The organism is Stutzerimonas sp. FeSN7, assembly GCF_030263795.1.
Lineage (GTDB): Bacteria > Pseudomonadota > Gammaproteobacteria > Pseudomonadales > Pseudomonadaceae > Stutzerimonas > Stutzerimonas stutzeri.
The window spans coordinates 1204952-1317058 of sequence record NZ_JARPMN010000001.1 but is presented as its reverse complement, the minus strand read 5'-3'; the positions used below and the strand labels follow the sequence as shown (position 1 = coordinate 1317058).

Genomic DNA, 112107 nt, shown 5'->3' with positions numbered 1-112107 from the left:
GCGGCCATTCACGCCAGCGGCCTGGACTTCCTCGCCAAGCCGGTGAAGCCTGCGGCGTTGCGAGCGTTGATGAGCCGCCATCTAACGTTGAGGTAATGGCCTCGGGCCTTATTGGCAGGCAGGCTCTGCTTGCCTGGTGACCTTCTCTTTCGCGCCGGCCAGCGAGCCGGGGCGAAGGGAAAAGCGGCTCGCCCGGGACGCCGAAACGCAGGGCATCAGCACGCCTGGCAAGCCCTGCTCACCAAGCGGCCGGCCCGGACCGATGCCAGCGATACAAAGCAGCCAGTCCGGTATGAAGACCTGGGGACGAATCAGCTGCTCCAAGCCAACCGTCGCACGGCGACACCGTTAAACTGATGGCCAACTGCACCCTTCACCATGGTGGCCAATGACCCTGGACTTCTTCCTCAACCTCGCCACGGCGCTGGGCGTCGGGCTGCTGATCGGCACCGAGCGTAGCTGGAGCGGGCGTGAAAGCCCCGGCCAGGAGCTGGTGGCGGGCATCCGCACCTTCGGCCTGGCGGGCCTGTTCGGCGGTCTTGCTGCGGTGAGCGTCACCCATCTCGGCGCGTTTGCCTGGGTCGCGATGTTCATCGTGCTGGGTCTGCTGGTGATCGCCGGCTACCTGATTGATGCGCGGCGCAGCGGCGATCATGGCATGACCACCGAGGTCGCCCTGCTGCTGACCTTCCTGCTCGGCAGCCTGGCGATTGCGGAGAGCCGTCAGCTGGCAGCCGCCTGCGCCATCGTGGTGGCGCTGCTGCTGAGCCTCAAGACCCGCCTGCACCAGGCGCTGAAGCGCCTCAGCGAAGCCGAACTGGGCGGCGCGTTGAAGATGCTGTTCATCTCGGTGGTGCTATTGCCGGCGCTTCCCAATCAGGGCTACGGCCCCTGGCAGGCGCTCAACCCCTACACCACCTGGATGATGGTGGTGCTGATCGCTGGCATTGGCTTCGCCGCCTATGTGGCCATCCGCGCTTTCGGTGCGCGCCATGGGCTGCTGGTGACGGCGCTGCTCGGCGGCATCGTTTCGTCCACCGCGATGACCATCACCCTGGCCCGACTGAATGCGCCACAGCTGCGCGCTGCACTGGCGGCCGGCCTGCTGGCGACCTCGGCGCTGATGTTCCCGCGCGTGCTGCTGGAGGTGGGCATCGTCAATCCTGCCCTGCTGCCTGGGCTGAGCCTGCCCCTGGCCGCAGCCGGTGCGATCTACGCGGCCGGCGCGTTGTTTTACTACCTGCGCGCTGCCAGCGCTGCCGACAGCGATGCCGAGCCCCTGCTGAAGAACCCGTTCGAGCTGGGCCCGGCGCTTCGCTTCGCCGCGCTGCTGGTGCTGATTCTCCTGCTGGTGGAAGGCGCGCGACGCTGGTTCGGCGACGCCGGTATCTATCTGGTTTCGCTGCTGGCGGGCCTGACCGACGTCGATGCCATCACCCTGTCGCTGGCCAGCAAGGCCCGCGACGGCCTGGCCCATGAGGTGGCGGCACGCGGCATCGTCTTCGCCGCGTTGAGCAACAGCCTGGTCAAGGCGATGCTGATCGTCCTGATCGGCGGCCGAGAGCTGGCCGTGCGCACGCTGCCGATCATGTTTGCCGGCCTGCTGACCGGGCTTGCGCTGCTGCTGTTGCGTTAAACGTTCAGCCGCGCGTCACTCGCCGGCTTCGCTGAAGGCTTCGGCCCCTGCCCGCTCCAGCCAGTCACCCGGCAGTCGCTTGCTGGCCCGCGCGCCGAGGGACTTCAACTGCTCGGCGCGGCCGACCAGGTTGCCACGCCCGTCGCTGAGCTTGTTGCGCGCAGAAAGGTAGGCCCGATCCACCTGCTGCAAGCGATTGCCGATCTCGTCGAGATCCTGGATGAATGCGACGAACTTGTCGTAAAGCGCACCGGCCTTTTCCGCGATCTCCCGAGCGTTCTGGCTTTGCCGTTCCTGCCGCCAGAGGCTGTCGATGACCCGCAGCGTGGCCAACAGCGTGGTCGGGCTGACGATCACGATGTGCCGACCGTAGGCCTCCTGGAAAAGCTCGGGATCGGCCTGCAGGGCCGCCGCGAATGCCGCTTCGATGGGTACGAACAGCAGTACGAAATCGAGGCTCTGCAGCCCCTCCAGATGCTGGTAGTCCTTGAGCGAAAGCCCCTTGAGGTGGTTGCGCAGCGATTGCACATGCTGCTTGAGCGCTAGCGCACGGCTGCCTTCGTCCTCGGCGCAGGTCAGCGCCTGGTAAGCGGTCAGGCTGACCTTCGCATCGACCACGACCTGCTTGTCGCCCGGCAGGTGAATGAGCACGTCCGGCTGGAAGCGCACGCCGTCGGCACTCTTGAGACTCACCTGGGTGTGGTATTCGCGGCCTTTCTCCAGACCGGCATGCTCCAGAACCTTCTCCAGTACCAGTTCGCCCCAGTTGCCCTGGGTCTTCTGGCCCTGCAGGGCACGGGTCAGATTGGTCGCTTCGTCGCCCAGACGCTGGTTCAGCTGCTGCAGCCGCTCCAGCTCTCGGGCCAGGGAAAAGCGCTCGCGGGCCTCGTGCTGATAGCTTTCTTCGACGCGCTTCTCGAAGGCCTGGATGCGCTCTTTCAACGGCTCAAGCAGCTGTCCCAGCCGCTCATGGCTGGACTCGCTGAAGCGTTGCTCACGCTCGTCGAAGATCCGGCCGGCGAGCTCGGCGAATTGCGCACGCAGTTCGTCGCGCGCGGCCTGAAGGTCGGAGAGGCGCTGCTGATGCGCGTTGTGCTGCTCGCGCAGCTCGGCGTCCAGCGCGGCATGGGCGGCGCTCAGCCGACGTAGCTCCGCCTGTTGCGCGTCGCGCTCGGCCTGCAGATCGGCAATGGTTTCGGTGTCGTGGCCGCGCTGCGTGCGCAGCAGCTCGGTCTCGCGTCGCAGCGCGGCCAGTTCGGCCTGCTGCTCGGACTTGATACCGCTCAGCTCGGCGAGCTCGATCCGATAGCCGTCCAGCTGTGCGGTCAGGCCTTGCTGCGCCGAAATCGCCTGCCTGAGCCGTTCTTCGAGCAGAGCCTGCTCGGCCTCGCCAGTGACCAGGCGGCGCTGGAGATAAAGGCACAGCCCTGCCAGGGCGATCAGGCCGAATGCCAGACCGATCAATAGATGGAGGGGATCAAGGGACATGAAAGGCTCCGGCGAAGTTGCCCGGCAGTATAGCGACCCGCTGTACGCCGGTCAGGCAGGGATGCCGGTCAGCCCCGGACCTGCCGCAGAACCCGTGCCGCCTCATGCGAACCCTGCGCCGCGGCCTGCTCCAGCCAAAGCCGTGCCTTCGCCGGCTCGGGGTGATCCGGTTCACCGCACAGGCGGCCGAGCTCCAGCTGCGCCTGGCTATCGCCTGCCCGGGCCGCCTGGCGCAGCAGCTCGAATCCGATGCGACGGTCGCGCTGGCTGTCGCACTCGCAGCACAGCAGGCGGCCAAGGCGGCTCTGCGCTTCGACCACACCCTCGCGCGCAGGCTGCTTGAGGAGGCGTCCGGCAATCCGCTTGACGCCCTGGTTCCGGCCCAGGTGCTGGCTGTCCAGCAACCACAGCGCCATGCGCAAGGGCAGGCGCGCCGTTGGAGTCGAGGTGGCAAATGAGGCGGGAGCCGAAGTACGCGTTCTCATGCACATCAAGGGGGCTGGTGAATAAGGTCGCGCACTCTACTCCTTTTTTCCGAGAGTTAAAGTCTTGTCAAAAGCGAAAAAATTAGATCTGAATCACACCAGACAGTAATCCACAGAAGCTGTGGATAAGTCAGTGGACAAGCAGCAGACAAATCGTCGAATGCCACGTCTCATGGGGGCTGCGCTTAAACTGGCGGTTTTTTCGCCAATGCCAAAAATGCTTATTTTTCAATTGGTTAGTAACGATCTATGGGCTTCGTTGGTTTGCGACTGTTTGTCATAAGGCCTTGACAGAGCCATTGCGAAAATGTGCACAAGTTCGGCGCACGGGTCGCAAAGTGCCTGGCCACAAGGGCTGGCGCGGAGTTCCGGTGAACTTCGAAGCAACTCTGCTGTCGTGCATCGCACCTCGCTGGCGCACATCGCCCGGGCCCGTTCTACGGCTATGCTGTAGCCCTCGCTTTATGGACGCAGCCATGACCAAACCGTGGAGAACCGTTTCCGTGCTGGCCGCCGGGCTGCTCGCCCTGCTGATGGTGCTGAGTGCCGTTGCCTGGAGCCAGTGGCAAGGGTTCAAGCATGAGCAGGGCATCGAACTACTGGAATGGCAGGGGCTACGGCTTTCCTCAGGCGGTATCTCGGCAGAGCGCGTGCGCTATGCGCAGAACCCCGAGAACGGCCTCCATCTGGCTGCTAGTGCCTCCGGCATCACCCTGCGGTTACCCAGCTTTTTTCGCCCGTTGCCGCCTCGTTCGCTGCAAATCGACCAGCTTGAGCTGGAGATTCGCTCGTATCCGCCCGCCGGCGACAGCGAGCCGCCAGCAACGGATCTGGAACAGTACGAACGGTGGGCCGCCTGGCTCCCGCAGCGACTGACCATAGCCGATCTGCGGATCAGCCTGCCCTGCGCCAAGGGACGCTGCGACGAACGGGGGGCGCTGAGGTTCGAGCGGAAGGGCGAATCGTTGCTGCCGCTGGACGGCCGCCTGGACCTGCGACGCAACGAGCACAGGCTGTCACTGACCATCGACGCGCAGGGTTCCGCGCTCGGCGAAAGCCTCGTACTGGCCACGCTGGCTATCGACGAACAACCACGACTGGAAACCCGCCACCAGCTGGAACATTCCGACAGGACGTTGCGCTGGAATGGCACGCTTTCCATGGGCAGCCTGCCGGAGGCGCCCTGGCTGCTGGCTTGGCTCAGCGAGTGGACGGCCACGCCAACCGCCGCCCTCCCCGACATGCCTACGGACATGCGCATCGGCGCAGGCTGGGCACTGACCCTGATACAGAACGATGACGGCGTTTATGCCTGGCGCAACGCTGCGGGCGAACTGCGCCTCTCCACCCACATTCCTGCCGCCTGGCCGGTCATAGGTCTCGGGGAGCTGCAGGGCGACCTCGACCTGGCCGCTCGAGGGCAGGATGGACTGTGGTTGCCCACGGAGCTGAAAGCAAACCTACAACTGCGTCCATCGTCCACCCTGCTGACGGACGTGCCGGCCGCGCTACGCCCGAGTCAGCTGAATATAAGCGTCGAGCCGGTAGCCACTCAGATGACGCCTGGGCAGCTACCTGTGCAACTTCGCGTGGAGGCCCAGGGCGGCACGCCGTCCAGCCTGCAGGCGCGCATGCGACTGGCGACCTCCCCCCCTTATGCACTGGACATCGAGCAGGCCCGTGTGCAGACACGCAGCACGCGCTTGCAGCTGGACGGCCTGACGCTGCAGAACCTCGACGCCAGACTGGATTTCTCCGGACGCGCCGACCTCCGGAAACTCGAATTGCAGCTGCAGCCGTCATCCCGTGTCAGTCTGGCACGCCTTGCCACCGGCGATATCGTCGCCAGTCAGGTGAGCGCGGCGTTGCCGCGCACACTGGCACTGCAGATCGAGCGCAACGTCGAGCAGCCAACTGCCTGGCGTACCGAAGGGCCGCTGGAACTGCGCCTGGGTCGCCTCGAGCATCCGCAGCTGCTCAGCCAAGGCTGGCGCTGGAACGGCCAGCTCAAAGCCGACGCTACAGCTCTGAACGCCACCGGCCCCGCAAGCAATGACGTCGGACTGACGCTTGCGCTGAACGTCGAGCAGCACTGGAACGGGCCATTGCACGTCGGCGCAAAGCTGCAGGAAATCTTCCTGCGCGCCGGCAATCCGCTCGCCCGCAGCCTCTCCGCGTGGCCCGCGGCGCTTGAGCTCAGCAGCGGACGCCTGTCGGGCGAAGGCAAGTTGACGCAGCCCGCCGGCGGCGGCACCCCAACTGCGAGCCTGACACTCGATGCGCGGGGACTGGCCGGCATCTTCGACCGCAGCGAGATATCCGGCCTCGACGCACGCCTGGCAGCCGGCCTGCAGCGCGACCGCCTTCGTCTGGACATCGGCGAGCTGCGGCTGGCCGAGATCAATCCCGGCTTCACCTTTGGCCCGCTGCTGCTGCGCGGTCACTACGAGGCAGCCGTCGACCAGCCGACACAGGGACGCCTGACCTGGCAGACCGCCGAAACCCGGATTCTTGGCGGGCGATTCTGGTTGCCGGCCGGCACCCTTGACCTCGCGGCGCCACAGCAACGGCTCAGCGCCCGGCTGGAAGGCGTGCAGCTGGGCGACGTGCTCGCCGCCTATCCGACCGAAGGCCTCAACGGCAGTGGCCTGATCGATGGCAGCTTCGACGTGCAGCGCAGCGCCGCAGGGCTGAGCGTGCAGGATGGCAAGCTCGCCGCGCGAGTACCGGGCGGCGTGCTGCGCTTTCGTTCGCCGAAGATCGAGGCCCTCGGCCAGGCGAATCCGGCCATGAAGATCGTCACCGAAGCCCTGCACAATTTTCACTATGATCTGCTCACCAGCGACGTCCGCTATGATGAGCGCGGCAAGCTGAACCTCGGGCTGCGTCTGAACGGCCGCAACCCGGCCCTGGAAGGTGGTCGGCCGATCAACTTCTCGATCAATCTGGAAGAGGACATTCTGGCGCTGTTGACCAGCTTGCAGCTGAGCGACCGGGTAAGCGAAACCATTCAACGGCGGGTGCAGGAACGCCTCAGATAAGGCGATGCAGCCGCGAAATCGACACAGGAGAAACCGCCATGCGGTTGCGCCATACGCTGACCATCGTGTTGCTGGGTCTCTTCGCCAGCGCCTGTACACCGCGGGTGGAACTGGCCGTGCCGAACGAGCCGATCAACATCAACCTGAACGTGAAGATCGAACACGAGATTTATATCCGCGTGGACAAGCAGCTCGACTCGATCATCAACCAAGACAGCGGACTGTTCTGAGGACGACCATGAAAGCCTATCTGAAACTGACCAGCCTGCTCCTGGCGCTTCTGCTGGCCCTGCCCGCCGCAGCGATGACCCTCAACGAAGCCATGTCCGCCCTGGGTGAAGCCAAGGCCAGCGGCATGCTCGGCGAGAAGCCCGACGGCTATCTGGGCGTGGTTCGCTCCAGCAAGAACGCCGAGGAGATTGCCAGCCAGATCAACCAGGCTCGCCGCGCCGAGTACCACCGTGTTGCCAAGCAGAACGGCATCAGCGTCAGCGTCGTCGAAGCCATCGCCGGCAAGAAGGCCATCGAAAAGACGCCGCCCGGCCAGATCATCCAGCTCAACGGCAACTGGGTCCGCAAGTGACCTGAGGCGATGGTCGGGCCTGCCTGACCATCGCGCCCACCGACCCATTAGCGCCTACAACAGCGTCAGGCCGTGCGCCCTGACCACCAGCGACTTCTGCCGAAACCTGCACTCCAGATCGACGCGATACTGCGCCCACCAGTCCCGCTCCAGCTCTTCTACCATCACTTCGTAGACCACCGTCTCGTCCCGCACCGCGTTCTCGCCGTCCTCCAGCCAGTAGCCATTGGCCGGCGCACGGCTGTAAGTGGTCAAACCGCCGAAGCGCTCGATCAGCTCCTCGCTCACGGTGCGAAAGAGCGACCTCGGCAACGCCTGCTGATCGTTGTCGTAAAGCGGCAACAGCAACTGGACAAGGAACATACGCGACATCGGCGAGGAAAGTGGGAGCAAGCATTCGACCCCGCACTGCCGGAGATGACGCCCGCCTGGCGGTCAGAACAGCCCCAGCTGCCCGTCGATCAGCGAGGCGAAGTCGTCGCCGACAAAGGGCAGGATCGCGTCCGCCACTGGCTGCAGCTGGCGCGTCACGTAGTGGTCGTAGTCGACGGCAGAGGTGCGCGCCTCCAGTGGCTCAGGGCCGGCGACGGTGATCAGATAGCTGATCCAGCCGCAGTTCTGATACTGCCGCGGACGACCAAGACGGTCATTGCACTCGTCGGCCAGGCGCGCCGCCCGCACATGCGGCGGCACGTTGCGCTGGTAGTCGTCCAGCCGGCGACGCAGGCGCTTGCGGTAAACCAGCAGCTCGTCGAACTCGCCAGCCAGGGTTCGGCGCACATACTCACGCACGTAATCCTGGTGCGGCTGGCGGTGGAAGATGCGCAGGTACAGCTCCTGCTGAAAGCGCTGCGCCAGCGGCGACCAGTCCGTGCGCACGGTTTCCAGCCCCTTGAACACCATGCCGTCGCTACCATCCGCGCGCGTGACCAGGCCGGCATAACGCTTCTTGCTGCCCTCCTCGGCGCCGCGGATCGTCGGCATCAGGAAGCGCCGGAAGTGCGTTTCGTACTGCAGCTCTAAGGCACTGCTCAGGCCATACTCGTCACGCAGATGCCCACGCCACCAGTCGTTGATCCGCTGTACCAGGTCGCGACCGATGCGTTCGGCCGCCTCGTCCGAATGCGCCCGGCCCAGCCAGACGAACGTCGAGTCGGTGTCGCCGTAGATCACCACATGGCCCTGGGCCTCTATCAGTTCCCGCGTGCGGCGCATGATCTCGTGGCCACGCAGAGTGATCGACGATGCCAGCCGGGGGTCGAAGAAGCGGCAACCACTGGAGCCGAGCACCCCGTAGAAGGCATTCATGATGATCTTCAGCGCCTGTGACAACGGCTTGTTGTGCTCGCGCTTCGCCGCCTCGCGGCCTTCCCAGACGCGTTCAACGATGGCCGGCAGGCAATGCCGGGTGCGCGAGAAGCGCGCCCCGCGAAAGCCTGCAACCGATGCGTCATCGGTCGGCTGGCGCAGCCCCTCGATCAGCCCCACGGGGTCGATGAGGAAGGTGCGGATGATCGACGGGTACAGGCTCTTGTAGTCCAGCACCAGCACCGATTCGTACAACCCCGGCTGCGAGTCCATGACGAAACCGCCCGGGCTCGCCTCGGCCTGGCGCTCGCCCAGATTAGGCGCAACGAAGCCCTGTCGGTGCATCAAAGGCAGATAGAGATGCTCGAACGCTGCCACCGAACCACCGCTTCGGTCAGCCGCTAGACCGGTGACAGTGGCCCGCTCGAGGAGAAAGGTCAGCAGCTCGGTATGGGCGAAGATGCGCGTCACCAGCTCGCAATCCTTGAGGTTGTATCGGGCCAGCGCCGGCTTGTCCTCGGCGAACATGCGGTCGATCTCCGCCATGCGCTGGTAGGGGTTGTCGATCGCCTTGCCCTCCCCCAGCAAGGTCTGGGCGACATTCTCCAGACTGAACGAGGAAAAGCTCCAGGTCGCCGAGCGTAGCGCCTCGATACCGTCGATGATCAGCCGGCCCTCGGCCGCGGCGAAAAAGTGATTGCTGCGAGCGCCATGCTCGCGCCATTCCATCGTCGCCCCGGTGCGCCCCAGGCGCAGCGGCACCTGCAAGCGCTGCGCATGTTCATGCAGTACACGCAGGTCGAACTGCACCAGATTCCAGCCGATGATCGCGTCCGGGTCGTGCTCGGCGAACCAGGCGTTCAGCCGTTCCAGCAGTTGCCCTCGGCTTTCGCAGTACTCCAGGGAAAAATCGACGGCCGAAGCATCGCCGTTTTCCGGACCGAGCATATAGACCTGACGCTGGCCGCAGCCCTCCAGAGCAATGGAATACAGATCGCCGCGGGCCGTGGTCTCGATGTCCAGCGAGACCAGCCTGAGCCTCGGACGATAGTCCGCCGCGGGTTTGAGCTGCACGAACGAGGCGCCACTGTGCTCGGCGCCATCGACGAAGCACACCGGTGCGGTGATGAAGCGCTCCATGAGGTAACGCTCGGGCGGCCTGATATCCGCCTCGTAGACGTCCACACCGACATCGCGCAGCCGCCGCGAGCAGTCCATCAGTCGGCGATGCGACCGGCAGTACAGCCCCATGACTGGGCGATGATGGAAGTCGTGCAGGTCGAGCGGCCGCAGCTCGACGTCAGGCTCCTGTCGCAGCACGGACTCGACGAAAGCGCGCCGCTCCTGCGCAAAGAAGGCGACCGAATGCCGGTAAGGCACGCACACCCGCCGCGGCCCGTTGTCGGTGGCGAGCCAGAAACTCACCTCGGTACCCACAGGCGTCTCTCGCCAGTGGCGGGTCAGGATAAAACCCTGCTGCAGCTGCGACATCAGCCTCCCCGGCACCTGAATGAACAGCAAGCCCGTCCTCTCCCGGGCAGCTCGTATCGCATACCGATGCACCGCACGGTAAACGCCAACCCAGAAAAGCAAAAACCCCCGCACTCTCGCGAGTACAGGGGTTCAGGCTATATGTAATGGCGGAGAGATAGGGATTTGAACCCTAGGTACCCGCGAAGGTACAACGGATTTCGAATCCGTCCCGTTCGGCCACTCCGGCATCTCTCCAGCGGCGCGCATCATAGCAGCTGGATCGGCTTTGTCGAACCCCAACTGCACAGATTTTTTACCGTTTTTCAGCCGCTTGCACCGCCGGGCGACCGATTCCGGCCGCCCGGTACCCTTCACGCGGTCAGCCGCGTCAATGCTTCGCGATACTTGTTGGCGGTTTTCTGCGCGACCTCTGCGGGCACGGCAGGCGCAGGGGGCTGCTTGTTCCAGCCGGTGGACTCCAGCCAGTCGCGGACGAACTGCTTGTCGAAGCTCGGTGGGTTCTTGCCCTCTTCATAGCTGTCGGCGGGCCAGAAACGGCTCGAGTCGGGCGTCAGCACCTCATCCATCAGGGTCAGCGTGCCGTTCTCATCCAGGCCGAACTCAAACTTGGTATCAGCAATGATGATCCCACGAGTGGCGGCGTACTCGACGGCTGCGCTGTAGAGCGCGATGGATACGTCACGCACCTGCGCAGCCAGCTCCTTGCCGATGATCGCCTCGCATTGCTCGAAGGAGATGTTCTCGTCGTGGTCGCCTACCGCGGCCTTGGTCGAGGGGGTGAAGATCGGCTGCGGCAGCTTGGCAGCTTCCTTCAGGCCGGCGGGCAGCTGGATGCCACAGACGGTGCCGCTCTTCTGGTATTCCTTCCACCCGGAGCCGACGATATAGCCGCGCACGATGGCCTCTACCGCAACCGGCTTGAGGCGCTTGGCGACGACCGCGCGCCCCTCCACCAGCGGCAATTCGTCAGCCGGCACCACGTCCTCGACCTTGTCGCCGGTGAAGTGATTGGGAATCAGGCCCTTGAGCTTGTCAAACCAGAAGTTGGAGATGGCGGTAAGGATCTTGCCCTTCTCCGGAATCGGCTCGGCAAGGATCACGTCGAAGGCCGACAGGCGGTCGGTGGCGACCATGAGCATGCGTTTGTCGTCGATCTCGTAGAGGTCGCGAACCTTGCCCGAGTAGATCTTCTTCAGGCTGAGGGCGGTGGGAGTGGTCATACGCAATTTTCCGCGGTTGGCAGGTCAGCAGAAACGAAACAGGCGAAACCATGGGTTTCGCCTATCCGTGTTCGTGTAACGGGGCAGCTCGCAGTCAGCCCAGGTTGTCCTTGATCAGACTGAGCACCCGACGGGCGACGTCCGCTGGCGCGACGGTATCGATGCTCTTGTCCAGTGTCACCTGCACACCGTTACCCGCACGGGTCAGACGCACCTGATAGCGCTCGGCACGCGCTTCGATTTCGTCCTTGTCCGGTGCGCCACCGAACAGCCGGCTGAAGAAGCCCGGCTTGTCGTCCGGGTCGTCGGCACGCTCGCTAAGGTTCACGTAGTAGACGCCAAGGCTGCGGTCGAGATCGTCGACCCGCACGTCGGCGGCCTGCAGGGCACGGCCGACGCTGGACCAGGCACGATCGAAGTCGCTGTCCAGCTGCAGCAACGGATTGCCGCTGCCATCCTGAGTAAGACTGACGCGACTTGGCGCATCGAAATCGCGCTCGGCGAGCAGCGAAACGGAACCACCCTGGCGGGCGCTGCGGTTCAGACTGGCCTGCAGCTCGTCGAGCAGCACGCGGTCGAGTTCCTTGTTGCTCGAAGTTTCCGGCCAGGCCACGTCGGTGCTGCTACCGGCCGGACGCTTGACGCTGACCACGAAGATCTCGCTGGTGTTGCGCTGAACGCCCGGCTCGACCCGGACGCGGACGCGCGTCTCACCTTCCTGGATACCCAGGTTGCGCACCAGCGCCTCGTCCAGTTGCGAGGCGGTTTGCCAGGCAGTGGCAAACTCACCTGTCTGACGCCGCTCTTCAGCGATGCTGAAGCCCTTGTCGGTGAAGAACTGACGGGCCGCGATCCAGACCTGAGCCGGCGCATACTGCGCCACCAGCCAGCGCGAGTCCCCGGAGGATTGCACACTGAAATCACTGACGTCCGCGGCCACTTGCAGGCGCTGCGGCCGCGGCACTTCGTATTTGCCGGAGTGGGTATTGTCAGCCACCTGGCGCGGGATCGGCAGCAGAGGATCGAGCGGACGCGTTCCGCCATCGACGGCGACCTGCATCGGAGCGGTCTGACGTGCCGAAAGGTAGTCACTGCCGCGGTCACGGAAATATCCATCATCGCCCCACAGCCAGCCGCAGCCACTGGTTGCAGAGATCATCAGGGCAAGGGTCGAGAGTCCGGCCAGTCGCTTCATGCGTATTCCTTTGTTATTAAGCCAGCACGCCGGTTTGGCGCATCGCCTGACGGAGCGGTTCCTGGTAGCTCTGGCTGAGCCAGGTCAACGGCAGACGGATGCCATTGCCCATCAGGCCCATCTCGTGCAACGCCCATTTGACCGGAATCGGATTGGCTTCCAGAAACAGCGCACGATGCAGCGGCATCAGGCGCTCGTTGATAGCGCGAGCGGTCTCGGCATCCCCGGCCATCGCCGCGGCACAAAGTTCGCTCATGGCACGCGGGGCGACGTTCGCCGTGACGGAGATGTTGCCCTTGCCGCCCATCAGCATCAGCTCGACGGCAGTGGGGTCATCGCCCGAGTAAACGAGGAAGTCCTTGCTGACGCGGTCCAGCACTTCCCGACCGCGCTTGAGGTCGCCAGTGGCTTCCTTGATACCGATGATGTTCGGCACCTTCGACAGACGCTCGACCGTATCGGGCAGCATGTCGCACACGGTGCGGCCCGGTACGTTGTAGAGGATCTGCGGAATGGCCACGGCCTCGGCGATGTGCTTGAAGTGCAGGTACAGGCCTTCCTGAGTCGGCTTGTTGTAGTACGGAGTGACCAGCAGGCAGGCGTCGGCGCCGGCGGTCTTGGCGTTCTCGGTCAGTTCGACCGCTTCGCTGGTGGAGTTGGCGCCCGTTCCGGCGATCACCGGAATGCGGCCGTTGACCTGGTCGACCACGCGGCGGATCACTTCGATGTGCTCGGCCACGCTCAAGGTGGCCGACTCACCGGTGGTACCGACAGCAACGATTGCATTGGTGCCTTCCTGCAAATGGAAATCCACCAGCTTGCTCAGGCTGTCCCAGTCCAGACCGCCCTGCGCATCCATGGGCGTGACCAGCGCCACCATACTGCCCGCAATCATGCAACCACTCCTGCCGGAATAAATAAAAAGAGGCGTAATGGTACAAGGCTCCCCAGCGCTTTGCGAGTAGCCTGACACACGCCGCGCCGAGCCGGCAAAGCGCTGCCTGCAGTTGCCAAGGGAGCCCGCCATGTGAGGCGTGCATTCCCTCTGCCCTCGCTTTTCGCTACCCTTAGCCGTTTTCGGCTTGGCTGGCCGACCGATTCACCACCGCCAGGAATGCTGCATGTCCACCCCCCCTCTCCCCCGCGAACAATTTCTCGTCATCAGCGCCCTGGGCGCCAACCCGATGGAGCTGACCAATGTGCTCTGCCGCGCCGCCAACGAGAATCGCTGCGCGGTCGTCAGCACTCGCCTGACGCGTCATGGCCAGTGCAGCGCACTGGTTCTGGAAGTCGGTGGTAGCTGGGATGCTCTCGCCCGGATGGAAACCACGCTGCCGGGGCTCGCGAAGAAGCATGCGTTCACGGCCAATGTCGTTCGTAGCGAAGCGCTGGAAAGCCGCCCGCAGGCCTTGCCTTATGTGGCCTATGTGAGCGCAGTCTTCCGCCCCGATATCCTCAACGAGCTGTGCCAGTTCTTCATCGACCACCGCGTCGAACTGGAAAGCCTGACCTGCGACACCTACCAGGCCCCACAGACCGGCGGCACCATGCTCAACGCCACCCTGACCGTCACCCTGCCTGCAGGCACGCAGATCAGCTGGCTGCGCGATCAGTTTCTCGACTTTGCCGACGCGCTCAACCTCGATGCGCTGATCGAACCCTGGCGTCCGCAGAACCCTTGAGATCAGGAGGCAACATGGCAGTCGCAATCGACCAACCGATTCCACCCTTCCAGGCCCAGGCTACCAGCGGCCAGTCGATCGACCTCGCGTCGCTGGCCGGCAAGCAGGTCGTGCTGTACTTCTATCCGAAGGACAACACACCGGGCTGTACGACCGAAGGTCAGGGTTTTCGTGATCTCCATCAGGCGTTTCTCGCGGCCAACACCCTGGTCTTTGGCGTCTCGCGCGACAGCCTGAAAACCCACGAGAACTTTCGCGCCAAGCAGGGCTTTCCCTTCGAGCTGATCAGCGACAAGGGCGAGCAGCTCTGCCAGCTGTTCGATGTGATCAAGCTGAAAAAACTCTATGGCAAGGAGTATCTCGGCGTGGACCGCAGCACCTTTCTCATCGACCGCGACGGCGTACTGCGTCAGGAATGGCGCGGCGTGAAGGTGCCCGGCCATGTCGAGGCCGTGCTCCAGGCCGCCCAGGCACTGAACCACGCGTAGAAACAATAAAGGCTGGCGCCGCGCCAGCCTTTCCCATCATTCGCCAGGCTCGACCACCACGGTCGCCGGCTCCCTCGGCCAGGCATACAACACGGCCTTGAACAGGGTCGCCAAGGGGATGGCGAAGAACACCCCCCAGAACCCCCACAGCCCACCGAACAGTAGCACCGCGCAGATGATCGCCACCGGGTGCAGATTCACCGCCTCGGAGAACAGCAACGGCACCAGGACGTTGCCATCCAGGGTCTGGATAATGGCGTAGGCCACCATCAGGTAGAAGAACTGGTCGCCCAGACCCCACTGGAATATCCCGATCAGCGCGATGGGAATGGTGACCACGGTGGCCCCGATGTAGGGCACCACGACGGAGACGCCCACGAGCATCGCCATCAGTGCCGCGTAATTGAGCCCCAGCGCGGCAAAGACGGCGTACGAAACCACGGCGCAGATCAGGATCTCGATCGCCTTGCCCCGAATGTAGTTGGCGATCTGCAGGTTCATCTCCTGAGAGACCTGGGTGATCAGGCCGCGCTCGCGTGGCAGGTAGCCCTTGATCCAGTTGCTGATCTGCTCGCGATCCTTCAGAAAGAAGAACACCAGAATCGGCACCAGCACCAGATAGATCATCAGCCCGATCAGCAGCGGCAGACTCGACAGTGAAGACGTCAGCACCAGCTGGCCGTAGCGGCCGATCTCGCCACGCATGAAATCGATGCCGCGCAGCACCTGCTCCTCGGTCACCAGTTGCGGATAACGCTCCGGCAGCAACAGCAGCAGCGACTGCCACTCCACCAGCATGCGCGGCAGCTCGTTGAACAGCGTCAGCACCTGTTGCCAGAGCAGCGGCACGATGAACAGCGTGCACACCACCAGCACCCCGACGAACATCAGAAATACCAGCCAGACCGCAAGCAGGTGCGGCACCCGCCGACGCTCCATGGCACCCACCAGCCCTTGCATCAGGAACGCCAGCACCAGTCCGGCCAGCACCGGCGCCAGCATCTTGCCAAGCGTCAGGACGATCGCGAATGCAAGGAACAGCAGAACCGCGAGAACAACCGCCTCCTCGTCGGAGAAGTAACGCTGCATCCAACCGCGTAATACCTTGATCATGTATTTCCTCGAAGCGAACCGTCAGGCCTTGCGCAGCCAGTAACGATAAAGACCATCCTCGACCTCTTCATGCAGAAGCGCATGGCCGGCCAGCTTGGCGAAACTGCGAAAATCCCGTTGCGAGCCAGGATCGCTGGCGACAACCTTGAGTACCGCCCCGCTGGGCAGGCGATTCAATTCCAGCTTGGCCTTGAGCAGCGGCATCGGGCAGTCGAGGCCGACGGCGTCCAGCTCGGCATCGCACGCGGGCGATAGTGGTCGACCTTCACTCATGGTTCGCCTCCTCAGCAAAGCCACGCAGCATACCTAGCGCACCGGGGCTCTGGCCAGCCAGCCAAGGTCAAGGCTACAGTAGCCGTTCTCACTTCAACGAGCCTGCCTGGATGAAACTGCTGCGCCCCGCCCTGCTCACGCTCACCTGCCTGCTTGTGCAACCGACATTGGCTAACGACCTGCCTTCGCTCGGCGACGCCAGCTCGGGCATCGTGTCGCCGGAACAGGAACATGTGCTCGGGCGCGCCTGGCTGAGCCTGCTGCGGGGGCAGGTGAAGCAGCTTTCCGACCCCCAGCTCAAGGACTACGTCGAGAACAGCGTGTACCGCCTGGCTGAAACCAGTCAGCTGCAGGATCGGCGCCTCGAATTTGTCCTGCTCGATAGCCCTCAGCTCAACGCCTTTGCGGCACCGGGCGGCATTATCGGCGTCAACGGCGGGCTGTTTATCCATGCGCAAACCGAAGCTGAGTATGCGTCGGTGATGGCGCACGAACTGGCCCACCTTTCACAGCGGCATTTCGCTCGCGGCCTGGAAGCCCAGCAGCGCATGCAGCTGCCGATGATGGCCGCCATGCTCGCTGGCGTCGTGGCGGCTGCAGCCGGTGCCGGCGATGCGGGCATTGCCGCGATCGTCTCCACCCAGGCCGCGGCCATCCAGGCACAGCGCCGCTTCTCCCGACAGAACGAGCAGGAGGCCGATCGCATTGGCATCGTCAACCTCGAACGCGCCGGCTACGATCCACGCGCCATGCCCTCGATGTTCGGCCGGCTGATGCGCCAGTATCGCTATGACCAGAAGCCGCCGGAGTTCCTTCTGACCCACCCGGTCAGCGAATCGCGCATCGCCGACACCACCAACCGAGCCGAGCAATACGCACAAGGCGGCACCCAGGACAGCCTGCGCTACCAGTTGATGCGGGCGCGCACGCAACTCAAGTTCGAAAGCACGCCCGGCGTCGGAGCCAAACGTTTCCGTGCGATGCTCGATGAGAATCCGGAGATGGACGCCGCCCGCTACGGGCTGGCGCTGGCGCAGATGAAGGCCGGACAGCTCGCCGATGCGGCGAACAGCCTGGCGCCGCTACTGGCCAAGGCACCGGACGACCTCACCTACAATCTCGCACAGGTCGAACTCGACATCACCGCCAATCGCCTGCAGCACGCTCAGACCCGTCTGCAGCGCCTGCTCCAGCTGTATCCGGGTAACTACCCGGTGCGCCAGATGCATATCGACCTGTTGATGGAGCGGGGCGAGACCCAACAAGCCGAACGCGAGCTGGACAAACTGGCCGAGCAGCGCCGGCGGGACCCGGACATCTGGTACCAGGTCGCAGAGGTCCGGGGCCTTAGCGGAAACATCGTCGGCCTGCATCAGGCGCGCGCCGAATACTTCGCGCTGGTCGGCGACTACGATCAGGGCATCGAGCAGCTCAACCTGGCCAAGCGCCGCGCCAGCAACTTCCAGATTTCCGCGCGAATCGACGCCAGACAGAAGCAGCTGATCGAAGAGAAGCGCATGGTCGAGGACATGCTGCGTTGATAAGCAGCACGCGACATCCCTACAGACCATACCAATGAAAAAGCCACGCTCGAAAAAGCGTGGCCTCGGTTGACGCGGTCGAGTGCGTATCCGCCGCTCTCGAAGGGCTCAGGCGTTACCGGCCTGCTTCAAGCGTGCCGCCTGGGTGAAATCGAGCATTCGCTTCAGCGGCTTCACAGCCCGCGGAATCAGCGCCGGGTCGACGAAAATCTCATTGCTTCCGGTGCGCAGGCATTCCAGGGTGCGCTCGAGCGTGTTCATCGCCATCCACGGGCAATGCGCACAGCTACGACAGGTCGCGCCCTGCCCCGCGGTCGGCGCCTCGATGAAGGTCTTCTCCGGACACAGCTGCTGCATCTTGTAGAAGATCCCGCGGTCGGTCGCCACGATAAGGGTCTGCTGCGGCAGCGTCTGCGCGGCCTTGATCAGCTGACTGGTCGAACCCACTGCATCGGCCAGCTCGACAACCGCCTGCGGTGATTCGGGATGAACCAGAATTGCCGCATCCGGATACAACGCCTTCATGTCCGCCAGCTGCTTGGCCTTGAATTCCTCGTGCACGATGCAGGCGCCATCCCACAGCAGGATGTCCGCACCGGTTTCGCGCTGCACGTAATTGCCCAGATGCTTGTCCGGTGCCCAGATGATCTTCTCGCCGTTATCCATCAGGCTCTCGACGATCTCCAGCGCGCAACTGGATGTCACTACCCAGTCGGCACGTGCCTTCACCGCTGCCGAGGTATTGGCATAGACCACCACGGTGCGCTCGGGATGCTGGTCGCAAAACGCCGAGAACTCATCCACTGGACAGCCGAGATCAAGCGAACAGGTTGCCTCCAGCGTCGGCATCAGCACGCGCTTTTCCGGATTGAGGATCTTCGCCGTTTCCCCCATGAACTTGACGCCAGCCACCACGACCGTTTGCGCGGGGTGTTCGTTGCCGAAACGTGCCATTTCCAGCGAATCGGACACGCAGCCGCCAGTCTCTTCGGCCAGCGCCTGGATCACCGGATCGGTGTAGTAGTGCGCCACCAGCACCGCATTCTGGCGCTTCAACTCGGCAGCGATTTCGCTGCGCAACTTTGCCTCCTGCTCAGGCGTCAGCGGCTGGGGCTGCTTCGCCGCCAGGTGTGCCTGCACAAGGATGCGTTCGGGTATCTGCGTCATGGTCGCGGGTCCTGCCAACACGGGATTGCACGAAGCGCCAGGTAGCTCGGCGGCAACGGTAAAGTCGGGCTTGTCGATAAGACGGAAGGAGCAGGATTCGGACGAGGCTCCTGCCATTCGACGGGGCAGGAATACTAGCCGATGCGTCGGCAAAAGGGAAAGCATCGGACACAGGGGCTGGCCTTCGCAGCCCCAAACGAAAACCGCCGGCGGGCGCCGGCGGTTTCTTTGGATCACTCGCCCTTGAGCATGTGACCGCGTTCTTCCAGGTTGATGTGCCACTGCATGGCCTCACCCAGCAGATGCGGGGTCTGGCCGCCTTTCTTGCAGGCATCCTCGAAGTACTTGTTCAGCGCATCGCGGTAGGACGGATGCACGCAGTTGTCGATGATCACGCGCGCACGTTCGCGCGGAGCCAGGCCACGCAGGTCTGCCAGCCCCTGCTCGGTCACCAGGATCTCCACGTCGTGCTCGGTGTGGTCGACGTGAGCAACCATCGGTACGACGCTGGAAATGTTGCCACCCTTGGCGATCGACTTAGTCACGAAGATGGCCAGGTGGGCGTTACGCGCGAAGTCGCCCGAACCACCGATACCATTCATCATCTTGGTGCCGCCCACGTGGGTGGAGTTGACGTTACCGTAGATGTCGAACTCCAGCGCGGTGTTGATGCCGATGATGCCGAGACGGCGCACCAGCTCCGGATGGTTGGAGATTTCCTGCGGACGCAGCACCAGCTTGTCCTTGTACTTCTCCAGGTTACCGAACACGCGATCGTTGCAACGCTCGGAGAGGGTGATGGAGCAACCGGAAGCAAAGGTCATCTTACCGGCGTCGATCAGTTCGAAGGTGCAGTCCTGCAGTACTTCGGAATACATCACCAGGTCTTCGAACGGCGAGTCGATCAGACCGCACATTACGGCGTTGGCGATGTTGCCGATACCGACCTGCATCGGGCCGAGGTTCTTGGCCATGCGACCGGCAGCCACTTCGCTCTTGAAGAACTCGACCAGGTGGTTGGCAATGGCCTGGGTTTCTTCGTCCGGCGGCGTGACGGTGGAGTAGGAGTCAGGCTGATTGGTGATCACGATCGCAGCGATCTTGGCCGGATCGACCGGAATAGCTGCGCTGCCGAGACGGTCATCGACCTTGGTCAGCGGGATCGGGCCACGATTCGGACGCTCGCCCGGGAAGTAGATATCGTGCAGGCCTTCAAGGTTCAGGTTGTGCGCCAGGTTCAGCTCGATGATCACCTGGTCGGCAAACATGGCCAGGTTGGCCGAGTTGCCCACGGAGGTGGTCGGCACGATGTGGCCCTGTTCGGTGATGCACAGCGCCTCGACGATGGTGACATCGGGACGCTTGATCTGATGGTTGCGCATCTGCTCCACGGTGTGCGACAGGTGCTGGTCGATGAACATGACCTCACCTGCGTTGATCGCCTTGCGCAGTACCGGGTCGGCCTGGAACGGCATGCGGCGGGCCAGCAGGCCAGCAGAAGCCATCTTGCCGTCGAGATCGTTACCCAGGCTGGCACCGGTCACCAGGCTGATCTGCAGCTTCTCGTCCTTGGCACGGTCGATCAGCGCAAGGGGTACGGCCTTGGCTTCGCCCGCGCGGGTGAAGCCGCTCATGCCAACGGTCATGCCGTCGCGAATAAGGGAAGCAGCCTCTTGGGCGCTCATGACCTTGTTCTGCAGAGAGGACAAGCGGATGCGATCAGAATACATTTGAGCCTCGAACCAACGGACAATCAGGAAGGTCGCAGTCTATTACGTTTAAAAACGCTTGAGCCATCTACTAAGGTCGTAGAGAAAAACGCCGCTTATGGCCGAATGTACGACTCAAGCGAAGCGCCACAAAAACTGCGGATATAAAAAAGCCGGACGACCTAGTGGCCTCCGGCTTTTCCTGCTCCAAGGAGCGATATGGTGGGTCGTGTAGGATTCGAACCTACGACCAATTGGTTAAAAGCCAACTGCTCTACCAACTGAGCTAACGACCCGATGCGGGGCGCATGATACTGATTTGATTGATGAAAACAAACTTTTTTTTTGAAAAAAATTTAGCCTGAGGCAGTAGCGTAGGCAGACGCCCCGCCGAGAATGCCGGCCTCAGAAATAGCGTGTCGGGTCGGTCAAGCCAGCCTCGGCAAAACCAGCCGAACGCAATCTGCAGCTGTCGCACTTGCCACAGGCGCGACCGTCGTCATCCGCCTGATAGCACGAAACCGTCATCGCATAATCGACGCCCAGTCGACTTCCCTCCCGGACGATTTGCGCCTTGCTGAGGTTCTGCAATGGCGCCTGAATGCGGAACCCCTGCCCTTCGACCCCGGCCTTGGTCGCCAGATTGGCCATCCGCTCGAAGGCGGCAACGAATTCCGGGCGGCAATCGGGATAGCCGGAATAGTCCACCGCGTTGACACCAATGAAGATATCGCGGGCACCCAGCACTTCGGCCCAGCCCAGAGCCAACGACAGGAATACGGTATTGCGCGCCGGCACGTACGTTACTGGGATGCCTTCGCTGGGCGCCTCTGGTACATCGATACTCGTATCGGTCAGTGCCGAGCCGCCGATGCCGTTGAGGTTCAGACCAATGACCTTGTGCTCCACGACCGCCAGCTGCTTCGCGACGCGCTCGGCAGCCTGCAGCTCCGCTCGATGGCGCTGACCGTAATCGAAACTCATGGTGTAACAGGCATAGCCCTCGTCACGCGCCATGGCCACGACGGTCGCCGAATCAAGCCCACCGGACAGCAGGATGACTGCTTTCTTCTCGTTCATTTCGCGATACCTCAAAGGATGACGAGCTTCAAGCTCAATGGCCAGGCGCATCGTTCCAGATGATCTTGTGCAGCTGGAGCTGCAACCGTACCGGCAGGTTGTCCGCGACGATCCAGTCCGCCAGCGCGCGGACATCGACCTGACCATGGCTGGGGGAGAACAGGACCTCGCCGGCCCGCCGGGCCAGCCCGAACTCGATCAACTTGGACACGGCCCAGTCGTAGTCCTCCCGGGAGCAGATGACGAACTTCACCTGATCGTTGCGGGTGAGATGGACGATGTTCTCATAGCGGTTGCGTCCGACTTCCGCCGAGCCTGGGGTTTTCAGGTCCACCACCCGACTGACGCGCTCATCCACCGGGGAAATGTCGAGCGCGCCGCTGGTTTCCAGTGAAACCTCGTACCCCGCATCGCAAAGTCGCTGCAGCAGCGGCACGCAATTGGGCTGAGCCAGCGGCTCGCCACCTGTCACGCAGACGTAACGCGGATTGTAGGCAGCGACACGCTCCAGGATGGCATCGAGGGTCATGAGCTCTCCGCCGCTGAACGCATAGGCGGTATCGCAGTACTGACAGCGCAGGGGACAGCCGGTGAGGCGAACGAACACCGTGGGCAATCCACTGGTGCGCGTCTCCCCCTGCAGCGAGTAGAAGATCTCGGTAATTCGCAGGGTCATATCAGCCACGGGCGTGACGGCTAAACAGGCCATCCGCCTCCGTTGCGGGAAATAGGGGCGGGGATTCTAACGAAAAAACCCGCACTGTGGGCGGGTTTCGTTCGTTAACGCAGGCGAATTCAGCGATTGAGCTGGCGCTGTGCCAACTGCGCCGCGGACGTATTCGGGTACTGCGCGATGACTTGGCGCAAGATCCCCTGGGCCTTGTCGCGATTGCCCATGCGGATCTCGACATCGGCCAGCTTGTAAAGCGAGTCCGGCACCTTGCTGTGCTGCGGATAAGCCTGACTGACGCGGGCAAAAGCCTGGCCCGCACCCTGCAGATCGCCCTTGGCCAGATTGACCTCACCCAGCCAATACTGCGCATTGCCAGCGTACTGACTATCTGGATACTTGCGCAGGAATGCAGCGAAAGCCTGGCTGGCCTTGTCGAAGTCCTTTGCCTTGATCAGGTCGAACGCGGCGTCGTAATAGAGCTTCTCTTGCGCCGGATCACCCGAAGCGCTCTGCGACTGTCCGGACGAGGCAGCGGATGCACCGGCACCGCCCGCAGCCGCCGGTTCGCGCGACGGCGCCGACTGATTACTGGACGCCGCGGGCCCGCTGGACAAGCGCCGATCAAGATCCTGATAACGCTCCAGCCCCTCTTGTTGCAGGCGCTGGATCTGATTCTGTTGTTCCTCGAGCATGCCGCGCAATTGCGCGATCTCTTCCTGCATCTGCTGCAGCTGCATGAAGAGCATGCCCTGCGCCGAAGATGGAGCAGCAGCTCCACCTCCGGCATAGGCACCGTCACCACTCGGCGCGGCCGTGGAATAACCGGAGCCGCCACTGGCGGCACCCTGTTCGTAATCCACAACCGGCACTTGAGCCACCGCCATCAGCGGCAGGCCGAGCACTGTAAAAGTCAGAGCGTGGCGGTACTTGCGCATGACGAATTACTTACGCAGTTCGACGCGACGGTTCTGAGCCCAGGACTGCTCGTCGTTGCCCATGGCAACCGGACGCTCTTCGCCGTAGGAAACCAGTTCCAGCTGAGCCGGGGAAACGCCCTGCAGAACCAGGTAGCGCTGAACGGCCTTGGAACGACGCTCGCCCAGAGCCATGTTGTACTCACGGGTACCACGCTCGTCGGTGTGGCCTTCCAGAACGACGCGAGCGCCGTTGCCTTTCAGGTCCTTGGCGTGAACGTCCAGAGCGCGCATGGCTTCCGGCTTCAGGTCGGAGCTGTCGTACTCGAAGTAGAAGGTGGTGATGGCGCGCAGAGCGGCTTCTTCGCTCATGCTGCCGTCGATGGCGCCCGAATCAGCACCGTAACCGGCATTCGGATCGATCGCGCCCGAACCTTCGCCCGAATCGTCGCCGCCTTTGGACGAACAACCGACAGCAACAGCCATGGCCAGAGCCAGAGCGGTGAACTTACCGAATTTCAGCATTTCCATGTGTAACAACCCCAGGTGTGTTTTTGGTTAAAAAGCGTTGATACCGCATCAGTTCAGGTAAGGGGACCAGGACGGCTCTCGGACTTCGCCTTGAGCTGTTGGAAGCGGGAGCCTAACGCGTCCGTTGATGGACACGAGCATCAAGACTCCCCGGCCCTGCTGGCGGGTGGCGTAGATTAGCATGGTGCCATTAGGCGCAACAGTGGGAGACTCATCCAGACTGGTATCCGAAAGTATCCGCAGGTTGCCGCGCTGCAGATCCTGCGCGGCGACCTTGAAGTTGGTGTAGCCATCCTGACGGTGAATCATGACCAGCGTCTTCTCGTCAGCCGAGAGTTTCGGGTTGGCGTTGTAGTTGCCGACGAAGGTTACGCGCTCGGCCGAGTTGCTACCCAGGCGCTGCTTGTAGACCTGCGGCTTGCCTGCCCGGTCGGACGTGTAATAAATGGTCTGACCATCAGCGCCCCAGAAGGGTTCGGTATCGATGGCGTAGTGGTTGGTCAGGCGCTGCAGCTGACGCGAACCGAGATCCATTACATAGATCTCCGGGTTGCCGTCCTTGGACAGCACGAACGCCAGCCGATTGCCGTCCGGAGAAAATGCCGGGGCACCATTCAGCCCTTCGAAGTTGGTGATCTGCTCACGGCGGCCGGTGTCGATGTGCTGCACGAAGATGCGCGGACGCTTCTGCTCGAACGAGACATAGGCGATACGGCGGCCATCGGGCGAGTAACGCGGCGAGAGGATCGGCTCGCGCGATTGCAACAGGGTTACCGCCCGCGCACCGTCATAGTCCGAACGCTGCAGCGTGTAGCGGGTATTGGCGCCCCCCATCCGCTCGGCCGTGACATACAGCAGACGAGTGGAGAACGCGCCCTTGATGCCTGTCAGCTTCTCGAACGACTGATCCGCCGCATGGTGCGCCATATCGCGCAGCTGGTCCGGCGAACCGCCGACAGTGCCGCTCATCACCTGCTGCTCGGTGGTCACGTTGAACACTTCGTAGCGCGCTTGCAGCCGGCCGCCAGCGGGTTCGATGTTACCCACCATCACATACTGCGCACCCAGCGCTTTCCAGTCGCGATAGATGATCTCGCTGCCACGGGTCGGCATGCTGATCATGTTCTGCCGTGGAATCGGCTGGAAGATGCCGGTATTGCGCATGTCGTTACCGATGATCTCCGCCATGTCCTCTGGAAGCACGGTACCGCCCTGCCAGCCGAACGGGACGACGGCAATGGGGATGGCGCGATCGGCGCCGCTGGTAACGACGATGTTTTTCTCCTGCGCCACTGCAATGCCTGCCAGGCAGCAGAGCAGGACAAGTAGACCTCGAAGGGAGTTGATCACAACGCAAGATCCTCAGGCGTGAATGTCATTTTGAATGACCGGTAAGGCTGGAATTCCTGCGGGCTCAGACCCTGCATTTCAGTCAGCCGACCGATGTTCTTGACTGCGGCAACCGCAGAGTTGTCGAACGGTACGTCACCGCTCGATCTCGACACACTGACATTGGTGATGGTGCCATCAGGCAGCATGTTTACCTGCAGCTGTACCGTCATGTTGTTCCGTGCAGACGGCGGACGAGTCCAGCCTTCTGCCGCGCGCAACCGAATCAGATCATCGAAGTTGCCGGCAACCTGATCGCCATGGGTATCGGCCATCGCCTGCTGGCGTTCGGTGGTATCGGACAGAAGCTCTGCCAGTGCCTGGGCCTTCTTGTCTTCGGCAGCCTTGCGCGCTGCTTCCGCCGCGGCCTTCTTCTTGGCTTCTTCGGCGGCCTTCTTCTTGGCCGCCTCGGCTGCCGCTTTCTTCTTGGCTTCTTCCGCCGCCTTCTTCTTGGCCTCTTCGGCGGCCTTCTTCTTGGCCTCCTCAGCCGCCTTCTTCTTGGCCAACTCCTCGGCGGCCTTCTTCTTCGCGATCTCGGCCTGCTTCTGCTGCTCTACCTTCTTCGCCTCTTCGGCTTTCTTGGCCGCAGCGGCCTTATCGGCAGCGGCTTTCGCCGCTTCGGCCTTTCGAGCCTCCTCGGCCTTCTTTTGTTCCGCAGCCTTCGCCGCAGCCTGCTTCTGCTGCTCGATCTTGCGCTGCTCCATCTGCTCGGCTTCGTACTGTTTGGCAGCCGTCTTCTTCGCCTCGCCGGCAATCTTCTGGTTGGTCTGCGTGGTCGCCTGGCTCTGGGACTTCAGCTGATAAAGCGTTGCCTGCACGATCGGCTTGGATGGCGGCAGCTCGGGCGTCATGGAAAAGCTGACGAACAGCATGCCGAAGATGATGACGTGCAGGCCGACCGCCAGCACGGTCGGCCAGAAATAGCTCTGCGAAGGTGACGAGTCACGCTGTTGCATCAAGGGGCCTCGGTGATCAGGCCGACATTGCCCACGCCGGCTTCCTGCAGGCCACCCATGGCGGCCATGACCGCCCCGTAGTCAACGGCGCGATCACCGCGGATGAACACCTGGGTGTCCGGACGCTGACGCATGATGGCGACCACGGCGCGGGTCATGTCTTCCAGCGCGACCGCCTCATTACCCTTGCTCTCGGTGTCGACTTCGCTGCCAACGTTCCAGTAATAGGTCTTGTCGGCCTTGATGGAGATGGTCAACACCTGCTTGTCGTTGTCCTGCGGCAAGGCCTCGCTGCTGACCTTGGGCAGATCGACCTTGACGCCCTGGTTGAGCATCGGCGCCGTCACCATGAAGATGACCAGCAGCACCAGCATCACGTCGATGTAGGGCACCACGTTCATCTCGGCGACGGGCTTGCGTCTGTTGCGGATTCTGGCCATGGCCGTGGGCCTCAGTCTTCGGTGGTGTGAACTTTGCGGTGCAGGATGGCCTGGAACTCATCGGCGAAGGTGTAGTAACGGCCGATGAGCATCTCGCCACGAGCCGAGAAGCGGTTGTAGGCAATCACCGCCGGAATTGCGGCGAACAGACCGATCGCTGTAGCGATCAGGGCTTCGGCGATGCCGGGCGCTACGGTGGCCAGCGTGGCCTGCTGCACCTGAGCCAAACCACGGAAGGAGTTCATGATCCCCCAGACGGTACCGAACAGACCGATGTAAGGGCTGGTGGAACCGACGGTGGCGAGAAACGGCAGGCTCTGCTCGAGCTTTTCCTCTTCACGGGAAATGGCGACCCGCATAGCGCGGTTGACACCGTCCATCACGGCGTCCGGATCTACGCCCTGCTGCTGGCGCAGCCGGGAAAACTCCTTGAAACCGGCACGAAAGATCTGCTCGACACCCGAGTCAGGGTCGGGATTGCTGCCTGCCTGGCGATACAGCTTGGACAGATCGATGCCCGACCAGAAGCGCTCTTCGAAGGCATCCAGCGACCGCTTGGCAGCGCGCAGCATGTTGCCGCGCTGGAAAATCAGGATCCATGAGGTCACCGAAGCGCCTACAAGTATCAGCATGACCAGCTGCACCACGAAGCTGGCGTTGCTGATCAGGCTCCACATGGACATATGATCGACGTTGGCTTCCACGCTTACTCTCCTGCAGGGGATAGACCCGAGCCAGCGAAGGCATCACGCAGCGCTTCGGGAATGGCTCGGGGTTTCAAACTTTCGGCACGTACGCAGGCCACGAGGACCTGCCCTTCACACAGCAGAACGTCATCGACCGCACGCCGCACCTGCTGACGGAAACGCAGGCTGGCACGATTGAGCTCGACCACCTCGGCGGTCACCAGCAGCTCGTCATCCAGGCGCGCCGGGGCTCGATAACGCGCCTCGACCGAATGCACGACGAACAGCAAGTCCTCACCGGCTAGCTGCGACTGGGCGAATCCCAGGCTGCGCAACCGCTCGGTACGAGCTCGCTCCATGAATTTGAGGTAGTTGACGTAATAGACGATGCCACCCGCATCGGTGTCCTCGTAATAGACTCGACAGCGGTGGGTGAAGATTTCAGCTCCGGCTTGCGCGCGCATACTAGTGCTCGGCCCTGCAAATGCCAATCGGGTAACAGAACAATATTTTCTTCAAACTATGTCGCCTTCGAACAGGTCCGGTGTCGGCGGCTCGTTCATGCGTTTGGGCAAGTTGAGACCGAAGTGCAGATAGGCATGGCGCGTCACCACGCGACCGCGCGGCGTACGCATGATGTAGCCCTGCTGGATCAGGTACGGCTCGAGCACGTCCTCGATGGTGTGGCGCTCCTCGCTGATCGCCGCGGCAAGGCTGTCGATGCCCACCGGGCCACCATCGAACTTCTCGATCAGCGTCAGCAGCAGGCGACGATCCTGATGATCGAACCCGCGCTCATCGACATCCAGCATGTTCAGCGCAAGGTCAGCGATCTGCCGGGTGATCTCACCCTTGCCGCGCACCTGAGCGAAGTCACGAACCCGGCGCAGCAGACGATTGGCGATGCGCGGCGTGCCGCGCGCGCGACGGGCGATTTCAAACGCGCCCTCGGGTTCGGTTGGCAGCCCGAGGATTCCGGCCGACCGCCTGACGATCGTGGCCAGATCCTCGGTGGAGTAGAACTCCAGACGCTGGACGATACCGAAGCGGTCGCGTAGTGGATTGGTCAGCATGCCGGCCCGCGTCGTGGCGCCGACCAGGGTGAACGGCGGCAGATCGAGCTTGATCGAACGCGCCGCCGGCCCTTCGCCGATCATGATATCGAGCTGGAAGTCCTCCATCGCCGGATATAGCACCTCCTCGACGATCGGCGAGAGGCGATGGATCTCGTCGACGAACAGCACGTCGCCGGCTTCCAGGTTGGTCAGCAAAGCGGCCAGGTCGCCCGGCCGCTCGAGGACAGGACCAGAAGTACTCTTGATCGACACGCCCATTTCTTCGGCAATGATGTTCGCCAGGGTGGTCTTGCCCAACCCGGGCGGACCGAAGATCAGAGTATGGTCGAGCGCTTCCTGGCGCCCTTTCGCGGCGCGGATGAATAGATCCATCTGCTCGCGCACAACCGGCTGGCCAATGTACTCCGCGAGCTTCAGGGGGCGAATGGCGCGATCCAACTGCTCGTCGCGATCGCGACTGCTGGCCGTGACGATACGATCCGCTTCGATCATGGTTTACACCATGCCCTTGAGGGCGCGGCGAATCATCTCTTCACTGCTCAAATTCTCTTCCTGTATGGCGGACACTGCCCGGCTGGCCTCCTGGGGCTTGAAGCCCAGGGAAATCAAAGCGCTGACCGCATCATTCTCGGCGCTTGTGACTGCCGTTTTGCTGCCAGGTTCAACTACCAGGGTCGCGATGGCCGGCATGCTTTCCCACGCCTTGAAGCGGTCCTTCAGCTCAACCAGCAGCCGTTCGGCGGTCTTCTTGCCGACACCAGGTATGCGCACCAGCACCGAGGTATCCTGCGCCTGAACGCACCGCACCAACTCATCGACCTCCAGCCCCGACATGAGCGCCAAAGCCAACTTGGGTCCCACGCCGTTCAGCCGGATCAGCTCGCGAAATAGCTCACGCTCGCGTTTCTCGGCGAACCCATAAAGCAGCTGCGCGTCTTCACGCACCACCAGATGGGTGTGCAGAGTCACCGGCTCGCCGACCGCTGGCAGGCGATAAAGCGTAGTCATCGGCACCTCGACTTCATAGCCGATGCCGTTGACGTCGAGAATCATGTGAGGCGGTTGCTTTTCCGCCAGCGTGCCGCGCAAACGTCCGATCAAACCTGCTTCCTCCAGTGCCCGACGATGCCGGGTCCTTTCTTTTTGCGACTATTCGCAAGGCTACAGCCGCAGCCGCCCGCCTCTTCGCTTGGCACCGATCAACCCATGAGGGACCAGGCTCTGCCGGTGATGCGCATGGCACAGGGCGATGGCCAAGGCGTCCGAGGCATCAATCTGCGGCTTCTCCAGCAGCTTGAGCAGATGCATGACCATCATCTGCACCTGCTGCTTGTCCGCGCCGCCAGTGCCGGCGATGGCCTGCTTGACCTGCGTGGCGGTGTACTCGGCGATCTGCAGTCCCGCCTCGGCCCCCGCGACGATGGCAGCACCGCGGGCCTGCCCCAGCTTGAGCGCCGAATCGGCGTTACGGGCCATGAACACCTGCTCGATTCCCATGGTCACCGGACCATAGGTGCGAATGACTTCGCTGACGCCACTGAACACGGCGCGCAAGCGCTCCGACAGCTCGCCGCTGCCGGTGCGAATGCAGCCCGAAGCGACGTACTCGCAACCACGACCGGTATCTCGGACGACGCCGTAGCCGGTGATTCGAGAGCCCGGATCGATACCCAAAATCAGCGTCATGCCTTGGCCGTGCTGTCTATTTATCCAGTGGCGAGTATACGGAGGCGCCTGCCCCGATGCCACTGGCGTCATCACATCCCAACGCTTCTTCGACGCCACACCGAACCATAAAAAAACCGGAAGCGCGACTGCGACCTCCGGTTCCTTCCAGCGACATGGCTCAGCTCAGCTGCTGCATGATCTCATCGGCAATTTCGGCGTTGTGATAGACGTTCTGTACGTCATCCAGATCTTCCAACGCATCGATCAGACGCAGGACTTTCTGTGCGGTCTCGACATCAGTGATGGGCGCCATGATCGACGGGATCATCGCCACTTCCGCCTCGTCACCCTTGAAACCGGCTTCGGTAAGCGCCTCGTTGACCGAGAGAAAATCGGCAAAGCTGGTGTACACCTCGACCGAGCCGTCTTCCTGCGTGACCACGTCGTCGGCGCCGGCTTCCAGCGCAGCCTCCATCAGCGCATCCTCGTCGACGCCTGGTGCATAGCTGATCTGCCCCTTGCGATCGAACATGTAGGCCACCGAACCGTCGGTACCGAGGTTGCCGCCATTCTTGCTGAAGGCATGACGCACCTCCGCGGCGGTGCGGTTGCGGTTGTCCGTCATGGCTTCGATGATGATCGCCACGCCACTCGGCGCATAGCCCTCGTAGCTCAGCTCGGTCATGTTGTCGGCTTCGTTCGAGCCAGCGCCGCGGGCGATGGCACGGTCAATGACCTCGCGCGACATGTTGGCAGTCAGCGCCTTGTCCACCGCCAGGCGCAGGCGCGGGTTGTCCGCCGGGACACCGCCGCCATGCTTGGCCGCCACGGTCAGTTCGCGGATCAGCTTGGTGAAGATCTTGCCCCGCTTGGCGTCCTGGCGCTCTTTGCGGTGCTTGATGTTGGCCCATTTGGAATGACCAGCCATAACTCACTCCATTCTTCGACTGAATCAGAAATCCCGATAACCGTTCGCCAACCGCTGGATCACCAGCCGGCGAACGGCTATCGCCTTGACGCCCGTACGACCGGAGTCGCAAGACGAAGAAGCCTGGCAGAACCAGGCTTCGGGTAGCGCTTACTCCGCCTTTGGCTGCTCGCGCAGGCGGATATGCAGATCGCGCAATGCCTTGTTGTCCACCGCACCAGGCGCCTGGGTCATGACATCCGCAGCGCTCTGGGTTTTCGGGAAGGCAATGACTTCGCGAATCGACTGCGCACCGGTCATCAGCATCACTAGGCGATCGAGACCGAAAGCCAGACCACCATGTGGCGGCGCACCGAACTTCAGCGCATCGAGCAGGAAGCCGAACTTCTCTTCCTGCTCGGCCTCGTCGATGCCGAGAATGCGGAATACCGCCTGCTGCATTTCCTTGCGATGGATGCGGATGGAGCCGCCGCCCAGCTCGGTACCGTTGAGCACCATGTCGTATGCACGCGACAGCGCAGCGCTGGGGTTGGCCTCCAGCTCCTGCGGTGTGCACTTCGGCGCGGTGAACGGGTGGTGCAGTGCGCTCAGCGAGCCGTCATCGTTCTCTTCGAACATCGGGAAGTCGACGACCCACAGCGGCGCCCAGTCGCAGGTCAGCAGCTTGAGGTCATGGCCGAGCTTGATGCGCAGCGCGCCCAACGCCTCGGAGACGATCTTGGCCTTGTCGGCACCAAAGAAGACGATATCGCCATCGACCGCGCCGACGCGGTCGAGGATCACGTTGAGGTTGTCTTCCGGGATGAACTTGACGATCGGCGACTGCAGCCCCTCGACGCCCTTGGCGCGCTCGTTGACCTTGATATAGGCTAGGCCCTTGGCGCCGTAGATGCCGACGAACTTAGTGTAGTCGTCGATCTGGCTGCGCGGCATGCTTGCGGCACCCGGCACACGAAGGGCTGCCACGCGACCTTTCGGATCGTTGGCCGGGCCAGAGAACACCTTGAACTCGACCGCGTTGAGCTGATCGGCAACGTCCACCAGCTCGAGCGGGATGCGCAGGTCCGGTTTGTCCGAGCCATAGCGACGCATGGCCTCCTCAAACGGCATATGCGGGAATTCGCCAAACTCCAGATCCAGCACTTCCTTGAACAGCTTGCGGATCATCCCTTCGGTGATACCGATGATGTCCGCCTCGTCGAGGAAGCTGGTCTCGATATCGATCTGGGTGAATTCGGGCTGACGATCAGCTCGCAGGTCTTCGTCGCGGAAACACTTGGCGATCTGATAGTAGCGATCGAAGCCGGCCACCATGAGCAGCTGCTTGAACAGCTGCGGCGATTGCGGCAGGGCAAAGAAATTGCCGGCATGGGTGCGACTCGGCACCAGATAGTCACGAGCACCCTCCGGCGTCGGACGGCCAAGGATCGGCGTTTCGACATCGAGGAAGCCGTTCTCGTCGAGGTAGCGACGGATGCTGGCGGTGATGCGCGAGCGCAGCTTCAGCTTCTCGGCCATCTCCGGGCGACGCAGGTCGATGAAGCGGTAGCGCAGGCGAGTTTCTTCACCGACATCGCTGTACTCGTTGAGCGGGAACGGCGGAGTCTCCGCATCGTTGAGCACCTCCAGCTCGTAACCCAGCACCTCGATGGCGCCGGACGCGATGTTCGGATTCACCGCACCGGCCGGACGCAGGCGCACCTTGCCGGTCACCTTGATCACGTACTCGCTGCGTACGCGGTCGGCCGTCGCGAAGGTTTCCGCGCGGTCGGGATCGAAAACCACCTGGGCCAGCCCCTCGCGATCGCGAACGTCGAGGAAGATCACCCCTCCATGGTCACGACGGCGATGTACCCAGCCGCAAAGAGTGATTTCCTGACCGTCCAGGCTTTCGTTCAACTGGCCGCAATAGTGACTGCGCATCATGGTGGAGTTCGCTTCTCGTATCTTGAATTCGATGGGGCGCCAGAGCTGGGACCGGCTAATGGCGCCGTCACTGCTCTGCGCAAGCGGCTGTACCGTATGCGATACCGCCTAGGGCGCCAGGCGCTGCAGCACATGCTGATGCTGCCAGGCACAAGCGCGGGATTATATCGACATAATCACCGCGGCGCAGCCGTTGCCCTCACCGGCAGCCCATCAGGCCGGTCATGGAACCCAGAATCGGTCGACGCCTTCCAACCATGAGCATCGGACCAGAAACCTATCGCTTCACAACAGCGCGTCGTTTTCTGGCATAACTAAGGCCTGAACCATCCACCAGGAGAAACACATGGAAATCAACATTGGCATCGCCGAACAGGATCGTGCAGCTATCGCCGAAGGGCTGTCCCGCCTGCTTGCCGACACCTACACGCTTTACCTGAAGACCCACAACTTTCACTGGAACGTGACGGGGCCGATGTTCAACACGCTTCATACCATGTTCGAGACCCAGTACACCGAACTGGCTGTCGCGGTCGACGATATCGCCGAGCGCATCCGCACCCTCGGCTTTCCTGCGCCCGGCACCTATGCCGCCTACGCCCGCCTGAGCTCGATCAAGGAAGAGGAAGGCGTTCCGTCGGCCGAAGAAATGATCAAACTGCTGGTTGAAGGCCAGGAAGCGGTAGTCCGCACCGCTCGAGGCATTTTCCCGCTGCTGGACAAGGTCAATGACGAGCCCACCGCGGACCTGCTGACCCAGCGCATGCAAAGCCACGAAAAGACGGCCTGGATGCTGCGCAGCCTACTGTCGGCATAATATTCCTGCGGCAGGGCGCCCTGCGTGCCCTGCCCCCCACATCCGACATGCTCCATGCGACGCAGTCCCGCGCCGCTCGCTCATTTGAGCCCCCTTCGCCTTTGCTGTTAAATACGCCGCGCTGCAAGCCAACCCGCGCGGTTCCTCCAGAGCAGTTTCAGCCCTGAGCGAACGACGTTTACCACGAGCATCCTGGCCTGCGGCTTCTTCCTGTCGTGTTATTAACCGTGAGCCATACCAAGAATGCTTAAGATCGTTCATGTCCTGGCGGGCGTCATTGCCCTGCTTTTGTCATTTGTACCCAGTCTACGCGGCGGAATGCCGCTTCTCCTGCAGCCCGAAGCCTTGTGCCTGCTGATGCTCGGCCTGCTGAACGCGCAGTTCGCTCCTTCTGCCAAACTGGACGACAGCCGAACCCGCCCGGTCATCATCGCCACATCGACACTCCTACTGGTCGCCATTGCCCTGCAAGCAACCATCCTGCTCGCCCCCTTGTCGCAGATCGCAGGCCAGCCGGCCACCCTAGCCAGCCTCTTGCTCGCCCTGATTGCCGTCCTGCTCCACCTTGCCACGCCTCAGGAACGCCCGACAAAGGTAAAACCCGCGCACCAGAAAGCGAGCCCCCTGCCGGCAGCCGGGCGCGAATCGGGCACCGTGAAGTGGTTCAACACATCGAAGGGATTCGGCTTTATTTCCCGGGATAGCGGTGACGACGTATTCGTGCACTTCCGCGCAATTCGCGGCGAGGGCCACCGCATTCTCGTGGAAGGTCAGCGCGTGGAATTCACCATCATGATGCGTGACAAAGGCCTGCAGGCCGAGGATGTCGTCACCGTAGATTCGGCCCGCTGAGACGGTCCAGCCGCGAGCGAGACCGGCCAATCTCGCTCGCAATAATTAATAGTGAGGCGGCGGCGCCTCATCTTCGCCCGCATCCAGCGAGCTCTGCATTTCCTCCTGCCGTCTCGCCAGCGCACCCAACTGAAGTTGCAAACGCTCCACTAGTCGCTGCTGCTCGACCAGCACGTCGTTGAGCGTCTGAATGGTGTCATCCTGAAAGGCCAACCGCGCCTCCAAGTCTGTTACACGGGACTCCAGATCCATCATCATTCCTCGAAACGAAAATCGCCGGTAAGTACCAACCGCAGCTTTTCCCTGATCGCCGCTACCTGACCCTCGGTATAGGGTTGCGCCGGCTGCTTGCCCCAAACAGGCGCCGGCCAGGCCGCATCGTCCCGACGCCTGGCGATGACGTGCATATGTAGCTGTGCAACTACATTACCGAGCGCGGCGACATTCATTTTGTCCGCACCGAAGGTATCCTTGACGGTTTCGGCCAGCGCAGTGGTTTCTCGCCACAGCGCCCGCTGGTCGACCGGATCGAGCTGAAACAACTCGCTTATCTCCTCGCGCCGCGGAACCAGAATGAACCACAGATAATGAGCATCGTTCATCAACAGCAGCCGGCACAGCGGGAAGTCCCCGAGCGGCAGGGTGTCCTGCTCCAAACGTGAATCGAGAACGAACATGACACTCCCCTTCGACCTGATTGTGAAGCAGTGCGGGACTGCACTACCCGAACACTCAGAAGCATACTCCAGACAGGAAAGCTAACAACCCTGACCTGCCTGCGCGAAGATGGGGCCGCACCATCAGAACATGCCCTCTGAGAGTGCAACAGCGCTGCACTGGATGCCATGAAGCGTCGCAAAAGCCTCAAAAACGCATTTGGGTCCGCTTTTTGCAAAAGAGCGAGCAGCGGGCGCTGCAATGGCTTCAAAACGCCGCAATAGGCGTCACACAGCTTGCTCTAGCGCTGCACTAGGGCTGCACAGTACATTCTCTGGATGGCTTTTCGCGAACAGCGGCCATAACTGGCTAAAGCCTGATGCGGGACTAAGAAGTTGCACCCTTTCCGCTCACCGCGGACGGGCAAGCACCAAATTCAAACCAAAGGAGCAATCACAATGAAAGTGATGAAGTGGAGCGTAATCGCCCTGGCCGTAGCGGCGGGCACCTCCCAGATGGCATTGGCCAGCCAGCAATCGGAGTCCAAGGGATTTGTCGAGGACGCGAGCCTTGATCTGTTGCTGCGTAACACCTACTACAACCGTGATTACAAGGACGGCGCTGACGACGTACGCAGCTGGGGCCAAGGCTTCATCACCACGTTCGAATCCGGCTTCACTCAAGGCACCATCGGCGTCGGCGTAGATGCCTACGGCATCCTCGGCGTGCGCCTGGATGGCGGTCGTGGTTACAACTATGGCGCCATGTTCGAGCGCGACTCCAATGGCGACCCCGAGCGCGACCTGTCGCAAGCCGGCGCAGCCATCAAGTTCCAGGTATCCAACACCGTCCTCAAATACGGCAATCAGATGCCGATGATGCCCGTGCTCGCGTACGACGACTCCCGCCTGCTGCCCGAGTCATTTACCGGCACGCTGATCACTAGGGAAACTCTGAAAAAGACTTTCTGATTTGGCAAAATACCGCGACCCCACCCACCGAGTTTCCCGATGAAGCAGATGACCTTCGCCGACGCCGAGTACGCTGGCAAGCGCAAGCAAACCCGCAAGGAGTTGTTCCTGATCGAGATGGATCGGGTGGTGCCGTGGAAGGGCTTGATTGCTTTGATCGAGCCACATTATCCGAAGGGTGAAGGTGGCCGTCCGGCCTACCCGTTGATGGCGATGCTGCGTGTGCATCTGCTGCAGAACTGGTTCGGCTACAGCGATCCAGCGATGGAGGAAGCGCTGTACGAAACCACGATCCTGCGCCAGTTTGCCGGGCTGAACCTGGAGCGCATCCCCGACGAAACCACCATTCTCAACTTCCGCCGCTTGCTGGAGAAACACGAGCTGGCGGCCGGCATCCTCGCTGTCATCAATGGCTATCTGGGCGACCGCGGCCTGTCGCTGCGCCAGGGCACCATCGTCGATGCAACGCTGATCAATGCGCCCAGTTCGACCAAGAACAAGGACGGCAAGCGCGACCCGGAAATGCACCAGACCAAGAAGGGAAACCAGTATTATTTCGGCATGAAGGCCCACATCGGCGCCGATGACGAATCGGGTCTGGTGCACAGCGTAGTGGGCACGGCGGCCAATGTGGCGGATGTCACCCAGGTGGACAAATTGCTGCATGGCGACGAAAACGTGGTCTGCGCCGATGCAGGCTACACCGGTGTCGAAAAGCGGCCCGAGCATGAAGGACGTGAAGTTATCTGGCAGGTGGCGGCACGCCGCAGCACCTACAAAAAACTCGATAAGCGCAGCGTGCTGTACAAAGCCAAGCGCAAGATTGAAAAGGCCAAGGCTCAGGTGCGCGCCAAGGTCGAGCATCCGTTCCGGGTAATCAAGCGCCAGTTCGGTTACACCAAGGTGCGCTTTCGCGGCTTGGCCAAAAACACGGCGCAACTGGTGACACTGTTCGCTCTGTCGAACCTGTGGATGGCGCGCCGACATTTACTGACGAATGCAGGAGAGGTGCGCCTGTAATGCGGGAAATGGCCACCGGAGTGGGGTCCGGGTGGCGAAAACGTAAGAAATACTCGTCGAATTGATTGTTTTTTGGTCATTTGGCGAGTTTAAAAGTTGCGCCAGGTGGTATGCCGGGGAAATACATGGCTACTTCAGACCATCCCTAAATAGCGACTTGAAAGCAAAGATAGAAGATATCCAGAACCTGGAACACGAGTGTGAAGAAGCAGTGACAAAGTGCCGGGAATACCAGCATAAAAATGAGCAATTGGCGGAAAACATGGCCGCACTCACCACCCAGAAAGCGGATGTCGATAAGCAAGTGGCCGTGTTATCCCACGCATTGGAGACCACCAAAGCCGAACTGAAAACCGCCCAGGATAAAGTGGCATTTCTGACCGACGAGAATAAGGTGATTCTTCAGGAAAAAGCAGTGATCCAAGGGCAGTTTAAACAGCTTCAAGGTTCGCTATAACAATTTAATGGATGTATTTTGACCGTCTGGCTGTCAAATGCAGAAATCGTTGCCAGCCTCTAAACGAGCAAACTTGTCAAATTTGTCGGTTCTTCCACAAGACCCCTATATGCGACCACACAATGACAACTGCCAATAACATCAGGAGTATTTATGAATAACAGAACCCTGTTAGGACTTTCTCTGCTCACTCTGAGCGTCAGTACCGGGCAAGCTGCAATGGCCGCCGGCGAGAAAGGCGAGGGATTTATCGAAGGCAGCAGCCTGACCATTCTCAATCGAAATCTCTACTTCAACCGCGATTTCCGTAAAGGCCAGTCCAGCAGCTCGGGTAATGGCTATTCGGAAGAGTGGGCGCATGGCGTGATAGGCAGATTCGAGTCTGGTTTCACCGAGGGCACCATAGGCTTTGGTGTCGATGCCTTTGCCATGCTAGGGCTCAAGCTTGACACCGGCGACGGCCGTTCTGGAGCAGGCGGCACAGTCGACGTGATGCCTTACAACAGCCTCGGGCAGGCTGAGGATAACTACTCCAAACTGGGTGGCGCGGTGAAAGCTCGGTTCATGGATACCGAGATCAAGGTAGGCGACGTCTTTCCCGTCAGCCCGGTCGTCCAATACGGTGATGCACGGCTTTTACCGGAGAGTTTTCGAGGTGTCACCGTGGTCAACAGCAGCGTGGAAGGACTGTCGCTTCAGGGCGGTCGCCTCCACTCGATGAGCCAACCCAATACCAGCAGCATGCGCGACGGCTTCGCTACCTTCTACGCGGGCGAAGTGGACTCGCCATGGATCGCCTATTTCGGTGGTGATTACACGCTTAATGACAACGTCGGCTTTAGTCTCTACACCAGCCGCCTCAAGGATGCCTGGAATCAATATTACGCGGGCACCACGCTGAGCTACCCGCTTGCGGACGATGTCGCCTTGATCGGCGGGCTGAACTACTACAAGGCGGTCGATGAAGGGAAGCAGCTCCTCGGGAGCTTCGATAACAACATCTGGAGCGGCAGTGTCGGCATCCAATTCGGCGCTCACACAGTGCTGGTGGGTCTCCAGCGCAACAATGGCGATGATGACTTCGACTACTTGCGCCAATCGGACTCCATCTACCTCGACAACTCCATCCAGTACACCGACTTCAACTCGCCGAAGGAGAAGTCATGGCAAGTGCGCTATGACCTGAATATGGCGCCTTTCGGTGTGCCTGGATTGAGCTTCATGACTCGATATGCCCAGGGCTGGGATGCCGACTACAGCAACGCCAACGAAGTCTATATGCGCCGTGATGACAACGGCGATCCGTTGACCAACCAGAAGCGCTGGGAGCGGGACATCGAGGCCAAGTACGTTGTGCAGACTGGATCACTGAAGGATATGTCTTTCCGTGTTCGCCAAATGACCACTCGCGCGACCGATTACGAGTCGGATCTGGATGAAGTCCGCCTGATTGTCGAGTACCCGCTGGAAGTTCTCTAACCCTGGCAAGCGGGCGGGTTGATTGCCCGCTCGCGCCTTGGTCCTGCTGTCCCCTCGTAGTGCTCCTTTGGTTTGGAGACAGCCCTTGGCGCCCTCGGGCGCCTTTTTTACTTAGGTTAAAGGACGTATGAAAATGAGTCGGCCACTACACACAAGCGGCCGTGCTGGCAGGCAGTACTACTGGGCGGGATATTCTGCAACGACCTGATCAGACCCCGTCTTGGTCAAGCCAATGACCTGGTAGGCATGCTGTACACCATCGACTTCCATGCCGGGGGAGCCCGCCGGCATCCCGGGAACAGCGATGCCCAGCAGATCATCGCGCTTGGTGAGTTCGATGACCTGGGCCGCCGGCACATGACCTTCGACGAACTTGCCGTCAATCACCGCGGTGTGGCAAGACGCTAACCGTGGCGCGACGCCCAGTCTTTGCTTCACTGCTGTCATGTTGCTTTCAACATGGTCGACGACTTTGAAGCCATTCGCTTCGAGGTGTGAAATCCACTTCTTGCAACATCCGCAATTGGCATCACGATGGGCATCAATCGTCAGGGCATCAGCTGCTTGAACCGCAGACGTGACGGAGAGAGCGGCCAGTAAGGCCAGATATTTAGCTTTCATGTACGTGCTCTTTGCCATCGGCGTGGGTGTGGGTCTTGGGCGAGGCGTTCGGAGCCTGCTCGGCGTGATGATCACCTCCGTTGGACGACGCCTCATCCCCAGCATGGTGGTCATCGCCACTCATATCCGAATGGTGACCTGCCTTAGGTGCGGAGCCATCCTCGCTATCCGTAGCCGCGGCATCGTGATGACCAGGCTCTCCAGCATCACCTGATCCATGATGGTCATCGCCACCGCCACTATTGTCATGATGGCCAGGCTTGTTGTCGCCGTGCTGTCCTTCATGGTTATGCATCTGCGTTTCCCCACCACCGTGCTGATGGCCGCCACTGGATGCGACGAGTGTTTGGTATTGCTTGGCATCCATCGTCGGCAGTTGGTTGAGGAAGGCAACCATGCCCCAGATGTACTCGTCTCCCATGCTCTTGCCCCACGCAGGCATACCCGTTGCCTTGATGCCATGCTTGATCACCCAGAACGCTGCTGACGGATTGCCATCGACACCGATCTTGGCGAGGTTGGGGGGCGCAGGGTAAAGCGATTGGCTTAGGGAAACGCTGATCAAAGCCACCCGTCCGGGATTTTTCGTCCATGAGGCAGCAACTCCGAAATTCGCATCGTCATGACATCGAATTTCGGCTCTTTTTCAGCCCCGAATCATCAACCCGAGGCCCTTTCGGGGTTCATCACCCCGATTTCTCGCCCTCAGGACGCACCTGTCCTGTAGGGCGCGCACAGACTTCTCTGCGACAGCACCAGATTCGCCATCGCGAACAGCACATGCAACTGCGCCGTGTTCTTCGCCAGACCCTTGTAGCGGCACTTGCGATGCCGGAACAGGTTCTTCACCACATGGAACGCGTGCTCGACCTTCGAGCGGATGCTCGCCTTGGCGTGCTCCGCCTGCTCGATGAGTTGGCGTCTCGGGTCCGTCTTGTCCAGCTTCTTGTAGGTTGAGCGGCGACGTGCAATGACAAACTCAGCCTCGCACTCCTTCAGTTCGGGACGCTTGTCTGCGCCTTGGTAGCCGGCGTCGGCATGCACGTGCTTCTCCTCACCATGCAGCAGCTTGTGCGTCTGGCTCACGTCGGAGGCGTTCGCCGCCGTGGCGGCAAGCGAATGAACGATGCCGGTGTGCGCATCCGTACCGATATGCGCTTTCATGCCGAAATACCACTGCTTGCCCTTCTTCGTCTGGTGCATGTCGGGGTCGCGCTCGCCCTCCTTGTTCTTCGTCGAGGGGGGCGCAGCGATCAAGGTGGCGTCGACGATCGTGCCTTCGCGCAGGATCAGCCCTTGCTGACCGAGCTGTTCGCGAATCAGCGCGAAGATGCGCACCGGCATCTCGTGACGTTCAAGCAGACGGCGAAACTTCAGCAGCGTGGTGGCATCGGGCGCCTGACGCTCGATCAGGTCGATGCCCACGAAGCGACGCACCGCGATGCTGTCGACGATGGCATCTTCAATTCCTTCGTCCGACAGGCCCAGGCAGTTCTGGCACAGATACATGCGCAGCATCGTTTCCAGACCGACCGGCGGACGACCGCGCTCACCGCGGTAGTAGTGCGGCTCGATCAATGCCGCCAGCTGCGACCACGGCACCAGACGATCCAGGTCGGTCAGAAACTTCTCCCGCCGCGTCGGCTTGCGACGCGCCGAGTACTCGAGATCGGCGAAGCTGGCTTGCTGTTTCATCTGGATGGTTGCGCCTATCGGGATGACCGGGGCATTCTACGGGGACGGGGTTAAATCAGCGTTTCCTTAGCTCGGTCTCCGCCATACCTGGCGCCAAATGACAGCCGACACACATGGCGTTGTAGTTGCCCGCACCGGCGCGAATAAGAGCTTGATCATCCAGGTTGGGAACCTCGATGTCCCGCGAACGGACTTCGATAGAGCGGTCACGGGCCATCTTGAGAAACGCATACACTGCAGGAAAATGGGGATCGTCGGCCCCCACGTTGACCACGCCAAAGTAGGCGCCGGCCAGGACAGCTGTGCTACCGACCACGCCGGCCGCCACCAAAGTTTTAATTGTTCTTTTCATGTCAGGTTCTCAAAACCACATCCGGATACCGGCGACAAAACGCGCCTCGTCTACATCACCGCCCTCGTCGCGCACCATGTCTGCCGTGTTGCCATAGGAGCGGCTCCAGGAAACCCCGATATAGGGGGCAAACTCCCTGACAATCTCGTAACGCAGACGCAAGCCGAGCTCGGTATTTGCCAACCCAGACCCCACACCTCGCTCAGGATCGTTCTTGCCGTAGAAGTTCATTTCGGCAGTTGGCTGGAGAATCAGCCGGTTGGTCAGCAGAATGTCGTACTCGCCCTCCAGTCGGGCAGCAGTTTGGCCATTCTCGCCGACGAAGGCCGTGGCTTCGGCCTCAAAGGCGTAAAGCGCCAGGCCCTGGATACCGAAGGCGGCCCAAGTCTGCGGCGACTCCGGTTTGAAGTCCTGGCGAACGCCCGCGACGACATCCCACCAAGGGCCGATCGAGCGGCCGTACAGCAGCTGTAATTCAGCATCCTCGGTCACGCCGTTGGTACGCTCGCCTTTGGAGCGGAACCAGACCCGGTTGATATCACCGCCTACCCAGCCCGACGCATCCCAGGCCAGGGTGCTGCCCTCATCTGCGTCCTGGTATTCGAGCTGATCGAGCAGGAAAAAGCTGTTGATGGCGCTGTCATGCACCTTGTGGCCAGGCAGTGGCGGGAAAGCCGCTTGGCGATCAGCATCCGTCAGAACGGGAATCGGCGTACGACTGGTAGTCCTCGGGGCTTCAGCGGAGCCATGGTTCATCTTCGAATGATCCATGCCCTCCATCTGTCCCTGCATGGTGCCGTGTCCCATCTTGCTGTGGTCCATGGCTGGGGCCTTCTCTTGGCTCTGGCTGTGGCCCATCTGGCTATGGTCCATGCTGCCCGATTCGCTCTGCATGGCACCATGATCCATCTTGCTGTGATCCATGCCCTCCATCGGCGCTTTGGCGGAACCGTGGCCCATCTGGCTGTGGTCCATCGACATGGAGCCGTGCCCCATTGCCGAATGATCCATTTCTTCCGCAGCCTGGGTAACGCCGCCGCTGAGTGCACTCAGCGACACGACCAGCGCTATGAGGGACGGGCGTGAAAACCTAGTGGTCATGGTTCGAACCTGCTTCGGCTTCGGTGCCGCCATGCTTATCCATCATCTTCTCGTGCCCCATATCGTCATGGTTCATGCCCTCATGATCCATGGTGCCATGATCCATCTGCTGGCCAGCGGCCTTGCCTTTCGATTGATCTGCAGGCTTGTCACTGATGGCCTCGGGCGCAGCCGACTCGGCAGCATGTTGTTCGTGCTCGCTGTGCCCCTCACCTGCCAATGACGTCGGCGCGTACAAAGCAGCCAAAAAACTGAACATCGCTGCGCTGCCAAACAGGGCATTACGCTTCATAAAAGTACTCATCAGAAATCTCCATTACTCATCCACACGGACTTCACGGAACATGCCCATTTCCATGTGGAGCAACAGGTGGCAGTGGTAGGCCCAACGCCCCAACGCATCGGCGGTCACCCGATAGCTGCGCTTGGAACCTGGCGGCATGTCGATGGTGTGTTTACGCACCAGGAAATTGCCGTTCGCATCCTCCAGGTCGCTCCACATGCCATGAAGATGGATCGGATGAGTCATCATGGTGTCGTTGACCAGCGTGATGCGAACACGCTCGCCGTACTTGAGGCGCAGAGGCTCGGCGTCAGAGAACTTGATGCCATCGAAGGACCAGGAGAATTTCTCCATGTGCCCGGTAAGGTGCAGCTCGATGGTGCGACTTGGTTCGCGACCATCCGGGTCGAGGAAGGTGCTGCGCAGGTCAGAGTACGTGAGGACGCGTCGGCCGTTGTCTCGCAAACCAATACCTGGGTCGTCCAACTTATGCGTTGGTGTCATGGTTTGCATATCGACCAGCGGGTTGTTGGTCTCTGAGGCTGGGTGTGCCTGCATGGCACCTGCCATGCCTGCCATGCCTGCCATGCCACCCTGCATGCTCCCATGATCCATGCCCGCCATACTGCCGTGGTCCATTCCGGCCATGTTCCCGTGATCCATACCGCCCATGCTGCCGTGATCCATACCCATGTCGCCCATGGCAATCAGCGGACGCGGGTCGGGGCTGGGTACTGGTGCACTCAACCCCTCCTGTACAGCAAGGGTGCCGCGCGCATAGCCAGTGCGGTCCATGGATTGGGCAAACACGGTATAGGCCTGTTCGCTGTCTGGTTCGATGATCACGTCGTAGGTCTCGGCCACGGCGATACGGAACTCGTCGACGCTGACCGGTTTGACGTGCAGACCATCGGCCGCAACCACAGTCATCTTCAGGCCTGGGATGCGCACATCGAAATAGGTCATAGCCGAGGCATTAATGAACCGCAGGCGGATCTTTTCGCCTGGTTTGAATATGCCGGTCCAGTTGCCATCAGGTGCCTGGCCATTCATCAGGTAGGTGTAGGTGTAGCCACTGACGTCAGCGAGATCCGTCGGGCTCATCTTCATCTCGGCCCACATCTTGCGATCGGCTACGGCGGCGGACCAACCCATCTCGCTTACGTCATCGATGAAGTCACCAACGGTGCGTTTGTGCTGGTTGTAGTAGTCCGACTGTTTCTTGAGCTTGGCCAGTACCCGCGTTGGATTTTCATCCGTCCAGTCGCTCAGCAACACGACGTAATCACGGTCGTAACTGAAGGGCTCGGGCTCCTTGGCATCGATTCCGTCGCCCAAGCGACCGTACCTGTCCTGTACGCCGCACCACGCGCGCCGTACAATGCCGAGCCTAATTCCAGCCTCTGCAAGGACATAACGGCCACATGCGCACCAGTCAGTTCCTGCTCTCGACCCTCAAAGAAACCCCTTCCGATGCGGTGGTGATCAGTCACCAGCTGATGCTGCGTGCCGGAATGATCCGCAAGCTGGCGTCCGGCCTCTACACCTGGATGCCGATGGGGCTGCGAGCGCTACGCAAGGCCGAGGCCATCGTTCGCGAGGAAATGAACAAGGCAGGCGCGCTGGAAGTCCTGATGCCCGCCATCCAGCCGGCCGAACTTTGGCAGGAATCCGGTCGCTGGGAGCAATACGGACCGGAGCTGCTGCGCCTGAAGGATCGCCATGACCGCGAGTTCTGTGTCGGCCCGACCCATGAGGAAGTCATCACCGATCTGGCGCGCAATGAGCTGAACAGCTACAAGCAGCTGCCGATCAACTTCTATCAGATCCAGACCAAGTTCCGCGACGAGATCCGCCCGCGCTTCGGGCTCATGCGTGGGCGCGAGTTCCTGATGAAGGATGCCTACTCCTTTCATCTGAATCAGGAGTCGCTGCAGGAAACCTACGACCGGATGCATCGGGCCTACTGCAACATCTTCACCCGCCTAGGCTTGAACTTCCGTCCGGTGCAGGCCGACACCGGCTCCATCGGCGGCACCGGCTCCCACGAATTTCATGTACTGGCCGAATCCGGCGAGGACGATATCGCCTTCAGCGATTCCTCCGACTACGCGGCCAACATCGAGAAGGCCGAAGCCATCCCGCGCGAAACCGAACGCGCAGCCCCTGGCGAAGAGTTGCGCCTGATCGATACACCGGATGCCAAGACCATCATCGAGCTGGTCGAGCAGTTCGGCGTGGCCATCGAGAAAACCGTCAAGACGCTTGTGGTGCACGGCGTCGAGAAAGGCCAGCTGGTCGCCCTGATCGTACGCGGCGACCATGAACTGAACGAGATCAAGGCCGCCAATCTGGCGCAGGTCGCCAGTCCGCTGGTATTCGCCTCGGAAGCCGAGATCCGTGCCGCCATCGGCGCAGGTCCTGGCTCGCTGGGCCCACTGAAGCTGCCGGTTCAATGCGTGGTCGATCGCTCCGTCGCCCTGATGGCGGATTTCGCTGCCGGCGCCAACGTCGACGACAAGCACTATTTCGGCCTGAACTGGGAACGTGACCTGCCGCTGCCGCAGGTTGCTGACCTGCGCAACGTGGTGGCTGGCGATCCGAGCCCGGACGGCAAGGGCTGCCTGGTGATCAAGCGCGGCATCGAAGTGGGTCATATCTTCCAGCTCGGCACCAAGTACAGCGAAGCGATGAACTGCCAGGTCATGGGCGAGAACGGCAAGCCGGCGACCCTGATCATGGGCTGCTATGGCATCGGGGTTTCCCGCGTGGTGGCTGCGGCCATCGAGCAGAACTACGACGAGCGCGGCATTCTCTGGCCGGACGCCCTGGCGCCATTCCAGATTGCGCTGGTACCGATGAAGTACGAGACCGAGGCGGTTCGCGAAGCCACCGACAAGCTCTACGCCGAACTCACCGCAGCCGGCTACGAAGTCCTGCTCGACGATCGTGACAAGAAGACCAGTCCCGGCGTCAAATTCGCCGACATGGAGCTGATCGGCATCCCGCACCGTATCGTCGTCAGTGATCGCGGGCTGGCAGACGGCATGCTGGAGTACAAGCATCGCCGCGATGCCCAGCCGCAGCCGGTCGCCGCATCGGAAATCCTGTCCTTCATCAACTCGCGTGCTCATCGCTGATCGGAAACCATGCTCAACCGACATCTTGTCGCTTCAACCAGCGCCGCGCTCTGTGCGGCGCTTCTGCTTGGCGGCTGCGCCAATCACCTGCCTCAGCGTAGTGAGCATGAGGCCCGCACCGAGCGCAAGCTGCTCGACCACAGCCTTCGCATCGAGCTTGGCGAACCGCAGGTACTCGAGCTGCCACAACGGCGAATTCGTGTGCAGGAGCAGAAGACGTTCGAAGTGACCGACTTCGAAGTCACCCGTCGTTATGATCGCTACACGCCCTACCAGCCCTGGCGTGAGCTGTACGAGATCCCGCTGGGTGCAGTCGCGGTGGTGGCAGGCGTCGGGGCCAATGTGCTCAACGTGGTGCTGCTCGGCAATCTGCCCGAGCAGGCGACTCGCGGCTGGATCAGCTACGGCTTCGCCGGAATGAACCCGTTCATGAACGTCGAATCCAACGGTCGCTCGCAGCAGAACCTTGCCAGCATCAATGAACAACGCAGGGACGCACGCCTCGAATACACCAGCCTGCCTTGGGCCGAACGCCCGGTTCTGGTTGTCGCCGGTCCGCATACGCATGAACTGTCGACGGACAGATTCGGCGTGCTGCGCCTGAACCTTCTCGACGGGCCCTTCGCCGACCAAGACATCTCACAGGTAGGCAAGCTGCAGCTATCCGTGCAAGACGCTCAGGACGGCACCCGTGCCGACGCCACGCTACTGGTCAGCCACAAGCTGCGCGGCAAGCTGCAGGAAGCCCATGACCTGATCTTCGACGATCTCGAGGGCGACGATGTGGCACAGTGGGTACATCGCGTTCGTCGCCTGTCGGAGCTGGGCCTGGAAGAAGAAGCCAGCGAACTGGAGCAGAGCCTGATCGAGCTGACACGCAACGATCCGGAGCTGCAGCAGCAGTTCCTGCAAAGCCTGATCGAAGGCAACGACGGGAACTGAGCACGATGAAGCTGCGCGGTATCGTGCTCGCATTGCTGCTGCTCGGCGCGCTGCCGGCGGCGGCCAACATTCGCCAGGCTCCGGAACCGGAACTGCGCGAGTTGATGCAGCGTACGGTCGCCGAGGCGGACAGCTTTCAGGATCGCTTCGATGCCGAGGTCTGGCTGGTCGACATGTCCGGGCGGCTCAAACGCTATGTCCCGGACGCCGAGGAGCGCCTGTCGCTGCTGAGGCTGGTCCATCGGGAGGCGAGCAAGGCCGGACTGAAGCCGGAACTGGTGCTGGCGCTGATTCATGCCGAAAGCCGCTTCGACCGCTTCGCCATTTCCAGCGTCGGTGCGCAAGGCATGATGCAGGTGATGCCTTTCTGGAAAGCTGAACTGGGACGCCCCCAGGACAACCTCACCGACAATGCAACCAACTTGCGCTATGGCTGCACGATCCTCAGCTACTACCTGCAGAAGGAAAAGGGCGACATCAATCGGGCGCTGGCGCGCTACAACGGCAGCCTCGGCCAAAATCGTTACCCGGCCAAGGTGATCGGTTTCTGGCAGGATTTCTGGTACGTCAAACCCTGACCGGGCTTCACTGGTCTTTCAGGCGAGCCAGATGCGCCAGGATTCCTTCGGCGGTCTGCTCACCCACCAGGCGCTGGCGGACGGTGCCCCTGTCGTCCACCAGATAGGTAACGGGCAACACTTCGCTACGGGACAACTGCAGACGCTCGGCCGGATCATCGCTGAGCACGCGAAACCGAATTCCCAGGGTTTCGGCTGCCTGGGCGAGCTCCTCGCCACGCAGCTCATCGAAGTTGACCCCCAGCACCTCAAGCCCGTAATCGGCCTCGGACAATGCATTCAGCTCGGGGATCTCGGTTCGGCACGGCCCGCACCATTCGGCCCAGTAGTTGATCAGCAGCCAACGCCCCTGCAACTGCGCCGCGGTGATTTCGCGCCCATGCTGATCGACACCCCAGCCGTTATCGCAGGCCGACAGGAACAGGCAGGAACATAGAAGGAGCGAAGCGAGCGGTCTGGTCATGGTGGCTATCCCCTACACACAAGGCAGAGCATACCGCCTCCCTCGCCGCAAGGGCACCTCAACCGCACCATATCCTGACGGAGCCACCCAAGGCGCCAAGTTACCGGCGCGTTTTTGTCGTTATGCGAGTCGGGTCACGTGGTGCGGCGGCCAAGTGCACAGTTTTGCCAGGGGTGCGCTGCCTATAATTCCGCACCCATCACCGCCTGCCAGTAGCGAAGCCATGTCTCAACATCACGACAAACTGATCGGTACCGTACCCGCACGCATCGTCGAACAAGCCGTCATCGCGCTGACCACCTATGAGGGCCGCGTCGCCGAATACAACGTTGCAAGCTGGCTGCAACTGCAGGGGCATCCAGGGTTGACGGTGTCGCTCATTGCCAAGTACCGCGATGGCCAGCAGCTTCGCGAAGCGGCCGTAGACCACGGACGCACCGACGGCGCCGGCAAGATCCTGCTATCAGGCGTCGCGCGACTGCCAGTTCGGCACAAGATCGAGGATCTGCAGATTCATATACGCCCTGCCGCGGCGGTCACGGCGGTAATCGTCGAAGAGCTGTTCGTGCACCCGGTCGAGCCCGTTGCGCAGAAACAGGCCATCCAGGCCTGAAGTCAGCCGCTGACCACCTTCGGCTTTTCCGACTGGCATACCGCATCGGCACTTGTGGTTCCAGTCAGCGCATCGGCACGATCGACCAATGATTCGGGCCACTGCGTAAAGCGCAGACCGGTCAGACGATTCAACGCCTCGAGCGCCGCATCGGGCGCTCGCTGGTGCAGATAAAGAATGGTGCTGCGCTTGCCGTTCATCAGGCCGTCCTCTCAACTATCCAGGTTATAGCCAGAAGCGTGCCAGCGTTGAGCCGTCCGGCCGCACGCGTGGCTGCGCGCGTCCCAGCGCAGGGAAATCGAGCGCCCATGAACGCCGTTGATATCTGGGCCTGCGCATTCCTTCCGTTACTGACGTTTTTTGTCACCGTTCGCCTGCAGCCAGTCCGCCAGGCTGCCGCCGAACAGATTGGCCTGTTCCTGCTGCAGCAATTCGAGCGAGCGGCGCAATGTCGGGTACCAGGGCTCATTGAGCTGCTCCGGTAGCTCGACTCGCGCCGAGAGCGGCCAGGGATTGCAACGCAGCAGCTGATCCAGGCTGTAGTGATTCAGATCGCGGCACAGCACCCAGCCACCGGACCCGGTGCGACAGACCAGCTGCTCCTGCTCGAAGAAGCCCAGGATGTCGTCCCACTCGTCCTCCGGCAGCCTGAGCCCCGCCTTGTGCAAATCACGCAGATGCAGCTCGCGCCCCTCCTGCTGCCGCTCGTGCAGGTTGCGCAGCAGCATCAGCATCACCAGCAGACGCGGCAGTGGGCGTCGGCGCCACTGTTGCGACGAGGAAAGACCACAGACCAGTTCCGCGCCGAACAGCACGATCATCCATGAGAGGTAGATCCACAACAGAAACAGCGGCACCGCCGCGAAAGCGCCGTAGATCAGCTGATAGCTCGGAAAGTAGCTGACATAGACACCGAACATTTGCTTCGCCGCCTCGAACAGCACCGCAGTGAAGACCCCACCCACCAGGGCATGCCGCAGCGGCACCCGGGTGTTGGGAACAGCGGCGTAGATCAGAGTGAACGCCGCCACGCTCAGCAGCAGCGGCATCACCTTGATCAGCGTACCGACGCCGATAAGCGCATACGGCCCGGAGATCAGTGACAGCGAGGCGATGTAGGTGCTGGTGGCAAAACCGGCGCCCAGCAGCAGCGGGCCAAGGCTGAGGATGGCCCAGTAGAGCAAAAAGCTGGAGACGCCTCGGCGCGGCTGGCGGACGCGCCAGATGGTGTTGAACGCCTTTTCGATGGTCAGCAGCATCATCAACGCCGTGGCCATCAGAAATCCCACACCGAACCAGGTGAGCTGGCGCGCCTGGCTGGTAAAGGCGAGCAGGTATTCCTGAATGGTCGCCCCGGTGGACGGAATGAAATTGTTGAAGATGTAGAACTGGATCTGCTCGCCAACCCCCTTGAATGCCGGGATTGCCGAGAGCATTGCGAAGGTAACGGTCATCATCGGCACCACGGCGAACAACGTGGTGTAGGTCAGCGCCGCAGCGCTTTGCGGTCCCTGATCGGCCATAAAGCGCCGAACCAGGAAACGGCCGAACTCGAACGTGTTGTCGATGCGCTGATGCATCCCTTCTCCTTACTGGGCTGTTGCAGCCATTGGCGCGACAGCGCTTACGACCACAGCCCGAGACAAGCGTGCCCGGAGCTGGCGAGGCGCCAGATTTCGGCCAGCGTCCCTTTGAGGGTTAGAATGGCCACCTCATCCGGCCTGACGCAACTACAAATGACCGAACTCACTCTGTACCACAATCCGCGCTGTTCCAAATCGCGCAGCGCGCTGGAGCTGCTGAAGACCCGCGGGCTGACACCTGCCATCGTGCGCTACCTGGAAACGCCACCGACCGCTGCGCAACTGCGTGCGTTGCTCGACAAGCTGGGGCTCTCCGCCCGCCAGTTGCTGCGCACCGGCGAGGATGAATACAAGAGCCTCGCGCTGGCCAATCCCGAACTCAGCGAAGCTGAGCTCATCGAGGCGATGGTCGAACACCCGCGGCTGATCGAGCGCCCAATCCTGGTGGCAGGCGACAAGGCGATCGTCGGTCGCCCGCCGGAAAGAGTGCTGGAGATCCTGCCGTGAGCACGCCCTATATCCTGGTGCTTTACTACAGCCGTCACGGCGCCACCTCCGAAATGGCCCGGCAGATTGCCCGCGGCGTGGAAATGGCCGGCCTGGAAGCACGCCTGCGCACGGTGCCCGCCGTGTCCACTGAATGCGAAGCGGTCGCCCCGGCCATTCCCGATGCAGGTGCCCTGTATGCGACCCTGGAAGATCTGAAGAATTGCGCGGGCCTGGCCCTTGGCAGCCCGACGCGCTTCGGCAACATGGCAGCGCCGATGAAGTACTTCCTCGACGGCACCAGCAGCCTGTGGCTGACCGGTGAACTGGTTGGCAAACCGGCCGGTGTCTTCACCTCGACCTCAAGCCTGCATGGCGGCCAGGAAAGCACCCTGCTGTCGATGCTATTGCCTCTGCTGCATCACGGAATGCTCGTGCTCGGCTTGCCCTACAGCGAGAACGCACTGCTGGAAACGCGCGGTGGCGGCACTCCGTACGGTCCGAGCCACCATGCAGGCGCGGATGGCAAGCGGCTGTTGGACGAACATGAAATCGCGCTTTGTCGCGCCCTGGGGCAGCGCCTGGCGCGCACCGCACAGCAGCTGGAGACCCAGCGTGGCTAAGAAGCGCAAACCCTTGCCACCGCTGGAGTGGCTCGCCCCCCGGGTGAAATCCAGCCGGGTGATCAGCCTTGCCAGCTTCTTCGGCCTGGCAGCGCTGCTGGCCGTATGGAACCTTGCATTCGCCGACTTGCACGGCGCACGCATCTGGGTCGTGCTCAGCATCCAGCTCATACCGCTGGCGCTGGTGGCGCCCGGCATGCTGGCCGGCAGCCCGCGCGCGCATGCCTGGACCTGCTTTATCGTCAACCTGTACTTCATCCAGGGCGTGCTCGCCGCGATCGATCCGGCACGAATGATCTACGGCGTGCTGGAAGCGGCCATCAGCCTGACGCTCTTCGTCGCGGCGCTGCTGTATACGCGCTGGAGCTATCAATACGAGCGCAAGGCCGCCGGCGAGGCCTGAACGGACGGCGGAAGCGCAGCGATGCGCGCCCGCCAATCCTCTACCAGCCCAGGGTTTCCTTGAGGAAGGGGATGGTCAGCTTGCGCTGTGCCTGCAGCGACGCCTGATCCAGCTGGTCCAGCAATTCGAACAGTGCATTCATGCTGCGCGAGCCGCGGGTCAGGATGAAGCGACCGACATCGTCCGGCAAGTTCAAGCCGCGGCGCGAGGCGCGCAACTGCAACGCCCGCAGCTTGTCCTCGTCGGAAAGCTGCTGCAGCTGGAACACCAGAGCCAGACTCAATCGCGACTGCAGATCGGGCAGCTTGATGGCCAGCTCGCGCGGCGACGCATCGGCCGCCAGCAGCAAGCGCCGCCCCGCATCACGCAGCCGGTTGAACAGATGGAACAATGCCTCTTCCCAGATGGCGTCGCCAGCCACGGCATCCAGGTCGTCCAGGCAGACCAGCTCGCTTTGCTCCAGGTTGTCCAGCAATGCCGGTCCATACTCGGCAACCTCGGCCAGCGGCAGATAGACGGCCAGCTCGCCGCGCTCCTCGACCCGCAAGCAGGCTGCCTGCAGCAGGTGGCTGCGACCGACGCCCGGCTGCCCCCAGAGATAGATCAGCTCGTCGGACCACCCCGCGGCAGGCGAACACAGGCGCTCGACATAGCCGAGCGCCGCAGCATTGGCGCCCGGGTAGAAGTTGCCAAAGGTGGCGTCGTCGCGCAGGCGGACGCCCAGGGGAAGCTGGATGGGTTTCATGGCTGACCGGGTGGTTCGGCCGGTGCACCGGCGGGCTCGGCGTAAAGGTCTGAGAGTTTATAGAGATCGTGCACGTGGCGCAGCAGAACCATGATCACCGCTGCCACCGGAAGCGCCAGCAGCACACCGGTAAAACCGAACAGCTGCCCACCGGCGAGCACGGCGAAGATCACCGCGACCGGATGCAGCCCGATGCGATCGCCCACCAGCAGTGGCGTCAGCAGCATGCCTTCGAGCATCTGCCCCACGGCAAACACAACCGCCACGCCGATGAGCGGATAAGGCGCCAGTCCGAACTGGAAAAGCGCGGCGATTACCGCTGCACCGATGCCGACGACGAACCCCATATAGGGCACGATGCTGGCGAGCCCGGCCAACACGCCAATCAGCAGCCCCAACTCGACCCCCACCAGCATCAGGCCGGAGGCATAGATAATCGCCAGCGCCAGCATCACCAGCAGCTGACCACGCAGGAACGCGCCGATGACCTCGTGGCATTCGCTCATCAACCGCACCACCATGCCCTCCCGCTTGCGCGGCAGCAGACTGCGCAGCTTGAGCATGATGAGGTCCCAGTCGCGCAACAGATAGAAACTGACCACAGGGATGAGCAGCAGATTGCCGATCCAGGCCAGCAGCGCCAGGCTGGAAGCGGTGGCGCGGCTCAGAATCATGCCCAGCACATCGGTGGTGCTGCCCAGGTGCGCGGTGAAGGCCGCCTTGAGCCGATCGAGCTGCCAGAAGCCGTCTTCCAACCCGAATTGCGTCTGGACCCACGGCAACGCCACGTGCTGCAGCCAATCCAGAGCCAGTGGCGCCAATTGATACAGCCTGACCATCTGCTTGCCCAGCATAGGCACCAGCACTAGCAACAACACCAGCAAAAGCAGGCTGAACAACGCGAATACGGCAATGACGCCCCAGGTGCGTGACAGCCCCCAGCGCTCCAGGCGATCGACCAGCGGATCGCCCAGATAGGCCAGCAGAACGCCGATCAGAAACGGCGTCAGGATGGGGGTCAGCAGATACACCAGCCAGATGCACAGCAACAGGCCCGCCAGCCACAGCCAGCGGTTCGAATCATTCATGGTCATGCTCGATGGCTTCCTTGCAGGACAGTTGTCTCGGTTGGGGCTCGATCGCAGGGAGGCGAATCACCAGCGGAAGCGCAGCACCGTGCCGCCCTGGGAGTCTGCTGGCGGCTGGGCGGGTTCAGTGCCTTCCGGCCCTTCGCCCATCGGCTGCCGCGCATCCAGTGGCAGCTCGTCCTCGCTGACCTCGTGCAATCGTGCCAGCGACAGCTGCGCACGCAGCTGCTCGGGGCTGGCGTTGACACGGTAGACCAGGCGATCGCTTTCGACCCGTAGCAGGCTGCCGCCGAAGGGTTCGAGCAGGCGATCCAGTTCAGCGAAGCGCGCCACGTCGGCGCCGATGATCTCCAGGGTGATATCCGAAGCGGCGCCCGGCGCGACCACATAACGCGGCGCAAGATACTGACTGACCGCCAGCATCACCGCGTCAGCCAGCGCCTCGAGGTTTTCACCCTCCGCCTTGCCATCGCGCTGACCATCGTCGAGCCACACGTTCCACTGTGCCTGCCAGCCGGAGTCGCCTTCGCGTGCGTGCACCGCCAACAGCACATCGGCATCGTAGCGTTCGGAGGCCTCGCCCAGCGTCTGCTGGCTGTTCGCGCCGAACGCTTCGGGCGTGGCGAGCAGCTGCTCGGACAGATCGGCCAACGGCAGGCGCAACGGCAATCCGCGATGCTGCGCAGCGGCACGCAACGGCGCAGCGCTGTCCTGGCCGTCGCCGAGCAACTGGGTGCCTTCGACCCGCTCGTTCAGCCACCAGGCCAGCACGCTCGGCCGATTCGCCCCCCACAGCGCTACGCCGGCGCGACGCAGGCTGCGCTCTGTAGTGCCGGGGTCGAAGTCGACGACGATATGCTCTCCTTCATAACCATACTTGCTGATCAGTTGTTGCGGATCTTCGCGTAGGGCGGCAACAGCCTGGCGCTTGCCGACCTCGGCGTCGCCGGTCAGGCGCAGCAGCAGCGTGTCGAATGCCCGCTGCAGGGCGGCAGCGCGCTCCTGCGCCTGCTGCCCGGAGACGGCCTCATGCACCTGATACAGGCCTCTGAGCTGTTCGGCCTGGCTAGGCAATGCCATGCCCAGCGCAAGGCACAGGATGAGTGAACGGTAGATAAGGCGCATGATCGATTCTCGCAGGCAAGCCGGGGCAGGATTGTGGGGCGACAGGACGCTACACCTTAAACAGGCGGCCCAGAGGCGGCAACCGCCTACCTCACAGACACACCAACCGTCAGGCGGCACCGATAGCGTTGCGGGATGGCCGCTATGCGGCAAGCCTGATAAAATCGCGCGCTTTCCGCAGACCGGTTCCGGCGCTCTCACGCCCGGCATTCGGGCCTTGGGAAATGCCAGCGGGCCTGCCCGGCTTCCTCGAGACAGCCGAGCCGCCGGCGGCGTTTTCACGAGCACGCATGCAGCAACCAACCGGTCGACACCCGCACTCCTTTCACAGGCCCGGATTCTATGAGCAAGCAACCCTCCCTCAGCTACAAGGACGCTGGCGTCGACATCGATGCAGGCGAAGCGCTGGTCGAACGCATCAAGGGCGTGGCCAAACGCACCGCACGACCTGAGGTATTGGGCGGCCTGGGCGGCTTCGGCGCCCTGTGCGAAATCCCGGCAGGCTACAAGCAGCCCGTGCTGGTCTCCGGCACAGACGGCGTCGGTACCAAACTGCGTCTGGCGCTGAACCTGAACAAGCATGACAGCATTGGTCAGGATCTGGTCGCCATGTGCGTCAACGACCTGGTGGTCTGTGGCGCCGAGCCGCTGTTCTTCCTCGACTACTACGCCACCGGCAAGCTCAACGTCGACGTGGCCGCCACCGTGGTCACCGGCATCGGCGCCGGTTGCGAACTGGCCGGCTGCTCCCTGGTGGGTGGCGAAACCGCCGAGATGCCGGGCATGTACGAAGGCGAGGATTACGACCTGGCCGGCTTCTGCGTCGGCGTGGTGGAGAAGAGCGAGATCATCGACGGCTCCAAGGTGCAGGCCGGTGATGCCCTCATCGCGCTGCCCTCCTCCGGCCCGCACTCCAACGGTTATTCGCTGATCCGCAAGATCATCGAGGTGGCCGGTGCCGATATCGAGAACACCCAGCTGGCCGGCAAGCCGCTCACCGAGTTGCTGATGGCACCGACCCGCATCTACGTCAAGCCGCTGCTCAAGCTGATCAAGGATACCGGGGCGGTCAAGGCCATGGCCCACATCACCGGCGGCGGCCTGCTCGACAACATCCCGCGCGTGCTGCCCGAAGGTGCCCAGGCGGTGATCGATGTCGCCAGCTGGAATCGCCCGGCGGTGTTCGACTGGTTGCAGGAAAAGGGCAACGTCGACGAACACGAGATGCACCGCGTGCTCAACTGCGGCGTCGGCATGGTCATCTGCGTGGCTCAGGAGCAGGTCGAGTCCGTCCTGGCCAACCTGCGCGCATCCGGTGAGGCACCTTGGGTCATCGGCCAGATCGCCACTGCAGCGCAAGGCGCGGAACGCGTCGTACTGAACAACCTGAAACAGCATTGATGGGCACGACCTGCAACGTAGTGGTGCTGATTTCGGGGTCCGGCAGCAACCTGCAGGCACTGATCGATAGCCAGCACGAAGGCAACCCGGCGCGCATTCGCGCCGTGATTGCCAACCGCGCCGATGCCTTCGGCCTAACCCGGGCCAAGGGCGCCGGCATCCCCACCGCCGTTCTGGATCACAAGGCGTTCGATGGCCGCGAGGCGTTCGATGCCGCGCTAATGGAACTGATCGACGCCCATGCCCCGGATCTGGTGATCCTGGCGGGCTTCATGCGCATCCTCAGCCCTGGCTTTGTCCGTCACTACCACGGCCGCCTGCTCAACATCCATCCGTCGCTGCTGCCCAAGTACAAGGGGCTCGACACCCATCGCCGCGCGCTTGAGGCGGGCGATGCAGAGCATGGCTGCAGCGTGCATTTCGTGACCGAGGAATTGGACGGCGGCCCGGTGGTCCTCCAGGCCGCCCTGCAGGTCAAACCAGGCGACGACATCGAAAGTCTGACCCAGCGGGTGCATGTGGCCGAACACCAGATCTACCCGCTGGCCATGCGCTGGTTCGCCGAGGGGCGCTTGCGCCTCGCCGAACAAGGCGCGATGCTGGACGGCGTCACCCTGCCGGTCTCCGGCTATCAGATCAAAATCTAGGAGATACCATGCGTCGCGCCTTGCTGCTTGCTCTCGCCGTGCTGGCCCTTCCGGTCCAGGCCCTGGAGCTCAAGCCCTTCTCCGCCAGCTACACCGCCGACTGGAAACAGGTACCGGTCAGTGGCACCGCCCAGCGCAGCCTCGAGCAACTGGACGATGGCAGCTGGCGGCTGGACTTCGACGCCTCCATGCTGGTCGCCAGCCTCAACGAGCGCAGCACATTCCGTACCGAAGGCGACACCTTCCTGCCGCAGTCCTATCGCCTCAAGCGCAGCGGTCTGGGCAAGGGCAAGCGTGTCGAGCACCGTTTCGACTGGGACAACAAGGTGGTCGAGGGTAGCGACCGCGGCGAGCCGGTGAAGCTGCCGTTGCACGTCGGCCTGCTGGACAAGTCCACCTACCAGGTGGCACTGCAGCATGAAGTGGCAGCCGGCAAGAAGAGCATGAGCTACCAGGTCGTGGATGGCGACGAAATCGAAACCTACGACTTCCGCGTGCTCGGCCAGGAGAAGGTCAGCACCAAGGCCGGTCAGGTCGATGCGATCAAGGTCGAGCGCGTGCGCGACCCGACCCAGAGCAAGCGTGAAACCATCCTCTGGTTCGCCAAGGACTGGGATTACCTGCTGGTCCGCCTGCATCAGGTGGAAAAGGACGGCAAGGAGTACCAGATCATGCTCGAAGAGGGCAGCGTTGGCGGCAAGACCGTCAAAGGCAACTGATCCATCACGGCGGCCATCGCGGTCGCCGCCCCGCAACCTCTCCGAGTTCACCGATGGCCCTTTCACGCTCCCTGCTGATCGCGCTGCTGCTGTCCCTGGCCGGCTGCCAATCCTTCTTTGCTGATCGGGCACCCTCGCGAGTAGCCACCGAGCGCCTGCAAGGCGAGCTGCGCCAGGTCGATGGCCAGTTGCAGTTCCAGAGCTGCCAGGGCCAGCGGATGCTCAACCTGCTCGAGGGAAAGACAGGCTTGCAGGAAGAGGTCCAGGCGCTGGTGATCGGCCGGCAGGACCGCCTGTTCGCCGACCTGCGCGGCACGCTCAGCCAGGCCAGGCCGAACGAGACCGGCCAGTTCGCGCTGACCCGTGTCTATCGCCTGCAGCGCGAAGGCCACGGCTGCGGCGAGGAGAATTTCAAGCACCTGATCCTACGCGCCAGTGGCCATGAGCCGGGCTGGACCGTCAACGTGACCTCTCGCGGCATGCTGCTGACCCGCCCCGGGCAGGAACCGGTTGCCCTGCCTTACCTGCAGGAGCAACTGCCCGGCGGTCAACTCAGTTTCACCAGCGAGGCCAATGCACAGCAGCTGGATCTCTGGGTCGCACCGCAGCGCTGCGTCGACAGCGCCAGCGGGACCGTCAGCCATCTGAGCGCCGAACTTCGTCTGGACGGCCAGACCCTGCGCGGCTGCGCTTACTATGGCGGCGGACGCGACGACTGAAACAACGAATGCGGGGCGTTCGCCGCGCTCATCCTGAAAGAACAGCACTCATGAACAACGCCCTGAATCTGCTGCATCCCTACCCGTTCGAGAAACTGCGCACGCTGCTTGCCGGCGTCCAACCGCCTGCGGACAAGCGCGCCATCGCCCTGTCGATCGGCGAACCCAAGCATCATTCGCCGGATTTCGTCGCCCAGGCGCTGGCGGACAACCTCGACCAACTCTCGGTCTATCCGACCACGCTCGGCATTCCTGCGCTGCGCGAAGCCATCGCGCGCTGGTGCGAAGGGCGTTTCGGCCTGGCTGCCGAGGCGCTGGACGCGGCGCGCCATGTCTTGCCGGTGAACGGGACACGCGAAGCACTGTTCGCCTTCACCCAGGCCGTGGTCGATCGCAACGCCAATGGGTTGGTGGTCAGCCCCAATCCGTTCTATCAGATCTATGAAGGCGCAGCGCTGCTCGCCGGAGCCACGCCGCACTACCTGCCGTGCCTCGAAGAGAACGGCTTCAACCCGGATTTCGACGCCGTGCCCGCGGAAATCTGGCAGCGCTGTCAGATCCTCTTCCTCTGCTCGCCAGGCAACCCGACCGGCGCGCTGGTACCGCTGGAAACACTGCAGAAGCTGATCGCCCTGGCGGACGAGCACGACTTCGTCATCGCCGCCGACGAGTGTTACAGCGAGCTGTACTTCGACGAGGCCAATCCCCCTGCAGGCTTGCTCAGCGCCTGCGCTGCACTGGGCCGCAACGACTACAAGCGCTGCGTGGTGTTTCATAGCCTGTCGAAGCGCTCGAACCTACCAGGCCTGCGCTCGGGCTTTGTCGCCGGTGATGCCGAAATCCTCAAGGCATTCCTGCTCTACCGTACCTATCACGGTTGCGCCATGCCGGTGCAGACCCAGCTGGCGAGCATCGCCGCCTGGAACGACGAGATACATGTGCGCGCCAATCGCGAGCTGTATCGAGCCAAATTCGACGCGGTGCTGGACATCCTCGCGCCGGTGATGGACGTGCAGCGCCCGGACGGTGGCTTCTATCTCTGGCCGAAAACGCCGATGGATGACCAGCAATTCACCCGTGAGCTCTTCGCCCGCGAGCACGTCACCGTGGTGCCCGGGTCGTACCTGTCACGCGAGGTGGATGGTGCCTCTCCGGGTGCCGGACGCGTGCGCATGGCGCTGGTCGCACCGCTAGCTGAATGCATCGAAGCAGCACAGCGAATTCGCCACTTCATCGAAACGCTCTGACAGCGCACCGGGCGGTCCGACCGCCCGGCCTGACGATCCCTCAAGCCACGCCAGGCGGGATCATGTCCTTGCCGTAGTCGCGCAGCTTCTCCAGGTTCTCCGGCTTCATGTGCTCCGGAATGTCCGCACCCGGATGCTCTTCGCGCGGCTCGGGATGCGCCTCGCCGTGTTGCCGTTCGGTCCGCTCGTCATGCTCGTTCATGAGGCTGCCCCCTTTCAGATGGCATGTTCTTCCCAGATCAGCTGACCCTCGTCGCTGACCTCTATAACTTTAGTCAACGCGGCCTCGGCAATGGCGTCCGCTTCCGAGGCCAGGTCGTAGCGACGACCGTCGGCGACCTTGAACACATGCACGTCTTCATCGCTGTCGCGCCGTTTGATGGCGATCACTGCCTCGAATGCATCCTCGGCAGGCACGGCCGAAGAAATCGCCTCGAACTTCTCGAAATGCTTGCGTGCCATTATTTGTCACCTCACCGTTGCGATTGTCATCAATGGACAACAGCACTCGCGTAAAAGGTCGAGAGCGCCGGCTGAACGACGTTGCCGCGGCAGGCTCGAACCTTTACGCGCAATCCGGAGGGCTGCCCAAGTGGAAATGACCGAACACTACGCGAACATTGAACCGAGCCGCGCCGAGGTGGACGCGCTGGAAGGCCCCGTGCTGCTGGAATTCGGCACCGCCTGGTGTGGCCACTGCCGCGCCGCCCAGCTGCTGATTGGCAAGGCGCTGACCGACCGCTCGGGCATCCGCCATCTGAAGATAGAAGACGGCCCGGGCCGACCGCTCGGACGCTCATTCCGGGTCAAGTTGTGGCCTACGCTGATTCTGTTGGACAGAGGCCAGGAGCTGGGGCGTGTGGTGCGGCCTCAGGATGTGCAGGCGATCCAGCATGCCCTGGGCGCAACGGGACGAGACTGAGCTACGAACACCCAGACGCCGCCCCAAGGACGATGCGGGCAACAACGCCACGCTCCGCCTCCATCGGCAGACGAGGCGTGGCATAATCCGCCGTCCAGTATTGCAGGAGTCTTGGAGAGTTGCCCTATGTCCGAAGCTGATCAGCGGTTGCGCCTATACGGAATCAAAGCCTGTGACACCATGAAAAAGGCCCGTACCTGGCTCGACGAACATGGGCAGGACTACGACTTCCACGACTACAAGAGCGCCGGCATCGACCGCGCCCATCTGGAAGCCTGGTGCAACGAACACGGCTGGCAGACCGTTCTCAACCGTGCCGGCACCACCTTCCGCAAGCTGGACGACGCTGCCAAGGCCGATCTTGACCAGGCCCAGGCCATCGAGCTGATGTTGGCCCAACCGTCGATGATCAAGCGCCCGGTACTCGATCTGGGCGATAGAACCCTGATCGGCTTCAAGCCCGATCTTTACGCTGCCGCAGTGGCGGCGCCGAACTGACAGCAGCCCCGCCTCAAGGCGCGGCCATCGAAAAAGGATAATCTCATGTCTGCAACGCTCTTCAGCCTCGCCTTTGGCGTCGGCACCCAGAACCGCCAGGGTGACTGGCTGGAAGTCTTCTACGCCCAGCCCCTGCTGCAGCCGGCCGGCGAACTGGTCGCTGCCATCGCCCCGCTGCTCGGCTACGCCGGTGGCAATCAGGCGATCGCCATCACCACCACCCAGGCGGCGCAGCTGGCCGACGCGCTGAAGCCGCTGGACTCCGCCCAGCATGCCCTGCTGACCCGTCTGGCAGAAAGCCAGCGCCCGCTGGTGGTTACCCTGCTGGCCGAAGACGCAGCCCTGACCTCGACGCCCGAGGCCTACCTCAAGCTGCACCTGATCTCCCATCGTCTGGTCAAGCCGCACGGCCTGAACCTGACCGGCATCTTCCCGCTGCTACCCAACGTCGCCTGGACCAACCAGGGCGCCGTGGATCTCGCCGAACTGGCCGAGCGCCAACTGGAAGCGCGGTTGAAGGGCGAGCTGCTGGAAGTCTTCTCGGTGGACAAGTTCCCGAAGATGACCGACTACGTGGTGCCGGCCGGCGTGCGCATCGCCGATACCGCGCGCGTGCGCCTCGGCGCCTATGTGGGTGAAGGCACCACGGTGATGCACGAAGGCTTCATCAACTTCAATGCCGGTACCCAAGGCCCGGGCATGATCGAAGGCCGCGTCTCGGCCGGCGTGTTCGTCGGCAAGGGGTCGGACCTGGGCGGTGGCTGCTCGACCATGGGCACCCTGTCCGGCGGCGGCAACATCGTCATCTCGGTTGGCGAAGGCTGCCTGATCGGTGCCAACGCCGGCATCGGCATTCCGCTGGGCGATCGCAACACCGTGGAGTCCGGTCTGTACATCACCGCAGGCACCAAGGTCAGCCTGCTCGACGAGAACGATCAGCTGGTGAAAGTGGTCAAGGCTCGCGATCTGGCCGGGCAGAGCGACCTGTTGTTCCGCCGCAACTCGCAGACCGGCACCGTGGAATGCAAGACCCACAAGTCGGCCATCGAGCTGAACGAGGCGCTGCACGCGCATAACTGACGCAGGAGCAGCGGCAAGCTGCGAGCCATGAGCGCCTGCCTTGCCGCATCCCCTGCTGCACGAGGCTTGCCGCTTATGGCCCTGTTCTCCCCCTGGCGCGCCGACTTCCCCGCTCTGGCGGTACTCGAAGCGCAAGGCCAGACCTACCTCGACAGCGCCGCCACGGCCCAGAAGCCGCAGGCGCTGATCGACGCCCTCAGCGGCTACTACACCTGCGGTGCGGCCAATGTGCACCGTGCCCAGCACCAACCTGCCGAACGCGCCACCCGTGCCTACGAAGACGCCCGTATCAAAGTCGCCAAGTGGCTGAATGCCGCCTGCCCGACCGAAATCGTGTTCACCCGTGGCGCGACCGAAGCGCTCAACCTGCTTGCCTACGGTCTGGAACACCTGATCGAAGCCGGCGACGAGATCGTCATCAGCGCCCTCGAGCATCACGCCAATCTGCTGCCCTGGCAGCAGCTAGCCAAACGTCGAGCGGCCAAGCTGCAGGTACTGCCCATCGATGCCTCCGGGCGTATCGACCTCGCCGCGGCCACCGGCCTCATCGGGCCGCGCACGCGGCTGCTGGCGGTGAGTCAGTTGTCCAACGTGCTCGGCTGCTGGCAGCCGCTCGACCAGCTGCTGCACCTGGCCAAGGCGCAGGGTGCGCTGACCGTCGTCGACGGTGCACAAGGTGTGGTCCACGGGCGCCATGACATGACCACACTGGGCTGCGACTTCTATGTGCTGTCCAGCCACAAGCTCTATGGCCCGGATGGCGTTGGCGCGCTCTATGGCCGCGGCGAATCCCTGCTGCAGCTGCGTCACTGGCAGTTCGGCGGCGAGATGGTGCGAGTCGCCGACTACCAGAGTGCCGAGTTCCACGCCGCGCCACTGGGTTTCGAGGCCGGCACACCGCCAATTTCCGGCGTGATCGGGCTGGGCGCCACGCTGGACTATCTCGCCGACCTCGACACCACCGCGATCGGCCGCCATGAACAGGCGTTGCACGATCTGTTGCTCGCCGGCCTCGCCGAGCGCAGCGGCATTCGTCTGCTCGGCTCGCCGCAGGTCGCGCTGGCCAGCTTTGTTGTCGACGGTGTGCACCATTCCGATCTCGGTCACCTGCTCACCGAACAGGGCATCGCCGTGCGCAGCGGCAATCACTGCGCCATGCCGCTGATGAAGCATCTCGGCCTGGATGGCGCCACGCGCGTCTCGCTCGGCCTGTACAACGACCACAACGATCTGCAGCGCTTCTTCGATGCGCTGGACCAGGCCCTGGAGCTGCTGCGATGAGTGAACTGCCCGACGCCGCCCGCGAGGCCTTGGCGACCTTCGCCCAGGCGCCTGGCTGGGAGCAGCGCGCACGCCTGCTGATGCAGTGGGGAGAACGGCTGGAGCCGGTGAACGATGGCGAACGCAGCGAGACCAACCGCGTCGCCGGCTGCGAGAGTCACGTCTGGCTGATAGGCCATTGCCAGAATGGCCGCTGGCACTTCCGCGCCGCCAGCGACGCCCGGCTCATTCGCGGCCTGCTGGCCGTGCTGCTGGCGCGCGTCAATGGGTTGGATGCGAATGAACTGACCCAGGTGGACATGGCCGACTGGTTCGCGAGCCTCGGCCTGTCACGGCAACTGTCGCCTTCGCGCAGCAACGGCATAAACGCCGTGCTGCAGCGAATGCGTGAGCTGACCGGCTGATCGCCATAGCTGGGCTGCAGCCCGGCCTACGAACGGTCGTCTCCCACGATCAGCGCTTGCGCAGGATCACGCTGCCGATCGAGTAACCGGCGCCGAACGAGCTGAGCACGCCCAGGCTGCCGCTGGGCAGGTCGTCCTGATGCTTGTGGAAGGCGATCACCGAGCCGGCCGAACTGGTATTGGCGTAGGTGTCGAGAATCACCGGCGCTTCTTCCTCGGTGGCATCACGACCGAGCAGCTTGCGCACGATGAGGTGATTCATGTTCAGGTTGGCCTGGTGCAGCCAGAAGCGCTTGACCGACTCCACCGCAATGCCGTTCTCACTCAGGTGCTCGCCGATCAGCTCCGCCACCATCGGGCAGACTTCCTTGAAGACCTTGCGGCCTTCCTGGATGAACAGCTTGTCCGGGTTGCTCATGTACTCTTCGGCGGTGCGGTTGAGGAAGCCGAAGTTGTTGCGGATGTTGTTGGAGAATTCGGTCACCAGCTTGGTGCTGAGCACCTCCCACTGATGCGCGGAGGTGGCCAGGTCTTCACGCTCGATGACGACCGCGGTGCAGGCGTCGCCGAAGATGAAGTGGCTGTCGCGGTCGCGGAAGTTCATGTGCCCGGTGCAGATTTCGGGGTTGACCATGAGGATGGCGCGGGCCTGGCCGAGCTTGATGCTGTTGACCGCGTTCTGGATACCGAAGGTCGCAGACGAGCAGGCGACGTTCATGTCGAAGCCGAAACCCTTGATGCCGAGTGCGGCCTGCACCTCGATGGCGATGGCCGGATAGGCGCGCTGCAGGTTGGAACAGGCGACGATCACGCCATCGATATCGGCCGCCGTCTTGCCGGCGCGGGCCAGCGCTTCTTCCGCTGCCTTGACCGACATCTCGCAGAGAATCGACCACTCGTCATTGCTGCGCTCCGGAATGCGCGGAACCATGCGCTCGGGGTCGAGGATGCCGGCCTTGTCGGTGACGTAGCGGCTCTTGATGCCGGAGGCCTTCTCGATGAAGGCAGAGCTGGATTCGGCCAGCGGCTGGACCTCACCGGCCTCGATGGCCGCGGCATTCTCGCTGTTGAAGCGGTGAACGTAGGTATTGAAGGACTCCACCAGTTCGTCGTTGGAGATACTGCTGGCAGGGGTGTAAAGGCCGGTACCGCTGATGACGACGTTGTACACAGTCGTTCCTCTCGAATAGGGCTTGATCGTACTGACGGTGGGACGGTACGGCGGCTAGCCTTGGCCAACCACGATCATTCCAGCGCCTCTTTAACCAGACTCGGGCAAGCTGCTGCACTGTGGGTCGGGCTGCGTTGAAAGCGGGCAGAAATCCTCGTTCACCACCGGTAAACGCTGCTGTCTCCTCCGCGTTTCGCCTTGTCCGGCCTTCGCTCGCTACGCTTTCTCGTGATCTGTAATGGCAGCTATTGTGCATGAAAAGCTGAAAGAATCCGTAACATTGCGCAGATTACAATCGCTGTAATTAAGCCATTCGGCGCATAACCTCGTGACTACACGGTCTGAATATGAAGAGGGCGCCACTTGGCGCCCTCTTCTGTTCACAGCGTAGCCTGCAGCGCTATTTGACGCCCTGCCCGAGCAGCACGCCATCGACCTGCTGGCCATAGAGGTTGATGCCATCGTTGGCGTGGTACTTCTCCCGCGTCTTCTCCACCGAACCCTCGATCAGACGCGGATCCTGCGGGCGCTCATGGCTGTTCATGTAGGCCGCGACATGCCAGGCGTCGGCATCACTGAGGGTGCCGCCCTTGCCGAGCGGCATGCTCTCCTTGATGAAGGCCGCTGCGGTATTGATTCGGTGCATGCCGGCGCCCCAGTTGAACGAGTCCGCTCCCCACAGCGGTGGAAACACATAACCATCTCCGGCTTTCTGCCCCTGGCCGTTGTCCCCGTGGCAGATCGCGCACTGCTCGGCATAGACTCGCTTGCCCTTGGCGATGTCGAAACCGCCTTCCGGCTGCGGGACTTCCGGATACGCCCGCCCCGGCAGTTCCTGACCTGTGGGAGCGCCGGTGGACAACCAGTAGGAGTAGGCCGTCAGTGCATTGATGACGTGGCTGTCCGCTGCCGGCGGCGTGCCGTTCATGCTGAACTGGAAGCAGCCCTGCACCCGCTCGGCATAGCTGTTGACCTTGTCGTTCTTCTTCCGATAGGCCGGATACATCGGATAGGCGCCCCACAGCGGCGCGGAGTTGGCCTTGCGGCCCTGATCCAGGTGGCAGTTGGTGCAGTTCATGCCGTTGCCGACGTACTCGGCCGCATGCTTCTGCGTGTCGACGAAGATGGCTCGCCCCTGCTGAACCAGTTCGCCATAGGCGTTGCTCGGCAGGTCCTTTTCCTGGGGCGGCTGGAAGTAGCGCTCACTGGCACCCTTGGTCGCCTTCTGAGTCAGCTGGGACTGATCGTCCATCTTGATCTCGGCGGCCAGCACCGCGCCACTCACGGACAGCGCCAGCAGCGTAGGAAGCAGATGCGTATTCATTGACCGGTCTCCTTCTGCCCGAGGTCGGCGAAATACCCGGCTACGGCCTGAACCTCGTCGTCGCTCATCGCCCGAGCGATATGTCCCATCAGATCATTCGGATCGTTCTTGCGCGTGCCCTGGCGCCAGGCGTTGAGCTGAGCGCCGAGATACTGGGCCGACTGTCCGGCCAGTGGCGGGAAGCTCGCGCCGACACCCATGCCTGCGGGGCCATGGCAGGCCACGCATTCGGGAATGTTGCGCTCCCAGGCGCCGCGCAGCGCCAGGCGTGCGCCGACGCCTTCGGCCTTCTCTGCTCGGCTGGTGGCAGCGAAGGTCGGAGCCGGCATGGCCTCCAGGGTCGCTGCGACGGCATTCATCTCCTCATCCGTCAGCGCAGCGGCTATCGGCTGCATGATCGGGTTGCTGCGCGCACCGGAACGAAAGTCTTCGAGCTGCTTGCGGCTGTAGCCCGCAGCGATTCCGGCAAGTCTCGGAAAGCCCGCCGCTGCCATTCCCATCGCATCGGCGCCATGGCAGGTCGCGCAGGCCATGGCGGCTGGGTTGGCACCCCCTTCTGCATAGATCGTCTGCCCGTCGGCGGCCTGTGCCTGCATCGTCAGCAACAACGCAGCCACGCCGGCCAGGGGCCAGTGAGTGGAGTTCATGAAAAGCGCCTCATCAGCTGTTGTGGTTATGCTGTCCGCTACCCGGCGTCGTCGCGCGACGCTCTGTTCTGTTGGCGGTATGCGGCAGCTTGTCGCATGAAAACGCTATCACATCGGCCGGGCTGACCTCTAGAAACAGAATAAGCTTAGAACTCGTTTGCATATAGCTGACGAAGTGGCCTCTGGGAGAATCACGCTGGTCGCGCACAAGGCGACGAGGTTGGCTATCCTTGCCCGCCCCCACCTCAGGATCAGCCATGAAAGATCAACTCGCCGAGCTGCTTACGCTCATCAGCTCCGGTTGCATGACCGATGAAGAAATCGCTCGGATCGCGGATGAAGCCGCCCAGGCCTATGCCGATCCGCAGGCCTTTCTGGAGGCCAATCCGGACATCAACTATGACGACAGCTTCCCCATTCCGCTGGGCGAATGGGTAGTGGTGGGCAGCCTGCCGGACACGGTGCTGTTCCAGGCAGATGACTACCAGGATCTGTTCAGCCAGATCGTCGCGTCTTTCGGCGAGAGCGTCAGCTTCGTGCTGAAGCCCAAGCAGCTCGCCAAGACCGAGCCGCTGGCCGCGCTGAACCGCATCCAGGTGCAGTTGAGCAGCCTCTATCCCGAGAAAGGCGGTTACGTGCTGGTGGATTTCAGTGAGCCGCTGGACGATGAGCTGCAGGCGGTACTGGTCTACACCTGCGACGTGTCACGGCTGCTGGAGCTGGCTGTGGACGTCGGCATCTATGCCGCGCCCGCGCTGGAAGCCCTGCGTGCCGAGACCGAACAGTAATCCGGCCCGAAGGCGAGGCTAACGCCGCTGCGTCCTGCCGCGGCGCAACGGTTCCAGCAGCGCGGACAGGCCGTTGTGGTCGATCTCGTGCATCAGCGCCAGCAGCTGGCCGAGGCTGCCTGGCGGAAAGCCGACACGGGCGAACCAGCCGAGGTAGTGGCCGGGCAGATCGGCAATCAGGCGCCCCTTGTACTTGCCATAGGGCATCGTCTGAGTGACCAGGCGTTCGAGGTCTTCGGGTTTCATCGTTCTGATGGCCAGGTGATAAGGCGCCGATACTGCCACAGGTCGCCTTCCTGCGTCCGCCCAGAGCGCAACTGCCGCGGCCTACGGAGCGGCGGTATCAAGCGTCTCTATCCGAGGCATAGAAAGGCTTGCCTGGAGCGCCCTGGACGGCGTGCAGACAATGGCTGCCAACACGGCGCCCGCCGATCTTGCCTGGAGGAATGCGATGCAAGCGCAAACAAGCCCCGCAGAACTGGATGACGCCACGCTGGCGTTCGCCGAGCATGTGTTTCATGCCGCACGCATCGGTGACAGCGTCAGGCTCGGTTACCTGCTCAGCCAGGGCATGCCGGCGGACCTGCGCAATCATGCTGGCGACAGCCTGCTGATGCTGGCCAGCTACCATGGCCGCCTTGCCGCCACCAGCGTACTGCTCGACCACGGCGCCGATGCGCAACTGGCTAACCGCCGCGGCCATACGCCGCTGGCGGGCGCCGCGTTCAAGGGTGACCTGCCGATGGTCAGGCTGCTCGTCGAGCGAGGCACCGATGTCGAAAGCCCCTGCGCAGACGGCAAGACCGCACTGATGATGGCCGCCATGTTCAATCACACCGCGATCGTCGAGTGGCTGGTGGCGCAGGGCGCCGACCTGCATGCGACCGATGCCGGAGGCACCACGCCTCTGGCGGCGGCGCGCATGATGGGTGCGAGCGAGGCAGTGGCGCTGCTGCAGCGCATCGCCGCCGCTCAAGCCTGATACGCCGTCAGCCGCGGCCGATGGGGGCGAACGCTGCGCTCGTGTGCTCGGCCAGCACTGCCGGTGCCAGCTCCACTTCCAGCCCGCGCCGGCCGGCGCTTACGTAGATGCTCGGCTGCGCCTGTGCGGAGCTGTCGATAAAGGTGCGCAGGCGCTTCTTCTGCCCCAGCGGGCTGATGCCGCCCACCAGATAGCCGGTGGCCCGCTGCGCGGCCATGGGGTCGGCCATTTCCACCTTCTTCGCCCCCGCAGCCTGGGCCAGTGCCTTCAGATCCAGCGTGCCGGCCACCGGCACCACGGCCACCAGCAGCTCGTTCTTCTCGGTGCAGGCGAGCAGCGTCTTGAACACCTGCGCGGGCTCGAGTCCCAGTTTCTCGGCGGCCTCCAGACCATAGGAGGCGGACTTCGGGTCGTGCTCGTAACTGTGCACACGATGCTCGGCGCGGGCTTTTTTCAACAGGTCGATGGCGGGTGTCATGGCTTTGTAGTGCTAATGATTGATGAATGGCGGTAACGTAACGGATCAACGTTCGGTAGTCACAAGCGCCCATGAATCATCCTCTTCTTGCACCGCTCGCGGAAGTCTACGACCTGGCCGTTGTGGGCGGCGGCATCAACGGCGCGGGAATTGCGGCAGACGCCGCAGGTCGTGGCCTGACAGTCTTCCTCTGCGAGCAGGGCGACCTGGCCGAGCACACGTCGTCGGCCAGCAGCAAGCTGATACATGGCGGGTTGCGCTACCTCGAGCATTACGAACTGCGTCTGGTGCGCGAGGCACTGGCCGAGCGCGAGGTACTGCTGGCCAAGGCGCCACACATCATTCGGCCACTGCGTTTCGTGCTGCCCTACCGACCGCACCTGCGCCCGTCCTGGATGATCCGTACCGGCCTGTTCCTCTACGACCACCTCGGCAAGCGCGAGAAGCTAGGCGCTTCGCATAGCGTGCGCTTCGGCGCCGACAGCCCACTGAAGCACGAGATCAGCCACGGCTTCGAATACGCCGACTGCTGGGTCGACGATGCCCGCCTGGTGGTGCTCAACGCCATGGCCGCCCGTGAGCAGGGCGCGCATATCCACACCCGCACCCGTTGCGTCAGCGCACGCAGCAGCAAGGGGCTGTGGCACCTGCACCTGGAACGCGACGACGGCAGCCGCTTTTCCATCCGGGCGCGCGCCCTGGTGAACGCCACCGGTCCCTGGGTGGCGTCCTTCTTCGATGAACAGCTTCGCCAACGCTCCCCGCACGGCATGCGCCTGATTCAGGGCAGCCACATCGTGGTGCCGAAGCTCTACGATGGGGACCATGCCTATATCCTGCAGAACGAGGATCGGCGCATCGTCTTCGTCATTCCCTATCTCGGGCAGTTCAGCCTGATCGGCACCACCGATCAGGAGTATCACGGCGACCCGACCCGGGTGCAGATCGCCGACGGCGAGATCGATTACCTGCTGGACATCGTCAATGCGCACTTCACACACCAGCTGGCCCGTGAAGACATCCGCCACAGCTACTCCGGCGTCCGCCCGCTGTGCGATGACGAGTCAGACCAACCATCGGCCATCACCCGCGACTACACCCTGACACTGAACAACGGCGGCAGCGATGCACCCCTGCTCTCGGTGTTCGGCGGCAAGCTCACCACCTACCGCAAGCTCGCCGAAGCAGCCCTGGCCCAGCTGGCACCGCTGCTTCCGGAAATGAAAGGCGCCTGGACCCGCGGAGCAACGCTACCCGGCGGCGAACATTTCGATGATCCATCCACTCTGGCCCATGCCCTCTGCGCCAGCTACCCATGGCTCCCCGGCCCGGTCGCCCGCCGCTGGACGAACACTTACGGCACGCGCAGCTGGCTGCTGCTAAAGGGCACCGAGCGCATTCAGGATCTCGGCGAATGCTTCGGCGCCGGGCTGTATGCCCGCGAGGTGGATTACCTGATCGTCGAGGAATGGGCGCTTACGGTTGACGACATTCTCTGGCGCCGAACCAAGCTCGGGTTGTTCCTGCAAGCCGCCGAAACGGCACGCCTGCAGCAGTACATGGACAGCCGGACCGCCGAACGCCTGACCACCTTCGAGCACGCCGCCCAGGGCTGACACGAGCCCCGGACAGCGCCATCGCTCAGGCGACCTTGGCGCTTCGCGCCGCGCGCAGCTGCCGGGCAGCTGCCACCATGTTCACCAGCGCCGCCTCGGTCTCAGGCCAGCCACGGGTCTTCAGCCCGCAGTCCGGGTTCACCCAGAGTCGTTCGGCCGGAATGCACTCGGCGGCCTTCTCCAGGAGCTGCACCATCTCGGCGGTATCCGGCACGCGCGGCGAGTGGATGTCGTAGACGCCCGGGCCGATGTCATTCGGATAGTCGAAGGCACGGAACGCTTCGAGCAGCTCCATCTGCGAACGCGAGGTCTCGATGGTGATGACGTCGGCATCCATCGCCGCGATGGACTCGATCACGTCGTTGAATTCGCTGTAGCACATATGCGTGTGGATCTGCGTCTCGTCGCGCACCCCGCTGGCGCACAGGCGGAACGCCTCCACCGCCCAGTCCAGGTAGTGCCGCCACTGCTCGCGGCGCAGCGGCAGGCCTTCGCGGAACGCCGCCTCATCGATCTGGATGATGCGGATGCCGGCAGCCTCCAGGTCGCAGACCTCGTCGCGAATGGCCAGCGCCAACTGTCGCGCCTGCACCTCGCGCGGCACGTCCTCACGGGCGAACGACCACATCAGCATGGTCACCGGACCGGTGAGCATGCCTTTCATGATCCTGTCCGTCTGCTGCTGGGCATACCGGATCCAGTCCACGGTCATCGGTCGCGGACGGCTCAGATCGCCATAGATGATCGCCGGTTTGACGCAGCGAGAGCCGTAGCTCTGCACCCAGCCAAAGCGGGTAAAGACGTAGCCTTCGAGCTGTTCGGCGAAGTACTCCACCATGTCGTTGCGCTCCGCCTCGCCATGCACCAGCACATCCAGGCCGATCTGCTCCTGCACCGCCACCGCATGGCGGATTTCGGCCTGCATCGCCTCGGTGTAGTCACCGAGCGACAACCTGCCCTGCTTGTAAGCCTGCCGCGCCAGGCGGATCGCCGGCGTCTGCGGGAACGAACCGATAGTCGTGGTAGGGAATGCCGGCAGCTGCAGCCGCGCGCGCTGCAGCTCGATGCGCGTGGCGAACACCGACGTGCGCCGACTGTCCTTGGCCTCGATGGCGGCCAGGCGTGCCTGTACCGCCGGCTTGTGGATGCGCGGCGACTGCGCGCGGGCCGCCTGGACTGCGCGGCTGCGGGCGAGCGCAGCCTGCACCTCGGCGTCCTGCGGATCGTCGATGGCCCGGGCGAGCGTGGCGACTTCCGAGCACTTCTGCACCGCAAAGGCGAGCCAGCTCTTCACTTCCTCGTCCAGCCTGTCCTCGCGCTCGAGGTCGACGGGGCTGTGCAGCAGCGAACAGGACGGCGCCAGCCACAGGCGCTCGCCCAGGCGTTCGGCCGCATGCCGTGCCACTTCCAGCGCCTTGTCCAGATCACAGCGCCAGACGTTGCGCCCGTTGACCAGCCCCAGCGACAGCACCTTGTAGGCCGGCAGGCGATCAAGAATCACCGGATACTGCTCCGGGGCGCGCACCAGGTCGATGTGCAGACCGTCCACCGGCAGGGTTGCAGCCAGACCGAGATTGTCTTCCAGGCCGCCGAAGTAGGTGGCGACCAGCTTCTTCAGCGGCGCCCGCTGCAACAGGTTGTAGGCGCGCTCGAACGCATTCTTCCAGTCCTGCGGCAGGTCCAGCGCCAGAATCGGCTCGTCGATCTGTACCCACTCGACTCCCTGCGCCGCCAGTCGGTCCAGCACCTCGCCGTAAACCGGCAGCAGCCGGTCCAGCAACTCCAGCCTGTCGAAGGCCTGGGTCTGATCCGCCTCGCCCTTGAGCTTGCCGAGCCAGAGATAGCTCAGCGGGCCGATCAGCACTGGCTTGATGGTATGCCCCAGCGCCTTGGCCTCTTCGACCTCTTCGAAGAGCTGCGTCCAGGACAGCTGGAACTGCTGGTCGACGCTGAACTCCGGGACCAAATAGTGGTAGTTGGTATCGAACCACTTGGTCATTTCCTGAGCCTGGGCACCACCGCAGCAACTCCTGGCCACGCCGCGCGCCATGGCGAACAAGGTGTCCAGCGTCGCCTGGCCTTCGGCCGGACGGAATCGCTGCGGGATGACGCCGAACATCAAGGAATGACTCAGCACCTGGTCGTACCAGGCGAAGTCGCCCACCGGCAGCAACTCGATGCCAGCGTCGAGCTGGGCCTGCCAATGACGAGCCCGCAGTTGGCGACCGACCTGGCGCAGGCCCTGCTCGTCCAGCTCGCCTTTCCAGTACGCCTCGAGGGCCGTCTTCAATTCGCGATCCGCACCGATGCGTGGAAAGCCAAGGTTATGCGCTACAGCCATTACTCACTCCGAAATGTCGTTCTGCATGAATGCGAGGATTGTCCGCGGGCCAATCCAATGAAACAAACTCACGTAATTTCATTTCAAAGCAAGAAATATTCATGTTGAAGCATTTCGCGCGCTCAGGGCTCTAAACCAGAACTCAACCTGAAGGCGCCCTCATGAATTCCGAAACACCACCGCAGAACCTCGAACGCTTGCTGGAGCGTCTCGAGCAGGCCGGGGAGCCGGGTGAGCCGGTAAGCATCGAGTGCATGCTGCAAGCCACCGATGAGCGCAGCTTCGGTGCCCTGCTGCTGGTACCAGGCCTGCTGGTGTTCTCGCCCCTGTCGGGGATTCCCGGATTGCCCAGCGTGTTCGCGGTGATGGTTTCGCTGATCGCAATTCAGCTGCTGATCGGCCGGAAGCACTTCTGGCTACCCAAATGGCTGCTCAAGCGCAGCGCCTCGCGCAGCAAGTACGACAAGGCCATAGCCTTCCTGCATCGCATTGCCGGCTTCGTCGACCGCCTGCTCAAGCGACGGCTGACCTTCCTTACCAACGGCCTGGCGAATCGGCTGAATGCCGTGCTGTGCCTGGCAATAGCGGCCACCATGCCGCCGCTGGAGCTGATCCCGTTCGGCAACTCCACTGCCGGCGCCGCCTTGAGCGTGCTGGGGCTGGGCATGATGGCCCGCGACGGCGCGATGATCGTTGCCGCGCTGCTGTTCTTCTTTGGTCTGGCCTACATGGTTTCGCGGCTCTGGTTCTGAATGGCCCGGCCGATTGCGTAGCGGCCACTCGACAGCATCCAGATGCTGGGACACACTTGCGGGGGATGAGCGTTGCTCATCTTCTTATTCATTCAGGGACATCAGGCCTGCTGCTCGAGGCCGTGCTTACCCCGCTTCGCAAGGTAGTTCGGCATGCTGGAAATTCGCCACCTGAAGACGCTTCATGCACTGCGGGAAACCGACAGTCTCGTCGAAGCCGCCGAGCGCCTGCACCTGACCCAGTCGGCGCTCTCCCATCAGTTCAAGGAGCTGGAGGAGCGCCTCGGCCTTCAGCTGTTCGTGCGCAAGACCCGCCCGGTGCGCTTCACCAGCGCCGGGTTGCGCTTGCTGCAACTGGCCGACCTGATGCTGCCGCAACTGCGCAGTGCCGAACGCGACCTCGCCCGCCTGGCCGGTGGCACGGCCGGCCGCCTGCACATGGCTATCGAATGTCACAGCTGTTTCCAGTGGCTGATGCCGACCATCGACCAGTTCCGCGACGCCTGGCCCGAAGTGGAGCTGGACCTGGCGTCCGGATTTTCCTTCGCGCCGCTGCCAGCCCTGGCCCGCGGCGATCTCGACCTGGTGGTGACCTCCGACCCGCTGGAGCTGCCGGGCATCACCTATGTGCCATTGTTCACCTACGAGGCGTTGCTCGCGGTGGCTAACCAGCACCCGCTGGCCGCGCGGCCGTACGTACGGCCAGAGGATCTGGCCAGCGAGACGCTGATCACCTATCCGGTCGAGCGGGATCGCCTGGACATCTTCACCCGCTTCCTCGAACCGGCCGATATCGAACCCGCGCAGGTGCGCACCTCGGAGCTCACCGTGATGATGATGCAGCTGGTCGCATCGGGGCGCGGGGTCTGCTGTCTGCCCAACTGGGCCCTGCACGAGTACAGCTCGCGCGGCTACGTCACCGCCAAGCGTCTCGGCGACAAGGGCCTGTTCGCCACGCTTTATGCCGGCATTCGCGCAGACATGCTCGATTCGCCGTTCATGCGCGACTTCCTGCTGACGGCCAAAGACACCTCCTTTGCCACCCTTGAAGGTGTCAGCGCCGCGCCCAAGGGTCGCTGACCCGGGCGTTCAGCGCCGCCGCGTCAGGCACAGGCAGACACCCACGGCCGCCGCCGCGATACCGCCGATCAGTAGCCAGTGCTTATCGCCATCGACCGCCGAACGCCAGCCACCGTCGATGCGCCGCTGCCCCAGCGGCGGGTGGAACAGATTGCCCGACGACGTCGGCACACGCTGTGCCCGGCCCAGGGCGAAGCCGGTGATCAGGCCGTTGAGCCGATCAAAGCCCGGTGTAAGGAAGTTCGCCAGACGCAGCAGGGTCGCGGTGGCGCCGACCGAGGTGGTGTGCCGCGGATGCAATGCCAGGCTGACCATGGCGTTGGCCACCTGACGCGGGTCGATCAGGGGTGGCGGTGGCTGCAACGAGCGTCCGGCATAGTTACCGCCGTCGCGGAAACCGGGCGTGTCGACGATGCCAGGATAGACATCGCAGATGTGCACGCCCGGCCAGGGCCCCAGCTCGCCGCGCAGCGCCTGGGACAGCCCGCGCAGGCCGAACTTGCTCGCCGAATAGGCCGCCGCGAACGGCTGCGCGACCCAGCTACCCACCGACAGCGTATTGATCAGCACACCGCGCTGCTGCTGTTTGAAATACGGCAGAACCGCATGGGCACCGCGCAGGTAGCCGAGCAGATCGGTCTGCACCACCTGCTCGTGGGCATCGAGCGGCGTCTCATCGAAGGCACCGACCGCACCGATGCCGGCGTTGTTGATCCAGACGTCGATGCGCCCTTGTCCGAACTCCGCCGCCGCGCTGGCCAGGGCTTCCACCTCATCGCTATGGGTGACGTCGGTGGGCACCACCAGCACCTCGCCACCGAGCGCGCGGCACTCGTCGGCGGTTTCCGCCAGAGCTTCGGCATCACGCGCCGCCAGCACCAGGCGCGCGCCCTGCCGTGCGAACGCCTGGGCCGCGGCGCGACCAATGCCACTGGAGGCGCCGGTCAGCACCACCAGGGCGCCGTGGAGATTTGCATGGGCCATCGTCGTTCCTCCCTCCGCAGTCGTCTGTAGCTAAGCTGACAACCGCGGCGGGACGATCATTCCCGCCGATGGTCGGCGCAGCGGCCGTTCGGCTTCAGGCCTGCGCCACAGTGCCGGCCGCTTCGTCCGCCCAGGGGTCGTAGGTGCCGAAGCTCCACAGATGCCCTTCCGGGTCGCGGCAGCTGAAACCGCGACCGCCGTAATCCTCGTCCTTGAGATCGATGACGATTTCCGCGCCAGCGGCCTTGGCCTGGGCATAAAGCGCATCGGCGCTGTTGACGATCACATAGAGGCCCTGGGTAGCAGCACCGCCGATCTCGTCCGGTTGCCGCAGCAGCCGTCCATATTCGGAATCGATCACCGGTGCCACCATCACCATGCCGTTGCCGAAGGCCAGCTGCGCGTGGGTGATGCCCACCTGCTCATCGCGATACTGGCGTTGGCATTCGAAGCCGAAGGCCTGGCCCAGCCAATCGATGGCGGCGGCGACATCGCGATAGCGCAGGCAGGGGATCAGCGTCGCGCAGGTGTGCTTGCTCTGATTTGACATACGCAGCTCCCGTCGTGGATTGCCGATCGGCAACCTTCCCCTGTTGAGAACCGTACCGGGCCGTGCAATTCCCTCAGATGCGCTCGCTCAGGCCCAGACGTATCCCCAGGCCGATGAGGATCGAGCCCAGCGCGCGGTCGAGCCATTGGCTCACCGCGGGATTGCTGCGCAGCGCCGTGGTCGCCCGCGCGGCCAGCAGCACCAGCGCACATTCGACGACGATCGCCACCACCACGACCAGCACGCCCAGCACCAGCAGCTGCAGCGGTACGGCGCCGTGCTCGGGGCGCACGAACTGCGGCAGGAAGGCCATGAAGAAGATCGCCGCCTTGGGGTTCAGCAGGTCGACCAGAACGCCCTGTCGATAGGCCTTCCAGGCCGACGCCTGCGGCACTGCCTTGGGCATCAGCGTTCCGCCGGCACCGGCCGAGCGCAGCGCCTGGAAGCCCAGGTAGAGCAGATAGGCCGCACCGACGTACTTGACCACAGTGAACGCCAGCGCCGACGTTGCCAGGATCGCCGAAATACCCAGCGCGGCGAACACCACGTGCACCAGCGCCCCGCTGCAAACGCCGCACGCGGAAATGATGCCGATGCGCCGGCCGCCGCTGAGCGTTCGGGAAAACACGTAGAGCAGATCCGGGCCGGGCGACAAGTTGAGCGCCAGCGCAGCCGAAAAGAACACCATCCAGAAAAAGGTTCATCGCGCTTTCCCGGGGAAGGCGGCCTTGATTTTCAGGAAGAAGTACTCCGAGTCCCGGAATCCATAGGCCATGCGCTTGATTACCTTGATGCGGTTGTTAACACCCTCAAGGACGCTGGTATGCATGTGGAAGTGAGCACTGGCAAGGATGCCTCGCGCGTATTTGCGCAGGTTGCGAGCGAAGCGTTGCAGCGGCGCGAGGTCGCTCTCGCGAGCATGTCGCAGCCAGGTTCGCCAGCGTCGCCAACCCTCTCGTACGCTGGGGGCGTACCAAACATCCTTCAGCGCATCCTTGAGCACATAGACCGTAGCCAACGGCTGGTTGGCAGCAAGCAGCTCCTGTAACTGCACGGCCTGTCCGTCCTTCAGGTTGTCGCGGTTGCGCAGCAGCAGCCAACGACTCTGCTTGACCGCCTTTCGTGCCGGCTTGTCTTCGCGCAGAAGGTTGGCCTGGTCGACCCGGATTCGGTCGATCACATCCCGACCGTAGCGCGCGACGACGTGAAACAGGTCGTACACCACTTCGGCCTGCGGGCAATGCTTCTTCACCTCCAGGTCGAAAGCCGTGTTCATGTCCATGGCCACCGCCTCAATCTGCTGGCAGTGCTCGCCGAGCAATTCAAAGAACGGGCGGATCGCCTCACGGCTGTTGCCGTGGCCGACCCACAGCACCCGTGTTCGCTCGGCGTCCATGATGACCGTGGCATAGCGATGCCCCTTGTGCAGGGCGAACTCGTCCATCACCAGGCGGCGGACACCGCTTGAATAGAAGGTACCTACCTCGGCTTGCAGGCGGCGCTTGTCGAGCGTCTTGAGGGTGTGCCAGTGCAGGCCGGTGAGCTGGCTGACGTGGCTGATCGGCAGCAGCCGCAGCAAGCTTTCGAGCCAGACCTGTAACCGCCGGGTCAGGCGAGATGCAGGCTCCAGCCAGTCGATCCGCTCGGTCACCCGACCACAGTTCAGGCAATCGACTCGGCGCACGGGTAGTTGAAGCAAGACGCGCTGATCGAACAGATCACGATCGCGCACCAGACGAATTCGGCGCTCGTGAATCAACGGACTGAGCTGACCACAACGCCCGCACTTGGGCACTGAACCGGCTTGAGGCTCGAGCTCAATCAGAAGGGAGTTGTTGGCGGATGAACGGCAGGCAACGGCGTCATAGCCTGGCCAGAACGAGGCAAGATCAATAGGATGCACGGCGACAGCAGGGACAGGTGAAGGGTGTGTTTGGCGACTGCCAATTTACCTGCTTCCCTGACTGTCAACTCGCTCTTCCCCCAGAGTCCGCGAAGAACCCAGAAAAAGGGATCGCTCATCGCAGGTCTCCATCTGCCAACCGCATCAGCGTAGGAACTTCACTGCAGCCGCGCCAGTAGAAAATCACCCGCCCCTCTTCGTCGGAAAGCTGACACGAATTTCAACTTTTGACTTTTTTTTGTCGCAAAGCTGAACTACTTTCAGTTGCGCGTGGATGCTTAAGCCCACGCGTCCAGGACTCCCCTTCAACATTCAGCAAAGGACATGCGAATGAAAGACGACGTCGTGCCGGCCTATCAGCCCAACTCCCCCCGTGTACTGCTGCTTTCGGCCAGCAGCTCGCTCAACAGCACCCTGCGGCAGCATCTGTACGATTGCCCCGACTGGACGCTCAGCCACGCCTCGGCACCGCGCGGCGAGGTCGAGGCAGCGCTGGTGCTGCTCGACGTGGGGAGCTACGACCGCGACACCAACGTTCACCTGCTCAGGCAGATCGGCGACACGCCGGTCGCGCTGGTCAATGCGCAGCCGGACCAGGCGCGCCGGCTGGTCGAAACCCACCCATGGATCCGTGGCGTGTTCTACCGCGCCACCCCGCGCACCATCTTCGTTCGCGGCATCCGCACGCTGCTCACCGGCGGCGACTGGCTGCCACGGGAGCTGATGGAGGCACTGCTGTCACGCTACCGGCAGCTGAGCAGCGCCAATCAAGTGATCGATGAGCTGACGCTGCGGGAGAAGCAGATTCTCGCCCTCGCCGGTCAGGGTCTTTCCAATGCGGAGATCGGCGAGAAGCTGCACCTGAGCATCCATACCATCAAGAGCCATGTGCACAACGCTCTGCGCAAACTGGGCGCGAGCAACCGTGCCCAGGGCGCCTCGCTGGTACTCGCCCACGTCAGCGAGGCGGTGTCGTGAAACGCACCGGCGCGCTGCTTCTGCTGCTGGTGGGCCTGACGGCCCAGGCAGACGAAGCCGAGCTGCAGGGTTTCATCACCAACAACACGATTTCCCGCTCCGGTCACGAGTTCTACCTGCGCTTCTGCGAGCGCCTGAACGACATCAGCAGCCTGGACTTCAACCTTGCCATCAAGGAGAGGCCCTCGGCCCGCTGGGGCGTTCTGGTCTGGGTCGAGCACGAGAACCAGACGCTCTACCGACGCTTTCTGCAGCCCAACGTGGCGGACATGAAGGAGCCGGCCTATGAGGCGGCCGACTTCGTGGTTGAGGAAATCAATCGGCGAAAGATCGAAGCGCTGTTCGAAGACAACATTGACATGGCCAAGGACGAATTATGAAACCGCACACCCACAAGCCCCTCGGCATGCTGCTCGGCGGCCTGCTGCTCAGTGCCGGCGCCAGCGCCACCGAGCTGGTCTATACCCCGGTCAATCCCTCCTTCGGTGGCAGCCCGCTCAACGGTGCCTGGCTGCTGGGCAATGCCCAGGCGCAGAACAACAAGAAGGATCCGGATGCGCTGGATCGTTCCTCGCTGTTCGGTAACCAGTCCGCGCTGGATCGCTTCACCAGCCAGCTGGAGTCGCGCCTGCTGGGCGACCTGCTCAGTGGCGTGAGCAGCGGCAAGACCGGCACCGTGACCACCGACGATTTCATCGTGCGCGTCTACAACGGCGACGCCGGCATGCTCATCGTGGAAATCACCGACCGCCTCACCGGAGAAATGTCCGAAATCATCGTCGGGCAGAACTGACCCCAAGGAGAAACAAAGGCCATGAGAAGCCTATTCGTAGCCATAGGGATGATGGCGTTACTTCAGGGCTGCAGCATTCGCGAGCCCCTGCCTGCCGACCAGCATCCGCCCACGCTGACCCCACGCACCTCCACCTACGAGGATCTGCTGGCGCTGCCGCGCCCGAAAGGCCCGCTGGTGGCTGCGGTGTACGGTTTTCGCGACCAGACCGGGCAGTACAAACCGACCCCTGCCAGCTCCTTCTCCACCGCGGTGACCCAGGGCGCGGCCAGCATGCTGGTCGATGCCATGCAGGCCAGCGGCTGGTTCGTGGTGCTCGAGCGCGAAGGCCTGCAGAACGTGCTGACCGAGCGCAAGATCATTCGTGCCTCCCAGGCCAAGCCGGATGTCGCGCCCAACATCCAGTCCGAACTGCCCTCGCTGCTGGCAGCGAACATCATCATGGAGGGCGCCATCGTCGCCTACGAAACCAACGTGCGCAGCGGCGGCCAGGGCGCACGCTACCTGGGCATCGGCGTCTCGCAGGAGTATCGCGTCGACCAGGTGACGGTGAACCTGCGGGCCATCGACGTGCGCAGCGGGCGAGTGCTGTCCAACGTGATGACCACCAAGACGATCTTCTCCATCGGCCGCAGCGCCAACGTCTACAAGTTCATCGAGTTCAAGGAACTGCTGGAAGCCGAGGCAGGCTACACCACCAACGAGCCCGCGCAGCTGTGCGTGCTCTCCGCCATCGAGGCTGCCGTCGCCCACCTGATCGCTCAGGGCGTCGAACGCCGTCTCTGGCAGACCGCCGAAGGCAACGGCAGCGAGCACCCTGCGCTGAGCAAGTACCTGAGCAAGCTGAACTGACACACACCGGCCGGCGCAACGCCGGCCGGTGCTCCGTCGCCAGCGGCCCCTGGCGACAGCCCCGATCATGCAACCGACACCGCGCTGCCGCCGCGGTGTTTTTTCGCGTCCACGTAAACACCTCTTGCGCACCAACAGACAACACTTTCAATCGTTGGATGGATGTTTTCTGCACTGAATCGAGGCAAACATGTCGGCATCTGAGCTCGATCAGGACAGGACGCCCATGAAACGCTCGCAACGGATTGCGCATGACCTGCTGTTGCCCATGATTCTCCTGCTGGCCCCTTACGGCCATGCCGAGGTCGCCATTCCGGGCGATCTGGCCCCGAATGAACTCGTTCCTTCCGCCATTCACTCATCCGCTTTCGGTCAGGCTGCCAGCGGCGCGCAGGGTGCGCTCGCGGTCGTTCAGCAGGCCGGGCAAGGCATGTCCGGACGCATCGCCCAGAGCGGCGCGGAGCTGGAGGCCTACATCTTTCAGAACGGCTACGCCAACAGCGCCTCGATCGAACAGATCGGCCAGGGCAACGCAGCGCTGATCAGCCAGGACGGCTTCGGCAACGAGGCCCAGATCGAACAGATCGGCGCGGACAACCGTGCCGCCATCGCACAGCAGGGCTCGAGCAATCGCGCCCTCATCGAACAGACCGGCAGCGGGCACAGCAGCAATGTCAGCCAGAGCGGCCGCGGTCTGACGGTAGTGGTTCGCCAGTACCGCTAATCCCAGGGAAATACCGCTGTACTTAAAACATCCATGGAGTGACAAAAATGTTTAAGTTCAAACCTCTTGTAGCAGCCATCCTGACTGTCGCCACTGCCCAGGCTTTCGCGGCCAACAACACCTCCGAGCAGGACCAGCTGGGCATCATCAATGTCGCGCAAGTGCTGCAAAGCGGCGGTTCGGGCAACCTGGCCAAGCAGGGCCAGAGCGGCTTCGGCAACCAGGCGACGGTCGAGCAGAGCCACTCGCGGGAGACGACCGCAACGCAGTCCCAGGCTGGCAACTACAACGTCGCCGATGCCCAGCAGAGCGCCACCGCCCTGACCGCCGCTACGCAGAACCAGCGCGGCTGGGGCAATAACGCAACGGTCGAACAGACCGGTACCTACAAGACCGGCGCCACGCAGAACCAGAACGGTATTCACAACGTTGCCGAAACCTTCCAGACCGGCACCACGACCAGCAGCGCCACCACCGAGCAGACCGGTAAGCACAACTATGGTCTGATCACCCAGAGCGCCGCGATCAATAGCCAAGGCAAGCTGGTACAGGACGGCGAACTGAACAATGCCAGCATCACCCAGACCGCCAGCTGGGGCGACCGCGCCCTTGTCGACCAGCGAGGCACCGACAACGATGCGCATGTCACTCAGGTCGCCAGCCTCGGCTCCATCGCGGAAGTCGAGCAGGTCGGCTGGCGCAACGACGCCATGGTTTCCCAGACCGGCCACCAGCACGAGGCCTACATGCTGTCGGATGGCAACAACAACCGGGTGGACATCGACCAGAGCGGCAATGCGCAGAACGCCTTTGCGCTGCAGTACGGCAACGGCAACGATTCGCGCATCACACAGAGCAACAGCCCGTTCGGCGGCAACAACACTGCGACCACCGAGCAGTTCGGCACAGCCAACGAGGCCGACATCAACCAGCACGGCCGCAATCAGACCGCCAAGACCATCCAGCACGGCGGGCTCAACGTCGCCTCGGTGGATCAGCAGGGTCGCGGCAACGAACTGCACTTCCAGCAGGACGGCGTCGGCAACGAGCTGAACGCGGTGCAGAACGGCAGCGACAATGAAATCGTCGGCGTCAGCCATGGCTGGCACAACAGCAGCGACATCGAGCAGACCGGCGGCGACAACCTGACCACCGTGCGCCAGGAAGGCACCCTGAACGAGCTGTTGCTGACCCAGAGTGGCTACGACCATCTGGCCAAGGTCACTCAGCACGGCTTCGCCAACGACGCCCTGGTCAGCCAGGCCGGCTACGGCAACGCTGCCTACATCAACCAGAACGGCACCAACAACAGCGCGCTGGTCACCCAGCACTGAGTTGGCGCTTACCGACTGCCGGCCTCGCGCCGGCAGTCGCACGCCGGCATCCCACCTTTCTCATCGCCCGACCGCCGTGCGGCTGCACCGTTTCGGTCGAAACCCTGGCGATCCGCCATTGCCCTCGCCCCAAACTGAAGCAAGCTGACGCATCGGTCAGGTCATCCCTGCCCGACAATCAGCTGCGCGGAAGCCGGGCCGCGCGCTTCCTGGATTTCAATCGCCACAAAATAGCCTTTCAAATCATCTAGTTAACCTTACGCTACAACCGCAATCCGTGATTGGCGCGGCGCTTGCTATGGGACCAAAGCCTGACCGCTTGGACAACTTACAAGCTCACTCAAATGCCAATACGGAGACATACTCAATGAAGCGCAGCCTGACCACCGCAGCCCTCGCGGCCGGGTTCATCCTCAGTAGCCAAGCCATGGCCAGCCCCATGCTCTGGCAGAACAACAGCCTTACCTACCTCTACGGCAAGAACTTCGCCGTGGACTCCGCCGGCGGCAAGGAAGGCGATATCCAGCAGACCATCACCTTCGAACATGCCAGCGGCTGGACCTGGGGGGACATGTTCCTGTTCGTCGACAACAAGTGGTACAACGGCATCTCCGGCAGCGACGGCCATACCTACTACGGCGAGTTCAGCCCACGCCTCTCGCTGGGCAAGATCAGCGGCGCCGACCTGTCCTTCGGCCCGGTCAAGGACGTGCTGATCTCGGCGACCTACGAGCGCGGCGAAGGCCGCAACCGCAACTACCTGCTCGGCCCGGCGGTGGATCTGGCGATCCCCGGCTTCGATCGCTTCGCCCTGAACACCTACTACCGCAAGCCCGACGGCATCACCGGCAAGCCGAGCGGCCAGTGGCAGATCACCCCGACCTGGGCCATGACCTTCCCGGTCGGCAAGTCGGACATCCTCTTCGATGGCTACATCGACTGGGTCGTCAACGACAAGAAGAACGGCAACACCGAGCTGAAGAAGAACTTCCACTTCAACCCGCAGGTCAAGTACGACCTCGGCAAGGCGCTGGACTACACGCCCGGCAAGCTCTACGTCGGTATCGAATACGACTACTGGTCGAACAAGTACGGCATCGAGGACACCGATGCCTTCAACACCGACAACAACGTCACCAACTTCATCGTCAAGGCGCATTTCTGATGCGCCCGCCGCCCGGACAACGGGCGGCACCTTGCCGTGTCAGTCGCGTTCGCTTCAACAAGCGCAACGGCTGCTCGCGCAACGTAAAGTCGTGCAGAATCAGCCCAGTCAGCTAACCACCGCCCTGCCTCGGTGGGCCTGAACCGCAGGGTGGGCTTCAGCCCACCGAACCGGTACGGCCGCCTGCCGGGCTAACGCTCACACCGAAGGCCGACTGCCCGCGCGCTCACGGATAGGGAACATGGACAAGAACAACGCACCGCCGCCGCTCTACACCGCCCAAGGCAAGCCTGCCGGCCGCATTCGCCAGAAGAATGAGGAAACCATTCTCGCCGCGGCCGCCGAGGAATTCGCCCGCTACGGTTTCAAGGGCACCAGCATGAACGCCATCGCCAGCCGCGCCGGGCTGCCCAAGGCCAACGTTCACTATTACTTCAACAGCAAGCTGGGGCTGTACGTGGAGGTCATGCGGCACATCCTCGAACTCTGGGATACCGCCTTCGACGACCTCACCGTGGACGACGACCCGGCCACCGCCCTGGCCGAGTACATCCGCATCAAGATGGAATTCTCGCGGCGCCACCCGCAAGCCTCGAAGATCTTCGCCATGGAAGTCATCAGCGGCTGCGAATGCCTGTCCGAGCACTTCAACCAGGACTATCGCAACTGGTTCCGCGGCCGCGCCGCGGTATTCGACGCCTGGATCGCCGCCGGCAAGATGGACCCGGTCGACCCCATGCACCTGATCTTCCTGATCTGGGCCGGAACGCAGCACTACGCCGACTTCTCCGATCAGATCCGCCGCATCAACGGCAAACGGATGACCCGCGCGGACTTCACCCTTGCCAGCGACAATCTGATCGCCATCATCCTCAAGGGCTGCGGGCTCAAGCCACCGGCAGCGGAGCGCTGAAGGCTTGGCCCGCAAGCTGCGCATCCACTCGCCGGCCATCCATTATTTCGACATGGTGCGCCGCTGCCAGTCGATCCGCGAAGCCTCGCGCCGGCTCAACGTTGCCTCCTCGGCGGTCAACCGGCAGATTCTCAAGCTCGAAGACGAGGTCGGCACGCCGCTGTTCGAGCGACTGCCCGGCGGCCTGCGCCTGACCGCCGCTGGCGAGATCTTCGCCCGCCACGTCATCGTCGTACTGCAGGACACCGAGCGTGTGCGCTCCGAACTGGACGCGCTACAGGGCCTGCGCACCGGCCACGTGGAGATCGCCACGGTATCCGGCGTCACCACCGATCTGCTGCCCGGCGTGCTGGAACAGCTGCGTGAGCGTTATCCGCGCGTCACGGTCGGCGTAACCAGCCTCGGCTCGCAGGCCATTCCCGACGCGGTGACCAGCGGCCAGGCGGATATCGGCCTGGCCTTCGCCCTGCCGCGTACCGCCGATCTGCAGCAGCTGGGCGTCGGTAATTTCCGCCTGGGCGCCATCGTCGCGCCGGGGCATCCACTGGCCGAGCGCCGGGACGTCAGCTTCGCCACCTGCGCCGAGTACCCGCTGATCCTGGCCAAGAGCGACCTGTCCATCCATCACCTGCTGGCACCGCTGCTCGCACGCACTCGCCCGCGGCACAAGGCGCCGCTGGAAACCAGTTCGGTGGAGCTGGCCCTGCAGATGGCCAAGCGCGGCGCCGGCGTCGCCTTCCAGACACGCATCGGCATCGAGGCCGAGCTGGCCAACGGCACTCTGGTGCACGTACCGCTGAACGACGGCGGCTCGGTGTTCAGCGACCTCGGCGTGTACGTGCGCAGTTCGCGTTACCTGCCGGTCGCGGTGGACGCCTTTGTCCGCGCACTCAGCGAGGAAATCGCCATCCGCGAAGCGGCGCAGGGCACCTCCTCGTCCCGCACAGCGCCGCAGCAGCGCTGAACGTTCCGCCCTGGATGCCGCTCTATTGAGCGAACCCACTGCTCAGGAGCGTTCTTGATGGCTTCCCGTCTGCTCGCCGTACCGGCTGCCCTGCTTTTCTCGCTCGCGTCCTACCCCTGTCTTGCCGCCGACGGCACCCCGCTGGGCTGGGTGGAGCGCGGCCAGATACTGCCCGAGCACGTCACGGTTAAATTCAAGCTGGACACCGGTGCCCTGACCTCGTCCATGCATGCCGAAGACCTCGACTACTTCGAAAAGGACGGCGACAAGTGGGTCCGCTTCGATCTGGACCTCAAGGACGTGGAGCAAGACAAGCTGGTCAAGTCGCGCATCGAGCGCAAGCTGCAGCGCGAGCTGACCGTGCGCGGCGCCGGCGGCAAGGAAGATCGGCCGGTGGTGCTGATGAAGGTCTGCGTCGGTGATCGTCTGCTCGAAGAGGAGTTCTCCCTGAGAGACCGCGACGAGATGAACTACCCGGTGCTGCTGGGCCGGCGCACGCTGGAAAAGCTCGGGCCGGTGGACTCGGCACGCACCTTCACCATCGAGCCCAGCTGTGCGGAAGTTGCCGAGCGCTGAACGGGCCTGAGCCCTAGTCCCGCGCCACGAACAACAACGCCTTGAGCCCGCTCTCAGGACTGATGTCCGGAAACTCCGGCGGGTTTTCCAGGCGTTCGGAAAAACGAAGCTGCGGCGCTTCGGCGGCCATGCCCTGAATCAGGAAGTCGGTGCCGGTATCCGGGTCGTTGACGCACGCCAGCACCTGGCCGCCCGGGTTCAGCAGCTCAGGCAGGCGGCGCAGGATCTTCTGGTAGTCGCGGGTCAGCGCGAAGCTGCCCTTCTGGAAGGACGGCGGGTCGATGATGATCAGGTCGTAGGGTCCGAGCTTGCGGACCTTGCCCCAGGACTTGAACAGCTCGTGGCCGAGAAAGCTGACCCGACTGATCTCATGGCCGTTCAGGCGGTGGTTCTCGCGCCCCCGGGTCAGCGCCGCGCTGGCCATGTCCAGGTTGACCACATGCTCGGCGCCGCCGGCGATCGCCGCGACCGAGAAACCGCAGGTGTAGGCGAACAGGTTGAGCACGCGCTTGCCGCGCGCATGCTCCTTTACCCAGCGGCGCCCATAGCGCATGTCGAGGAACAGCCCATTGTTCTGCTTGCGGCCCAGATCCAGCTTGTAGTGCAGGCCGTTCTCACTGATCTGCCACTCCGCGGGCACGTCGCCGAACAGTGCCTCGGTCGGCGCGTCAGGCAGGTAGCGGTGCTGCAGCAGGAGGTGCTGAACCTGCCGCTGCTGCCATGCCGAGGACTCGGCCAGCGCCCGCAGCATCCGCTTCAGCGCCTCCAGCTCCGCCGCACCGGGGTCGCGAAACAGCGCCACCAGCAGCACACCCTGCAGCCAGTCGACAGTCAGCTGTTCCAGCCCCGGATAGCAGCGGCCCCGCCCGTGAAACAGCCGCCGTGTCTCCTCGGGCGCAGCGGCCAGGGCGTCGAGCAGGTGTCGTTCGAGGATCACGAGGGGGGCGGTGGTCATGGGACGGGCATCTTGGCAGCGGGCCGTGCATTCTAAACGGCGTAGCCGTCTGGGAGCATGCCCGCGTGGCGTTTGCTTGGCCGGCAAGAACCGGCTCGTCAGGCGGCGGAAACTATGCGCGACGGCCAATTGCCCAATCTAGCGTCAGCGAACACTGGCATCGCACTCTTCTGCCGAGCCCTATCGGTCCACGTTAAGGACACCCGATGAAGCATCCAAAACTCATCCACCACGGCGCTCGCGAAGGCGTGACCGGCTCGTGTCATCAATTGTGGATGGACGAAAACAGCAGCGTACTGATCGACTGCGGGCAATTTCAGGGCGACGACGAAGCGGGGCACGAAGATGAGCTGGCGCTGGATTTCTCCGTCGAGGGTGTCAAGGCGCTGATCGTGACGCACGTGCACATCGACCATGTCGGGCGTATCCCGAACCTCCTGGCAGCGGGCTTCGACGGGCCGATCCTGTGCAGCGAACCGTCCGCCCGGCTGCTGCCGATCGTACTGGAGGATGCCTTCCGGCTCTCCATCAGCCGTGACCAGGACCAACTGGAGCGCTACCTCAAGGTCGTCGAGCAGCGCATCATCGCCCTGCCCTACGATCACTGGTTCACCCTCAACGAAACCGACGGCCGCGCGTGCAAGGTACGCCTGCAGCCGGCGGGGCATGTGCTGGGTTCGGCCTACGTCGAGCTGGAGCTCAGCGAGGGCTCCGACGTCCAGCGCGTGGTATTCAGCGGCGACCTGGGCGCGCCACATTCACCGCTGCTGCCGGACCTGGTTCCGCCCGAACGCGCCGATCTGCTGATTCTCGAAAGCACCTATGGCGACCGCCGCCACGAGGATCGCGCGCACCGCCGCGAGCGGTTGCAGGCTGCCATCGAGCGGGCGCTGGCCGACCAGGGCACGGTGCTCATTCCGTCGTTCAGTATCGGCCGAACGCAGGAGCTGCTGTTCGAGCTGGAGGAAATCCTCCACGAGAAGCGCGAAGCGGCCGAAGCCAGCGGCACGCCTGTCGAAGCGCCAGAACAGGCCAGGGATGGCGACCCCGATATCGACTGGCCGCAGCTTCCCATCATCCTCGACTCGCCGCTCGCCAGCCGCTTCACCGCCACGTACAAGGAGTTGCAAGGCTACTGGGACGAAGACGCCCGTCATCGCCTGGAGGAAGGCCGCAAGCCGCTGTCGTTCAAGCAGCTCATCACCGTCGACAGCCATGACGAACACATGCGCATCGTCGAACACCTCGCACAGACCGCACGCCCGGCTATCGTCATCGCCGGCAACGGCATGTGCTCGGGCGGACGCATCGTCAATTACCTCAAGGCCATGCTGGGGGACCCGCGGCACAACGTGGTGTTCGTCGGCTACCAGGGCAAGGGCACGCCGGGACGGGACATACAGACCTACGGGCCGGAGGGCGGCTTCGTCGATCTGGACGCAGAGCGCATCGACATCCGCGCCGGCATCGACAGCGTCGGTGGCTATTCCGCCCACGCCGACCAGGCGGACCTGGTGGGCTTCGTCACGCGCATGCAGCAATGGCCGAGCGAGATCCGCCTGATCCACGGCGAGGACCAGGCCAAGCAGCGCCTGGCCGAGGTGCTCCGCGAGCGCTACGAGAAGGCCAGCCGGCAAGGCCGGGTGGTTATCCCATGAGGCCCGTGAGCTTCATCCTCATGGCTGATCCCGATGCGTGACAGCCAGCCACCGGGCAGCATGCCCGCGCGAAGCCAGCTACAGTGCAAGTTCACGTCAAACCCAAGCGAGGGGCCCATGCTCAATCATGTAATGGTCGGTTCGAATGACATAGAACGGTCGAAGCGCTTCTACGATGCCGTGCTCGGCGTACTCGGCGCAGGCGAGCCGATGCTGCACAAGGCCCCGACCGGGCACACCCGGTACTTCTATCGCCACGACGGCAGCACGTTCGGAATTACCGAGCCCATCAACGACGAACAAGCCACCGCGGCCAACGGCGGCACCATTGGCTTCAAGTGCAGCTCGCCGGAGCAGGTCAGGGCGTTTCACGAGACCGGTCTCGCCAACGGCGGCAGTACCTGCGAGGACCCGCCGGGCGAGCGTGACGGCAGCCTGGGCCGGATGTTCGTCGCCTATGTGCGTGACCCCGACGGCAACAAACTGTGCGCGATCCATCGCATGAAGTGACGCGCCGCCCACTGGGCATTGCCATGGATGCGTCAGGGCCGGCTGACGCATCGCCGTTGGCAGGCGGCATGGCCGCCCGCTCACCCCGGTCTCACGGCTTGACGATGAGACCGACGCCGCGCCCACGCGGGTCAGACCCCGTCTGCAGACGTCTGCCGTCGACGCGAATCGCCTGGATGTCACCCATCAACCAGCCCTGATCCTCCAGCGTATAGCCCATGGCTTCCAGCGCTTGCGCCACCTCTCCGGTCAGCGGCGCATGGGCGTCGTAGTAGATCGTGTCCTTGGGCAACAGCTGGTGGTGCACCCGCTGCGCGGCCACGGCTTTTTCCAGCGGCAGGCCGAAGTCGTAGACGTTGTTCAGCACCTGGAAGATCGAGGTGAAGATGCGCGAGCCGCCGGGCGTACCCAGCACCAGGCTGACCTTGCCGTCGCGGGTGACGATGCTCGGGCTCATGGACGACAGCATGCGCTTGCCGGGTTCGATGGCGTTGGCGTCGCTGCCGACCACGCCGAAGGCATTGGCCACACCCGGCTTGGCACTGAAGTCGTCCATTTCGTCGTTGAGCAAGAAGCCGGCACCCTTGACCACCACGCCGCTGCCGTAGTCCAGGTTGAGGGTGTAGGTGTTGCTCACCGCGTTGCCGTCGGCATCGACGATGGAGAAGTGCGTGGTCTGACGGCTTTCCAGGCCCGGTCGTACCTTCTCCGTTGCAGAGATGGCCGTGGGGTTGATCTCGGCGGCGCGCTGCGCGAGGTATTCAGGCGAGGTCAGCCGCTTCACCGGTACATCGGAAAAGTCCGGATCGCCCAGGTAGTCCGCGCGATCGGCAAAGACGCGCTTCTCGATCTCCGCCAGCAGATGGATGTAGCGCGCCGAGTTCAGCTCGACACCCTCGAAGTCAGCGGCACGGCGCTCCTTGATGCCGATCAGCTGGGCCAGGGCGATGCCGCCGGAACTGGGCAGCGGCGCGGTGTACAGGCTGTTGCCACGCCAGTCGATGCGCATCGGCTCACGCCATTTGACGCGATAGTCGGCCAGGTCTTGCTGGGTGATCAGCCCGCCATCGCGCTCCATCTGCGCGACCAGCAATGCGGCGGTCTTGCCTTTGTAGAAGTCGTCCGGACCCTGGTCGGCGATGCGTTCCAGCGTCTCGGCCAGCTCCGCCTGGCGAAAGGTCGCACCCGGACGCATGCTGCCAAAGTAGTCCTCGAAGTTGGTCGTACCGTTGAACAGGCCGATGGCGTCTTCGCGATACTGGAACTGCTGGTCGGCCACCGTGAAGCCTTCACGGGCATAACCGACTGCCGGGGTGATGAGTTCACTCCAGGGCAACTTGCCGAAGCGCTGGTGGGCTTCCCACATACCCAACACCGTGCCCGGCACGCCGGCTGCCCGGGCGCCCACCAGGCTGAGGTTCTCGATCACCTCGCCCTGATCATCCAGGAACATGGTCTTGCTGGCGGCCTTCGGCGCGACTTCCCGGTAGTCCAGGAAATACGGCTTGCCGTCCATGTACAGGGTCATGAAACCGCCGCCGCCGATATTGCCCGCCTCGGGATAGGTGACGGCCAGGGTAAAGGCGGTCGCTACCGCCGCGTCCACCGCGTTGCCGCCATTCTTCAGGACCTGGGCGGCCACCTTGGCGCTGTATTCATCGGGAGCGGCAACCGCCCCGCCTTCCAGAAGCGCACCGTAGGCCACGGAGCTCGTCGCGACGATTGCCGCCAGAGTGAACTGGGTGATGTGTAGCAAGCGCATCGTAGTCATCCTTATTGTCGTGATCGCGCCGCCCCGACATCGCTCGGAGCGGGCACTTATCCAACATAGACGACCGTGATGCCGCCGTACCGCTTGGCCGCCGCACGGCAGCGGCGTCAGAACTCCAGGCAGATCTTGCCGAAGTGCTGGTTGCTCTCCTGGTAACGGAACGCCTCGACGATCTCGTCCAGCGCAAACCGCTTGTCGATCACCGGACGGATGCCATTGGCATCGATGGCACGGATCATTTCCTGCTGCTGCGTGCGGCTGCCCACCAGCACGCCCTGCAAGCGCAACTGACGCACCAGTGCCGGCACCAGCTGCAGCTCGCCAGCAATGCCGGTAAGAATGCCGATCACCGAGATATGCCCGCCGATGCGCGCCGCAACCATCGACTGCGCCAGCGTCGCCGGCCCGCCGACCTCGATCACATGGTCCACGCCGCGGCCATCGGTCAGCTCGCGCACCGTCTCGCCCCAGGCGGGTGTCGTTCGGTAGTTGATCAGGTGGTCGGCGCCCATCTCCCGCAGGCGCTCCAGCTTGGCGTCGCTGGACGAGGTGGCGATGACCGTGGCGCCGGCCATCTTGGCGAACTGCAGGGCGAAGATCGACACGCCGCCGGTACCCTGGATCAACACGCTGTCGCCGGGCTTGAGCTTGCCGTCGGCCATCAGCGCACGCCAGGCAGTGAGGCCGGCGGTGGTCAGGGTCGACGCCTCGGCATGACTGTAGCCCTTGGGCGCATGGGTGAACGAGGTGGCGCGGGCGGTGACCATTTCGCGGGCATAGCCATCGACACCGTCGCCCGGCACCGTGGCGAAGCCTTCCACCAGCGGCTCGCCGGCCAGCCAGTCGGGGAAGAAGGTGCTGACTACCGCGTCGCCAACGGCAAATTCAGTCACGCCGGAACCCACCGCCACCACTTCACCGGCGCCATCGGCCATGGGAATGCGCGGCTCGCTGGGTCCCCACATGCCGCTCACCACCGCGAAGTCGTGGTAGTTCAACGAGTTGGCGCGCAGCCGCACGGTGATCTCGCCGGCCTCGGGCCGGGCGGCCTCGCTGGTGCCGACGATGACCCGCTCATAACCGCCGCCGGGCTGTACGAATATGGCTTTGTGGCTCATGAACACTTCTCCGCTACGGGTTGACCTGCCAGGGCAGCGGCCAGCATCGGCATCGTTCGAGTCATCGAAGCCGCCCCGGGAATGGCGGACAGCATAGCCAATCCTGCATCGGCATGACCGCCACGAACTTACCTCGATTGCCATCGTCGAAAGCGCGTCCACCCTGCTACGGCTCGCCCGACGCAGCCTCAGCAGACGATCCAGTGCCGCCCCGGAACCGCCCATGCCCGAGCTCCAACGCCTCCGCCATTCCACAGCCCTGCGCCTGGCCATTGCCGCGGCGCTGATGAGCATCACCGCACCCTGCTTCGCCGAAGTCACCGAGAGTCAGCTCGCCGAGCGAGATGCCGAGAACAAGCGGGTGACCGCCGAGCTCATGGCCAAGCCCAACGAGCTGACCCAGCCGCTGCAGAGCAAGTACAACCACATCATCACCTACGGGCAGTCGCTGGCCTCCGCCGCCGAGGGCTGGCCGGCGCTGTCCGTCGCGCCACGCTACGACAACCTCATGCTCGGTCAGTCGCCACGCTCGGCGGCGTTCAGCGGCGCGGCGTTCAAGCCGGTGGGCGAAGCAGCCTTCACCCCGCTGCGTGCCGTGGTGCAGCAGAAGAGCAACGCGGCCGTGGTGCTCGATGCAGAGAAGGTCGGCAAGCTCGCGCCGCAGGCGCAGGAGGAAGGCGAATCGGTGGAAGTCGGCGCGCTGAACATGGCACGTCGGCTCTATCTGCATCACCTCGGCCGCGACACCGATCCGGAACACCTGTTCGTCGCCAGCAACGCCTCGACCTCGGGTCGCTCCATCGCCCAGCTCTCGAAAACCGGCGGCACCAACGAATACCTGCGCGTGACCCAGGCCGTCGATCAGGCCAAGGCGCTGGCCGACGCGCAACAGGCCAGTTACAGCATCAGCGCATTCTTCTGGCTGCAGGGCGAGTACGACTATTCCCATACCAATGGCGGCAAGAACGATCAGGCGTACTACAAGGCCAAGCTGCGCCAGCTGCGCGACGACCTCTATGCCGACACCGCCAAGGCCATCGCCGGGCAGGAAAAGATGCCGGCCTTCTTCAGCTACCAGACCGACGCCAAATCCTCGGTCAAGGACGGTTCGCTCGCGGTCGGCATGGCGCAATGGGAACTGGCTCAGGAAGAGCCCGGCTGGTACCTGGTCGGGCCGGTCTACCCCTACACCGACAAGGGCGTGCACCTGTCGGCCAACGGTTACCGCTGGTTCGGCCAGATGCTCGGCAAGGTCTATCACCACGTCGTCATCGAGCGTAAGGAATGGGTGCCCCTGTCGCCCCGTCAGGCCACACTGGACGGCCGCGACGTACTGATCGACTTCCACGTGCCGCACCCGCCGCTGGCGTTCGACCAGCCTTACATCGGCCACGAGGCCCGCGACGTGAAGAACAAGGGCTTCATGCTGCAGGACGACCAGGGCGAGGTGCCCATCGCTGCCGTGGAGATCGTGGCCGACACCATCGTCCGCCTGCGCGCCGATCGCGAACTCAGCGGCCAACCACGCGTCAGCTATGCCGGCTACCAGGTGGGCGGCGCCGGCCAGCTACGCGACAGCGATCCCATGCGTGCCGATGCGACCTACGAATACCTCAAGGACCTGATGCCCGCCGAAGCGAACATCAAGGCCCTGGTGCACCAGCCCTACCCGTTGCAGAACTGGAGCATCGCCTTCGATATCGAGGTGGCGGGCCAACCGGGCACCGAGCCCGCGGCGCGCTGACTCACGTCAGATCGGCGCCTCGATCCCCAGCAGGCGCATGCGGCAGTACATCGTCGGCCGTGACACGCCGAGTTCGCGCGCCGCGGCACTGACGTTCCAGCGATGGCGACGCATCGTCTCGCGCAAGGCCGCGGCCGACTCGGGTTCCGGCTCCGACTCGGCTTGCCGGCTGCGGGCGAGAATGCGCGGCAGGCATTCATCCGGCAGATCCTGCACGGTGATCTCGTCCCCCTCGCAGGTCGCCAGCGCGTACTGCAGCACGTTGCGCAGCTCGCGAATGTTGCCCGGCCAGGGATACGCCAGCAGCGCGCTGATCGCATCGCCACGCAGGTGCGGATTGCCCGGTCGCCCCTCGGCCAACTCGGCAAAGACGCGGTCGATCAGGAACGCCTTGTCCGCCCGCTCACGTAACGGCGGCAGCTTCAGCGACGCGCCATTCAGCCGGTAGAACAGGTCCTCGCGAAACGCCCCGCTCTCCACCATCTGCCGCAGGTCACGGTGGCTGCCTAATAGCCGGCACCGGTATTCCCGCAGCGGTGCCGGCTCGGCTCAGTGACCTATCAACTCGTCGGCGCTGTGGGGTTTGTCGTGCACGCCGAATCTGTCGACGATGGTGGCGCTGGCTTCGTTAAGACCCAGCACGTCCACTTCGGTGCCTTCCCGGCGCAGCTTGATCACCACTTTGTCCAGTGCAGCGACCGCGGTGATGTCCCAGAAATGCGCGCGGCGCAAGTCGATCGTGACCTTGGCGATCGCCTCCTTGAAATCGAACGCGTTGATGAATTTGTCCGCCGAACTGAAGAACACCTGGCCGGCAACGGTATACGTACGGTGATCCGCCGCTTCATTCAATTCGGAACTCACCGAGAGGTAGTGGCCAACCTTGTTGGCGAAAAACAACGCGGCCAGTAACACGCCAACCAGAACGCCATAGGCCAGGTTATGAGTGAACACAACCACGACCACCGTGGCGACCATCACGATATTGGTCGACAGCGGATACCGACGCAGGTTGCGCACCGAGTCCCAGCTGAAGGTGCCGATGGATACCATGATCATCACCGCCACCAGCGCGGCCATGGGGATCTGCCCGACCCAATCGCTCAGGAAGACAACCAGCAACAGCAGCACAACACCGGCGACCAGCGTGGACAGACGCGTGCGCCCACCCGACTTCACGTTGATCACCGACTGTCCGATCATGGCGCAGCCAGCCATGCCGCCCAGCATGCCCGCTGCGATGTTGGCGACGCCTTGCCCCTTGCACTCGCGATTCTTGTCGCTGGTGGTATCGGTCAGGTCATCGACGATGGTCGCGGTCATCAGCGACTCCAGCAGGCCGACCACGGCCAGCGCCGCTGAGTAAGGGAAGATGATGGCCAGCGTTTCAAGGTTGAGCGGCACGTCCGGCCAGAGGAAAACCGGCAGCGTATCGGGCAGCTCGCCCATGTCGGCGACGGTGCGGATGTCCAGGCCGAAGTACATGGCTACCGCCGTCATGCTGAGGATGCACACCAGCGGCGACGGAATGACCTTTCCGAGCTTTGGCACGTACGGGAACAGGTAGATGATGGCCAGGCCCGCGGCCGTCATGGCGTAAACGTGCCAGGTGACGTTCGTCAGCTCCGGTAGCTGGGCCATGAAGATAAGGATCGCCAGCGCATTGACGAAGCCGGTCACCACCGAGCGCGAGACGAAGCGCATCAGCGAGCCGAGCCGCAGGTAGCCGGCGATGATCTGCAGCACCCCGCACAACAGCGTGGCGGCCAGGAGGTATTCCAGACCGTGGTTCTTTACCAGCGTGACCATCAGCAGGGCCATCGCCCCGGTGGCTGCTGAAATCATGCCTGGGCGGCCGCCGACAAAGGCTATTACCACGGCGATGCAGAAGGACGCGTACAGCCCGACCTTCGGGTCCACGCCTGCGATGATGGAGAAGGCAATGGCTTCCGGAATCAGGGCCAACGCAACGACGAGACCAGACAGCACGTCACCACGGATATTTGAGAGCCAGTTGTGTTTGATCGATTGCAACATTGGTAAATCCGAGGCAAGGGACGCAACCGCACCATGCAAAGTGGCGTTCAGAACGCGTCGTGTTCGAGATATAGGCATGACTGACGGCCGCACGGGCGCGGTCGGATCGCTGCAGCAGCGAGGCGAGTCAGCCGCGATGGGCCGAATCGAATGGTGGGGCGTTTCGCTATGGCGGCGTAGGCAGCCAGGCAGAGCGGGTCGGAACGTTCATACGGTCGGTACGTCGGTCGGAATTGCAAAGGGCGCGGACCATACCACAGCACGCACGCCCGATGCGACCTGACGACCGGCGGCTCCGTGCCACATACGGCAGGACGAGCAACTGGCCGGACTCGTTCCGTTACTCATCTCCGACCTCGCGACGTTTGCCGAGGTTTGCTCAGGGCGCACCGTACACGCCGCTGCCAGCCAGTACCGACTCGCCAAGCCGTGCCTGTTCGGCTTCGCGCAGCTGGTCGGCCAATGCCTCGGAAAAGTCATGAACGGCGGACCAGCGAAGGTGAATCGCATCGACGAACGCACCGGGCGGCGCTACCCACTCTCGATCGGCATTCCAGTACTTTGCGCCACCGTGTCCGCCAATGGCCGCGCTCAGTTTGGTATCGAAACGGGCGAGGAAGTGGCCGTCGGCATCGTACTTGACCTTCCACTGCGGATGCAGCGGCGTGGACACCACCAGCAGCTGCCGCTGCTCCTGTCGAAGCCGTTCGGACAGCCGTCCAAGCGCTGCGAAGCAGCTATTGTCCAGCGGGTCGGGCTCGCCATAGAAAAGGCCTCGATCGGCGCGCGGCTCCAATGGTCCGTCGCCGTGTCGCGTGAATACCAGCGGGTCCCATTCGATCTCGTTGGCGCGTTGAGCCTTGATTGTCCGGGCGTTGCGCAACAGCGAACGCGGCGAGAAATAGCGCATGTAATAGCCCCAGCGCGAGGCCTGCTGATAGACATAGTGGTCGGCATCTTCCCGGTCGAAGACCGCGTCCGGCACCTTCCAGCAGCCGGCGAAGTCCAGCAGGTCGACGATCATCACCACCTGACGAATGCTCGGTTGGCGATCCAGCAACCAGTCGGCGACATAGGCAGACTGGTTTGCATGCAGGCCACAGAAGGCGCCGTTGAACGGACGCAGCTCCGGGGCGCTCGACCTGAGCACGTCACCGTCGACATGACGCCAGGCGACTGATGAACCGATGACCAGCAGGTTGGGCTGATCGATCGGGTTGTGCCGGAGGAAACGCAGCTTTTCATCCACGCACAGGCTGTTGGAGAAAGCCGGCGGTGGCAGGTTGTCACTGTGGTGCAGCCATGCGAGCAGTGCGGCAAAGGCGCCGAGCATTGCGAACAGCCCAGCGAACACCCCCAGCAGATAGCTGGCTCGCACCTGTTGCCGTTCAGCTCCGGTCCGGGCGGCGCCGCCCCGGCCGCTATCGACAGTTGCGCTCATGGCTCAACGCCCCCCGAGCTTGCTCTGGATCAGTTGCACGAAATGGCCGACGTTCTTCAGCGACTCCAGCTCAGCAGTGCGGAACTTGATGCCGAAGCGTTGCTCGGCGGCCACGATCAGCAGGACATGGGCCTGGCTGTCCCAGCCATCGATGTCGTCGGCCGTGGTTTCGGCCGTGAGGACGATGTCGTCATCGTCGAACACGTCGTGAAAAACCTGGGTCAGCGCCTGGAGAATTTCCTTTTCGTTCATGCTTGCACCTGGATGTGGTGGTTTATGGATAGGCGTGACGCCAGCTCGCAGCGCCAGAAACTGGCATCGGGGGTTGCGTTATCGGGGGCTGAGCGCTGCTCGAAGCCCAGTCGCGGATAGTGCTCGGCGACCATGCCGTTGCGTTCGGTGGGGCGGTATTCGCCAACCAGGGCACGCCAGCCGGCAGCCGCGGCTGCATCGGCCAGCACGTCCAGCACCGCCGACTCGACTTGGCGGCCCAGCACGCGACAGCTCATCAGCCAGCTGTCGATCAGCAGTTCGTCAGCCTCGATGGCTGCATCCGGTCGCGCCAGCACCACGCTGATCAGGCCGCTATCGCCGAACTTGTCCTCCAGCCGCAGGGCCAGCGCAATGGCTTGCCGATCGCTGGCCATGCGCTCGACTTCGGCTTCGGTATAACGGCGGGTGGTGAGATTGAACTGGTTGGTCTTGTTGATCAGCTGCGTGGCGCGGGCCAGCTCTGCACTGCCGATGCGGCTGACGCGCAGCACCATCTGCAACCCGCGCAGGTAGCCGTCCATGTCCGTGGCCTGGCTCTGCGCGGCCTTGCGTTCGGCATTAAGCGCATAGCTGCGGCCACGCTCGGCGTCGTCGGAGGTAAAGGACACAGCTTCGAAATAGCCCGCGGCGGCTATCCGCGCGGGGTAATCGGCAACGTCGTCGGGCAGTTCCGGCACAGCGACTTCCGGCAGCTCGCGGCGCACGATGTCGCGTTCGGCGGGGTTGTCGTCGACGAATACCAGGCTGTCCAGGCCGATATCCAGCATGCTCGCGATGCGCCGCAGGTTGCCGGCCTTGTCTTCCCAGTTGGCGACGAAAGCTGCGACATCGCTGCGCTTCAATGCCATCTCCGGATGCGCGAACGCCGCCTCGGCGATGTGCAGGTCGTTCTTGCTGCATACCGCGAGAATCACCCCGCGGCGCGCCAGTTGCGCGGCATAACGCTGAAAGGCGAGAAACGCCTCGCCGCTGGGGCTGCCCTGGCCGAGCTGGATACCGTCGATACCGTCATCACCGATCACACCGCCCCACAGGGTGTTGTCCAGATCGAGCACGAGGCACTTGTGCGACAGCCCCGCAGTGGCGGCCGCTATCCGTGCCAGATGATCGCCGTAAAGCGGGGCCAAGGCCGGGCTGACCAGCTGCTTGGCCTGGTACCAGCGCACCGGGTCGGCCAGGCCGTCGCCATAAGCGGCTGCGTGCCACGCCAAATCGAGCAGCAGCACGCCATCCTCGCGGGCAGCGCCGCGGATAGCCGCATTCAAGCGTTCGATGACTGCCCGCGGCGAAGCCGGCACCAGTGCTTCGTAAGAGCCGAACAATGGCGGCGCGACCGGCACCAGGGTTTGCTGCACCACCTGCGCGGCGTAGCGCTCGCGGGCCCGGCGCCAAAGGAGGCGCAGCTCGTCGACGCGCTCTGCGACGGCGGCATCCACCTCCGCCTGGCCTGCGTGCAAGGGCAGTTGCAGCGGCGCGTCATGGGCGTCCAGCGCCAGTACCAGCAGTTGGGGGGAGAAGGCGTTCAGCGCCGGGTCATCGGCCAGCAGCGCCTGGCGGTACATGCCGTAAGGCGCAACGTGCAGCGACAGCGCCAGGCGCCGCTGCAGGCCGGCCATGCGAATGGTCGGCAGCAGGTGGTCCACCGTATGCGAGGCGAGCAGCGCCACGCGCAGCGGCGTCAGTCGTGCCGCCGCTGCATGCTGCTCGATGCCGGCGGTGGCCAGCTTGTCCAGCCGTGCGGTCAGCGTGAAGTCACGCTGGTATGCCGCCAGCCGAGCGGCTTCGTTTAGCCGCTGCAGTGGGTCGTCGATGCGCTTGGCCTGGCCGATTGCGCTGGCCAGGTCAGGGTGCGGCGGTAGCCAGGAGAGTTGTTGCATGCCGGGACTCCTTGTCGTGGTCAGAACTGGAAGTAGAGAAATTCGGTCGGCGCCATGGAAAAGGCGATCGCCAGGGCGAAGAAACCGAGCACACCTACCGCCATGCCGTGGATTGCCGATGGACGCCAGGCGCTGACTGGCAGCAGCCGTTCAGTCCAATGAAGCTGGGCCTGATAGTTGAGTGCTGTGCGGAAGTGGCCCATCCACTGCTGCACGTTGGGCATGCCCCAGACGAACGCCAGCAGCGCGGCGATATAGGCGAAGTCCGATCGGTCCATGTGCACGCTGTCCGGGCTCAAACCGAGCATGCCTTGGAGGACCGCCAGCGCGGCCGGCACGTCGGCGGCGCGGAAGAACACCATCGCCACCACCACGCACTGGAAGGTCACCAGCACGGCCAGCGCCTGATGCCACCAGACCTCGCTGTCCAGCTTCCAGCCCTGGCGTACTTTCCAGGCGCGCCAGCCATGGGCGACCACCAGGTAGAAGCCATGTAGCAGGCCGAACACCACGAATTGCCAGCCGGCGCCGTGCCAGATGCCGGAGATGAACATGGTGAATACTGTCGGATAGGCGACCAGCGCGAGGAAGGTGCCAAGTGTCATCTTGCCGCGGCGCGGCTGCGGCTTGCCGGCTGCCATACGGGCACGGGTCACGCGCAGCACAATGGGGTTGTAGAGGTAGGCGGTGAGAAAGCGCGTCAGCGTCATATGCCAGCGCGACCAGTAGTCGATGACGTTGCGCGCCTTGAACGGGCTGTTGAAGTTGGCCGGCAGGCTGATGCCGAACAGCAGCGCAAGCCCGATGGCCATGTCGCTGTAGCCAGAGAAGTCGAAATAGATCTGCAGCGTGTAGGTCAGCGCGCCGGTCCATGCGTCGTAGAACGCCGGGACGGTGCCGTCGGCGGCCAGGCTGAAGACCGGCGTGGCTTTCAGCGCGAGGGTATCGGCGATCACCACCTTCTTGAACAGGCCGAGCAAAAACACCGTGGCGCCCAGCGACAGGTTGTCGATGCGCGCGCGGAAGCTGTCGCGGTCGTTGAACTGCGCAAGCATCTCACCGTGGTGGGTGATCGGTCCGGCGATCAGCTGCGGGAAGAAGCTGATGAATAGGCAATAGTTGGCGAAGTCGTGTTCTTCCACTACGCCATCATGGGCGTCGACCAGGTAGGCAATCTGCTGGAAGGTGAAGAACGAAATGGCCAGCGGCAGGATGATGTCCTCGACGCGCCAGCCCAGTTCCAGCGCGGCGTCCAGGGTGCTGAAGAGAAAGCCGGTGTACTTGTAATAGACAAGCAGCAGCGCATTGGCAGCCACTGCCAATGCCAGGATACGGCGCGACGGGTGCCGGCGCAGGTAGCCGCCGAGGAGGTAGTTGAACAGCATGCTGCCGACCAGCAGCGGGACGTAGACCGGATTCCACCAGCCGTAGAACACCAGCGAGACGACCGTTAGCCAGATCACCGCCAACCGTTGTCGGCCCGATCCGGTCAGCAAGAAGAATCCGAGCAGCACCACCGGAAGAAAACCGGCAATGAATTCCATTGAATTGAAAAGCATCGTCCCTACTCCCTGCTCAGCGTTCGTGCATCGCTGCTCAGGCCGCCATTCGGCGGAGGCGGATCATCGCCAAGGGTCCGTGCACTTCGGTCGCGGCACCAGCATCCATCAGGTGTCGCGGCATCCTCGGTCCATCAGCGGATGCTCGCCCGGCGACGGCATTACCCGTCCCCCATGAGCTCCTTATGAGTCCGACTTGAACGTGTAAGAAAAAGTTTCAGGAAATCATGACCGTTCAGCGGCGCGATCTGAGCGGTCACTCACTATGCCGAAACTGCCTCATCGAACAGGCCACACGGGCTTTTCAAAGCGTCGATGACTGCCTCCAGATCCACGGACCACAGCGCAGGGGGGATGCCGAAAGCCTCCGTAAAACGACTGCAATCCAGCACGGACCAAGCCGGACGTTTCGCTGGGGTTGGATAGGCTTCGGTAGCGATAGGCGTCAATCGAGGTGGGTGCCGGACGATCCCCGCGCGGACCGCTTGCTCAAAAATGGCTTGGGCAAATTCGAACCATGAGCAAGCAGGCTGGCTGCTGTAGTGATAAAGCCCCCACGGAAGCTTGCCGTCTGCCTGATAACGCAATGCGAGGTCGAGCAAAACCGACGCTATCCGATCCGCACTGGTCGGACAGCCAACTTGATCATCGACGACGCGTAATTCCGTTTCACCTGCCAGGCGCAGCATCGTTTTCACGAAGTTGCTTCCATGCCTGCCGAACACCCAGCTGGTTCTTAAGATCAAGTGCTTTTCAAACTGCTGAACCTGGAGCTCCCCGGCCCGTTTGCTTGCACCATAAACGCTAATAGGGTTCGTTTGATCGCTCTCGACATAGGGTCGCGCCAGTACTCCGTCGAAGACGTAGTCTGTCGAAAGATGAAAGAGTGGAATACCGTGGCGCTGCGCTTCCTTGGCCAACTGAAGGGCACCGTCTCGGTTAATGCGATATGCCGCCTCGACCTGTTCCTCCGCGGCATCTACGGCGGTGTACGCGGCGGCGTTGATGATCAGGTCCGGATTCGCCGATTTCACTGCATTCGCAACGGATCGAGGACAACTGACATCAAGTTCCGCTCTACCGAGACCTATTACGTGCAATCCCCTTTTGGCCCCTTCCTCGACCAAACTGCGCCCGACCTGACCTTTACTTCCTGTAATTAAAATCTTCATTAGCCATATCCTTAAGCGAGTCGGCGTCTAGCGAGCATGGGCGATTCATCCCGACGAACAAATCGCGGAACAGTGATTCAAGGGAAATGGCCAACTTCCAGCGTAGAAACGACTGGACCACGATGCCGTGTGGCACCGCGCACCCAATCGATGGGATCGACCTGTGGCGATATTCGAGGCTGCACCGTTGGGAGCCGGGCAACTGGTCTGGTTCACGATTCACCTCCATGTACTCGCGAAAGGCAGCTCCGTACCGACGCTCGGAATTGGCCTCGAGGCGCCGGCGCATGGGCTGTAAGACTTTCGTTCTACATGCCTGGTTCCCTGGTCCAGGCCGCCACCCAAGCCTGATCAACGAAAGCAAAGGCGTGCCACCTAGCAGCGTTCTTCCTAGACGCACCAGTTCGATGGCGCTGTGCAGCGTGACGTTGCGTTTCCTAAACCGTTCTCCAGCCCCAGAGCGCGGAAGCGGAGCTTTTCGCGCTCCCTACGGTCCGCTCGAAGCCGCCAGCCTCACCCCGAACCCCACCAGCACTCCACCGGTCAGCCGGTCCAGCGCCCGGGTCAGCGCGGGACGGCGCAGCAGTCTGCCGAGCGGGATCGTTGCCGCGATCAGGATGGCGAACCAGGCCAGGGTCAGCAGTACATGCAGGCCGGCCAGGAAGAACGAATAGGCGGCCACATCCGCGCCGAGCGGGACGAACTGGGGCAGGAAGGTGACGTAGAACACGCCCACCTTGGGGTTGAGCAGGTTGGTCAGCAGGCCGCGCCAGAAGGCCTGACCCCTCGCTGCAGAAGGCGCCTCGAGCGTGCCCGCGTCGAACGAGGCGCGAGGTTTGAACAGCAGATGCGAGCCGAGCCAGATCAGGTAGGCGGCGCCAGCGAACTTGACCAGGGTATAGCCAAGTTCCGAGGCCTGCAGCAGCGCGCCGAGCCCGAGCGAGACCGCCACCCCCCATGCCAGGCAACCCAGACAGATACCCGCCGCGGCCAATACCGCCTGCCGCCGCCCTTCCAGCGTGGCCGTCCGCAGCACGATGGCCGTGTCCACACCCGGCGTGACGGTCAGCAGGGACGCGGCTGCGATAAAGGCAAGCATCAGCGGCAGATCGATCATCGGAAGCGCTCCTGTCGTCTCGTAGCCCATCTGACCGGCCAGATGCCGCGGGTCGCCGGGCTGACGTGCGTTGTAGCAGACAGGCGAGTCCGCAGCCAATTCGACGTGGTCGCGCGTGGCACGCTGCACCGGATCGACAGACCCGCAGACGTCCAGAACACGTTCGGGCCGTCTAGCGGCCCTTTGGCGCAGGCTCCTATCTCCCACCGGCGTTCACCGATACCATGCCGTGCTCAAGCGGGTGACCATGCAGCTCCTGGGAACACTCTCGCTTGTCGGCAGTCCGCCCAAGGACGGACCTGCTTTCGCACTGCCCGACACCGGCAGCCGCGTCGAGCCATGTCCGATCGATCGGGAGCCCTGATCGGACCACCAACCAGACAAGGCGCACGTTACAGATGGCAGGCGAAACTGCGGAAGCAAAGCGAATCGTTCTCGGCATGCGCGACAGCGACAAACGGCGCGAGCTCGCCGCGCTGCTGACGGCCGACGGCTACAGCGTCGGCCTTTGCACTGACCAGACGAGCCTGGCACAGCGCATCGACGAAACGGTCGACGTCGTGATGCTCGCCGACGAGCTGGCGGCGGGGCCGTTGGATAACCTCAGCGCCGCGCTCGGGCAACTGCCGGCCGGCGGAGCCATTCCGTTCATCCTGCTGGGCTCCGGCACCGAGCCCCATGCTGTGCTCCGTGCCCGCCTCCCGTCGGAGATCAGCGACTTCGTGGTACTCGAAGAGCCGGCCGGGCCCGCCACGCTGCTCAGCTGCCTGGCCACCTGCATACAGCTGCATCGGGAGCGGCTCGCCCGGCAGCGACAGAAGTCCGCCCAAGTCGATGAGCGAGCCCGCTTCGAGCGACTGATCGAGAACCTTCCGGTCGGGGTCTGCTTCATCGATACCGACGGCAATACACTGCTCAGCAACCCCAAGTACGACGAGTACGTGCCGAACCGGAAGATACCTTCGGCGGCGCCCGACCGGGCCCGGCGCTGGGTAGGCCTGGACAGCCACGGGCAGGTCATACCGCCGAGCCAGTACGTCGGTGCCCGTGCCCTGCGCGGCGAGCAGGTAAATGACCAGGACTACCGGTACTACCCCGAAAACGGCGGCGAACGCTGGCTGCGCCTGAGCGGCGTGCCCCTCTATGACAACACCGAGCAGCCGATGGGCGCGGCGGTAGTGATCATCGACGTCGATGCCGAGAGGCGCAGCGAGGAGATGCTGCGCGAGTTCAATCAGCAGCTCGAGCAGGAGGTCGAGCTGCGAACCCAGGCACTGCAGCAGGCGCTCGACCAACTGACCGTCGAAGTCCAGGAGCGCAGCCGAGCAGAGGAACAACTGCGCCACTCTCAGAAGATGGACGCCGTCGGCCAGCTTACCGGCGGCATCGCACACGACTTCAACAACATGCTGACTGGCATCATCGGTGCGCTGGATCTGATTCGCCTGCGCCTGGATACCGGTCGCCATGACGACCTGCCGCGGTATCTCGATGCGGCACATGGCTCGGCGCAGCGCGCCGCCTCCCTGACCCAGCGCCTGCTGGCCTTCTCCCGCCGCCAGCCTTTGCAGACCCGGCCGACCGCGGTCAATCCGCTGATCCGCTCGCTTGCCGAGCTGTTGCAGCGCAGCCTGGGCGAAACCATCCGCTTCGAGCTGGCTATCGACGAGGCCGCCGGGCTCGCCCTGGTCGACCCCAGCCAGATGGAAAACGCCCTGCTCAACCTGACGTTCAATGCCCGGGATGCCATGCCGGACGGCGGCACATTGCGCATCGAGACGCAGCGCCTGGAATTGCCAGCGGAGCAGGCCACCCGCCACGGCGTGCAGGCCGGCGAATACCTGTGCGTGCGCGTCATCGACACCGGAATTGGCATCCCAGCGGCCCTGGTGGACAAGGTGTTCGAGCCTTTCTTCACGACCAAGCCCCTCGGCGAAGGTACCGGGCTCGGCTTGTCGATGGTCTACGGCTTCGTCCGCCAGAGCGGCGGCTTCATCACCATCGACAGCTGCCAGGGCAAGGGGACCCGCGTCGCCCTGCACATGCCAGCGGCGCCTGCCGACGCGCGGGAAGAATCGGCCGCGGCAACGAGCCGCGTTCCCGGTGCAGGGGGCGGGCGCACGGTACTGTTGGTCGAGGACGACGACACCGTGCGGCCGCTGCTGCAGAGCGCGCTCGAGGATTTCGGCTACCGTGTGCACCTGGCCGCCGACAGTCAGAGCGCCCTGGAAGTCGCCGCACAGCTCGATTCGCTCGACCTGCTGCTGACCGATGTCGGCCTGCCGGGGCTCAACGGCCGCCAGCTCGCCGAAATGCTTCAGCAACGGCACCCTGGACTGCCGGTGGTGCTGATCACCGGCTACGCCGAACAGGCCGCGACCCGCCTCGACTGCCTGGCCCCCGGCATGCAACTCATGACCAAACCCTTCTCGCTCGAACTGCTGGCCGAAACCGTAGCCCGCGCAATCGCCACCCCGGTTGGCTGAGAGGCCCTACCACGGCAGCACTTCTGCGCTGTACGCATGGAACCCGCCACTCGCCTCGGGCCCCAGGCTGTCGATGACCCTGAGCAGATCCTGCGCGGCATCCGCGGGCGGACGGCCAATTTCGGCGCCACGGAAGGGTCGGGACAGGTCCGAGTTCACCGTGCCCGGATGCAGCGCCAGCAGCACCGCATTCGGTTGGCTACGGCGCACCTCGATGGAAGCAGTCTTGATCAGCATGTTCAGCGCGGCCTTGGAGGCGCGGTAGCTGTACCAGCCGCCGAGGCGGTTATCGCCGATGCTGCCGACCTTGGCCGAGAGCATGGCGAGCACGCCGCGCTGGCGGTCGAGCAGCCCGCTGAAGTGACGCAGCAGCATGGCCGGGCCGAAGGTGTTGATCTGGAAGGTGGCGAGCAGCTGTGCCTGGTCGAGATCGGCCAGGCGCTTCTCCGGCATGAATTCGGCACCGTGCAGCACGCCGGCGGCGTTGATGATCAGATGAAACGGCCCCTGCCCCACCACGCTGGCCGCGGCTTGTTCGATGCTGGAGGGATCGGCCAGGTCGAGCGCCGGCTCGGACGAGCGACTCAGCGCAATGACCAAGGCGCAGTGCGGATCGCTGCGCAAGGCATCGACCAATGCGGCGCCGATGCCACCGGATGCGCCGATGACCAGCGCACGAAACCCTTCGGGGAATGATTCCAACGGCATGACGATCTCCAGCAGATTTACGGTCGACGGTCGCCGGCTGCGCTGCGCCAGCGTTCGATATGTTCGGCGAGCAGGTCGGCGATGGGCAGGCAGGCGCCGAGCCGGTAGAGGTTCCAGTAGTGGCCTTCCAGAGTGCGATTGATCAGCAAAGTGCCGGAGGCCGGTTGCAGGCTGCCGAGCGCGGACATCATCAGCGGGAACAGCTCGGACAGCCGTTGATGCAGCGCCGCTTCGCGGAAGTCCCACTGCGCGCCGGGTTGCAGCAGCGGGTGCAGCATCAGGTGAATGCGTCGGTACAGCCCGTGCGGCGGCGTGCTTCCCGGCTGGCGCCCGCCTAGGGCCTGAAAGCCAGGCTCCAGCGCCTCGCTGGAGGTGCCACGCAGTGCTTCGAATATCTGCACGTAGCCGGCCAGCAAGCGCGGTTCCAGGCGCAGTACGCTGCCGAAATCGTAGACCACCAGCTCGCCGGATTCGGTCCAGGCGAGGTTGCCGGGATGCGGATCGGTATGCAGCCGTTGCAGACCGAATGCCTGCTCGGCCAGCCATTCGCAGAGGGTTTCGGCCAGGCGCTGGCGCACCTCCGCCGGGGCCTGTTCGACCTCGGCCATGGAGCGGCCCGGCAGGTCTTCCAGCACCAGCACACCGGGCCGGCAGAGTTCGCCCGCAGCAAAGGGAATGCGGATGCCCGGCCAGTTGCTGAAGTGCTCGCGGAAGGCTTCGAGGTTGGCGCGCTCGGCCTCGTAGTCGAGTTCCTCGGCAATGGCCCGTTGCAGCTCGATATACACCGCATCGAGACGCGCGGGCGGCGTGCCGAACAGTCGCCCGAGCGGCATCAAGCGGCGTAGTTGGCGCAGATCGGCATCGCAGATGGCGCGGATGCCAGGGTACTGGACCTTCATGATCAGCGCCCTGCCCTGCCGATCCCGAGCGCGGTGGACCTGGCCCAGCGAGGCCGCCGCCGCGGGCTCCGGCTCGATGGACTCGAACAGTTCGTACAGCTTGCCGTCGTAGACGCGCTGCAGATTGGCTTGCAGCGCATCGAATGGCAGCGAGGGCACCTGGTTCTGCAAGCTCGCCAGCGCCGCGCTGATCGGTTCGGGCAGCAGGTCCTGCCATTGCGAGGCCTGCTGACCGAGCTTCAGCACCGGGCCCTTCATCTGCCCAAGCGCATCACCGAGCAGTTCACCGACCAGCACCCAGTCGATACGCGCCTTGCCTGGCGTGATGCGCTGCACCAGCAGGTTGCCGGCAATGCGCGCGCCGGTGCCGCCCAGTTGCAGAAAGCGGCCCAGTGCCGAAGCCGACGGACGAGAGAATCGAGACATGCAGGCGACCCGCGAAGGCAAAGGCTGATCATGGGGCAGCCCGGCCCATGATCCAAGGTTCAATGGTTGCAGTCTGTTGCGCAGCGGAGGGGTTCGAAGTAGCTCCAAGGGCAACGAGCGAAGCGGCCGGGGGGACCGCGCAGCAGATGTTCGCGCCGCCTGGAGAGCGCGCTGCAGCGGAGGTGCCGAGCACATTCATGCGGAACGGGCAGGCGGCTGGCGAGTCGGATTAAATGACTGCGCCCCTCGAACGTCGACCGCCAAACGCGCAATTTTCGGCACATCAGAAGCGCATCAGGCGACGATTCGAGCGGCATTCAGCCCGACCTGCCCACCAGGCGAGAAACGGGCCTGTTCCCCTCCGCCTCCGTCCTGATATGGACATGCAGGAGTGGGAACGAAGCACGCAGCGGCGCCTGCGTTAAGGAGAACGGAATGACCGATTTCACTAATCTTTCCTTCCAACCAGACGATGAACCCCCTCGCATTTCCACTGGCAGCGAGGGGCTGGATGACATTCTCGGCGGCGGCCTCGACCCCAACCGCATGTACCTGTACGAAGGTAGCCCGGGCTCGGGCAAGACCACCATTGCGCTGCAGTTCCTGCTCGAAGGGGTCCGCCAGGGCGAGCGCGTTCTCTATGTAACCCTCTCGGAAACCAAGGACGAACTGGAGCTGGTCGCCAAGCGGCACGGCTGGTCCCTCGACGGTATCGATGTGTTCGAGCTGGTCACGCCGGAGACCAGCCTGGACCCGGACCTGGAACTGACGGTGCTGCACCCCGTGGAGATGGAGCTGAGTGAAACCACGCAGCAGGTGTTCAATCGGGTCACCGAAACCAATCCGAGTCGCGTGATCTTCGACAGCCTCTCGGAAATGCGCCTGCTGGCGCAAAGCCCTCTGCGCTACCGCCGGCAGGTGTTGGCGCTCAAGCATTTCTTCACCACCCGCAACTGCACGGTGATCCTGCTCGACGACCAGACTTCGGAAGTGGGCGACCTGCAACTGCATTCCATCTCCCACGGCGTGGTCATGTTGGAGCAGGTGGCAATCGACTACGGTGCCGAGCGCAGGCGTCTGCGGGTGATCAAGATGCGTGGCATCCAGTTTCGCGGCGGTTACCACGACTTCGCCATCCGCAAGGGCGGCCTGCGCATCTATCCCCGGCTCATCGCCGCCGAGCACCACTCGTCCTTCTCCGGTGAGCTGGCCTCGTCCGGTAATCCGGCACTGGACAAGATGCTGGGTGGCGGCCTGGAACGCGGCACCAACGCGCTGCTGGTCGGCGCTGCCGGCGTGGGCAAATCCTCGCTGGCCTTGAGCTATGCGGTCGCGGCGTGCAAACGCGGCGAGCAGGTCGCCTTCTTCGTCTTTGACGAAAACATCGCCACGCTGCTGGCGCGCGGGCGGGCGCTGGGGCTGCCCATGGAACCGTGGATCGAACAGGGGCTGCTGCATCTGCAGCAGGTCGACCCGGCCGAGCTGTCGCCCGGCGAGTTCACCGCCGCGGTCCGCCAGAGCGTAGAGGTGCGGGGGGCCGGCCTGGTGATTCTGGACAGCCTCAACGGCTATCTGCACGCGATGCCTGATGGCCGATTCCTGATTCTGCAGATGCACGAGCTGTTGAGTTATCTGGGCCAGAAAGGCGTGATCAGCATCATGGTGCTCGCCCAGCATGGCCTGGTCGGCCCAATGGATACGCCTGTGGATATCAGCTATCTCAGCGATGCGGTTATCATGCAGCGCTACTTCGAGCATGCCGGCGTCGTTCGCCGGGCGTTGTCAGTGGTGAAAAAGCGCAGCGGACGGCATGAAAACACCGTCCGTGAGTACCGCCTCAGTAGCGCCGGCCTCGAGGTCGGGCCGCCGCTCAGCCACTTCAGCGGCATCCTATCGGGCACACCGGAATACACCGGTGATGCGACTCAGCTACTGACAGACGAGCATGACGACGCCCACTAAACGAGAAGGCCCCATCGTAGTCGTCTATGCCCCCATCGGCCGGGACGGTCCCGCCTCGGCCGAACTGCTCAGCCGCAGCGGCATGGACGCCGTTGTCTGCCACAGTGTCGATGAGGTGCTACGTCGCGCAGAAACCGATGCCGACGCCGTTTTCATCGCCGAAGAAGGCCTCTTCGGTCAGGACCTCCAAGCACTGGCCACATGGGTGGATCAGCAACCGGCGTGGTCCGACTTTCCATTCGTGGTGCTCACCAGCAAGCATCAGCAACCGGCCGTGGCCGCCTGGCGCCAGCGCATGGTCGCCGCGCTGCGCAACGTCTCGCTGCTGGAACGTCCGGTGCAGAGCATTACCCTCACCAGTGCCATGAAGGCGGCGCTGCGCGGGCGGCATCGCCAGTACGAGGTGCGCGCGCTGCTCGAAGCGCGCGAACGCGCCTCGCACGAGCTCGAAGCGCTGGTGGTCGAACGGACCAGCGAGCTGGAAAAGGCCAACCAGGAACTGCGCACGCAGATGGCCGAACGCACCCGTATCGAGGAGACCCTGCGCCAGGCGCAGAAAATCGAGGCCATCGGCCAGCTCACCGGCGGCATCGCCCATGACTTCAACAACCTGCTGATGGTGATTTCCGGCGGGCTAGACATGCTCGACCGCCGTGCCGATCCCGCACGCCGCGAACGCCTGATGGCCGGCATGCGCCAGGCGGCCCAGCGCGGCACATCCCTCACCCGCCAGCTGTTGGCCTTCTCCCGGCGCCAGTCGCTGGCGCCGGAATCCGTCGACCTGGTGCTGCGCATCGGGCGGATGCGCGAGCTGCTCGACCGCAGCTTGAGCGGCGACGTGCACGTGCAGGTGCAGTTCGCCCCGGACCTGTGGCCCGTGGAAGTCGATCCGGGCGAGCTGGAGCTGGTGATTCTCAACCTCGCGGTCAACGCCCGCGACGCCATGCCCGATGGCGGCTCGATCCTGATCGAGGCACGCAATGCGCCGGATGAACCGGTCATGGGCCTGCGCGGCGACTTCGTCCGCCTCGCGGTCATCGACGACGGCACCGGTATCCCGGAGGACGTCCGCGCACGGGTGTTCGATCCCTTCTTCACCACCAAGGAAATCGGCAAGGGCTCGGGGCTCGGCCTGGCCCAGGTCTACGGCTTCGCCCGGCAATCGGGCGGCACCGTCTGGATCGAAAGCGAATGCGGGCGCGGCACCAGCGTGATCATGCTGCTGCCGCGTTCGGCGCGTGTGCCCGAGCAGCCCGCCGAGGATGAACGCGCCGCCGACGATGCCGCCGACCCTTCCCTCGGCAGCGTGCTGCTGGTGGATGACGACGAGGAAGTGGCCGCGCTGGTGGGCGAGATGCTCGAGCACCTGGGGTACCGCGTCAGCCACGCCGACAGTGCCACCGCTGCGCTGAATGCGCTGGCCAACGGCTGCAAGGTGGACGTCGTGTTCTCCGACGTGATGATGCCAGGTGGCATGAATGGCGTTGAACTGGCCAGGGAGATTCGAGTGCGCGCCCTGGGCGTTCCGGTGCTGCTCACCAGCGGCTATGCCGAGGCCGCTCAGCAATCGGCTGCGGCCGAGGGGGTGAACGTGCTGGCCAAGCCCTATCGGCTCGAAGACCTGGCCGCCTCGCTGCACGACGCGATCGAGGGCGCGAAGGACGTCTAGATTGCCCTTCCGACCCTGACTGAAGCGGGTGGTGGCTCAGTCGATTCGCCGATAGCGATAGTGCTGCGGCTTGAATACCTGATTGAAATGCCGGCCCAGCGAGTCGGC

115 protein-coding genes, 2 tRNA genes and 3 pseudogenes (2 of these 120 only partly in view) are annotated in these 112107 nt (G+C 63.3%); 52 read left to right on the top strand and 68 right to left on the bottom strand.

Translation table 11 applies throughout. From position 1 onward, the window contains the following. Positions 1-96: the final stretch of a hybrid sensor histidine kinase/response regulator gene (locus P5703_RS06100; protein ID WP_285585850.1), read on the top strand. The gene continues 3372 nt to the left of window position 1, outside the view; 96 of the gene's 3468 nt are visible here — the last part of the coding sequence; the start codon falls outside the window, past its left edge; the stop codon is at positions 94-96. Positions 97-388: 292 nt separating this feature from the next. Then, on the top strand, positions 389-1636 hold the full coding sequence (locus P5703_RS06095) for an MgtC/SapB family protein (RefSeq protein ID WP_045158690.1): 1248 nt from the start codon (positions 389-391) through the stop codon (positions 1634-1636). 15 nt (positions 1637-1651) lie between these two features. On the opposite strand, the gene P5703_RS06090 is transcribed toward P5703_RS06095, so the two are convergent. Both P5703_RS06090 and P5703_RS06085 read right to left on the bottom strand, forming a co-directional pair. Continuing rightward, entirely contained in the window at positions 1652-3124 is a 1473-nt protein-coding gene (locus P5703_RS06090) for a DNA recombination protein RmuC (protein ID WP_285585849.1), read from the bottom strand. Between the two features lie 68 nt (positions 3125-3192). Further along, positions 3193-3540 carry a tetratricopeptide repeat protein gene (locus P5703_RS06085; RefSeq protein WP_017244955.1) on the bottom strand — a complete coding sequence of 116 codons (348 nt, stop codon included), beginning with the start codon at positions 3538-3540 and terminating at the stop codon, positions 3193-3195. A 545-nt stretch (positions 3541-4085) separates the two neighbouring features. Here P5703_RS06085 and P5703_RS06080 point away from each other — a divergent pair. The 3 genes from P5703_RS06080 to P5703_RS06070 are packed head-to-tail and all read left to right on the top strand — an operon-like array spanning position 4086 to position 7233. Continuing rightward, on the top strand, positions 4086-6650 hold the full coding sequence (locus P5703_RS06080; RefSeq protein ID WP_285585847.1) for an intermembrane phospholipid transport YdbH family protein: 2565 nt from the start codon (positions 4086-4088) through the stop codon (positions 6648-6650). 38 nt (positions 6651-6688) lie between these two features. Further along, entirely contained in the window at positions 6689-6880 is a 192-nt protein-coding gene (locus P5703_RS06075; RefSeq protein WP_013983382.1) for a YnbE family lipoprotein, read from the top strand. Between the two features lie 8 nt (positions 6881-6888). Next, positions 6889-7233 carry a YdbL family probable chaperone protein gene (locus tag P5703_RS06070; RefSeq protein WP_285585846.1) on the top strand — a complete coding sequence of 115 codons (345 nt, stop codon included), beginning with the start codon at positions 6889-6891 and terminating at the stop codon, positions 7231-7233. Positions 7234-7287: 54 nt separating this feature from the next. Here P5703_RS06070 and P5703_RS06065 read toward each other — a convergent pair whose 3' ends face one another. The 6 genes from P5703_RS06065 to dapA all read right to left on the bottom strand — a co-directional run bounded on the left by P5703_RS06065 (position 7288) and on the right by dapA (position 13345). Beyond that, positions 7288-7596 (bottom strand): hypothetical protein, encoded by a 309-nt coding sequence (locus tag P5703_RS06065; RefSeq protein ID WP_013983384.1) that lies wholly within the window; start codon positions 7594-7596, stop codon positions 7288-7290. A 72-nt stretch (positions 7597-7668) separates the two neighbouring features. Further along, positions 7669-10032 carry a DNA polymerase II gene (locus tag P5703_RS06060; protein ID WP_285585844.1) on the bottom strand — a complete coding sequence of 788 codons (2364 nt, stop codon included), beginning with the start codon at positions 10030-10032 and terminating at the stop codon, positions 7669-7671. Positions 10033-10179: 147 nt separating this feature from the next. Beyond that, positions 10180-10269: transfer RNA gene (locus P5703_RS06055), tRNA-Ser, on the bottom strand. 116 nt (positions 10270-10385) lie between these two features. Then, a complete protein-coding gene (locus P5703_RS06050; RefSeq protein ID WP_049325537.1) occupies positions 10386-11255 on the bottom strand; it encodes a phosphoribosylaminoimidazolesuccinocarboxamide synthase in 870 nt (289 codons plus the stop codon). A 94-nt stretch (positions 11256-11349) separates the two neighbouring features. After that, positions 11350-12450, bottom strand: coding sequence for an NlpB/DapX family lipoprotein (bamC, locus tag P5703_RS06045; RefSeq protein WP_011913893.1), 1101 nt, complete (start codon positions 12448-12450; stop codon positions 11350-11352). Between the two features lie 16 nt (positions 12451-12466). Continuing rightward, positions 12467-13345: a 4-hydroxy-tetrahydrodipicolinate synthase gene (gene dapA, locus P5703_RS06040; RefSeq protein WP_013983422.1), complete on the bottom strand. Its 879-nt coding sequence runs from the start codon at positions 13343-13345 to the stop codon at positions 12467-12469. A 226-nt stretch (positions 13346-13571) separates the two neighbouring features. Between dapA and P5703_RS06035 the strand changes: the two genes are divergently transcribed. After that, positions 13572-14132 carry a glycine cleavage system transcriptional repressor gene (locus P5703_RS06035; protein WP_013983423.1) on the top strand — a complete coding sequence of 187 codons (561 nt, stop codon included), beginning with the start codon at positions 13572-13574 and terminating at the stop codon, positions 14130-14132. 14 nt (positions 14133-14146) lie between these two features. Continuing rightward, positions 14147-14620 carry a peroxiredoxin gene (locus tag P5703_RS06030; RefSeq protein ID WP_125886301.1) on the top strand — a complete coding sequence of 158 codons (474 nt, stop codon included), beginning with the start codon at positions 14147-14149 and terminating at the stop codon, positions 14618-14620. 36 nt (positions 14621-14656) lie between these two features. Here the strand turns inward: P5703_RS06030 and P5703_RS06025 are convergent, their stop codons facing one another. After that, complete coding sequence (locus P5703_RS06025) at positions 14657-15733, bottom strand: AI-2E family transporter (RefSeq protein WP_014597208.1); 1077 nt, start codon at positions 15731-15733, stop codon at positions 14657-14659. Between the two features lie 21 nt (positions 15734-15754). After that, positions 15755-16006 (bottom strand): sulfurtransferase TusA family protein, encoded by a 252-nt coding sequence (locus P5703_RS06020; RefSeq protein ID WP_013983425.1) that lies wholly within the window; start codon positions 16004-16006, stop codon positions 15755-15757. A 110-nt stretch (positions 16007-16116) separates the two neighbouring features. Between P5703_RS06020 and P5703_RS06015 the strand changes: the two genes are divergently transcribed. Beyond that, positions 16117-17547, top strand: coding sequence for a M48 family metalloprotease (locus P5703_RS06015; protein ID WP_285585840.1), 1431 nt, complete (start codon positions 16117-16119; stop codon positions 17545-17547). A gap of 108 nt (positions 17548-17655) precedes the next feature. Here P5703_RS06015 and nadA read toward each other — a convergent pair whose 3' ends face one another. The 17 genes from nadA to aspS all read right to left on the bottom strand — a co-directional run bounded on the left by nadA (position 17656) and on the right by aspS (position 32690). After that, a complete protein-coding gene (gene nadA / locus P5703_RS06010) occupies positions 17656-18714 on the bottom strand; it encodes a quinolinate synthase NadA (protein WP_014597210.1) in 1059 nt (352 codons plus the stop codon). Between the two features lie 233 nt (positions 18715-18947). Next, the gene (gene scpC, locus P5703_RS06005; protein ID WP_013983428.1) at positions 18948-20444 is read right to left on the bottom strand and encodes a succinyl-CoA:acetate CoA-transferase ScpC; all 1497 of its coding nucleotides are present in this window, start codon (positions 20442-20444) and stop codon (positions 18948-18950) included. Between the two features lie 199 nt (positions 20445-20643). After that, positions 20644-20719 (bottom strand) — tRNA-Lys (locus P5703_RS06000). 109 nt (positions 20720-20828) lie between these two features. Then, complete coding sequence (queC, locus tag P5703_RS05995) at positions 20829-21503, bottom strand: 7-cyano-7-deazaguanine synthase QueC (RefSeq protein ID WP_125920770.1); 675 nt, start codon at positions 21501-21503, stop codon at positions 20829-20831. Between the two features lie 34 nt (positions 21504-21537). Beyond that, complete coding sequence (gene queE / locus P5703_RS05990) at positions 21538-22179, bottom strand: 7-carboxy-7-deazaguanine synthase QueE (protein WP_185750322.1); 642 nt, start codon at positions 22177-22179, stop codon at positions 21538-21540. A gap of 119 nt (positions 22180-22298) precedes the next feature. Next, the gene (gene ybgF, locus P5703_RS05985; RefSeq protein WP_011913904.1) at positions 22299-23111 is read right to left on the bottom strand and encodes a tol-pal system protein YbgF; all 813 of its coding nucleotides are present in this window, start codon (positions 23109-23111) and stop codon (positions 22299-22301) included. 6 nt (positions 23112-23117) lie between these two features. Next, entirely contained in the window at positions 23118-23621 is a 504-nt protein-coding gene (pal, locus tag P5703_RS05980) for a peptidoglycan-associated lipoprotein Pal (protein WP_011913905.1), read from the bottom strand. A gap of 48 nt (positions 23622-23669) precedes the next feature. Continuing rightward, a complete protein-coding gene (gene tolB, locus P5703_RS05975) occupies positions 23670-24971 on the bottom strand; it encodes a Tol-Pal system beta propeller repeat protein TolB (protein ID WP_013983433.1) in 1302 nt (433 codons plus the stop codon). Then, positions 24968-25966, bottom strand: a complete 999-nt coding sequence (gene tolA / locus P5703_RS05970; RefSeq protein ID WP_014597217.1) for a cell envelope integrity protein TolA — start codon at positions 25964-25966, stop codon at positions 24968-24970. Before tolA ends, tolB begins: the two co-directional genes overlap by 4 nt. Next, positions 25966-26406 (bottom strand): protein TolR, encoded by a 441-nt coding sequence (tolR, locus tag P5703_RS05965; RefSeq protein ID WP_011913908.1) that lies wholly within the window; start codon positions 26404-26406, stop codon positions 25966-25968. Before tolR ends, tolA begins: the two co-directional genes overlap by 1 nt. An 11-nt stretch (positions 26407-26417) precedes the next feature. Then, entirely contained in the window at positions 26418-27110 is a 693-nt protein-coding gene (gene tolQ / locus P5703_RS05960) for a protein TolQ (protein ID WP_013983435.1), read from the bottom strand. A gap of 2 nt (positions 27111-27112) precedes the next feature. Beyond that, positions 27113-27556 (bottom strand): tol-pal system-associated acyl-CoA thioesterase, encoded by a 444-nt coding sequence (gene ybgC / locus P5703_RS05955; RefSeq protein ID WP_014597218.1) that lies wholly within the window; start codon positions 27554-27556, stop codon positions 27113-27115. A 51-nt stretch (positions 27557-27607) separates the two neighbouring features. Continuing rightward, positions 27608-28660 (bottom strand): Holliday junction branch migration DNA helicase RuvB, encoded by a 1053-nt coding sequence (ruvB, locus tag P5703_RS05950; RefSeq protein WP_011913911.1) that lies wholly within the window; start codon positions 28658-28660, stop codon positions 27608-27610. 3 nt (positions 28661-28663) lie between these two features. Continuing rightward, positions 28664-29269: a Holliday junction branch migration protein RuvA gene (ruvA, locus tag P5703_RS05945; RefSeq protein WP_011913912.1), complete on the bottom strand. Its 606-nt coding sequence runs from the start codon at positions 29267-29269 to the stop codon at positions 28664-28666. 60 nt (positions 29270-29329) lie between these two features. Further along, positions 29330-29854 (bottom strand): crossover junction endodeoxyribonuclease RuvC, encoded by a 525-nt coding sequence (gene ruvC, locus P5703_RS05940; protein ID WP_011913913.1) that lies wholly within the window; start codon positions 29852-29854, stop codon positions 29330-29332. Positions 29855-30014: 160 nt separating this feature from the next. Next, positions 30015-30764 carry a YebC/PmpR family DNA-binding transcriptional regulator gene (locus P5703_RS05935; protein WP_011913914.1) on the bottom strand — a complete coding sequence of 250 codons (750 nt, stop codon included), beginning with the start codon at positions 30762-30764 and terminating at the stop codon, positions 30015-30017. A 150-nt stretch (positions 30765-30914) separates the two neighbouring features. Continuing rightward, positions 30915-32690: an aspartate--tRNA ligase gene (gene aspS, locus P5703_RS05930; RefSeq protein ID WP_017244772.1), complete on the bottom strand. Its 1776-nt coding sequence runs from the start codon at positions 32688-32690 to the stop codon at positions 30915-30917. 346 nt (positions 32691-33036) lie between these two features. Here aspS and P5703_RS05925 point away from each other — a divergent pair, with 346 nt between their 5' ends. Continuing rightward, positions 33037-33507: a Dps family protein gene (locus tag P5703_RS05925; protein WP_011913917.1), complete on the top strand. Its 471-nt coding sequence runs from the start codon at positions 33037-33039 to the stop codon at positions 33505-33507. A gap of 243 nt (positions 33508-33750) precedes the next feature. Beyond that, positions 33751-34359, top strand: coding sequence for a cold-shock protein (locus tag P5703_RS05920; RefSeq protein WP_043942227.1), 609 nt, complete (start codon positions 33751-33753; stop codon positions 34357-34359). 45 nt (positions 34360-34404) lie between these two features. On the opposite strand, the gene P5703_RS05915 is transcribed toward P5703_RS05920, so the two are convergent. Beyond that, the gene (locus P5703_RS05915) at positions 34405-34611 is read right to left on the bottom strand and encodes a SlyX family protein (RefSeq protein WP_014597223.1); all 207 of its coding nucleotides are present in this window, start codon (positions 34609-34611) and stop codon (positions 34405-34407) included. A gap of 2 nt (positions 34612-34613) precedes the next feature. Beyond that, on the bottom strand, positions 34614-35036 hold the full coding sequence (locus P5703_RS05910) for an HIT family protein (RefSeq protein ID WP_014597224.1): 423 nt from the start codon (positions 35034-35036) through the stop codon (positions 34614-34616). A gap of 438 nt (positions 35037-35474) precedes the next feature. Between P5703_RS05910 and P5703_RS05905 the strand changes: the two are divergent. The 4 genes and pseudogenes from P5703_RS05905 to P5703_RS05890 all read left to right on the top strand — a co-directional run. Further along, positions 35475-35975, top strand: a pseudogene (locus P5703_RS05905) (OprD family outer membrane porin); the annotation flags it as partial. Between the two features lie 51 nt (positions 35976-36026). Next, positions 36027-37007 carry an IS5-like element IS1384 family transposase gene (locus P5703_RS05900; RefSeq protein WP_010466230.1) on the top strand — a complete coding sequence of 327 codons (981 nt, stop codon included), beginning with the start codon at positions 36027-36029 and terminating at the stop codon, positions 37005-37007. Between the two features lie 157 nt (positions 37008-37164). Next, positions 37165-37464, top strand: a complete 300-nt coding sequence (locus tag P5703_RS05895; protein WP_178111474.1) for a hypothetical protein — start codon at positions 37165-37167, stop codon at positions 37462-37464. Positions 37465-37617: 153 nt separating this feature from the next. Continuing rightward, positions 37618-38943, top strand: coding sequence for an OprD family porin (locus tag P5703_RS05890; RefSeq protein WP_285585822.1), 1326 nt, complete (start codon positions 37618-37620; stop codon positions 38941-38943). Positions 38944-39120: 177 nt separating this feature from the next. Here P5703_RS05890 and P5703_RS05885 read toward each other — a convergent pair whose 3' ends face one another. From P5703_RS05885 to P5703_RS05855, 7 genes and pseudogenes are all read right to left on the bottom strand, one after another. Beyond that, entirely contained in the window at positions 39121-39564 is a 444-nt protein-coding gene (locus tag P5703_RS05885; protein WP_074860368.1) for a DUF411 domain-containing protein, read from the bottom strand. Continuing rightward, positions 39554-40114 (bottom strand): annotated as a pseudogene (locus tag P5703_RS05880) (c-type cytochrome); the annotation flags it as partial. The gene P5703_RS05885 and the pseudogene P5703_RS05880, both read right to left, overlap by 11 nt. Positions 40115-40269: 155 nt before the next feature. Then, on the bottom strand, positions 40270-41259 hold the full coding sequence (locus tag P5703_RS05875) for an IS5 family transposase (protein ID WP_049341153.1): 990 nt from the start codon (positions 41257-41259) through the stop codon (positions 40270-40272). Positions 41260-41326: 67 nt separating this feature from the next. Continuing rightward, positions 41327-41611 (bottom strand): annotated as a pseudogene (locus P5703_RS05870) (c-type cytochrome); the annotation flags it as partial. Between the two features lie 9 nt (positions 41612-41620). Next, a complete protein-coding gene (locus P5703_RS05865) occupies positions 41621-42712 on the bottom strand; it encodes a copper resistance protein B (RefSeq protein ID WP_285585811.1) in 1092 nt (363 codons plus the stop codon). Then, positions 42702-43016, bottom strand: a complete 315-nt coding sequence (locus P5703_RS05860; RefSeq protein WP_024616826.1) for a hypothetical protein — start codon at positions 43014-43016, stop codon at positions 42702-42704. The genes P5703_RS05865 and P5703_RS05860 overlap by 11 nt, the downstream gene beginning before the upstream one ends. 12 nt (positions 43017-43028) lie before the next feature. Then, positions 43029-44378 (bottom strand): copper resistance system multicopper oxidase, encoded by a 1350-nt coding sequence (locus tag P5703_RS05855; RefSeq protein ID WP_419723700.1) that lies wholly within the window; start codon positions 44376-44378, stop codon positions 43029-43031. Between the two features lie 41 nt (positions 44379-44419). Between P5703_RS05855 and P5703_RS05850 the strand changes: the two genes are divergently transcribed. From P5703_RS05850 to P5703_RS05840, 3 genes are read left to right on the top strand one after another with little or no spacing between them, the layout of a single operon-like run. Continuing rightward, on the top strand, positions 44420-46135 hold the full coding sequence (locus tag P5703_RS05850; RefSeq protein ID WP_279640987.1) for a proline--tRNA ligase: 1716 nt from the start codon (positions 44420-44422) through the stop codon (positions 46133-46135). A gap of 9 nt (positions 46136-46144) precedes the next feature. Beyond that, positions 46145-47077, top strand: coding sequence for a hypothetical protein (locus P5703_RS05845; protein WP_020308468.1), 933 nt, complete (start codon positions 46145-46147; stop codon positions 47075-47077). Positions 47078-47082: 5 nt separating this feature from the next. Then, positions 47083-47655, top strand: a complete 573-nt coding sequence (locus tag P5703_RS05840; protein WP_011913924.1) for a lytic transglycosylase domain-containing protein — start codon at positions 47083-47085, stop codon at positions 47653-47655. A 7-nt stretch (positions 47656-47662) separates the two neighbouring features. On the opposite strand, the gene P5703_RS05835 is transcribed toward P5703_RS05840, so the two are convergent. After that, on the bottom strand, positions 47663-48118 hold the full coding sequence (locus P5703_RS05835; protein ID WP_279640986.1) for a TlpA family protein disulfide reductase: 456 nt from the start codon (positions 48116-48118) through the stop codon (positions 47663-47665). A 223-nt stretch (positions 48119-48341) separates the two neighbouring features. Here P5703_RS05835 and P5703_RS05830 point away from each other — a divergent pair, with 223 nt between their 5' ends. Next, positions 48342-48731, top strand: coding sequence for a hypothetical protein (locus P5703_RS05830; protein ID WP_014597237.1), 390 nt, complete (start codon positions 48342-48344; stop codon positions 48729-48731). Positions 48732-48733: 2 nt separating this feature from the next. On the opposite strand, the gene P5703_RS05825 is transcribed toward P5703_RS05830, so the two are convergent. After that, on the bottom strand, positions 48734-48931 hold the full coding sequence (locus P5703_RS05825) for a hypothetical protein (RefSeq protein ID WP_014597238.1): 198 nt from the start codon (positions 48929-48931) through the stop codon (positions 48734-48736). A 147-nt stretch (positions 48932-49078) separates the two neighbouring features. Continuing rightward, positions 49079-50311, bottom strand: a complete 1233-nt coding sequence (locus tag P5703_RS05820) for a virulence factor BrkB family protein (protein WP_014597239.1) — start codon at positions 50309-50311, stop codon at positions 49079-49081. Positions 50312-50467: 156 nt separating this feature from the next. On the opposite strand from P5703_RS05820, the gene arsC reads away from it, so the two are divergent. The 3 genes from arsC to P5703_RS05805 are packed head-to-tail and all read left to right on the top strand — an operon-like array spanning position 50468 to position 51826. Further along, the gene (gene arsC / locus P5703_RS05815; RefSeq protein ID WP_020308467.1) at positions 50468-50821 is read left to right on the top strand and encodes an arsenate reductase (glutaredoxin); all 354 of its coding nucleotides are present in this window, start codon (positions 50468-50470) and stop codon (positions 50819-50821) included. Further along, complete coding sequence (gene wrbA / locus P5703_RS05810; protein ID WP_011913929.1) at positions 50818-51423, top strand: NAD(P)H:quinone oxidoreductase; 606 nt, start codon at positions 50818-50820, stop codon at positions 51421-51423. Before arsC ends, wrbA begins: the two co-directional genes overlap by 4 nt. Further along, the gene (locus P5703_RS05805; protein WP_011913930.1) at positions 51416-51826 is read left to right on the top strand and encodes a DUF2069 domain-containing protein; all 411 of its coding nucleotides are present in this window, start codon (positions 51416-51418) and stop codon (positions 51824-51826) included. Before wrbA ends, P5703_RS05805 begins: the two co-directional genes overlap by 8 nt. 40 nt (positions 51827-51866) lie before the next feature. On the opposite strand, the gene hda is transcribed toward P5703_RS05805, so the two are convergent. Genes hda through P5703_RS05790 form a run of 3 tightly spaced genes read right to left on the bottom strand, consistent with a single transcriptional unit; the run spans position 51867 to position 54784 of the window. Beyond that, positions 51867-52571 carry a DnaA regulatory inactivator Hda gene (gene hda, locus P5703_RS05800; protein ID WP_279640985.1) on the bottom strand — a complete coding sequence of 235 codons (705 nt, stop codon included), beginning with the start codon at positions 52569-52571 and terminating at the stop codon, positions 51867-51869. Further along, on the bottom strand, positions 52568-53665 hold the full coding sequence (locus P5703_RS05795; RefSeq protein WP_279640984.1) for an AI-2E family transporter: 1098 nt from the start codon (positions 53663-53665) through the stop codon (positions 52568-52570). Before P5703_RS05795 ends, hda begins: the two co-directional genes overlap by 4 nt. Before the next feature lie 60 nt (positions 53666-53725). Further along, positions 53726-54784 carry a DUF2066 domain-containing protein gene (locus P5703_RS05790; RefSeq protein ID WP_279640983.1) on the bottom strand — a complete coding sequence of 353 codons (1059 nt, stop codon included), beginning with the start codon at positions 54782-54784 and terminating at the stop codon, positions 53726-53728. A gap of 342 nt (positions 54785-55126) precedes the next feature. On the opposite strand from P5703_RS05790, the gene purM reads away from it, so the two are divergent. From purM to dapC, 5 genes are read left to right on the top strand one after another with little or no spacing between them, the layout of a single operon-like run. Next, positions 55127-56185, top strand: a complete 1059-nt coding sequence (purM, locus tag P5703_RS05785; RefSeq protein ID WP_049341496.1) for a phosphoribosylformylglycinamidine cyclo-ligase — start codon at positions 55127-55129, stop codon at positions 56183-56185. Beyond that, complete coding sequence (gene purN, locus P5703_RS05780; RefSeq protein WP_014597244.1) at positions 56185-56832, top strand: phosphoribosylglycinamide formyltransferase; 648 nt, start codon at positions 56185-56187, stop codon at positions 56830-56832. Before purM ends, purN begins: the two co-directional genes overlap by 1 nt. 8 nt (positions 56833-56840) lie before the next feature. After that, positions 56841-57551, top strand: coding sequence for a DUF3108 domain-containing protein (locus P5703_RS05775; protein ID WP_011913935.1), 711 nt, complete (start codon positions 56841-56843; stop codon positions 57549-57551). Between the two features lie 53 nt (positions 57552-57604). Next, positions 57605-58270, top strand: a complete 666-nt coding sequence (locus tag P5703_RS05770; protein WP_014597245.1) for a COG3650 family protein — start codon at positions 57605-57607, stop codon at positions 58268-58270. A 50-nt stretch (positions 58271-58320) separates the two neighbouring features. After that, complete coding sequence (dapC, locus tag P5703_RS05765) at positions 58321-59517, top strand: succinyldiaminopimelate transaminase (protein ID WP_279640982.1); 1197 nt, start codon at positions 58321-58323, stop codon at positions 59515-59517. 40 nt (positions 59518-59557) lie between these two features. On the opposite strand, the gene P5703_RS05760 is transcribed toward dapC, so the two are convergent. Further along, positions 59558-59719 (bottom strand): hypothetical protein, encoded by a 162-nt coding sequence (locus P5703_RS05760; protein ID WP_014597247.1) that lies wholly within the window; start codon positions 59717-59719, stop codon positions 59558-59560. Between the two features lie 14 nt (positions 59720-59733). Further along, a complete protein-coding gene (locus P5703_RS05755) occupies positions 59734-59979 on the bottom strand; it encodes a hypothetical protein (protein ID WP_003299068.1) in 246 nt (81 codons plus the stop codon). A 130-nt stretch (positions 59980-60109) separates the two neighbouring features. Here P5703_RS05755 and P5703_RS05750 point away from each other — a divergent pair, with 130 nt between their 5' ends. From P5703_RS05750 to P5703_RS05730, 5 genes are all read left to right on the top strand, one after another. After that, positions 60110-60439, top strand: coding sequence for a thioredoxin family protein (locus tag P5703_RS05750; protein ID WP_108242099.1), 330 nt, complete (start codon positions 60110-60112; stop codon positions 60437-60439). 126 nt (positions 60440-60565) lie between these two features. Beyond that, positions 60566-60937 carry an ArsC family reductase gene (locus P5703_RS05745; protein ID WP_108242100.1) on the top strand — a complete coding sequence of 124 codons (372 nt, stop codon included), beginning with the start codon at positions 60566-60568 and terminating at the stop codon, positions 60935-60937. A gap of 45 nt (positions 60938-60982) precedes the next feature. Next, the gene (dapD, locus tag P5703_RS05740; protein WP_063539739.1) at positions 60983-62017 is read left to right on the top strand and encodes a 2,3,4,5-tetrahydropyridine-2,6-dicarboxylate N-succinyltransferase; all 1035 of its coding nucleotides are present in this window, start codon (positions 60983-60985) and stop codon (positions 62015-62017) included. A 75-nt stretch (positions 62018-62092) separates the two neighbouring features. Then, complete coding sequence (locus tag P5703_RS05735) at positions 62093-63298, top strand: aminotransferase class V-fold PLP-dependent enzyme (RefSeq protein WP_095460488.1); 1206 nt, start codon at positions 62093-62095, stop codon at positions 63296-63298. Further along, entirely contained in the window at positions 63295-63702 is a 408-nt protein-coding gene (locus P5703_RS05730; protein WP_095460489.1) for a SufE family protein, read from the top strand. The genes P5703_RS05735 and P5703_RS05730 overlap by 4 nt, the downstream gene beginning before the upstream one ends. Positions 63703-63751: 49 nt before the next feature. Here P5703_RS05730 and P5703_RS05725 read toward each other — a convergent pair whose 3' ends face one another. The 3 genes from P5703_RS05725 to P5703_RS05715 form a co-directional block, all read right to left on the bottom strand. Next, entirely contained in the window at positions 63752-64873 is a 1122-nt protein-coding gene (locus P5703_RS05725) for a beta-ketoacyl-ACP synthase III (protein WP_013983461.1), read from the bottom strand. A gap of 400 nt (positions 64874-65273) precedes the next feature. Then, entirely contained in the window at positions 65274-66197 is a 924-nt protein-coding gene (locus P5703_RS05720; protein WP_048329596.1) for a c-type cytochrome, read from the bottom strand. Beyond that, positions 66194-66844, bottom strand: coding sequence for a c-type cytochrome (locus P5703_RS05715; RefSeq protein WP_125875356.1), 651 nt, complete (start codon positions 66842-66844; stop codon positions 66194-66196). The genes P5703_RS05720 and P5703_RS05715 overlap by 4 nt, the downstream gene beginning before the upstream one ends. 257 nt (positions 66845-67101) lie before the next feature. On the opposite strand from P5703_RS05715, the gene P5703_RS05710 reads away from it, so the two are divergent. Further along, positions 67102-67632 carry a hypothetical protein gene (locus P5703_RS05710; protein WP_125921066.1) on the top strand — a complete coding sequence of 177 codons (531 nt, stop codon included), beginning with the start codon at positions 67102-67104 and terminating at the stop codon, positions 67630-67632. A gap of 18 nt (positions 67633-67650) precedes the next feature. Here P5703_RS05710 and P5703_RS05705 read toward each other — a convergent pair whose 3' ends face one another. After that, the gene (locus tag P5703_RS05705; RefSeq protein WP_026006463.1) at positions 67651-67878 is read right to left on the bottom strand and encodes a DUF3820 family protein; all 228 of its coding nucleotides are present in this window, start codon (positions 67876-67878) and stop codon (positions 67651-67653) included. Between the two features lie 205 nt (positions 67879-68083). On the opposite strand from P5703_RS05705, the gene P5703_RS05700 reads away from it, so the two are divergent. Continuing rightward, a complete protein-coding gene (locus P5703_RS05700) occupies positions 68084-68614 on the top strand; it encodes an ankyrin repeat domain-containing protein (RefSeq protein WP_197861001.1) in 531 nt (176 codons plus the stop codon). 7 nt (positions 68615-68621) lie between these two features. Here the strand turns inward: P5703_RS05700 and ybaK are convergent, their stop codons facing one another. Beyond that, positions 68622-69092, bottom strand: a complete 471-nt coding sequence (gene ybaK / locus P5703_RS05695; protein WP_011913951.1) for a Cys-tRNA(Pro) deacylase — start codon at positions 69090-69092, stop codon at positions 68622-68624. Between the two features lie 71 nt (positions 69093-69163). Here ybaK and glpD point away from each other — a divergent pair, with 71 nt between their 5' ends. Continuing rightward, positions 69164-70708: a glycerol-3-phosphate dehydrogenase gene (gene glpD, locus P5703_RS05690; protein WP_049341508.1), complete on the top strand. Its 1545-nt coding sequence runs from the start codon at positions 69164-69166 to the stop codon at positions 70706-70708. 25 nt (positions 70709-70733) lie between these two features. Here glpD and metE read toward each other — a convergent pair whose 3' ends face one another. Further along, the gene (gene metE, locus P5703_RS05685; protein WP_285585791.1) at positions 70734-73049 is read right to left on the bottom strand and encodes a 5-methyltetrahydropteroyltriglutamate--homocysteine S-methyltransferase; all 2316 of its coding nucleotides are present in this window, start codon (positions 73047-73049) and stop codon (positions 70734-70736) included. 161 nt (positions 73050-73210) lie between these two features. Here metE and P5703_RS05680 point away from each other — a divergent pair, with 161 nt between their 5' ends. Both P5703_RS05680 and metR read left to right on the top strand, forming a co-directional pair. Further along, the gene (locus P5703_RS05680) at positions 73211-73801 is read left to right on the top strand and encodes an exopolysaccharide biosynthesis protein (RefSeq protein ID WP_095460492.1); all 591 of its coding nucleotides are present in this window, start codon (positions 73211-73213) and stop codon (positions 73799-73801) included. Between the two features lie 153 nt (positions 73802-73954). Then, the gene (metR, locus tag P5703_RS05675; protein WP_011913955.1) at positions 73955-74881 is read left to right on the top strand and encodes a transcriptional regulator MetR; all 927 of its coding nucleotides are present in this window, start codon (positions 73955-73957) and stop codon (positions 74879-74881) included. Positions 74882-74890: 9 nt separating this feature from the next. On the opposite strand, the gene P5703_RS05670 is transcribed toward metR, so the two are convergent. From P5703_RS05670 to P5703_RS05655, 4 genes are all read right to left on the bottom strand, one after another. Beyond that, entirely contained in the window at positions 74891-75865 is a 975-nt protein-coding gene (locus P5703_RS05670) for an SDR family oxidoreductase (protein WP_011913956.1), read from the bottom strand. 94 nt (positions 75866-75959) lie between these two features. Next, positions 75960-76415, bottom strand: coding sequence for a VOC family protein (locus P5703_RS05665; protein ID WP_011913957.1), 456 nt, complete (start codon positions 76413-76415; stop codon positions 75960-75962). Between the two features lie 73 nt (positions 76416-76488). Next, positions 76489-77103, bottom strand: coding sequence for a LysE family translocator (locus P5703_RS05660; protein ID WP_285585787.1), 615 nt, complete (start codon positions 77101-77103; stop codon positions 76489-76491). A 12-nt stretch (positions 77104-77115) separates the two neighbouring features. Then, on the bottom strand, positions 77116-78318 hold the full coding sequence (locus P5703_RS05655; protein WP_003282047.1) for an ISL3 family transposase: 1203 nt from the start codon (positions 78316-78318) through the stop codon (positions 77116-77118). Between the two features lie 330 nt (positions 78319-78648). On the opposite strand from P5703_RS05655, the gene P5703_RS05650 reads away from it, so the two are divergent. From P5703_RS05650 to rloA3, 10 genes are all read left to right on the top strand, one after another. Further along, positions 78649-79296, top strand: a complete 648-nt coding sequence (locus tag P5703_RS05650) for a helix-turn-helix transcriptional regulator (protein ID WP_011913959.1) — start codon at positions 78649-78651, stop codon at positions 79294-79296. Continuing rightward, positions 79293-79676 carry a curli production assembly/transport protein CsgE gene (gene csgE, locus P5703_RS05645; RefSeq protein WP_011913960.1) on the top strand — a complete coding sequence of 128 codons (384 nt, stop codon included), beginning with the start codon at positions 79293-79295 and terminating at the stop codon, positions 79674-79676. Before P5703_RS05650 ends, csgE begins: the two co-directional genes overlap by 4 nt. Beyond that, entirely contained in the window at positions 79673-80089 is a 417-nt protein-coding gene (locus P5703_RS05640; protein WP_011913961.1) for a curli assembly protein CsgF, read from the top strand. The genes csgE and P5703_RS05640 overlap by 4 nt, the downstream gene beginning before the upstream one ends. A 21-nt stretch (positions 80090-80110) precedes the next feature. Continuing rightward, positions 80111-80941 carry a CsgG/HfaB family protein gene (locus tag P5703_RS05635; RefSeq protein ID WP_014597260.1) on the top strand — a complete coding sequence of 277 codons (831 nt, stop codon included), beginning with the start codon at positions 80111-80113 and terminating at the stop codon, positions 80939-80941. Between the two features lie 226 nt (positions 80942-81167). Next, a complete protein-coding gene (locus P5703_RS05630) occupies positions 81168-81665 on the top strand; it encodes a curli production assembly protein CsgB (protein WP_106442098.1) in 498 nt (165 codons plus the stop codon). A 47-nt stretch (positions 81666-81712) separates the two neighbouring features. Beyond that, on the top strand, positions 81713-82999 hold the full coding sequence (locus P5703_RS05625; RefSeq protein WP_106442099.1) for a hypothetical protein: 1287 nt from the start codon (positions 81713-81715) through the stop codon (positions 82997-82999). Between the two features lie 367 nt (positions 83000-83366). Further along, positions 83367-84164 (top strand): outer membrane protein OmpK, encoded by a 798-nt coding sequence (locus P5703_RS05620; protein ID WP_017244040.1) that lies wholly within the window; start codon positions 83367-83369, stop codon positions 84162-84164. A gap of 241 nt (positions 84165-84405) precedes the next feature. Beyond that, positions 84406-85077 carry a TetR/AcrR family transcriptional regulator gene (locus P5703_RS05615; RefSeq protein WP_041755616.1) on the top strand — a complete coding sequence of 224 codons (672 nt, stop codon included), beginning with the start codon at positions 84406-84408 and terminating at the stop codon, positions 85075-85077. A gap of 4 nt (positions 85078-85081) precedes the next feature. Then, on the top strand, positions 85082-86041 hold the full coding sequence (locus P5703_RS05610) for a LysR family transcriptional regulator (RefSeq protein ID WP_279641249.1): 960 nt from the start codon (positions 85082-85084) through the stop codon (positions 86039-86041). Positions 86042-86098: 57 nt separating this feature from the next. Beyond that, the gene (gene rloA3, locus P5703_RS05605; RefSeq protein WP_014597267.1) at positions 86099-86617 is read left to right on the top strand and encodes a retropepsin-like aspartic peptidase RloA3; all 519 of its coding nucleotides are present in this window, start codon (positions 86099-86101) and stop codon (positions 86615-86617) included. Between the two features lie 13 nt (positions 86618-86630). Here rloA3 and P5703_RS05600 read toward each other — a convergent pair whose 3' ends face one another. Next, positions 86631-87572 carry a class I SAM-dependent methyltransferase gene (locus P5703_RS05600; protein WP_020306903.1) on the bottom strand — a complete coding sequence of 314 codons (942 nt, stop codon included), beginning with the start codon at positions 87570-87572 and terminating at the stop codon, positions 86631-86633. Positions 87573-87778: 206 nt separating this feature from the next. On the opposite strand from P5703_RS05600, the gene P5703_RS05595 reads away from it, so the two are divergent. Further along, positions 87779-89230, top strand: coding sequence for an MBL fold metallo-hydrolase (locus tag P5703_RS05595; RefSeq protein WP_204161564.1), 1452 nt, complete (start codon positions 87779-87781; stop codon positions 89228-89230). A gap of 117 nt (positions 89231-89347) precedes the next feature. Then, the gene (locus P5703_RS05590; protein WP_151320547.1) at positions 89348-89740 is read left to right on the top strand and encodes a VOC family protein; all 393 of its coding nucleotides are present in this window, start codon (positions 89348-89350) and stop codon (positions 89738-89740) included. Between the two features lie 91 nt (positions 89741-89831). On the opposite strand, the gene ggt is transcribed toward P5703_RS05590, so the two are convergent. Both ggt and P5703_RS05580 read right to left on the bottom strand, forming a co-directional pair. Beyond that, a complete protein-coding gene (gene ggt / locus P5703_RS05585; protein WP_279641248.1) occupies positions 89832-91502 on the bottom strand; it encodes a gamma-glutamyltransferase in 1671 nt (556 codons plus the stop codon). A gap of 116 nt (positions 91503-91618) precedes the next feature. Continuing rightward, entirely contained in the window at positions 91619-92629 is a 1011-nt protein-coding gene (locus tag P5703_RS05580) for a zinc-dependent alcohol dehydrogenase family protein (RefSeq protein WP_014597272.1), read from the bottom strand. A 223-nt stretch (positions 92630-92852) separates the two neighbouring features. Here P5703_RS05580 and P5703_RS05575 point away from each other — a divergent pair, with 223 nt between their 5' ends. Then, positions 92853-94373 carry a hypothetical protein gene (locus P5703_RS05575; protein WP_053527361.1) on the top strand — a complete coding sequence of 507 codons (1521 nt, stop codon included), beginning with the start codon at positions 92853-92855 and terminating at the stop codon, positions 94371-94373. Between the two features lie 6 nt (positions 94374-94379). Here P5703_RS05575 and P5703_RS05570 read toward each other — a convergent pair whose 3' ends face one another. The 8 genes from P5703_RS05570 to P5703_RS05535 form a co-directional block, all read right to left on the bottom strand. Then, complete coding sequence (locus tag P5703_RS05570) at positions 94380-94907, bottom strand: AAA-type ATPase lid domain-containing protein (protein WP_255222875.1); 528 nt, start codon at positions 94905-94907, stop codon at positions 94380-94382. Positions 94908-94922: 15 nt separating this feature from the next. Next, positions 94923-96410, bottom strand: a complete 1488-nt coding sequence (locus P5703_RS05565) for a SulP family inorganic anion transporter (protein ID WP_013983506.1) — start codon at positions 96408-96410, stop codon at positions 94923-94925. Between the two features lie 379 nt (positions 96411-96789). Then, positions 96790-97851 (bottom strand): hypothetical protein, encoded by a 1062-nt coding sequence (locus P5703_RS05560; protein WP_279641247.1) that lies wholly within the window; start codon positions 97849-97851, stop codon positions 96790-96792. A 3-nt stretch (positions 97852-97854) separates the two neighbouring features. Next, the gene (locus tag P5703_RS05555; protein ID WP_011913978.1) at positions 97855-98103 is read right to left on the bottom strand and encodes an acyl carrier protein; all 249 of its coding nucleotides are present in this window, start codon (positions 98101-98103) and stop codon (positions 97855-97857) included. Continuing rightward, complete coding sequence (locus tag P5703_RS05550; protein ID WP_011913979.1) at positions 98100-100001, bottom strand: HAD-IIIC family phosphatase; 1902 nt, start codon at positions 99999-100001, stop codon at positions 98100-98102. Before P5703_RS05550 ends, P5703_RS05555 begins: the two co-directional genes overlap by 4 nt. 20 nt (positions 100002-100021) lie before the next feature. Further along, positions 100022-101560 carry an MBOAT family O-acyltransferase gene (locus P5703_RS05545; protein ID WP_061373271.1) on the bottom strand — a complete coding sequence of 513 codons (1539 nt, stop codon included), beginning with the start codon at positions 101558-101560 and terminating at the stop codon, positions 100022-100024. Between the two features lie 263 nt (positions 101561-101823). Then, on the bottom strand, positions 101824-102732 hold the full coding sequence (gene rfbD, locus P5703_RS05540; RefSeq protein WP_279641246.1) for a dTDP-4-dehydrorhamnose reductase: 909 nt from the start codon (positions 102730-102732) through the stop codon (positions 101824-101826). 487 nt (positions 102733-103219) lie between these two features. After that, positions 103220-103849, bottom strand: a complete 630-nt coding sequence (locus tag P5703_RS05535) for a LysE family translocator (RefSeq protein ID WP_013983511.1) — start codon at positions 103847-103849, stop codon at positions 103220-103222. Positions 103850-104247: 398 nt separating this feature from the next. Between P5703_RS05535 and P5703_RS05530 the strand changes: the two genes are divergently transcribed. Beyond that, a complete protein-coding gene (locus P5703_RS05530) occupies positions 104248-106335 on the top strand; it encodes a hybrid sensor histidine kinase/response regulator (RefSeq protein WP_181090749.1) in 2088 nt (695 codons plus the stop codon). Positions 106336-106341: 6 nt separating this feature from the next. Here the strand turns inward: P5703_RS05530 and P5703_RS05525 are convergent, their stop codons facing one another. Both P5703_RS05525 and P5703_RS05520 read right to left on the bottom strand, forming a co-directional pair. Next, positions 106342-107043, bottom strand: a complete 702-nt coding sequence (locus P5703_RS05525; protein WP_279641245.1) for an SDR family NAD(P)-dependent oxidoreductase — start codon at positions 107041-107043, stop codon at positions 106342-106344. Positions 107044-107060: 17 nt separating this feature from the next. After that, positions 107061-108368 (bottom strand): ABC1 kinase family protein, encoded by a 1308-nt coding sequence (locus P5703_RS05520; RefSeq protein ID WP_279641244.1) that lies wholly within the window; start codon positions 108366-108368, stop codon positions 107061-107063. 435 nt (positions 108369-108803) lie between these two features. On the opposite strand from P5703_RS05520, the gene P5703_RS05515 reads away from it, so the two are divergent. After that, positions 108804-110330 carry an ATPase domain-containing protein gene (locus P5703_RS05515; protein WP_044314446.1) on the top strand — a complete coding sequence of 509 codons (1527 nt, stop codon included), beginning with the start codon at positions 108804-108806 and terminating at the stop codon, positions 110328-110330. Positions 110331-110412: 82 nt separating this feature from the next. After that, positions 110413-111999, top strand: a complete 1587-nt coding sequence (locus P5703_RS05510) for an ATP-binding protein (RefSeq protein WP_279641256.1) — start codon at positions 110413-110415, stop codon at positions 111997-111999. Positions 112000-112035: 36 nt separating this feature from the next. On the opposite strand, the gene P5703_RS05505 is transcribed toward P5703_RS05510, so the two are convergent. Further along, on the bottom strand, positions 112036-112107 hold the final stretch of the coding sequence (locus P5703_RS05505) for a KTSC domain-containing protein (RefSeq protein WP_013983516.1). 144 nt of this gene lie beyond the right edge of the window; 72 of the gene's 216 nt are visible here — the last part of the coding sequence; its start codon lies beyond the right edge, outside the window; the stop codon is at positions 112036-112038.

Bases quoted from the DNA above. Each gene is read 5' to 3' on its own strand.
- bamC (WP_011913893.1), bottom strand. From the start codon at position 12,450: ATGAAGCGACTGGCCGGACTCTCGACCCTTGCCCTGATGATCTCTGCA.
- P5703_RS05670 (WP_011913956.1), bottom strand. From the start codon at position 75,865: ATGGCCCATGCAAATCTCCACGGCGCCCTGGTGGTGCTGACCGGCGCC.
- P5703_RS05550 (WP_011913979.1), bottom strand. From the start codon at position 100,001: ATGCAACAACTCTCCTGGCTACCGCCGCACCCTGACCTGGCCAGCGCA.
- nadA (WP_014597210.1), bottom strand. From the start codon at position 18,714: ATGACGCAGATACCCGAACGCATCCTTGTGCAGGCACACCTGGCGGCG.
- P5703_RS05820 (WP_014597239.1), bottom strand. From the start codon at position 50,311: ATGCATCAGCGCATCGACAACACGTTCGAGTTCGGCCGTTTCCTGGTT.
- P5703_RS05875 (WP_049341153.1), bottom strand. From the start codon at position 41,259: ATGAAACAGCAAGCCAGCTTCGCCGATCTCGAGTACTCGGCGCGTCGC.
- P5703_RS05520 (WP_279641244.1), bottom strand. From the start codon at position 108,368: ATGTCTCGATTCTCTCGTCCGTCGGCTTCGGCACTGGGCCGCTTTCTG.
- P5703_RS06090 (WP_285585849.1), bottom strand. From the start codon at position 3,124: ATGTCCCTTGATCCCCTCCATCTATTGATCGGTCTGGCATTCGGCCTG.
- queE (WP_185750322.1), bottom strand. From the start codon at position 22,179: ATGACCCTGCGAATTACCGAGATCTTCTACTCGCTGCAGGGGGAGACG.
- P5703_RS06085 (WP_017244955.1), bottom strand. From the start codon at position 3,540: ATGGCGCTGTGGTTGCTGGACAGCCAGCACCTGGGCCGGAACCAGGGC.
- dapA (WP_013983422.1), bottom strand. From the start codon at position 13,345: ATGATTGCGGGCAGTATGGTGGCGCTGGTCACGCCCATGGATGCGCAG.
- P5703_RS05885 (WP_074860368.1), bottom strand. From the start codon at position 39,564: ATGAAAGCTAAATATCTGGCCTTACTGGCCGCTCTCTCCGTCACGTCT.
- P5703_RS05720 (WP_048329596.1), bottom strand. From the start codon at position 66,197: ATGAATACGCATCTGCTTCCTACGCTGCTGGCGCTGTCCGTGAGTGGC.
- P5703_RS06020 (WP_013983425.1), bottom strand. From the start codon at position 16,006: ATGAGTGAAGGTCGACCACTATCGCCCGCGTGCGATGCCGAGCTGGAC.
- P5703_RS05730 (WP_095460489.1), top strand. From the start codon at position 63,295: ATGAGTGAACTGCCCGACGCCGCCCGCGAGGCCTTGGCGACCTTCGCC.
- P5703_RS05830 (WP_014597237.1), top strand. From the start codon at position 48,342: ATGTCTCAACATCACGACAAACTGATCGGTACCGTACCCGCACGCATC.
- P5703_RS06080 (WP_285585847.1), top strand. From the start codon at position 4,086: ATGACCAAACCGTGGAGAACCGTTTCCGTGCTGGCCGCCGGGCTGCTC.
- P5703_RS05795 (WP_279640984.1), bottom strand. From the start codon at position 53,665: ATGACCATGAATGATTCGAACCGCTGGCTGTGGCTGGCGGGCCTGTTG.
- P5703_RS05680 (WP_095460492.1), top strand. From the start codon at position 73,211: ATGAATTCCGAAACACCACCGCAGAACCTCGAACGCTTGCTGGAGCGT.
- metE (WP_285585791.1), bottom strand. From the start codon at position 73,049: ATGGCTGTAGCGCATAACCTTGGCTTTCCACGCATCGGTGCGGATCGC.
- P5703_RS05595 (WP_204161564.1), top strand. From the start codon at position 87,779: ATGAAGCATCCAAAACTCATCCACCACGGCGCTCGCGAAGGCGTGACC.
- P5703_RS05515 (WP_044314446.1), top strand. From the start codon at position 108,804: ATGACCGATTTCACTAATCTTTCCTTCCAACCAGACGATGAACCCCCT.
- P5703_RS05640 (WP_011913961.1), top strand. From the start codon at position 79,673: ATGAAACCGCACACCCACAAGCCCCTCGGCATGCTGCTCGGCGGCCTG.
- P5703_RS05530 (WP_181090749.1), top strand. From the start codon at position 104,248: ATGGCAGGCGAAACTGCGGAAGCAAAGCGAATCGTTCTCGGCATGCGC.
- P5703_RS05590 (WP_151320547.1), top strand. From the start codon at position 89,348: ATGCTCAATCATGTAATGGTCGGTTCGAATGACATAGAACGGTCGAAG.
- ruvB (WP_011913911.1), bottom strand. From the start codon at position 28,660: ATGATCGAAGCGGATCGTATCGTCACGGCCAGCAGTCGCGATCGCGAC.
- metR (WP_011913955.1), top strand. From the start codon at position 73,955: ATGCTGGAAATTCGCCACCTGAAGACGCTTCATGCACTGCGGGAAACC.
- P5703_RS05920 (WP_043942227.1), top strand. From the start codon at position 33,751: ATGCTTAAGATCGTTCATGTCCTGGCGGGCGTCATTGCCCTGCTTTTG.
- P5703_RS05745 (WP_108242100.1), top strand. From the start codon at position 60,566: ATGTCCGAAGCTGATCAGCGGTTGCGCCTATACGGAATCAAAGCCTGT.
- glpD (WP_049341508.1), top strand. From the start codon at position 69,164: ATGAATCATCCTCTTCTTGCACCGCTCGCGGAAGTCTACGACCTGGCC.
- ggt (WP_279641248.1), bottom strand. From the start codon at position 91,502: ATGCGCTTGCTACACATCACCCAGTTCACTCTGGCGGCAATCGTCGCG.
- P5703_RS06095 (WP_045158690.1), top strand. From the start codon at position 389: ATGACCCTGGACTTCTTCCTCAACCTCGCCACGGCGCTGGGCGTCGGG.
- scpC (WP_013983428.1), bottom strand. From the start codon at position 20,444: ATGTATTCTGATCGCATCCGCTTGTCCTCTCTGCAGAACAAGGTCATG.
- ybaK (WP_011913951.1), bottom strand. From the start codon at position 69,092: ATGACACCCGCCATCGACCTGTTGAAAAAAGCCCGCGCCGAGCATCGT.
- P5703_RS05665 (WP_011913957.1), bottom strand. From the start codon at position 76,415: ATGTCAAATCAGAGCAAGCACACCTGCGCGACGCTGATCCCCTGCCTG.
- P5703_RS05535 (WP_013983511.1), bottom strand. From the start codon at position 103,849: ATGATCGATCTGCCGCTGATGCTTGCCTTTATCGCAGCCGCGTCCCTG.
- P5703_RS05705 (WP_026006463.1), bottom strand. From the start codon at position 67,878: ATGAAACCCGAAGACCTCGAACGCCTGGTCACTCAGACGATGCCCTAT.
- P5703_RS05925 (WP_011913917.1), top strand. From the start codon at position 33,037: ATGGAAATCAACATTGGCATCGCCGAACAGGATCGTGCAGCTATCGCC.
- P5703_RS05910 (WP_014597224.1), bottom strand. From the start codon at position 35,036: ATGTTCGTTCTCGATTCACGTTTGGAGCAGGACACCCTGCCGCTCGGG.
- P5703_RS05755 (WP_003299068.1), bottom strand. From the start codon at position 59,979: ATGGCACGCAAGCATTTCGAGAAGTTCGAGGCGATTTCTTCGGCCGTG.
- P5703_RS05770 (WP_014597245.1), top strand. From the start codon at position 57,605: ATGGCCCTTTCACGCTCCCTGCTGATCGCGCTGCTGCTGTCCCTGGCC.
- P5703_RS05900 (WP_010466230.1), top strand. From the start codon at position 36,027: ATGAAGCAGATGACCTTCGCCGACGCCGAGTACGCTGGCAAGCGCAAG.
- P5703_RS05650 (WP_011913959.1), top strand. From the start codon at position 78,649: ATGAAAGACGACGTCGTGCCGGCCTATCAGCCCAACTCCCCCCGTGTA.
- ybgC (WP_014597218.1), bottom strand. From the start codon at position 27,556: ATGCGCGCGCAAGCCGGAGCTGAAATCTTCACCCACCGCTGTCGAGTC.
- queC (WP_125920770.1), bottom strand. From the start codon at position 21,503: ATGAACGAGAAGAAAGCAGTCATCCTGCTGTCCGGTGGGCTTGATTCG.
- P5703_RS05890 (WP_285585822.1), top strand. From the start codon at position 37,618: ATGAATAACAGAACCCTGTTAGGACTTTCTCTGCTCACTCTGAGCGTC.
- purN (WP_014597244.1), top strand. From the start codon at position 56,185: ATGGGCACGACCTGCAACGTAGTGGTGCTGATTTCGGGGTCCGGCAGC.
- P5703_RS05580 (WP_014597272.1), bottom strand. From the start codon at position 92,629: ATGAGCCACAAAGCCATATTCGTACAGCCCGGCGGCGGTTATGAGCGG.
- P5703_RS05615 (WP_041755616.1), top strand. From the start codon at position 84,406: ATGGACAAGAACAACGCACCGCCGCCGCTCTACACCGCCCAAGGCAAG.
- P5703_RS06050 (WP_049325537.1), bottom strand. From the start codon at position 11,255: ATGACCACTCCCACCGCCCTCAGCCTGAAGAAGATCTACTCGGGCAAG.
- P5703_RS05660 (WP_285585787.1), bottom strand. From the start codon at position 77,103: ATGGTGTTCTTTTCGGCTGCGCTGGCGCTCAACTTGTCGCCCGGCCCG.
- tolR (WP_011913908.1), bottom strand. From the start codon at position 26,406: ATGGCCAGAATCCGCAACAGACGCAAGCCCGTCGCCGAGATGAACGTG.
- P5703_RS05850 (WP_279640987.1), top strand. From the start codon at position 44,420: ATGCGCACCAGTCAGTTCCTGCTCTCGACCCTCAAAGAAACCCCTTCC.
- P5703_RS05525 (WP_279641245.1), bottom strand. From the start codon at position 107,043: ATGCCGTTGGAATCATTCCCCGAAGGGTTTCGTGCGCTGGTCATCGGC.
- P5703_RS05915 (WP_014597223.1), bottom strand. From the start codon at position 34,611: ATGGATCTGGAGTCCCGTGTAACAGACTTGGAGGCGCGGTTGGCCTTT.
- P5703_RS05860 (WP_024616826.1), bottom strand. From the start codon at position 43,016: ATGAGTACTTTTATGAAGCGTAATGCCCTGTTTGGCAGCGCAGCGATG.
- pal (WP_011913905.1), bottom strand. From the start codon at position 23,621: ATGGAAATGCTGAAATTCGGTAAGTTCACCGCTCTGGCTCTGGCCATG.
- hda (WP_279640985.1), bottom strand. From the start codon at position 52,571: ATGAAACCCATCCAGCTTCCCCTGGGCGTCCGCCTGCGCGACGACGCC.
- P5703_RS05555 (WP_011913978.1), bottom strand. From the start codon at position 98,103: ATGAACGAAAAGGAAATTCTCCAGGCGCTGACCCAGGTTTTTCACGAC.
- aspS (WP_017244772.1), bottom strand. From the start codon at position 32,690: ATGATGCGCAGTCACTATTGCGGCCAGTTGAACGAAAGCCTGGACGGT.
- dapD (WP_063539739.1), top strand. From the start codon at position 60,983: ATGTCTGCAACGCTCTTCAGCCTCGCCTTTGGCGTCGGCACCCAGAAC.
- P5703_RS05775 (WP_011913935.1), top strand. From the start codon at position 56,841: ATGCGTCGCGCCTTGCTGCTTGCTCTCGCCGTGCTGGCCCTTCCGGTC.
- P5703_RS05790 (WP_279640983.1), bottom strand. From the start codon at position 54,784: ATGCGCCTTATCTACCGTTCACTCATCCTGTGCCTTGCGCTGGGCATG.
- P5703_RS05835 (WP_279640986.1), bottom strand. From the start codon at position 48,118: ATGACCAGACCGCTCGCTTCGCTCCTTCTATGTTCCTGCCTGTTCCTG.
- P5703_RS05865 (WP_285585811.1), bottom strand. From the start codon at position 42,712: ATGACCACTAGGTTTTCACGCCCGTCCCTCATAGCGCTGGTCGTGTCG.
- tolA (WP_014597217.1), bottom strand. From the start codon at position 25,966: ATGCAACAGCGTGACTCGTCACCTTCGCAGAGCTATTTCTGGCCGACC.
- P5703_RS06015 (WP_285585840.1), top strand. From the start codon at position 16,117: ATGAAACTGCTGCGCCCCGCCCTGCTCACGCTCACCTGCCTGCTTGTG.
- P5703_RS05715 (WP_125875356.1), bottom strand. From the start codon at position 66,844: ATGAACTCCACTCACTGGCCCCTGGCCGGCGTGGCTGCGTTGTTGCTG.
- P5703_RS06060 (WP_285585844.1), bottom strand. From the start codon at position 10,032: ATGTCGCAGCTGCAGCAGGGTTTTATCCTGACCCGCCACTGGCGAGAG.
- P5703_RS05620 (WP_017244040.1), top strand. From the start codon at position 83,367: ATGAAGCGCAGCCTGACCACCGCAGCCCTCGCGGCCGGGTTCATCCTC.
- P5703_RS05825 (WP_014597238.1), bottom strand. From the start codon at position 48,931: ATGAACGGCAAGCGCAGCACCATTCTTTATCTGCACCAGCGAGCGCCC.
- P5703_RS05575 (WP_053527361.1), top strand. From the start codon at position 92,853: ATGCCCGAGCTCCAACGCCTCCGCCATTCCACAGCCCTGCGCCTGGCC.
- rfbD (WP_279641246.1), bottom strand. From the start codon at position 102,732: ATGAAGATTTTAATTACAGGAAGTAAAGGTCAGGTCGGGCGCAGTTTG.
- P5703_RS05510 (WP_279641256.1), top strand. From the start codon at position 110,413: ATGGACGCCGTTGTCTGCCACAGTGTCGATGAGGTGCTACGTCGCGCA.
- P5703_RS05700 (WP_197861001.1), top strand. From the start codon at position 68,084: ATGCAAGCGCAAACAAGCCCCGCAGAACTGGATGACGCCACGCTGGCG.
- P5703_RS05635 (WP_014597260.1), top strand. From the start codon at position 80,111: ATGAGAAGCCTATTCGTAGCCATAGGGATGATGGCGTTACTTCAGGGC.
- P5703_RS05710 (WP_125921066.1), top strand. From the start codon at position 67,102: ATGAAAGATCAACTCGCCGAGCTGCTTACGCTCATCAGCTCCGGTTGC.
- rloA3 (WP_014597267.1), top strand. From the start codon at position 86,099: ATGGCTTCCCGTCTGCTCGCCGTACCGGCTGCCCTGCTTTTCTCGCTC.
- purM (WP_049341496.1), top strand. From the start codon at position 55,127: ATGAGCAAGCAACCCTCCCTCAGCTACAAGGACGCTGGCGTCGACATC.
- P5703_RS05545 (WP_061373271.1), bottom strand. From the start codon at position 101,560: ATGCTTTTCAATTCAATGGAATTCATTGCCGGTTTTCTTCCGGTGGTG.
- dapC (WP_279640982.1), top strand. From the start codon at position 58,321: ATGAACAACGCCCTGAATCTGCTGCATCCCTACCCGTTCGAGAAACTG.
- ruvC (WP_011913913.1), bottom strand. From the start codon at position 29,854: ATGACGCTGATTTTGGGTATCGATCCGGGCTCTCGAATCACCGGCTAC.
- P5703_RS06070 (WP_285585846.1), top strand. From the start codon at position 6,889: ATGAAAGCCTATCTGAAACTGACCAGCCTGCTCCTGGCGCTTCTGCTG.
- P5703_RS05935 (WP_011913914.1), bottom strand. From the start codon at position 30,764: ATGGCTGGTCATTCCAAATGGGCCAACATCAAGCACCGCAAAGAGCGC.
- P5703_RS05625 (WP_106442099.1), top strand. From the start codon at position 81,713: ATGTTTAAGTTCAAACCTCTTGTAGCAGCCATCCTGACTGTCGCCACT.
- P5703_RS05600 (WP_020306903.1), bottom strand. From the start codon at position 87,572: ATGACCACCGCCCCCCTCGTGATCCTCGAACGACACCTGCTCGACGCC.
- P5703_RS06075 (WP_013983382.1), top strand. From the start codon at position 6,689: ATGCGGTTGCGCCATACGCTGACCATCGTGTTGCTGGGTCTCTTCGCC.
- P5703_RS06035 (WP_013983423.1), top strand. From the start codon at position 13,572: ATGTCCACCCCCCCTCTCCCCCGCGAACAATTTCTCGTCATCAGCGCC.
- P5703_RS06065 (WP_013983384.1), bottom strand. From the start codon at position 7,596: ATGTTCCTTGTCCAGTTGCTGTTGCCGCTTTACGACAACGATCAGCAG.
- P5703_RS05560 (WP_279641247.1), bottom strand. From the start codon at position 97,851: ATGAGCGCAACTGTCGATAGCGGCCGGGGCGGCGCCGCCCGGACCGGA.
- P5703_RS06025 (WP_014597208.1), bottom strand. From the start codon at position 15,733: ATGATCAAGGTATTACGCGGTTGGATGCAGCGTTACTTCTCCGACGAG.
- P5703_RS05840 (WP_011913924.1), top strand. From the start codon at position 47,083: ATGAAGCTGCGCGGTATCGTGCTCGCATTGCTGCTGCTCGGCGCGCTG.
- P5703_RS05760 (WP_014597247.1), bottom strand. From the start codon at position 59,719: ATGAACGAGCATGACGAGCGGACCGAACGGCAACACGGCGAGGCGCAT.
- P5703_RS05630 (WP_106442098.1), top strand. From the start codon at position 81,168: ATGAAACGCTCGCAACGGATTGCGCATGACCTGCTGTTGCCCATGATT.
- ybgF (WP_011913904.1), bottom strand. From the start codon at position 23,111: ATGCGCAAGTACCGCCACGCTCTGACTTTTACAGTGCTCGGCCTGCCG.
- P5703_RS05735 (WP_095460488.1), top strand. From the start codon at position 62,093: ATGGCCCTGTTCTCCCCCTGGCGCGCCGACTTCCCCGCTCTGGCGGTA.
- P5703_RS06030 (WP_125886301.1), top strand. From the start codon at position 14,147: ATGGCAGTCGCAATCGACCAACCGATTCCACCCTTCCAGGCCCAGGCT.
- arsC (WP_020308467.1), top strand. From the start codon at position 50,468: ATGACCGAACTCACTCTGTACCACAATCCGCGCTGTTCCAAATCGCGC.
- P5703_RS05845 (WP_020308468.1), top strand. From the start codon at position 46,145: ATGCTCAACCGACATCTTGTCGCTTCAACCAGCGCCGCGCTCTGTGCG.
- P5703_RS05565 (WP_013983506.1), bottom strand. From the start codon at position 96,410: ATGTTGCAATCGATCAAACACAACTGGCTCTCAAATATCCGTGGTGAC.